The organism is Pantoea sp. ICBG 1758 (assembly GCF_002928325.1).
Lineage (GTDB): Bacteria > Pseudomonadota > Gammaproteobacteria > Enterobacterales > Enterobacteriaceae > Pantoea > Pantoea eucrina.
This window is the reverse complement of record NZ_POWL01000008.1, coordinates 1-113779: the sequence shown is the minus strand read 5'-3', so window position 1 is coordinate 113779 and position 113779 is coordinate 1. Positions and strand designations below refer to the sequence as shown.

Annotated in this window: 107 protein-coding genes, 2 rRNA genes, 1 pseudogene and 1 riboswitch; of the genes and pseudogenes, 62 read left to right on the top strand and 48 right to left on the bottom strand. The window is 56.1% G+C overall.

From position 1 onward, the window contains the following. From C1Y41_RS18645 to btuB, 3 genes are all read right to left on the bottom strand, one after another. Positions 1 to 98, bottom strand: a 16S ribosomal RNA gene (locus C1Y41_RS18645); the annotation flags it as partial. Positions 99 to 492: 394 nt separating this feature from the next. Next, on the bottom strand, positions 493 to 1344 hold the full coding sequence (gene murI, locus C1Y41_RS18640; RefSeq protein ID WP_039381143.1) for a glutamate racemase: 852 nt from the start codon (positions 1342 to 1344) through the stop codon (positions 493 to 495). After that, the gene (btuB, locus tag C1Y41_RS18635) at positions 1289 to 3154 is read right to left on the bottom strand and encodes a TonB-dependent vitamin B12 receptor BtuB (RefSeq protein WP_104086065.1); all 1866 of its coding nucleotides are present in this window, start codon (positions 3152 to 3154) and stop codon (positions 1289 to 1291) included. Before btuB ends, murI begins: the two co-directional genes overlap by 56 nt. A 68-nt stretch (positions 3155 to 3222) precedes the next feature. Beyond that, positions 3223 to 3404, bottom strand: a riboswitch (cobalamin riboswitch). A 112-nt stretch (positions 3405 to 3516) separates the two neighbouring features. On the opposite strand from btuB, the gene trmA reads away from it, so the two are divergent. Next, positions 3517 to 4620 (top strand): tRNA (uridine(54)-C5)-methyltransferase TrmA, encoded by a 1104-nt coding sequence (gene trmA / locus C1Y41_RS18630; RefSeq protein ID WP_104086064.1) that lies wholly within the window; start codon positions 3517 to 3519, stop codon positions 4618 to 4620. 31 nt (positions 4621 to 4651) lie between these two features. On the opposite strand, the gene C1Y41_RS18625 is transcribed toward trmA, so the two are convergent. Together C1Y41_RS18625 and fabR are read right to left on the bottom strand one after the other, a co-directional pair. After that, the gene (locus C1Y41_RS18625; protein ID WP_039381151.1) at positions 4652 to 5008 is read right to left on the bottom strand and encodes a YijD family membrane protein; all 357 of its coding nucleotides are present in this window, start codon (positions 5006 to 5008) and stop codon (positions 4652 to 4654) included. Positions 5009 to 5026: 18 nt separating this feature from the next. Next, the gene (fabR, locus tag C1Y41_RS18620; RefSeq protein WP_039381154.1) at positions 5027 to 5671 is read right to left on the bottom strand and encodes an HTH-type transcriptional repressor FabR; all 645 of its coding nucleotides are present in this window, start codon (positions 5669 to 5671) and stop codon (positions 5027 to 5029) included. Between the two features lie 193 nt (positions 5672 to 5864). Between fabR and sthA the strand changes: the two genes are divergently transcribed. Continuing rightward, positions 5865 to 7265: a Si-specific NAD(P)(+) transhydrogenase gene (sthA, locus tag C1Y41_RS18615; protein WP_104086063.1), complete on the top strand. Its 1401-nt coding sequence runs from the start codon at positions 5865 to 5867 to the stop codon at positions 7263 to 7265. Here the strand turns inward: sthA and oxyR are convergent. From oxyR to argC, 5 genes are all read right to left on the bottom strand, one after another. Then, positions 7248 to 8165 carry a DNA-binding transcriptional regulator OxyR gene (gene oxyR, locus C1Y41_RS18610; protein WP_039381159.1) on the bottom strand — a complete coding sequence of 306 codons (918 nt, stop codon included), beginning with the start codon at positions 8163 to 8165 and terminating at the stop codon, positions 7248 to 7250. The genes sthA and oxyR overlap by 18 nt on opposite strands. Before the next feature lie 349 nt (positions 8166 to 8514). Continuing rightward, a complete protein-coding gene (argH, locus tag C1Y41_RS18605) occupies positions 8515 to 9888 on the bottom strand; it encodes an argininosuccinate lyase (RefSeq protein ID WP_039381161.1) in 1374 nt (457 codons plus the stop codon). A gap of 68 nt (positions 9889 to 9956) precedes the next feature. Next, the gene (locus C1Y41_RS18600; protein WP_039381164.1) at positions 9957 to 11174 is read right to left on the bottom strand and encodes an argininosuccinate synthase; all 1218 of its coding nucleotides are present in this window, start codon (positions 11172 to 11174) and stop codon (positions 9957 to 9959) included. 14 nt (positions 11175 to 11188) lie between these two features. Next, positions 11189 to 11965, bottom strand: a complete 777-nt coding sequence (argB, locus tag C1Y41_RS18595) for an acetylglutamate kinase (protein WP_039381166.1) — start codon at positions 11963 to 11965, stop codon at positions 11189 to 11191. Positions 11966 to 11983: 18 nt separating this feature from the next. After that, on the bottom strand, positions 11984 to 12988 hold the full coding sequence (argC, locus tag C1Y41_RS18590; protein WP_104086062.1) for an N-acetyl-gamma-glutamyl-phosphate reductase: 1005 nt from the start codon (positions 12986 to 12988) through the stop codon (positions 11984 to 11986). 164 nt (positions 12989 to 13152) lie between these two features. Here argC and argE point away from each other — a divergent pair, with 164 nt between their 5' ends. Both argE and ppc read left to right on the top strand, forming a co-directional pair. Continuing rightward, the gene (gene argE / locus C1Y41_RS18585) at positions 13153 to 14301 is read left to right on the top strand and encodes an acetylornithine deacetylase (protein ID WP_039381171.1); all 1149 of its coding nucleotides are present in this window, start codon (positions 13153 to 13155) and stop codon (positions 14299 to 14301) included. 249 nt (positions 14302 to 14550) lie between these two features. Further along, the gene (gene ppc, locus C1Y41_RS18580) at positions 14551 to 17202 is read left to right on the top strand and encodes a phosphoenolpyruvate carboxylase (RefSeq protein ID WP_094111625.1); all 2652 of its coding nucleotides are present in this window, start codon (positions 14551 to 14553) and stop codon (positions 17200 to 17202) included. A gap of 57 nt (positions 17203 to 17259) precedes the next feature. Here the strand turns inward: ppc and C1Y41_RS18575 are convergent, their stop codons facing one another. Both C1Y41_RS18575 and metB read right to left on the bottom strand, forming a co-directional pair. Next, positions 17260 to 19692: a bifunctional aspartate kinase/homoserine dehydrogenase II gene (locus C1Y41_RS18575; RefSeq protein WP_104086061.1), complete on the bottom strand. Its 2433-nt coding sequence runs from the start codon at positions 19690 to 19692 to the stop codon at positions 17260 to 17262. A gap of 2 nt (positions 19693 to 19694) precedes the next feature. Then, positions 19695 to 20855 (bottom strand): cystathionine gamma-synthase, encoded by a 1161-nt coding sequence (gene metB, locus C1Y41_RS18570; RefSeq protein ID WP_039381178.1) that lies wholly within the window; start codon positions 20853 to 20855, stop codon positions 19695 to 19697. 275 nt (positions 20856 to 21130) lie between these two features. On the opposite strand from metB, the gene metJ reads away from it, so the two are divergent. Next, positions 21131 to 21448, top strand: a complete 318-nt coding sequence (gene metJ / locus C1Y41_RS18565) for a met regulon transcriptional regulator MetJ (protein WP_065648453.1) — start codon at positions 21131 to 21133, stop codon at positions 21446 to 21448. Between the two features lie 73 nt (positions 21449 to 21521). On the opposite strand, the gene rpmE is transcribed toward metJ, so the two are convergent. Then, positions 21522 to 21737, bottom strand: coding sequence for a 50S ribosomal protein L31 (gene rpmE, locus C1Y41_RS18560; protein WP_039381182.1), 216 nt, complete (start codon positions 21735 to 21737; stop codon positions 21522 to 21524). Positions 21738 to 21958: 221 nt separating this feature from the next. Between rpmE and priA the strand changes: the two genes are divergently transcribed. The 6 genes from priA (at position 21959) to rraA (ending at position 29202) form a co-directional block, all read left to right on the top strand. Further along, positions 21959 to 24157 carry a primosomal protein N' gene (gene priA / locus C1Y41_RS18555; RefSeq protein ID WP_039381185.1) on the top strand — a complete coding sequence of 733 codons (2199 nt, stop codon included), beginning with the start codon at positions 21959 to 21961 and terminating at the stop codon, positions 24155 to 24157. A 164-nt stretch (positions 24158 to 24321) separates the two neighbouring features. Continuing rightward, on the top strand, positions 24322 to 25353 hold the full coding sequence (cytR, locus tag C1Y41_RS18550; RefSeq protein ID WP_039381188.1) for a DNA-binding transcriptional regulator CytR: 1032 nt from the start codon (positions 24322 to 24324) through the stop codon (positions 25351 to 25353). 210 nt (positions 25354 to 25563) lie between these two features. Beyond that, on the top strand, positions 25564 to 26508 hold the full coding sequence (ftsN, locus tag C1Y41_RS18545) for a cell division protein FtsN (protein ID WP_094111627.1): 945 nt from the start codon (positions 25564 to 25566) through the stop codon (positions 26506 to 26508). 176 nt (positions 26509 to 26684) lie between these two features. Continuing rightward, a complete protein-coding gene (hslV, locus tag C1Y41_RS18540) occupies positions 26685 to 27215 on the top strand; it encodes an ATP-dependent protease subunit HslV (RefSeq protein ID WP_071668633.1) in 531 nt (176 codons plus the stop codon). An 11-nt stretch (positions 27216 to 27226) separates the two neighbouring features. After that, complete coding sequence (gene hslU / locus C1Y41_RS18535) at positions 27227 to 28561, top strand: HslU--HslV peptidase ATPase subunit (RefSeq protein WP_039381194.1); 1335 nt, start codon at positions 27227 to 27229, stop codon at positions 28559 to 28561. Positions 28562 to 28716: 155 nt separating this feature from the next. Further along, on the top strand, positions 28717 to 29202 hold the full coding sequence (gene rraA, locus C1Y41_RS18530; RefSeq protein WP_039381195.1) for a ribonuclease E activity regulator RraA: 486 nt from the start codon (positions 28717 to 28719) through the stop codon (positions 29200 to 29202). Between the two features lie 51 nt (positions 29203 to 29253). Here rraA and zapB read toward each other — a convergent pair whose 3' ends face one another. Then, entirely contained in the window at positions 29254 to 29493 is a 240-nt protein-coding gene (gene zapB, locus C1Y41_RS18525) for a cell division protein ZapB (RefSeq protein WP_039381198.1), read from the bottom strand. A 407-nt stretch (positions 29494 to 29900) separates the two neighbouring features. On the opposite strand from zapB, the gene C1Y41_RS18520 reads away from it, so the two are divergent. From C1Y41_RS18520 to glpX, 3 genes are all read left to right on the top strand, one after another. Beyond that, positions 29901 to 30749, top strand: a complete 849-nt coding sequence (locus C1Y41_RS18520; RefSeq protein WP_039381201.1) for an MIP/aquaporin family protein — start codon at positions 29901 to 29903, stop codon at positions 30747 to 30749. Between the two features lie 29 nt (positions 30750 to 30778). Beyond that, positions 30779 to 32290, top strand: a complete 1512-nt coding sequence (glpK, locus tag C1Y41_RS18515) for a glycerol kinase GlpK (protein ID WP_039381204.1) — start codon at positions 30779 to 30781, stop codon at positions 32288 to 32290. Positions 32291 to 32387: 97 nt separating this feature from the next. Further along, the gene (glpX, locus tag C1Y41_RS18510; RefSeq protein WP_071668634.1) at positions 32388 to 33398 is read left to right on the top strand and encodes a class II fructose-bisphosphatase; all 1011 of its coding nucleotides are present in this window, start codon (positions 32388 to 32390) and stop codon (positions 33396 to 33398) included. On the opposite strand, the gene emrD is transcribed toward glpX, so the two are convergent. Further along, positions 33388 to 34584, bottom strand: coding sequence for a multidrug efflux MFS transporter EmrD (emrD, locus tag C1Y41_RS18505; protein WP_039381210.1), 1197 nt, complete (start codon positions 34582 to 34584; stop codon positions 33388 to 33390). The two genes, glpX and emrD, sit on opposite strands and share 11 nt — an antisense overlap. Between emrD and C1Y41_RS18500 the strand changes: the two genes are divergently transcribed. The 4 genes from C1Y41_RS18500 (at position 34583) to tpiA (ending at position 37196) form a co-directional block, all read left to right on the top strand. Then, positions 34583 to 34810 carry a hypothetical protein gene (locus C1Y41_RS18500; RefSeq protein WP_104086060.1) on the top strand — a complete coding sequence of 76 codons (228 nt, stop codon included), beginning with the start codon at positions 34583 to 34585 and terminating at the stop codon, positions 34808 to 34810. The two genes, emrD and C1Y41_RS18500, sit on opposite strands and share 2 nt — an antisense overlap. A 59-nt stretch (positions 34811 to 34869) precedes the next feature. Beyond that, a complete protein-coding gene (fpr, locus tag C1Y41_RS18495) occupies positions 34870 to 35616 on the top strand; it encodes a ferredoxin--NADP(+) reductase (protein WP_104086059.1) in 747 nt (248 codons plus the stop codon). A gap of 103 nt (positions 35617 to 35719) precedes the next feature. Further along, the gene (locus C1Y41_RS18490; RefSeq protein WP_039381214.1) at positions 35720 to 36307 is read left to right on the top strand and encodes a YiiQ family protein; all 588 of its coding nucleotides are present in this window, start codon (positions 35720 to 35722) and stop codon (positions 36305 to 36307) included. 121 nt (positions 36308 to 36428) lie between these two features. Further along, entirely contained in the window at positions 36429 to 37196 is a 768-nt protein-coding gene (tpiA, locus tag C1Y41_RS18485; protein WP_039381215.1) for a triose-phosphate isomerase, read from the top strand. Positions 37197 to 37248: 52 nt separating this feature from the next. Here the strand turns inward: tpiA and C1Y41_RS18480 are convergent, their stop codons facing one another. The 5 genes from C1Y41_RS18480 to cpxP all read right to left on the bottom strand — a co-directional run bounded on the left by C1Y41_RS18480 (position 37249) and on the right by cpxP (position 42041). Continuing rightward, positions 37249 to 38004, bottom strand: coding sequence for a CDP-diacylglycerol diphosphatase (locus C1Y41_RS18480; RefSeq protein WP_094111631.1), 756 nt, complete (start codon positions 38002 to 38004; stop codon positions 37249 to 37251). A 133-nt stretch (positions 38005 to 38137) separates the two neighbouring features. Further along, a complete protein-coding gene (locus C1Y41_RS18475) occupies positions 38138 to 39127 on the bottom strand; it encodes a sulfate ABC transporter substrate-binding protein (RefSeq protein ID WP_039381216.1) in 990 nt (329 codons plus the stop codon). Between the two features lie 140 nt (positions 39128 to 39267). Next, the gene (pfkA, locus tag C1Y41_RS18470; protein WP_039381217.1) at positions 39268 to 40230 is read right to left on the bottom strand and encodes a 6-phosphofructokinase; all 963 of its coding nucleotides are present in this window, start codon (positions 40228 to 40230) and stop codon (positions 39268 to 39270) included. A 207-nt stretch (positions 40231 to 40437) separates the two neighbouring features. Beyond that, positions 40438 to 41340 carry a CDF family cation-efflux transporter FieF gene (fieF, locus tag C1Y41_RS18465; RefSeq protein WP_104086058.1) on the bottom strand — a complete coding sequence of 301 codons (903 nt, stop codon included), beginning with the start codon at positions 41338 to 41340 and terminating at the stop codon, positions 40438 to 40440. 188 nt (positions 41341 to 41528) lie between these two features. Continuing rightward, positions 41529 to 42041 (bottom strand): cell-envelope stress modulator CpxP, encoded by a 513-nt coding sequence (gene cpxP / locus C1Y41_RS18460; RefSeq protein ID WP_039381219.1) that lies wholly within the window; start codon positions 42039 to 42041, stop codon positions 41529 to 41531. 150 nt (positions 42042 to 42191) lie between these two features. On the opposite strand from cpxP, the gene cpxR reads away from it, so the two are divergent. From cpxR to trmL, 3 genes are read left to right on the top strand one after another with little or no spacing between them, the layout of a single operon-like run. Next, positions 42192 to 42893, top strand: coding sequence for an envelope stress response regulator transcription factor CpxR (gene cpxR / locus C1Y41_RS18455; RefSeq protein ID WP_039381220.1), 702 nt, complete (start codon positions 42192 to 42194; stop codon positions 42891 to 42893). Then, the gene (gene cpxA, locus C1Y41_RS18450) at positions 42890 to 44266 is read left to right on the top strand and encodes an envelope stress sensor histidine kinase CpxA (RefSeq protein WP_039381221.1); all 1377 of its coding nucleotides are present in this window, start codon (positions 42890 to 42892) and stop codon (positions 44264 to 44266) included. The genes cpxR and cpxA overlap by 4 nt, the downstream gene beginning before the upstream one ends. Positions 44267 to 44301: 35 nt before the next feature. After that, positions 44302 to 44775, top strand: a complete 474-nt coding sequence (trmL, locus tag C1Y41_RS18445) for a tRNA (uridine(34)/cytosine(34)/5-carboxymethylaminomethyluridine(34)-2'-O)-methyltransferase TrmL (protein WP_039381222.1) — start codon at positions 44302 to 44304, stop codon at positions 44773 to 44775. Here the strand turns inward: trmL and cysE are convergent. The 5 genes from cysE to C1Y41_RS18420 all read right to left on the bottom strand — a co-directional run bounded on the left by cysE (position 44772) and on the right by C1Y41_RS18420 (position 47881). Then, positions 44772 to 45587, bottom strand: coding sequence for a serine O-acetyltransferase (gene cysE / locus C1Y41_RS18440; protein ID WP_039381223.1), 816 nt, complete (start codon positions 45585 to 45587; stop codon positions 44772 to 44774). The genes trmL and cysE overlap by 4 nt on opposite strands. 65 nt (positions 45588 to 45652) lie before the next feature. Beyond that, the gene (gene gpsA, locus C1Y41_RS18435; RefSeq protein ID WP_039381224.1) at positions 45653 to 46672 is read right to left on the bottom strand and encodes an NAD(P)H-dependent glycerol-3-phosphate dehydrogenase; all 1020 of its coding nucleotides are present in this window, start codon (positions 46670 to 46672) and stop codon (positions 45653 to 45655) included. Next, a complete protein-coding gene (secB, locus tag C1Y41_RS18430) occupies positions 46672 to 47136 on the bottom strand; it encodes a protein-export chaperone SecB (RefSeq protein ID WP_039381225.1) in 465 nt (154 codons plus the stop codon). Before secB ends, gpsA begins: the two co-directional genes overlap by 1 nt. Before the next feature lie 40 nt (positions 47137 to 47176). Beyond that, complete coding sequence (gene grxC, locus C1Y41_RS18425) at positions 47177 to 47431, bottom strand: glutaredoxin 3 (protein WP_039381226.1); 255 nt, start codon at positions 47429 to 47431, stop codon at positions 47177 to 47179. Positions 47432 to 47449: 18 nt separating this feature from the next. Then, positions 47450 to 47881 carry a rhodanese-like domain-containing protein gene (locus tag C1Y41_RS18420; RefSeq protein ID WP_039381227.1) on the bottom strand — a complete coding sequence of 144 codons (432 nt, stop codon included), beginning with the start codon at positions 47879 to 47881 and terminating at the stop codon, positions 47450 to 47452. Positions 47882 to 48130: 249 nt separating this feature from the next. On the opposite strand from C1Y41_RS18420, the gene envC reads away from it, so the two are divergent. The 4 genes from envC (at position 48131) to C1Y41_RS18400 (ending at position 52571) form a co-directional block, all read left to right on the top strand. Then, positions 48131 to 49432 (top strand): murein hydrolase activator EnvC, encoded by a 1302-nt coding sequence (envC, locus tag C1Y41_RS18415; protein ID WP_039381228.1) that lies wholly within the window; start codon positions 48131 to 48133, stop codon positions 49430 to 49432. A 3-nt stretch (positions 49433 to 49435) separates the two neighbouring features. Then, positions 49436 to 50335 carry a divergent polysaccharide deacetylase family protein gene (locus C1Y41_RS18410; RefSeq protein WP_071668660.1) on the top strand — a complete coding sequence of 300 codons (900 nt, stop codon included), beginning with the start codon at positions 49436 to 49438 and terminating at the stop codon, positions 50333 to 50335. A 102-nt stretch (positions 50336 to 50437) separates the two neighbouring features. Next, positions 50438 to 51667: a glycosyltransferase gene (locus C1Y41_RS18405; RefSeq protein WP_104086056.1), complete on the top strand. Its 1230-nt coding sequence runs from the start codon at positions 50438 to 50440 to the stop codon at positions 51665 to 51667. After that, a complete protein-coding gene (locus C1Y41_RS18400; RefSeq protein ID WP_094111633.1) occupies positions 51660 to 52571 on the top strand; it encodes a hypothetical protein in 912 nt (303 codons plus the stop codon). Before C1Y41_RS18405 ends, C1Y41_RS18400 begins: the two co-directional genes overlap by 8 nt. 30 nt (positions 52572 to 52601) lie before the next feature. Here C1Y41_RS18400 and tdh read toward each other — a convergent pair whose 3' ends face one another. Together tdh and C1Y41_RS18390 are read right to left on the bottom strand one after the other, a co-directional pair. Beyond that, positions 52602 to 53630, bottom strand: coding sequence for an L-threonine 3-dehydrogenase (gene tdh / locus C1Y41_RS18395; RefSeq protein ID WP_039381231.1), 1029 nt, complete (start codon positions 53628 to 53630; stop codon positions 52602 to 52604). Continuing rightward, positions 53627 to 54838 (bottom strand): glycine C-acetyltransferase, encoded by a 1212-nt coding sequence (locus C1Y41_RS18390; protein ID WP_039381234.1) that lies wholly within the window; start codon positions 54836 to 54838, stop codon positions 53627 to 53629. Before C1Y41_RS18390 ends, tdh begins: the two co-directional genes overlap by 4 nt. A gap of 230 nt (positions 54839 to 55068) precedes the next feature. On the opposite strand from C1Y41_RS18390, the gene rfaD reads away from it, so the two are divergent. From rfaD to C1Y41_RS18360, 6 genes are read left to right on the top strand one after another with little or no spacing between them, the layout of a single operon-like run. Next, positions 55069 to 56001 carry an ADP-glyceromanno-heptose 6-epimerase gene (gene rfaD / locus C1Y41_RS18385; protein ID WP_039381236.1) on the top strand — a complete coding sequence of 311 codons (933 nt, stop codon included), beginning with the start codon at positions 55069 to 55071 and terminating at the stop codon, positions 55999 to 56001. 17 nt (positions 56002 to 56018) lie between these two features. Continuing rightward, the gene (rfaF, locus tag C1Y41_RS18380) at positions 56019 to 57077 is read left to right on the top strand and encodes an ADP-heptose--LPS heptosyltransferase RfaF (RefSeq protein WP_071668642.1); all 1059 of its coding nucleotides are present in this window, start codon (positions 56019 to 56021) and stop codon (positions 57075 to 57077) included. Next, positions 57065 to 58033 carry a lipopolysaccharide heptosyltransferase RfaC gene (gene rfaC, locus C1Y41_RS18375; RefSeq protein WP_104086055.1) on the top strand — a complete coding sequence of 323 codons (969 nt, stop codon included), beginning with the start codon at positions 57065 to 57067 and terminating at the stop codon, positions 58031 to 58033. Before rfaF ends, rfaC begins: the two co-directional genes overlap by 13 nt. Next, the gene (locus C1Y41_RS18370; RefSeq protein ID WP_039381240.1) at positions 58030 to 59211 is read left to right on the top strand and encodes a glycosyltransferase; all 1182 of its coding nucleotides are present in this window, start codon (positions 58030 to 58032) and stop codon (positions 59209 to 59211) included. The genes rfaC and C1Y41_RS18370 overlap by 4 nt, the downstream gene beginning before the upstream one ends. Beyond that, the gene (locus C1Y41_RS18365; RefSeq protein WP_039381241.1) at positions 59198 to 60454 is read left to right on the top strand and encodes an O-antigen ligase; all 1257 of its coding nucleotides are present in this window, start codon (positions 59198 to 59200) and stop codon (positions 60452 to 60454) included. Before C1Y41_RS18370 ends, C1Y41_RS18365 begins: the two co-directional genes overlap by 14 nt. Further along, positions 60451 to 61452 (top strand): glycosyltransferase, encoded by a 1002-nt coding sequence (locus C1Y41_RS18360; RefSeq protein ID WP_104086054.1) that lies wholly within the window; start codon positions 60451 to 60453, stop codon positions 61450 to 61452. The genes C1Y41_RS18365 and C1Y41_RS18360 overlap by 4 nt, the downstream gene beginning before the upstream one ends. Here the strand turns inward: C1Y41_RS18360 and C1Y41_RS18355 are convergent. Continuing rightward, a complete protein-coding gene (locus tag C1Y41_RS18355; RefSeq protein WP_104086053.1) occupies positions 61440 to 62408 on the bottom strand; it encodes a deacetylase in 969 nt (322 codons plus the stop codon). The genes C1Y41_RS18360 and C1Y41_RS18355 overlap by 13 nt on opposite strands. Positions 62409 to 62707: 299 nt before the next feature. Here C1Y41_RS18355 and C1Y41_RS18350 point away from each other — a divergent pair, with 299 nt between their 5' ends. The 8 genes from C1Y41_RS18350 to coaD all read left to right on the top strand — a co-directional run bounded on the left by C1Y41_RS18350 (position 62708) and on the right by coaD (position 70879). After that, complete coding sequence (locus tag C1Y41_RS18350; RefSeq protein ID WP_104086052.1) at positions 62708 to 63832, top strand: glycosyltransferase; 1125 nt, start codon at positions 62708 to 62710, stop codon at positions 63830 to 63832. A 42-nt stretch (positions 63833 to 63874) separates the two neighbouring features. Then, entirely contained in the window at positions 63875 to 64984 is a 1110-nt protein-coding gene (locus C1Y41_RS18345; RefSeq protein ID WP_104086051.1) for a glycosyltransferase family 9 protein, read from the top strand. Then, positions 64981 to 65982: a glycosyltransferase gene (locus C1Y41_RS18340; protein WP_104086050.1), complete on the top strand. Its 1002-nt coding sequence runs from the start codon at positions 64981 to 64983 to the stop codon at positions 65980 to 65982. The genes C1Y41_RS18345 and C1Y41_RS18340 overlap by 4 nt, the downstream gene beginning before the upstream one ends. Positions 65983 to 66054: 72 nt before the next feature. Next, positions 66055 to 67131: a putative lipopolysaccharide heptosyltransferase III gene (rfaQ, locus tag C1Y41_RS18335; protein ID WP_039381252.1), complete on the top strand. Its 1077-nt coding sequence runs from the start codon at positions 66055 to 66057 to the stop codon at positions 67129 to 67131. Next, on the top strand, positions 67124 to 68257 hold the full coding sequence (locus C1Y41_RS18330) for a glycosyltransferase family 4 protein (protein WP_104086049.1): 1134 nt from the start codon (positions 67124 to 67126) through the stop codon (positions 68255 to 68257). The genes rfaQ and C1Y41_RS18330 overlap by 8 nt, the downstream gene beginning before the upstream one ends. 85 nt (positions 68258 to 68342) lie before the next feature. Further along, positions 68343 to 69617: a lipid IV(A) 3-deoxy-D-manno-octulosonic acid transferase gene (waaA, locus tag C1Y41_RS18325; protein ID WP_039381256.1), complete on the top strand. Its 1275-nt coding sequence runs from the start codon at positions 68343 to 68345 to the stop codon at positions 69615 to 69617. 3 nt (positions 69618 to 69620) lie between these two features. Next, the gene (locus tag C1Y41_RS18320; RefSeq protein ID WP_071668649.1) at positions 69621 to 70397 is read left to right on the top strand and encodes a glycosyltransferase family 2 protein; all 777 of its coding nucleotides are present in this window, start codon (positions 69621 to 69623) and stop codon (positions 70395 to 70397) included. After that, positions 70394 to 70879, top strand: coding sequence for a pantetheine-phosphate adenylyltransferase (coaD, locus tag C1Y41_RS18315; RefSeq protein WP_039381263.1), 486 nt, complete (start codon positions 70394 to 70396; stop codon positions 70877 to 70879). The genes C1Y41_RS18320 and coaD overlap by 4 nt, the downstream gene beginning before the upstream one ends. On the opposite strand, the gene mutM is transcribed toward coaD, so the two are convergent. From mutM to radC, 4 genes are all read right to left on the bottom strand, one after another. Further along, positions 70880 to 71689, bottom strand: a complete 810-nt coding sequence (gene mutM, locus C1Y41_RS18310) for a bifunctional DNA-formamidopyrimidine glycosylase/DNA-(apurinic or apyrimidinic site) lyase (protein WP_104086048.1) — start codon at positions 71687 to 71689, stop codon at positions 70880 to 70882. 78 nt (positions 71690 to 71767) lie between these two features. Further along, positions 71768 to 71935 (bottom strand): 50S ribosomal protein L33, encoded by a 168-nt coding sequence (rpmG, locus tag C1Y41_RS18305; RefSeq protein ID WP_001051798.1) that lies wholly within the window; start codon positions 71933 to 71935, stop codon positions 71768 to 71770. Positions 71936 to 71946: 11 nt separating this feature from the next. Next, positions 71947 to 72183: a 50S ribosomal protein L28 gene (gene rpmB, locus C1Y41_RS18300; protein ID WP_010616494.1), complete on the bottom strand. Its 237-nt coding sequence runs from the start codon at positions 72181 to 72183 to the stop codon at positions 71947 to 71949. A gap of 243 nt (positions 72184 to 72426) precedes the next feature. After that, positions 72427 to 73083 (bottom strand): DNA repair protein RadC, encoded by a 657-nt coding sequence (radC, locus tag C1Y41_RS18295; RefSeq protein ID WP_104086047.1) that lies wholly within the window; start codon positions 73081 to 73083, stop codon positions 72427 to 72429. Positions 73084 to 73272: 189 nt separating this feature from the next. Here radC and coaBC point away from each other — a divergent pair, with 189 nt between their 5' ends. From coaBC to slmA, 3 genes are all read left to right on the top strand, one after another. Next, positions 73273 to 74493 (top strand): bifunctional phosphopantothenoylcysteine decarboxylase/phosphopantothenate--cysteine ligase CoaBC, encoded by a 1221-nt coding sequence (coaBC, locus tag C1Y41_RS18290; protein ID WP_104086046.1) that lies wholly within the window; start codon positions 73273 to 73275, stop codon positions 74491 to 74493. After that, entirely contained in the window at positions 74471 to 74929 is a 459-nt protein-coding gene (gene dut / locus C1Y41_RS18285; RefSeq protein WP_039381277.1) for a dUTP diphosphatase, read from the top strand. The genes coaBC and dut overlap by 23 nt, the downstream gene beginning before the upstream one ends. A 112-nt stretch (positions 74930 to 75041) precedes the next feature. Further along, positions 75042 to 75638: a nucleoid occlusion factor SlmA gene (gene slmA, locus C1Y41_RS18280; RefSeq protein WP_094111963.1), complete on the top strand. Its 597-nt coding sequence runs from the start codon at positions 75042 to 75044 to the stop codon at positions 75636 to 75638. 74 nt (positions 75639 to 75712) lie between these two features. On the opposite strand, the gene pyrE is transcribed toward slmA, so the two are convergent. The 3 genes from pyrE to C1Y41_RS18265 form a co-directional block, all read right to left on the bottom strand. Next, a complete protein-coding gene (gene pyrE, locus C1Y41_RS18275; RefSeq protein ID WP_039381285.1) occupies positions 75713 to 76354 on the bottom strand; it encodes an orotate phosphoribosyltransferase in 642 nt (213 codons plus the stop codon). Between the two features lie 50 nt (positions 76355 to 76404). Continuing rightward, positions 76405 to 77121 carry a ribonuclease PH gene (gene rph, locus C1Y41_RS18270; protein ID WP_094111962.1) on the bottom strand — a complete coding sequence of 239 codons (717 nt, stop codon included), beginning with the start codon at positions 77119 to 77121 and terminating at the stop codon, positions 76405 to 76407. A gap of 98 nt (positions 77122 to 77219) precedes the next feature. Beyond that, entirely contained in the window at positions 77220 to 77636 is a 417-nt protein-coding gene (locus C1Y41_RS18265; RefSeq protein WP_158249875.1) for a DUF3574 domain-containing protein, read from the bottom strand. A 133-nt stretch (positions 77637 to 77769) separates the two neighbouring features. On the opposite strand from C1Y41_RS18265, the gene C1Y41_RS18260 reads away from it, so the two are divergent. The 6 genes from C1Y41_RS18260 (at position 77770) to C1Y41_RS20300 (ending at position 82965) form a co-directional block, all read left to right on the top strand. Then, the gene (locus C1Y41_RS18260) at positions 77770 to 78633 is read left to right on the top strand and encodes a YicC/YloC family endoribonuclease (RefSeq protein ID WP_039381293.1); all 864 of its coding nucleotides are present in this window, start codon (positions 77770 to 77772) and stop codon (positions 78631 to 78633) included. 411 nt (positions 78634 to 79044) lie between these two features. Further along, positions 79045 to 79968, top strand: a complete 924-nt coding sequence (lpxP, locus tag C1Y41_RS18255; protein ID WP_094111960.1) for a kdo(2)-lipid IV(A) palmitoleoyltransferase — start codon at positions 79045 to 79047, stop codon at positions 79966 to 79968. A gap of 261 nt (positions 79969 to 80229) precedes the next feature. Beyond that, positions 80230 to 80625 (top strand): polyketide cyclase, encoded by a 396-nt coding sequence (locus C1Y41_RS18245; protein ID WP_071668653.1) that lies wholly within the window; start codon positions 80230 to 80232, stop codon positions 80623 to 80625. A 433-nt stretch (positions 80626 to 81058) separates the two neighbouring features. Continuing rightward, positions 81059 to 81325, top strand: a complete 267-nt coding sequence (locus C1Y41_RS18240) for a hypothetical protein (RefSeq protein ID WP_071668654.1) — start codon at positions 81059 to 81061, stop codon at positions 81323 to 81325. Positions 81326 to 81398: 73 nt separating this feature from the next. Beyond that, entirely contained in the window at positions 81399 to 82043 is a 645-nt protein-coding gene (locus tag C1Y41_RS18235) for an oligosaccharide flippase family protein (protein WP_168713754.1), read from the top strand. 304 nt (positions 82044 to 82347) lie between these two features. Beyond that, entirely contained in the window at positions 82348 to 82965 is a 618-nt protein-coding gene (locus C1Y41_RS20300; protein ID WP_071668661.1) for a trimeric intracellular cation channel family protein, read from the top strand. Here the strand turns inward: C1Y41_RS20300 and ligB are convergent. After that, positions 82912 to 84648, bottom strand: a pseudogene (gene ligB, locus C1Y41_RS18230) (NAD-dependent DNA ligase LigB); the annotation flags it as partial. The gene C1Y41_RS20300 and the pseudogene ligB sit on opposite strands and share 54 nt — an antisense overlap. Positions 84649 to 84885: 237 nt before the next feature. Between ligB and gmk the strand changes: the two are divergent. From gmk to C1Y41_RS18195, 7 genes are all read left to right on the top strand, one after another. Next, the gene (gmk, locus tag C1Y41_RS18225) at positions 84886 to 85509 is read left to right on the top strand and encodes a guanylate kinase (protein WP_104086040.1); all 624 of its coding nucleotides are present in this window, start codon (positions 84886 to 84888) and stop codon (positions 85507 to 85509) included. A gap of 57 nt (positions 85510 to 85566) precedes the next feature. After that, a complete protein-coding gene (gene rpoZ, locus C1Y41_RS18220) occupies positions 85567 to 85842 on the top strand; it encodes a DNA-directed RNA polymerase subunit omega (protein WP_013511051.1) in 276 nt (91 codons plus the stop codon). A gap of 20 nt (positions 85843 to 85862) precedes the next feature. Beyond that, positions 85863 to 87971: a bifunctional GTP diphosphokinase/guanosine-3',5'-bis pyrophosphate 3'-pyrophosphohydrolase gene (spoT, locus tag C1Y41_RS18215; protein ID WP_039381317.1), complete on the top strand. Its 2109-nt coding sequence runs from the start codon at positions 85863 to 85865 to the stop codon at positions 87969 to 87971. Positions 87972 to 87974: 3 nt separating this feature from the next. Continuing rightward, positions 87975 to 88670 carry a tRNA (guanosine(18)-2'-O)-methyltransferase TrmH gene (trmH, locus tag C1Y41_RS18210; protein WP_039381320.1) on the top strand — a complete coding sequence of 232 codons (696 nt, stop codon included), beginning with the start codon at positions 87975 to 87977 and terminating at the stop codon, positions 88668 to 88670. Next, entirely contained in the window at positions 88667 to 90745 is a 2079-nt protein-coding gene (gene recG, locus C1Y41_RS18205) for an ATP-dependent DNA helicase RecG (protein WP_039381322.1), read from the top strand. Before trmH ends, recG begins: the two co-directional genes overlap by 4 nt. 133 nt (positions 90746 to 90878) lie before the next feature. Then, positions 90879 to 92267 (top strand): NCS2 family protein, encoded by a 1389-nt coding sequence (locus tag C1Y41_RS18200; protein WP_039381325.1) that lies wholly within the window; start codon positions 90879 to 90881, stop codon positions 92265 to 92267. Positions 92268 to 92389: 122 nt separating this feature from the next. Continuing rightward, the gene (locus tag C1Y41_RS18195; RefSeq protein WP_039385670.1) at positions 92390 to 94069 is read left to right on the top strand and encodes an AsmA family protein; all 1680 of its coding nucleotides are present in this window, start codon (positions 92390 to 92392) and stop codon (positions 94067 to 94069) included. Between the two features lie 48 nt (positions 94070 to 94117). On the opposite strand, the gene fabY is transcribed toward C1Y41_RS18195, so the two are convergent. The 5 genes from fabY to typA all read right to left on the bottom strand — a co-directional run bounded on the left by fabY (position 94118) and on the right by typA (position 98987). Then, positions 94118 to 95065: a fatty acid biosynthesis protein FabY gene (gene fabY / locus C1Y41_RS18190; RefSeq protein ID WP_039381327.1), complete on the bottom strand. Its 948-nt coding sequence runs from the start codon at positions 95063 to 95065 to the stop codon at positions 94118 to 94120. 59 nt (positions 95066 to 95124) lie between these two features. Continuing rightward, positions 95125 to 95562, bottom strand: coding sequence for a D-aminoacyl-tRNA deacylase (dtd, locus tag C1Y41_RS18185; RefSeq protein WP_039381329.1), 438 nt, complete (start codon positions 95560 to 95562; stop codon positions 95125 to 95127). Further along, the gene (locus C1Y41_RS18180) at positions 95559 to 96425 is read right to left on the bottom strand and encodes a virulence factor BrkB family protein (RefSeq protein WP_039381331.1); all 867 of its coding nucleotides are present in this window, start codon (positions 96423 to 96425) and stop codon (positions 95559 to 95561) included. The genes dtd and C1Y41_RS18180 overlap by 4 nt, the downstream gene beginning before the upstream one ends. 5 nt (positions 96426 to 96430) lie before the next feature. Beyond that, the gene (yihX, locus tag C1Y41_RS18175; protein ID WP_104086039.1) at positions 96431 to 97027 is read right to left on the bottom strand and encodes a glucose-1-phosphatase; all 597 of its coding nucleotides are present in this window, start codon (positions 97025 to 97027) and stop codon (positions 96431 to 96433) included. Between the two features lie 139 nt (positions 97028 to 97166). Beyond that, the gene (typA, locus tag C1Y41_RS18170) at positions 97167 to 98987 is read right to left on the bottom strand and encodes a ribosome-dependent GTPase TypA (RefSeq protein WP_039381337.1); all 1821 of its coding nucleotides are present in this window, start codon (positions 98985 to 98987) and stop codon (positions 97167 to 97169) included. 439 nt (positions 98988 to 99426) lie between these two features. Here typA and glnA point away from each other — a divergent pair, with 439 nt between their 5' ends. The 4 genes from glnA (at position 99427) to C1Y41_RS19945 (ending at position 103708) form a co-directional block, all read left to right on the top strand. Next, the gene (gene glnA, locus C1Y41_RS18160; RefSeq protein ID WP_039381340.1) at positions 99427 to 100836 is read left to right on the top strand and encodes a glutamate--ammonia ligase; all 1410 of its coding nucleotides are present in this window, start codon (positions 99427 to 99429) and stop codon (positions 100834 to 100836) included. A gap of 177 nt (positions 100837 to 101013) precedes the next feature. Further along, on the top strand, positions 101014 to 102063 hold the full coding sequence (gene glnL / locus C1Y41_RS18150) for a nitrogen regulation protein NR(II) (RefSeq protein WP_039381343.1): 1050 nt from the start codon (positions 101014 to 101016) through the stop codon (positions 102061 to 102063). A 7-nt stretch (positions 102064 to 102070) separates the two neighbouring features. Beyond that, the gene (glnG, locus tag C1Y41_RS18145) at positions 102071 to 103480 is read left to right on the top strand and encodes a nitrogen regulation protein NR(I) (RefSeq protein WP_039381345.1); all 1410 of its coding nucleotides are present in this window, start codon (positions 102071 to 102073) and stop codon (positions 103478 to 103480) included. A gap of 102 nt (positions 103481 to 103582) precedes the next feature. Next, complete coding sequence (locus C1Y41_RS19945) at positions 103583 to 103708, top strand: YshB family small membrane protein (protein WP_139239666.1); 126 nt, start codon at positions 103583 to 103585, stop codon at positions 103706 to 103708. 30 nt (positions 103709 to 103738) lie between these two features. Here C1Y41_RS19945 and hemN read toward each other — a convergent pair whose 3' ends face one another. Together hemN and yihI are read right to left on the bottom strand one after the other, a co-directional pair. Next, positions 103739 to 105112 carry an oxygen-independent coproporphyrinogen III oxidase gene (hemN, locus tag C1Y41_RS18140; RefSeq protein ID WP_039381347.1) on the bottom strand — a complete coding sequence of 458 codons (1374 nt, stop codon included), beginning with the start codon at positions 105110 to 105112 and terminating at the stop codon, positions 103739 to 103741. 233 nt (positions 105113 to 105345) lie between these two features. Next, positions 105346 to 105867: a Der GTPase-activating protein YihI gene (yihI, locus tag C1Y41_RS18135; RefSeq protein ID WP_039381350.1), complete on the bottom strand. Its 522-nt coding sequence runs from the start codon at positions 105865 to 105867 to the stop codon at positions 105346 to 105348. A 555-nt stretch (positions 105868 to 106422) separates the two neighbouring features. Between yihI and yihA the strand changes: the two genes are divergently transcribed. Next, on the top strand, positions 106423 to 107067 hold the full coding sequence (gene yihA / locus C1Y41_RS18130; RefSeq protein ID WP_039381353.1) for a ribosome biogenesis GTP-binding protein YihA/YsxC: 645 nt from the start codon (positions 106423 to 106425) through the stop codon (positions 107065 to 107067). 290 nt (positions 107068 to 107357) lie between these two features. Here the strand turns inward: yihA and polA are convergent, their stop codons facing one another. From polA to C1Y41_RS18110, 4 genes are all read right to left on the bottom strand, one after another. Beyond that, entirely contained in the window at positions 107358 to 110141 is a 2784-nt protein-coding gene (gene polA, locus C1Y41_RS18125; RefSeq protein ID WP_104086036.1) for a DNA polymerase I, read from the bottom strand. A 364-nt stretch (positions 110142 to 110505) separates the two neighbouring features. Next, positions 110506 to 111135, bottom strand: coding sequence for a thiol:disulfide interchange protein DsbA (dsbA, locus tag C1Y41_RS18120; protein WP_039381357.1), 630 nt, complete (start codon positions 111133 to 111135; stop codon positions 110506 to 110508). A gap of 26 nt (positions 111136 to 111161) precedes the next feature. Next, positions 111162 to 112148 carry a serine/threonine protein kinase gene (locus tag C1Y41_RS18115; protein WP_039381359.1) on the bottom strand — a complete coding sequence of 329 codons (987 nt, stop codon included), beginning with the start codon at positions 112146 to 112148 and terminating at the stop codon, positions 111162 to 111164. 46 nt (positions 112149 to 112194) lie between these two features. Then, the gene (locus C1Y41_RS18110; RefSeq protein WP_039381361.1) at positions 112195 to 112470 is read right to left on the bottom strand and encodes a YihD family protein; all 276 of its coding nucleotides are present in this window, start codon (positions 112468 to 112470) and stop codon (positions 112195 to 112197) included. A 56-nt stretch (positions 112471 to 112526) separates the two neighbouring features. On the opposite strand from C1Y41_RS18110, the gene mobA reads away from it, so the two are divergent. Next, entirely contained in the window at positions 112527 to 113099 is a 573-nt protein-coding gene (mobA, locus tag C1Y41_RS18105; protein ID WP_104086035.1) for a molybdenum cofactor guanylyltransferase MobA, read from the top strand. Next, the gene (gene mobB, locus C1Y41_RS18100) at positions 113099 to 113602 is read left to right on the top strand and encodes a molybdopterin-guanine dinucleotide biosynthesis protein MobB (RefSeq protein ID WP_104086034.1); all 504 of its coding nucleotides are present in this window, start codon (positions 113099 to 113101) and stop codon (positions 113600 to 113602) included. The genes mobA and mobB overlap by 1 nt, the downstream gene beginning before the upstream one ends. 77 nt (positions 113603 to 113679) lie before the next feature. Here mobB and rrf read toward each other — a convergent pair. Next, a 5S ribosomal RNA gene (gene rrf, locus C1Y41_RS18095) occupies positions 113680 to 113779 on the bottom strand; the annotation flags it as partial.

Here is a 113779-nt window from a genome sequence, read left to right as displayed (position 1 = left end):
TCACCCGGGGAGCAAGCTCCCCTGTGCTACCGTCCGACTTGCATGTGTTAGGCCTGCCGCCAGCGTTCAATCTGAGCCATGATCAAACTCTTCAATTTAAAGTTTGATTTGCTTAAACAAGTTAAGCAGTGCTCTGTGAATTAAACTTCGTAATGAATTACGTGTTCACTCAGCAAAGACTTGATATTTTTTACGTCCGGAGACGCTGATATCAATCCTGCGAGTGCCCACACAGATTGTCTGATAAATTGTTAAAGAGCAGTGCCGCGATTTCTCAAGCGGCGCGGGATGCGTATATTACGCTTTCCGCATTTTCAGTCAAGCATTTATTTTTGCTTTTCTGAAGGTTGCTGTAAAAGCCACCTGCTTAACGCGACGCTTCGTAAGCCGTTGTGCCGTGTCAGTGGAGGCGCATTATAGGGAGTTCTTCCGGGCTGACAAGTGCTAATTTTGAATTATTTTCTGAGTGTTGTTTTTTTCAGCGAAACCGCCTCAAACTGCCAGTTTTTCGAGCAGCGGAAAGCCATAACGCTGTAAAACGCCGGATAACTGTACCGCTTCTTCATCCATAGATGTGCAAAACGCGATGTTGCTGTCAGCAGAAGCCGCATCAGGCGCCTCGTGCTCAAGCAGCCAGACGGTACGCCTGGCTATAGCAGCACCGGAATCAACCAGCCGGGTTCCATCCGGCAGAACCTGCTGCAGTTCATCGCGCAGCAGTGGAAAGTGCGTGCAGCCCAGCACGACCGTATCCGGCGGCTCTTTCATACGTAACCAGGGTTGCACTGCCCGGCGAACATCATTCAGTGATACCGGTTCACCATGCAGCTTCGCCTCTGCCAGTTCCACCAGCTCAGCAGACCCCAGCATCTCAATGGTGCACTCCCGGGCAAACTGTTTCACCAGTTCATGGGTATAAGGACGCTTTACCGTTCCCCGCGTTGCCAGCAGCCCGACGACTCCGTTACGTGTCAGGCGAGCCGCCGGTTTAATTGCCGGCACCACGCCGACGACCGGAAACGCAAAGCGTTCGCGCAGTGCAGGTAAAGAGACGGTACTGGCCGAGTTACAGGCAATGATGACTAATGCGAGCGGAAAACGCTGCGTAATGGCCGTAACCACTGCCACTACGCGTTCAACAATGTACGTTTCCGTTTTCTCGCCATAGGGAAACCCTTCATTATCGAAAGCGTAGAGATAGTGCAGGTCCGGCAGCAGCTGCCGGACTTCATCATAGACGGAAAGCCCACCTACGCCGGAATCAAACACCAGCACGGTGGGACGGAGATCAGAAGCTGTAGCTGGCGCTAAGGTAGTATTCTCGTCCAGGGGTGCGATAGCCATAAACCGTCTCATAATCCTTATCCAACAGATTGGCAATTTTACCACGAACTGTCAGATGAGACGTGACCGGATACGCAGCTGAGAAATCAACCAAGCTATAACCCGGCATGCGACGCTGTGTTGCTGCGTACTGGTTGGTATTGTTGTTGTAGCTTTTACCAAAATATTGCCAGGCGAGATCAAAGTCGATATCCAGTGCGGTCCAGTCCAGCTGATACTTATATTGCTGGCGGGAACGGTGTGCCAGCACCTCATTATCGTCATCGCGGCGCGGATCGATATATTGCAGCGTGATACGGTGGGTAAAAATACCGGTATCTGCACTGCCGCTCCACTCCACGCCTTTAATCGTCGCTGACTGTACGTTGTAGTAGGTGCCAGTAAAGTTTTCGTCAGCTCTGTAGTCGATCAGGTTATTGATTTTATTCTGGTAAAGGTAGAGGTGCCATTCGACCGGACCGCTGAGTCCTTCGAGACCGGTTTCAATCTGATGTGACCTCTCAGCCCGGAGATCGGGATTGGATGCAATAAACAGACGGCTCTGCCCATACATCTGCCCCAGTGTAGGTGCCTGGAAAGCGGTGCCATACGAAAAGATGAGGCGATAATCGGGCATAAACGCCCATCCCGCCGCTGCCTGCCACGTGCCGTTCCAGCCAAACTGGTTGTTATCGTCACCGCGCAGCGCACCTTCCAGCGTAAGCGTATTGAACTGCTGCTGCGTAGTCAGATAGTAACCGGTGCTGTTACGCGTGTAGTTGTCAGCGCTGAACCGATCGCTGGACGCCAATTTCTGCTGCTGCCAGTCGATGCCGGCGCTGAGTGTGCCATGCGCCATGGCAACACTGTTACCCCACTGCAGATTGCGCTGGCTCATATCATCCAGCGACGTGCCCGGACGATAGAGGCCGAGCGTACTGGCATAGTTGTAATCTTTATAGCGCTGGTAGCTGTAGCTCAGTTCCGAAGAGTAGCGCTCTTCACTGAACTTCATACCGCCTTCATAGGTATGATTATAGATCTGCCGTTTATCACTGCCGTCCTGATAACCTGCATCATACGCACTATTATTACCGTAGCCGTAGCCGCGAAAGAAGGCGGATAAACTGTCGCTGAAACGGTGATTCACACCGGCCCAGAATGTTTTACTGCGAAAGCCGTCGCGATCGCCATCAACCGCGTACGCTGACTGCGGCTGAATGTTATAGCCGCGCGTCGACTGAAAGGCCCCCGCTACGGTTACCAGCGTATCCTCGCCCACCTTGTGTCGCAGCGCCGCATCATACTCCTGATAGCGATTCGACCCGAGGCCCGCCGTTATCTGCCCGCCTGGCTCACTGTTCTCAGTAATGATGTTCACCACGCCGCCAATGGCATCGGCGCCGTAAACGGCGGAGCGTGGTCCGCGGATCAGCTCAATACGCTGAATCAACGCCAGCGGAATCTGGCTAAAGTCAGCGATGCCGGTGATCCCCGACTTCGCCAGCGGGATCCCGTCAATCAGCACCAGCGTATGACGCGCTTCCGCACCGCGAATATAGATGTAACTGGTCTGGCCCGGACCACCGTTTTGCGCAATATCCACGCCCGGCAGGCGCCGCATGACATCCGTCAGCGATTTAGCCTGCCAGCGATCGATATCTTCCCGCGTGATCACCTCACCTGGTGCCAGCACGCTGCTTACCGGCCGCTGAAAACGGTTAGCGGTGACAAGTTGCGTATTATCATTTTGCCGGGCATAGCCAGAGGGCGCCCAGAGCGACAGCGCTGTTGCACTCAGGGCGAACAGCGAAGCAGACGTTATTTTCATTGTTATAGCATCCAAAGGATCGAGCCGGATGCCGCAGGCCTGAGATCGATAGCACGCGATGATCTCAGCGTTTGCGACGATACACCGGCAGGTCTTCGGGCTGAGAACCATAAATGGTGAAGACTTCCCATCCGTCAGGACAGTGTCTGCCTGGGCGATCACCACGACATTCTTTTACCGCTGCGCGTCAGCTCCAGATTTGCACTGGATTCCCTTTTAACTCAATGAGGCCGGCGGCCGCAGTCTACGGTTAAGCCCGCCGCCGATCCACCCCTCCCGCTTTCTGACGTTCGGTTGGGCTGGACATCAGCAGTTGAATGCCTACAATCGCCCGGCAAGCAGGCTTATTACCAGGATTGAAGATGACACCCGAACAGCTCCCGATTGACCAGTATGACGCGCAACTCGCTGAAAAAGTCAGCCGTTTACAGACGATGATGACCCCTTTCACCGCGCCTGACGTGGAGGTGTTCCGATCGCCGGTCAGTCACTACCGTATGCGCGCAGAGTTTCGCATCTGGCACGACGGTGACGACCTCTATCACATCATCTTCGACCAGACGACCAAACAGCGCATTCGCGTGGACAGCTTTCCAGCCGCCAGCGAGCTGATTAATCAGATGATGTCCAGACTGATGGCAGCGATACGTGATAATCAGGTGCTGCGCTTTAAGCTGTTCCAGATCGATTATCTCTCCACGCTGAGCAACCAGATTGTGATCTCCCTGCTTTATCATCGCAAACTGGAAGAAGAGTGGCATGCCGCCGCCAGCACGCTGCGTGACCAGCTGCGCGCTGAAGGATTTGATGTGCAGCTGATTGGACGCGCGACCAAAACCAAAATCTGTCTGGATCGCGACTACGTGGATGAGCGTCTGCCGGTGGCGGGCAAAGAGCTGATTTACCGCCAGGTGGAAAACAGCTTTACCCAGCCTAATGCCGCCATGAACATTCAGATGCTGGAGTGGGCGCTGGATGTTACGCAGCAGTCGCGTGGCGACCTGCTGGAGCTTTACTGCGGTAACGGTAACTTTTCGCTGGCGCTGGCGCGCAATTTCCGCCGCGTACTGGCCACAGAGATAGCTAAACCCTCGGTGGCGTCGGCTCAGTACAATATCGCTGTGAATCAGATCGATAACGTACAGATTATTCGTATGGCAGCGGAAGAGTTTACCCAGGCCATGAACGGCGTGCGCAGCTTTAACCGGCTGGAAGGCATCGATCTCAGCAGCTATCAGTGCGAGACCATTTTTGTCGATCCGCCACGCAGCGGGCTGGATGATGAAACGGTAAAAATGGTGCAGGCGTATCCGCGTATTCTGTATATCTCCTGTAACCCGCAGACTCTGTGCGACAATCTGGCCGCGCTGTCAGGCACGCATCAGATTGAGCGACTGGCGCTGTTCGATCAGTTCCCGTACACCCACCATATGGAGTGCGGCGTATTGCTGACGCGCAAAGCATAAAAAAACGGGAACCCGCAGGTTCCCGTTTTTTTTACTGCCGGCTTCTGGCGCGGCGGAAGCGCGTGCCAATCCAGAACACCAGTCCCGTCATCAGAATGACAGGAATGAAGTTCGAGCCGATATCCGGATATTCTGCGCGCACCATGGCGCTATAAACCAGAATGCCCAGCAGAAAAAATGCCGCGGCCAGTGACGGCATGCCGTCCGGCATATTGCGATTGAGATAACGCTGGTGCAGGCACCATGCTGACAGCCCAAGCGCTATCAGCGGAAAAATGGAAAACGGCACAAAGCTACTGAACAGCGCCGAAAAGGAGCCGTTGATTGCTAAACCAGTGATAAAAGAGAGTAATAACGTTCCTTTATCACGAGGATGCTGCTCAATCATTTCATTATCCTTATCACGTTATTTTTCAGGGATTTCCAGGGTCACGGCCAGCCGCTCTTGTTCCCGGCGATACCAGTAGTAGGCGCCTTTGGCGATCATACGCAGCTGCAGTACCAGCCGCTCTTCCAGCTTACGCCGCTGGTCAGAGTCGACATCCAGCGCTTCAGCGCCGGCGCTAAAAACAATGGTCACCATCGCCTCAGCCTGCGCTTCGGTAAAGCTGCGCGGCATACGGCTTTCCAGCTCAAGGTAGTCAGCCAGTTCTGCGATAAAATGCTGGATCTCACGTGCAACAGCAGCGCGGAAGGCGGCTGACGTGCCGGAACGTTCGCGCAGCAGAAGCCGAAACGCATTCGGGTTGTTGCCGATGAACTCCATAAAGGTTGCCACCGACGTTTTAATGATGCTGCCGCCTTTCGCGATACGCTGGCGCGCCTGGCGCATCAGCTGGCGCAGCATCAGCCCGCTCTCATCAACCATGGTCAGTCCAAGCTCATCCACATCGCGAAAGTGACGATAGAATGAGGTTGGGGCAATGCCGGCTTCACGTGCCACTTCGCGTAAACTCAGGCTGGCAAAACTCCTTTCTGCACTAAGCTGACTGAATGCAGCTTCAATCAGCGAACGTCTTGTACGTTCTTTTTGTTGCGCCCGAACGCCCATTTTTGCGGCCTTGTGAGTAATCAGGCGCTCACTATAACAAACTTTTCAGCGTACAGCCGGGCAAACTTTGTCACCGCCTGTTAACCTCACTGAATGTCAAACTTCTGCATTTTTCACTGTTAGAATTCAGATGTGCGCGGCGAGATGTTAGAATCTCGTTGTAAAAATGTATAGAAGAATAGGACGTACTGGTATGCAAAAGTCTTACGATTACGATGCCATTGTAATTGGCTCCGGTCCGGGCGGCGAAGGTGCGGCGATGGGGCTGGTCAAGCAGGGAGCGCGCATCGCAGTGATCGAACGCTACCACAACATTGGCGGCGGTTGTACACACTGGGGAACCATCCCTTCCAAAGCGCTGCGTCATGCCGTCAGCCGCATCATTGAATTCAATCAGAACCCGCTCTACAGCGATCATACCCGTCTTCTCCGCTCCTCGTTCGCTGACATCCTTAACCACACCGAAAATGTTATCAGTCAGCAGACTGCCATGCGCCAGGGCTTTTATGAGCGTAACCGCTGTGAACTCTATCAGGGCGACGCGCATTTTGTTGATGCCAACACGATAGAGGTGGAGCAGCCTGATGGCACCCGCGAGCAGCTGACAGCAGAAAAATTTGTCATTGCCTGCGGCTCACGTCCCTATCACCCGGCCGACGTCGACTTTACACACCCGCGCATCTACGATTCCGACTCTATCCTGAACCTGCATCATGAACCGGGTCATGTGATCATCTATGGTGCCGGCGTGATTGGTTGCGAATACGCCTCTATCTTCCGCGGTCTTAACGTCAAGGTCGATCTCATCAACACCCGCGATCGTCTGCTGGCGTTCCTCGATCAGGAGATGTCCGACTCTCTCTCTTACCACTTCTGGAACAGCGGCGTGGTGATCCGTCACAACGAAGAGTTTGAGAAGATTGAAGGCGTCAGCGATGGCGTGATCATGCACCTGAAGTCCGGCAAAAAAGTCAAAGCGGATTGTCTGCTGTATGCGAACGGCCGCACCGGGAACACCGACTCGCTTTCGCTGGAGAACGTGGGTCTGGAAGCGGATGGACGCGGCCTGCTCAAAGTCAACAGTATGTATCAGACCGCGCAGCCACATATTTATGCCGTGGGTGATGTGATTGGCTATCCAAGCCTGGCTTCCGCCGCCTACGATCAGGGGCGTATTGCTGCTCAGGCGATCATCAAAGGTGAAGCGAGTGCGCATCTGATCGAAGATATTCCGACCGGTATCTATACCATCCCTGAAATCAGCTCGGTAGGAAAAACAGAGCAGCAGCTGACCGCGATGAGAGTGCCTTATGAAGTAGGCCGTGCGCAGTTTAAGCATCTGGCACGCGCGCAGATTGTTGGCATGCACGTCGGCAGCCTGAAAATTCTGTTTCACCGCGAGACAAAAGAGATTCTGGGGATCCACTGCTTTGGTGAGCGCGCGGCGGAGATTATTCACATCGGGCAGGCCATTATGGAGCAGAAAAACGGCGGTAACACGATTGAGTACTTCGTGAATACCACCTTTAACTACCCCACCATGGCTGAAGCCTATCGTGTAGCCGCGCTGAACGGATTAAACCGCCTGTTTTAACGCGGCGTCAAAATGGCCCTGCATATGGGTTTTGATTGCTTCTGCCAGCTGCTCATAGCGGCTGCGCAGAGGCGAACCTGGCCGGTAAACCAGCGCGATAGTGCGCTGCGGTACCGGTTTATAACAGGGCAGATAGCAGACACCATCGCGCACGCGCTCTTTAGGCACCGCCAGTGAAGGCAGTAGCGTAATGCCGCTGCCGGCCGCCACCATATTACGCAGCGTTTCCAGGCTGGTGGCGCGAAAATGGGTATCTTCGTCCGCACCCGCCTCAAAGCAGAAGCCCATCGCCTGGTCGCGCAGGCAGTGACCATCTTCCAGCATCAGCAGTTTTTCACCCGCCAGATCGGACATCGGCACGCGATCGCGATCGTGCCACGGGTGATCTTTGTAGATCGCCAGCTTCATGGGCTCATCAAACAGCGGCACTTCAATAAAGGCTTCACTCTCTTTAACCAGCGCCAGAATAGCGCAGTCAAGTTTCCCGCTGTCGAGCTGTGCCAGCAGCTGCTGAGTCTGTGCTTCATGCAGATACATCTCCAGCTTCGGGAAAGTCTGATGCAGCATAGGAATAATATTGGGCAGCAGATAGGGGCCGGTCGTGGGGATCAGTCCGATATGCAGCGGTCCGGACATCGCTTCACCCTGCTGGCTGGCCATCTCTTTCAGCACCTTAACCTCACGCAGTACGGTTCGCGCCTGATCAACCAGCAGTAATCCTGCCTGGGTGAACAGCACTTTACGGCTGGTACGTTCCAGCAGCATGACGCCCAGTTCATCTTCCAGCTTGCGGATCTGTCCGCTCAGAGTCGGCTGACTGACATGACAGGCATCAGCAGCGCGACGGAAATGGCGGTGTTCCGCAAGTGAAACCAGATACTCGAGATCGCGAATGTTCATTAATATCCTCCAAACCACGATAGCCCGTGGCGATAGATAGAATAGCAACGAACGATTGGCCCTATCAAGCTATGCACGGGAATAATAGCGCTCACTGATTTAAGCCCATGCATTTGTAGAGAAATTTATTTATTTGCTGAACATGTGCCGGGGCTGAACGCTTTTACAAAAAACGCTTTTTACGCAGCAAATCTGTTTTGCTGAACCCAATCACTGTGCTGGCGGGGAGTGCCGGTACGCTGATGATGTGCCTATAAAAATATGCAATTCCGAAGCCAGAGGTTGGCGGGCTTTTTTATAAAGCCCGCTTTTTTTATGGCATATCAAACCGGCCAGCGTCCGGGAACGGCTATTGCAGGCGTGCCTGTGCTTCACGAATCGCCTGGGCTACCTGCTGCGGCGCAACACCACCGCGCGCGTTACGCTTGTCGAGGCAGGACTGCAGCGAAAGCACCGGATAGACATCCTCTTCGATGACGTCACTGAACTGCTTCAGCTGAGCCAGACTCAGCGCTTCCAGCGCCACACCCTGCTGGATAGCCGCGACGACCGCTTCTCCCACAATATGATGCGCCTCGCGGAACGGCACGCCTTTCGCGACCAGATAGTCTGCCAGCTCAGTGGCATTAGCGTAGCCCTGTTCAGCCGCTTCCTGACAACGCGGACGTTTAACCTGAATACCATCCAGAACCAGCACTGACATGTGCAGACAGTCGAGCCAGGTATCCAGTGCGTCAAACAGCCCTTCTTTATCTTCCTGCATATCTTTGTTGTAGGCCAGCGGCAGGCCTTTCAGCGTCATCATCATGCCGGTCAGTGCGCCCTGGACACGGCCGCATTTACCGCGAATCAGCTCCAGCGCATCCGGATTTTTCTTCTGCGGCATCAGCGATGAACCTGAGGTGACTTTATCAGACAGCTCGACGAAGCCCGCCTCGCCCGTGTTAAAGAAAATCAGGTCTTCTGCAAAGCGCGACAGATGCACCATGCCAATTGACGCGTCGGAGAGCAGCTCCAGCACATGATCGCGATCGGATACGGTATCCAGGCTGTTACGCGTTGCCGAAGCAAAACCGAGCCAGCCTGCCAGCTGCTCGCGGTCAATCTCATAAGCGGTACCGGCCAGCGCACCACAGCCCAGCGGGCTGACATCCAGCCGCTTCAGCGTATCCTGCAGACGGCTCTCATCGCGCGCCAGCATTTCGGTATACGCCAGACACCAGTGGGCGAATGTAACCGGCTGCGCGCGCTGCAGATGCGTATAGCCCGGCATGACGGCATCCTGATTCGCTTCTGCCGTCGCCACCAGCGCGCTCTGCAGCTGACGCGTCGCGTCCAGCAGCAGGGCAACCTGCTCTTTGCACCAGAGCTTCAGATCGGTGGCAACCTGATCGTTACGGCTGCGTCCGGTATGCAGCTTTTTACCCAGCGCCCCGACCTTATCGATCAGCTTGCCCTCGACCCAGCTGTGAATATCTTCTGCATCGCTTTCCAGGATCTGTGACGGATTCGCGCGTACGTCCGCCAGCAGCTCGTTCAGCGCCGCTTCAAGCTGCTGCTGTTCCGTTGAGGTTAAAACGTTCACGGTTACCAGCGCTTTTGACCACGCCACAGAGCCGGTAATGTCCTGCTCCGCCAGGCGGTAATCAAAACGCAGTGAATCATTAAACTGTTTAAACCGCTGGTCTGCTGCCTGCGAGAACCGTCCGCCCCAAAGTGCCATCTGCTTGCTCCTGAAATCGTGTTGAAAAAGGCGGCCTGAGCCGCCCTTATATAACTGCTGCCGCGTGCTTACTTCTTCTGCTCGTTCAGCGCACGAATGCGCGAAGAGAGGGAGAACAGGCGAATAAAGCCGCCCGCGTGACGATGGTCATACACCTCATCTTCACCAAAGGTGGCGAACTCTTCTGAGTAGAGGCTGTTAGCCGATTTCTTCTGAATCGCCGTAGCCTGACCTTTGTAAAGCTGCAGAACCACTTCGCCGTTGACCTCTTCAGCCAGCGATGCCGCCGCCGCCTGAATAGACTGGCGCAGCGGCGCGAACCAGCGACCATCGTAAACCACGTAAGACATCTCCTGGCCCAGCTGCTCACGCCATTTGAAGCTGTCGCGATCCAGAACCAGCTGCTCAACCGCACGCAGCGCATTTACCATGATGGTACCGCCAGGGGTTTCATAGCAGCCGCGTGATTTGATGCCAACCAGACGGTTTTCCACGATATCGATCCGGCCAACGCCATGTTTAGCACCCAGTACGTTCAGTTTTTCCAGGCACTGGAACGGGCTCAGCTGCTCGCCGTTTACGGCAACCACGCAGCCTTTTTCAACGGTCACGGTGACATTTTCCGGCTGGTCCGGCGCTTCAAGCGGATCCACGGTCCATACCCAGCAATCTTTATTCGGTGCATTCCACGGACTTTCCAGCACGCCACCTTCGGTGGAGATATGCCACGCGTTCTCATCGCGGCTGTAGATCTTCTCCAGCGACGCGGTCGTCGGGATATTGCGCTCTTTCAGATAGTCGAGCAGCGCCTCACGCGAACGCAGATCCCACTCGCGCCATGGCGCAACAACTTTAAGCTGTGGTGCCAGCGCGGTATAGGTGGTTTCGAAACGCACCTGGTCGTTGCCTTTACCGGTTGCGCCGTGGCACAGCGCGTCAGCACCCACTTTCAGCGCCAGTTCAACCTGCGCTTTAGCAATGATAGGACGCGCCATTGACGTGCCCAGCAGATAGGTGCCTTCATACAGGGCACCGGTCTGCAGCACCGGATAGACGTAATCGCTGATGAACTCTTCACGCAGATCTACTACGTGACATTCAGATGCGCCCGACTGCAGCGCTTTTTTCTCAACGCCTTCCAGGTCGGCCGGGTCCTGACCAATATTGGCGACAAACGCCACAACTTCGCAGCCGCCGTAGTTCTCTTTCAGCCATGGAATGATGGCTGAGGTATCGAGGCCGCCTGAGTAGGCCAGAACGATTTTTTTAATGTTTTGCGTGCTCATGTCTTAATCCTTGATTATGCGAGAATCCGGGTGCCAATCGACACGCCGTTGAAAAGGTCGGGCAGCTGCTCAGCATGGCGCCAGCTGGCGATATCGACCGGACGGCCCAGCGTGCGTGCCGCATCCAGCGCAGCATTGACTTTAACAATCATACCGTCGGTAATAATGCCCTGCGCAATCAGCTGTTCCGCTTTCGCTGCGGTCATTTCAGCGATGCGCTGGCCTTTGCCGTCGAGAATGCCGCTGACGTCAGAGAGCAGCACCAGATCGGCTCCGATAGTGGCTGCCAGCGCCGTCGCTGCCTGATCGGCATTCACATTCATCAGCGCTCCGCCGGCAGTGATGCCAATTGAGCTGATAACCGGCATATAGCCTGCATTCAGCAGCGTATTCAGCAGCGCAGGGTTGCCCGGCGTGGCCTGCCCGACATGCCCCAGCTCTTCATCAAACTGCGCGACGCTGACCAGTCCGGCATCGCCCAGACACAGCCCGACAGCATTAATGCCGTAACGGGTTGCCCACGCCAGCAGCGTTTTATTCGCAGTGCCCGCCAGCGCGCCGGTAATAATGTCGATTTGATCGGCGGGTGTAACGCGCAGGCCATCTTTCTTTTTCACCGGCAGCGCGAGCTTTTTCATCAGTTCGTCGACCAGACAGCCGCCGCCGTGCACAATCACCAGCGGACGCTGATGTTCATTGCGGTACGCCAGCAGCGCATCAAACAGCCGGGCCAGTGCTTCTTCGCTATCCAGCAGTACGCCGCCCAGTTTAATGATCAGTGGATTGCTCATGGTTACGTTATCCGTCCGTTAAATCAGAGAGAGCGTTTCAGGGAAACCGAAACGAATATTCAGACACTGAATCGCCTGTGATGACGCGCCTTTCAGCAGGTTATCTTCTGCCGCGACTACAATCAGATGCTCATCCTGTACGGCAAAACCGATATCGCAGAACGGCAGGCCCACTACCGCTTTCAGCGCCGGTACGCCGTTGTCATAGAGGCGCACCAGCGGCTTGTCGTGATAGGCCGCATAAAACGCATCGGTCACATCCTGCTGCGTAATGCCCGCTTTCAGACGGCAGGTGATGGTTGCGAGAATACCGCGGGGAAAATTACCCAGATGCGGGGTAAAAATAACCGGCGCGCCAAGATGGGCAACTATTTCCGGATGATGACGGTGGTTAAACAGGCCGTAGGGCTGCAGGCTCACTTCGCAAAAGCTGGTCGCAACATTGGCTTTGCGCCCGGCCCCGCTGACGCCGCTGGTGGCATTGATTACCGGCCACTGCGCGTCATTCAGCAGATCCGCTTTAAGCAGCGGCTTCAGCGCCAGCTGCGCTGCGGTGGGATAGCACCCAGGCACGGCCACCAGCTGTGCCTCTTTAATACGTTCGTGATTCCATTCGGCCAGACCATATACCGCGTTATCCAGCCACGCCTGATGCTGATGACTGAAGCCATAATAGCGGGTGTAGAACGCCTCATCGTTGACCCGGAAGGCGCCTGAGAGATCGAAGACCACGCAGCCTGCTTTCAGAAATTCAGGTGCCAGATCGTGGCTGACTTCATGCGCCGTCGCGAGGAACACCACATCGACTTTCTCTGCCCACGCCGCCGGATCGCTCAGCGGCTGCAGCGGCAGATCCACGATACCTTTCAGCTGCGGATGGAGATCGGAGAGCAATTTTCCGGCATCCGGGCTTTGCGCTGAAACCGCTAAAGCGGTTATGTTCATATGCGGATGGCGATTCAGGTAAGTGGCAAGCTCTACGCCAGCATAACCACTGGCACCAACGATCAGCGTATTCAACATCAGGCTGTATACCTTTTTACAGTCAACGTATCGGGTCGCGGCCGTGCCCCGTTGCCCACGATGCCGTTTGCACTTTTTCAGTTCACATGCAGACGACGTTAATGTATTTTTATTCACTATTAGTGCATGAATATTGATACATCCTAACCTAAGGACCGTCAACAGTGAAGTCAAAAATTCCACCTTTTATCGAACTCTACCGCCAGTTGATCGCCTCACCGTCAATCAGCGCAACCGACAGCGCGCTTGACCAGAGCAACGAAAGTTTAATCAATTTGCTGGCGGGCTGGTTCCGCGATCTGGGCTTCAGCGTTGAAGTTCAGCCGGTGCCGGGCACGCGACATAAGTTCAACCTGCTGGCGCGCAGCGGTGAAGGCGCAGGCGGACTGCTGCTGGCGGGTCATACTGACACCGTACCCTTTGATGACGGACGCTGGACACGCGATCCGTTTGTCCTGACTGAACATGACAATAAACTTTACGGGCTGGGCACGGCAGATATGAAAGGCTTCTTCGCCTTTATTCTCGATGCGCTGCGCGATGTTGACGTCACTACGCTTAAAAAACCGCTCTATGTGCTGGCGACCGCTGACGAAGAGACCACGATGGCAGGTGCCAAATATTTCTCTGAGTCAGCCCGGCTGCGCCCCGACTGCGCCATTATCGGTGAGCCTACCTCGCTCAAACCGGTGCGCGCCCACAAAGGCCACCTTTCACACGCTATCCGCATTGAGGGCCAGTCAGGCCACTCCAGCGATCCGGCGCGCGGCGTGAATGCGATTGAGCTGATGCACGCCTCTATTACAGAACTGATGAAGCTGCGCCATACCCTGAAAGAGCGCTATCACCATGATGGCTTTGCCATTCCTTATCCGACTATGAACTTTGGTCATATTCATGGTGGTGACGCGGCTAACCGCATCTGCGCCTGTTGCGAACTGCATATGGATATCCGGCCGCTGCCGGGCCTGAGCCTGAACGATCTGGATGGCTTGCTGAATGAAGCGCTGGCACCGGTGAGCGCCCGCTGGCCTGGCCGCCTGACCGTAGGCGAACTGCATCCGCCTATTCCGGGTTATGAGTGTCCGGCCGATCATGAACTGGTTACGGTGGTGGAGAAGCTGCTGGGCGTGCCGACGGAAGTGGTCAACTACTGTACCGAAGCGCCTTTTATTCAGCAGATCTGCCCGACGCTGGTGCTGGGACCAGGTTCAATCGAGCAGGCGCATCAGCCGGATGAATTTATCGATACCGCATTTATTAAGCCAACTCACGCCCTGATCACGCAGGTTGTGCAGCATTTTTGTCACTGATAGATAATCTGCGGGGCATTTCACTGTTTAATCAGCAAAATGCCCCGTCATTATCCGGTGTTTGCTGATAAGAATAACTTATCTCTCTCTATCCCCGATAAAACTTATCACTTTCCGCACGTTAGCTGCCTGTTTTCGTCAGTTCAGGCTAATTGACGGAGTTCACAAATCGTGGCTAGATAAAAGATGATGTTATACCCGCTGGTTGGGTCCAGAGGGGTTAAAAGACGATAAGGGTGTCAGGGTCAAATGAACGAACAATATTCCGCAATGCGAAGTAATGTCAGTATGCTCGGCAAACTGCTCGGGGATACGATAAAGGATGCACTGGGAGAGAACATTCTCGATCGGGTGGAAACCATCCGCAAACTCTCTAAGTCATCCCGTGCAGGCAATGACTCTCATCGTCGGGAGCTGCTGTCAACGCTGCAGAACCTTTCTAACGATGAGCTGCTGCCGGTGGCCCGCGCCTTTAGTCAGTTTCTTAACCTTACTAACGTGGCTGAACAGTATCAGACCATTTCACGCAGCGGCGATGGCGCTAACCATCCGGAGCTGCTGAAAAAGACGTTTGAGCGCCTGAAGCAGCATAACGATCTCAGCGAAATGGCTATCCGTCAGGCGATTGAAGAGCTGTCGCTGGAGCTGGTCCTGACCGCACACCCGACTGAAATTACCCGCCGCACCCTGATCCACAAGCTCGGCGAAGTGAACAGCTGCCTTGAGCAGCTCGACCACGCTGATATTACCGACTATGAGCGCAATCAGGTGATGCGCCGTCTGCGCCAGCTGGTAGCCCAGGCGTGGCATACGGATGAGATCCGTAAATATCGCCCTACCCCGGTCGATGAAGCGAAATGGGGCTTCGCCGTCGTGGAAAATAGCCTGTGGGAGGGCGTTCCCGCGTTTCTGCGTGAACTGAATGAGCAGGTTGAAGAGACGTTTGGCATTCAGCTGCCGGTGGATTTTGTGCCGATTAAATTCACGTCGTGGATGGGCGGCGATCGTGACGGCAACCCGAACGTGACTGCGCCCATTACCCGCCACGTTATGCAGCTGAGCCGCTGGAAAGCAGCCGACCTCTTCCTGCGCGATGTGGGGGTGCTGATCTCTGAGCTGTCGATGTCGGAGTGCAGCGACGAAGTGCGCGTAATGTGCGGCGATCCGGACGCGATTGAACCTTACCGCATGATCCTGAAACGCATGCGCAGCCAGCTGATGAACACGCAGGCATATCTGGAGCAGCGCCTGAAAGGCGAACGCCTGCCGCGCCCGACCGATCTGCTGGTCTCCAATGAGCAGCTCTGGCAGCCGCTGTTTGCTATTTATCAGTCGCTGCAGCAGTGTGGTATGAGCATTATCGCTAATGGCCAGCTGCTGGACACGCTGCGCCGGGTAAAATGCTTTGGCGTTCCGCTGGTGCGCATCGACATCCGCCAGGAGAGCACCCGTCATACCGAAGCGATTGCGGAAGTTACGCGCTATCTCGGCCTCGGCGACTACGAAAGCTGGTCAGAAGCGGACAAACAGGCGTTTCTGATCCGCGAACTCAATTCAAAACGTCCGCTGCTGCCGCGTCAGTGGGAGCCGGGCGACAACACGCGCGAAGTGCTGGAAACCTGTAAAGTCGCCGCCGAAGCGCCGCAGGGTTCCATCGCGGCCTACGTGATCTCTATGGCGAAAACGCCTTCTGACGTGCTGGCGGTTCATCTGCTGCTGAAAGAGGCGGGCATTCCGTACGCTATGCCGGTCGCGCCACTGTTTGAAACGCTGGATGACCTGAACAACGCCAATGATGTTATGACGCAGCTGCTGAATATCGACTGGTATCGCGGCTTTATCAACGGCAAACAGATGGTAATGATTGGCTATTCCGACTCGGCAAAAGATGCCGGCGTGATGGCGGCCAGCTGGGCACAGTATCAGGCGCAGGACGCGCTGATTAAAACCTGTGAAAAAGCGGGCATTACCCTGACGCTGTTCCACGGTCGCGGCGGCTCCATTGGCCGTGGCGGCGCGCCTGCGCACGCCGCACTGCTCTCTCAGCCGCCGGGCAGCCTTAAAGGTGGCCTGCGCGTGACAGAACAGGGCGAAATGATCCGCTTTAAATATGGCTTGCCGGAAGTCACCATCGCCAGCCTCTCGCTCTACACCGGGGCCATTCTGGAAGCGAACCTGATGCCGCCGCCGGAGCCTGAACAGGAGTGGCGGGAGATCATGAACGGCCTTTCTGCGCACTCCTGCGCCATGTATCGCGGCTACGTCCGTGAAAATGCTGACTTTGTTCCCTACTTCCGCTCTGCCACACCGGAGCAGGAGCTGGGCAAACTGCCGCTGGGCTCACGTCCGGCTAAACGTCGTCCGACCGGTGGCGTTGAATCCCTGCGCGCCATTCCGTGGATTTTTGCCTGGACGCAAAACCGTCTGATGCTGCCAGCCTGGCTCGGCGCCGGTGCGGCGCTGCAGAAAGCGATGGATGAAGGTCATCAGGATCAGCTGGAAACGATGTGCCGCGACTGGCCGTTCTTCTCAACCCGCCTCGGGATGCTGGAGATGGTCTTCTCCAAAGCTGACCTGTGGCTGGCAGAGTATTACGATCAGCGCCTGGTTGATAAAGCGCTCTGGCCGCTGGGTAAACAGCTGCGCGACCAGCTGGAAGCGGATATTAAAGCGGTGCTGACCATTGCAAATGATGCGCATCTGATGGCGGATCAGCCGTGGATTGCCGAATCCATTGCGCTGCGCAACGTGTATACCGATCCCCTGAACGTGCTGCAGGCAGAGCTGCTGCTGCGCGCCCGTGCGCAGGAAGTACGCGGTGACGAACCGGACGCGCGGGTTGAGCAGGCGCTGATGGTAACCATCGCCGGCGTGGCCGCCGGCATGCGCAACACCGGTTAGCCGATACAAAAAAAGGAGCCTCAGGCTCCTTTTTTATTCTCTCTGCAGCAGTCCGGATTAAAGCAGCTGGGCGAGACGGTTCAGATCCGACTGCAACGCACCCGCGGTAACATCACGTCCGGCACCGGGTCCGCGGATCACCAGCGGATTATCGCGGTACCAGCGGCTCTCAATGGCAAAGACGTTATCGCACGGCAGCAGCGCTGCCAGCGGATGTTCAGGCCGCACCGCTTCCACGCCGACGCGGGCTTTACCGCTGGCATCAAAGCGCGCCACATAACGCAGCACCAGGCCCAGCTCCTGCGCCGCTTCGTAGCGCTGCAGCATCTGGTTATTCAGCTCGTCTGCGTTTTCAAAAAAGTGATCAACCGATTTCGCCTCACAGTCGACTGGTACCAGCGACTCTACCCGCACCTGATCCGGCTCGATATCGTAGCCCGCCTCACGCGCCAGGATCACCAGCTTGCGCTTCACATCCTGCCCGGAGAGATCGACGCGCGGATCGGGTTCAGTCAGCCCCTGCTGCCACGCCTGATCCACCAGCTCGCTGAAGGGAACGCTGCCGTCAAACTGCAAAAACAGCCACGACAGCGTGCCGGAGAAAATTCCGCTGATGGAGAGTATTGAGTCGCCACTTTCGCGCAGGTCGCGTACCGTGTGGTTAACCGGCAAACCGGCACCGACCGTCGCGTTATAAAGCCAGTGGCGCCCGGTTTTGGCGAAGGCATCGCGGATCTGACGCCAGCTCTGGCTGTCTGATGCGCCAGCCACTTTATTTGCGCTGATCACGTGAAAACCGTGACTGGCAAAATCGAGATACTGCTGCGCCAGCGGCGCGCTGGCGGTTACGTCAAGCACCACCAGGTCATCAAACGGATGCGCGCGCATCCACAGAAACAGCGACTCCTCATCCAGCGCCTGCGCTTCATCGTCGAAAAAAGCCAGCGTGCGGCTGGCATCCAGCCCTTCGTAACTCAGCAGGCTGCGACGACTGTCAGCCACGCCAGCCAGCACAAACTCAAAGCCGGTACGGGCGGAGAGCGTTTCCTGCTCGCGGGCGAACAGCTCCAGCCAGCGCGCGCCGATATTGCCCTTTCCGAACAGCATCAGGCCGATACGTTTTTCTGCGCGAAACAGCGACTGATGCAGTCCCTGAATCAGATGGCGGGTCGGTCCTGTGCGCAGCACCGCGACCAGGCTGATATGCTCTTCTGACTGCCAGACAAACTCAACCGGCTGATCTTTAATCTGCTGCCAGAAACGGTGGCTGTGCAGCGGATTGCGCGTTACGCCAGCTCCCACCAGCGCCACCAGCGCCATGCCATCGCGCAGCTGCAGATGGCCCGGCAGCGCCGCATCCTGCAGCAGCGTAAAGGCACTGTTAACCACTTCCGCGGTATAGCAGAGCTGCAGCAGGCGACGATCGGGATGCAGGCCGCTTGCCAGCGGACGCAGCTGGGCGCGCTTCAGCAGCTGATCGATCTCTTTTTGCTGCGTAGCAAAATCGTGACCTTCAGCAAGCTGGATCTCCACCAGACAGACATCGTCGTGACTGGTGACAATACGCGCGCCGGTGCCGGAGGCCAGCACGCGCTCAATACGGGTTGAACCCTGCTCAGGCTGATAGCTGCAGCGCAGCTGTAAATCGATATCGCTGCTGGAGACCGGCTGCAGCGTACGGGTATGGAGTACCGGCGCCGCCAGTCGCGCCAGCTCGCTGGCTTCATCCAGCCGCAGCAGCGGCAGCAGGCAGGCATCGGAAACTTTGCGTGGATCGGCGCTATAGACGCCAGCCACATCGCTCCAGATGGTCACGCGCCCCGCACCCGCGAGCGCCCCGATCTGGGTAGCGGAATAGTCAGAACCGTTGCGCCCCAGCAGCACGGTTTCACCTGCCTCATTACGACTGATAAAACCGGTGACGACCAGACGCTTATGCGGATGCTGCGCCAGCAGCGCCTGCAGCAGCGGCCAGGATTTTCCCTCATCCACCTGCGGCTGAGCCGCGCGCTCCGCCCGCAGAAAATCACGTGCGTCCAGCCAGGCGGCGTCAACATCGCGCTGACTCAGTACCGCAGCCATCAGCCGCGCCGACCAGATTTCGCCATGCCCGACCACTTCTGCATATACCGCTTCAGTTATCGCGCCATCCAGTAGCGCCGCCAGGCGCTCCAGATCGCGGATAAAAAGGGTAGTCAGCCGGTCGGCCGCCTCCGCTGGCAGCAGCGCAGCAATCAGCTCGCTGTGGTAGCGGCGAAGCGTCTGCTGCACCTGGTGCGCCGAGAGGCGATCGCTCTGGCTCAGCTTCAGCCAGCCGATCAGCTGATTCGTGGTGCTGCCTGCGGCAGAGACCACCATGAGATCGCCTGGCTGACTGTAATCAGCCATAATGGCCGCTACGCGCTGGTAGCAGCTGGCATCCGCCAGGCTGCTGCCACCAAATTTATGCAGCTGCTTCGTCGGCGTTCCCGCGCCTGCTGTACTGGTCATGATTACTCCCCGGCTGCGATTCGGAAGGCGTTATCCAAATCGGCAATTAAATCTTCGTGATCTTCAATGCCGACGGAGACCCGCAGCAGTGTTTCAGAGATGCCGGCGGCTGCGCGTGCTTCCGCAGACATGCCGGCATGTGTCATGGTGGCCGTATGTGAAATCAGGCTCTCTACTCCGCCCAGCGACTCCGCCAGCGTAAACAGCTGCAGCGCTTTCAGAAAACGACGCAGCCGCGCTTCATCTGCATCCAGCTCAAAGCTTAACATGGCGCCAAAGCCGCGTTGCTGACGTCGCGCATATTCATGACCGGCATTTTCCGGCAGAGAAGGATGATACAGCTTCTTCACCAGCGGCTGCTGCTTCAGATAGTCCACTATCGCCAGCGCGTTGCGCTGGGCCGCTGCCATGCGGGGTGCCAGCGTCCGCAGACCGCGCAGCAGCAGATAGCTGTCAAACGCCGCGCCGGTCACGCCGATGTTATTGGCCCACCAGGCAAGCTCGGTGGCAACGGCCGGATCTTTTGCAATCACCGTCCCGGCCACCACGTCAGAGTGGCCGTTGAGATATTTTGTACAGGAGTGGATCACCAGGTCGGCCCCGAGGGCGAGCGGATTTTGCAGCGCCGGGCTCAGGAAGGTGTTATCCACCACGCTGACGGCACCCGCCGCGCGCGCCGCCTGACAGATTGCCGCAATATCCACTACGCGCAGCAGAGGATTGCTCGGGCTTTCCACCAGCACCAGTTTTGGCTTTTCGGCCAGCGCTGCGGCCAGCGCTGCGCTGTCACCCTGGTCGACAAACTTCACACGGTAAGCACCGCGCTTGCTGAGGCTGTCAAACAGGCGATAGCTGCCGCCATAGCAGTCGTGGGGTGCGATCAGCAGATCGCCGGGCTTCAGGAATACAGTGGTCACCAGGTGAATCGCAGACATGCCGGTATTTGTCAGTACGGCACCCGCCCCGCCCTCCAGCTCGGCCAGCGCGCGCTGCACCACATCGCGCGTCGGATTGCCACGGCGCGAATAGTCGTGGGCGCGCGGCTCATTAAAGTCGAGAAAATTATAGGTGCTGGAGAGATGGATCGGCGGGACTACGCAGCCATACTGCTCGTCATCATTCAAACCGCTGCGTACTGCGATGGTTGCCTGTTTGCGCGTCATGGGCTCTGCTGTTCCTGAAGAGGGGTAAAGTGCCCACAGGATAACATTCCGCTAACAGACGTCAATACATCTGGACATCTAAATGTCTTTGCGTATAGATTGAGCGCAGAGCGAATAACCGCTAAAATTATAGGTTATTGCCTGCTGAGCAGCGCATGCGCTTCATTAACGCGGCGCTGAAGCACAAAATCCACGGCGCAGGCGGTCAGGCACGCAAAAATCGGGCATAATCCACGGATCATCCCCTATAACACTTTTATTAATTAAGGTAACTCATGGCTGAATGGAACGGCGAATATATCAGCCCGTACGCTGAGCACGGTAAAAAAAGCGAGCAGGTTAAAAAAATAACGGTTTCTATCCCGCTGAAAGTGCTTAAAATTTTAACCGATGAGCGTACACGTCGTCAGGTGAACAATCTGCGTCACGCCACGAACAGTGAGCTGCTGTGTGAAGCTTTTTTGCACGCGTTTACCGGTCAGCCTCTGCCCGACGACGTTGACCTGCGCAAAGAGCGCAGCGATGAGATCCCGGAAGAAGCGAAGCAGATTATGCGCGAGATGGGCATCGACCCGGATAGCTGGGAATATTAAATTCTGGTATAAAAAAACCCAGCCGAGGCTGGGTTTTCTTTTGCATCCGGGATAACCCGGCGGCAAATAAATCTTATTTTTTGCTGCCCGGAATGCTGAAACGCTTGTTGAAGCGATCAACGCGGCCGCCGGTGTCAACAACACGCTGCTTACCAGTATAGAACGGGTGGCATTTGCCGCACACGTCCAGGTTCAGGTCGTGGTTCATGGTAGAACGGGTGTTGATCACGTTACCGCAAGAGCACGTGATGGTCACTGCTTCGTACTTCGGGTGAATACCTTGTTTCATGGGAAAACCTCATAAAAGGCCGTGTCGCTCTCCATGCCAGGCGAACCTGCACAGCACCACACGCGGTTGAACATTATATGTATCTCTGACGAGCTATCTCACCAGAGGCGGCATAGTATACAGAATTTAACCGCCCGAGGCAAACATTGCTCAGCCATACACGCCTGCGGCCCCAGCGTGTACACTACCGTCCCTGATTACAGAACTGGATAGAGATCGCAATGTCCGTCGTAAAGGTTGCCCTGCCCGTCCCGCTACCGCGCCTGTTTGATTATCTGCTCCCTGCTGACGCTGCGCAGCCGGCAACCGGCAGTCGCGTCAGCGTGCCTTTTGGCAACCGTAAGCTGACTGGCATTGTGACCGGCGTGACCGAAAGCAGCGATCTGCCGCTGAAGCAGCTGAAACCGATAGAAGCCGTGCTGGATGACAGCAGTCTGTTTTCGCCCGCGCTGTGGCGCATCCTCAACTGGGCGGCCGGTTACTATCATTCACCCGTCGGGGAAGTGCTGAGTCATGCGTTACCGGTTCTGCTCCGCCAGGGGAAACCGGCACAGGAAGCGCCGCTGTGGCAGTGGGCGATCACGGAGGCCGGACGGGAAGTGGCGCCGGAAAGTCTGAAGCGTGCACCAAAGCAGCAGCAGGCGCTGGCCGCGCTGCGTCAGCAACCGCTCTATCGTCATCAGGTAAACGAACAGAGCTTTAACGACGCCGCTCTGCAGGCGCTCAGAGCCAAAGGGCTGTGCGAGCTGCGCGAGCATGCGCCATCTGCCGCGGACTGGCGGACGCATTTTGCCATTAAAGGCGAGCGTCTGCGGCTCAATACCGATCAGGCCATGGCCGTCGGGGCTATCCGGGCGGAAGACGATCGCTACGTTCCGTGGCTGCTGGCCGGGATCACCGGCTCCGGTAAAACCGAGGTCTATCTCACTATCCTGGAAAACATTCTGTCACGCGGCATGCAGGCACTGGTGCTGGTGCCGGAGATTGGCCTCACGCCGCAGACCATTGCGCGCTTCCGGGAACGTTTTGATGCCCCGATTGATGTGCTGCACTCTGCGCTGAATGACAGCGAAAGGCTGGCGGTCTGGCTGCGCGCCCGGCGCGGCGAAAGCGCGATTATTATTGGTACGCGCTCTGCGCTGTTCACCCCGCTGGCGCGGCCTGGCGTAATCATTATCGATGAAGAGCATGACAGCTCCTATAAACAGCAGGAGGGCTGGCGTTATCAGGCCCGCGATCTGGCGGTGTTTCGTGCACATGAAGAGAACATCCCGATTGTCATGGGTTCGGCCACACCCGCGCTGGAGACGCTGCATAACGTGCGCGTCGGCAAATACCGGCAGCTTAATCTCACCCAGCGCGCCGGTAATGCAAAGCCCGCTTTGCAGCAGCTGATCGATCTGAAAGGACAGCCGCTTAAGGGTGGTCTGGCGCCGGCGCTGCTCAGTAAAATGCGCCAGCACCTGCAGGCGGATAATCAGGTGCTGCTGTTTCTGAACCGGCGCGGCTTTTCACCGGCGCTGATGTGCCACGACTGCGGCTGGCTGGCGGAATGCCAGCGCTGCGACAGCTACTACACGCTGCACCAGCATCACCGCCAGCTGCGCTGCCACCATTGCGACAGCCAGCGTCCGCTGCCGCTGCAGTGTCCCGGCTGCGGTTCAACCCATCTGATGCCGGTTGGCGTAGGCACAGAACAGCTGGAGCAGCAGCTGGGCACGCTGTTTCCGGACGTGCCGGTTTCGCGCATCGATCGTGATACTACCAGCCGTAAAGGTGCGCTGGAGCAACATCTGGCGGATGTGCATCGCGGCGGCGCGCGTATTCTGGTGGGCACGCAGATGCTGGCAAAAGGCCATCATTTTCCTGATGTTACGCTGGTGTCGCTGCTGGACGTTGACGGCGCGCTCTTCTCGGCTGATTTTCGTGCCGCAGAACGTTTCGCGCAGCTCTATACCCAGGTTGCAGGTCGCGCCGGACGCGCCGGCAAACAGGGTGAAGTACTGCTGCAGACGCACCATCCGGAGCATCCGTTGCTGCAGACGCTGCTGCATCGCGGCTACTTCGCCTTTGCTGACCAGGCGCTGCTTGAACGCCAGTCGGTGCAGCTGCCGCCCTGGACCAGCCACGCGCTATTTCGTGCCGAAGATATGGATAATCAGCAGGCTGCCGCTTTTCTCGTCCAGCTGCGTAATCTGCTGGAGGCGAGCCCGCTAAAAGATGAAGCCACCTGGCTGATGGGCCCGGTGCCGGCGCTGGCGCCAAAACGCAGCGGTCGGTGGCGCTGGCAGCTGCTGCTGCAGCATCCGTCACGCAAACGCCTGCAGCAGTTATTAAGCAGTTCGCTGCCGCTGCTGAGCACATTGCCCGCTGCACGCAAAGTAAAATGGACGCTGGATATCGATCCCGGCGAGAGCTGATGGCATCCGCATCTGCGAGCCAGATCGAAAAAAGTCGAACAAGTCACAGTTTTTATGCAAATTAAGTAACAGCCCTGCCCGCCAATGCGTTATCAATAGGATCACCCGGCCAGGACCGGCCCTTGCAGACAAACTGTACGCTGTATCACGCCAGGAGTAACACGTTGGACCCGAAGCAAACTTCATCTGCTGCCACGATGAAAGATGTGGCTGAGCACGCAGGCGTCTCTACGGCGACCGTTTCCCGGGCGCTGATGAATCCGGAGAAAGTGTCAGCCGCAACCCGGCAAAAAGTCGAGCAGGCGGTCATTGCGACAGGCTATGCATCGCATGGCCTGTCGCGCAATGCCAGACGCAATGAAACCCGGACTATCCTGGTGATTGTGCCCGATATCTGCGATCCCTTTTTTAGCGAAATTATCCGCGGCATTGAGGTCACCGCCGCGCAGCAGGGGTACCTGGTGCTGATTGGCGACTGCGCGCATCAGGATCATCAGGAAAAAACCTTTCTTGATCTGATGCTGACGCGACAGATTGACGGCATGGTGCTGCTGGGTTCACAGCTGCCGTTTGACGCCGATCCTGAAGCGCTGCGCAGCCTGCCGCCCATGGTTATGGGAAATGAATTCGCGCCGGAGATGGCGCTGCCCACCGTGCACATTGACAACCTGACCGCGGCGTTTGAAGCCGTTAACCATTTGCTGCAGCTCGGGCATCGTCGTATCGCCTGTATTACCGGGCCTGAAGCGGTTCCGCTCAGCCAGTATCGGCTGCAGGGTTATATTCAGGCGCTGCGCCGCAGCAGCATCCCCGTTGAACCGATGTTTATCGTACGCGGTGATTTCTCGTTTGAAGCCGGTGCCCGCGCCCTGAAACAGCTGATGAGTCTGCCGCAGCCCCCGGAAGCGCTATTCTGTCACAGCGATCTGATGGCGCTGGGCGCCATGAATCAGGCGCGCAAACTGGGGATGCGCATTCCGCAGGATCTCTCCATCGTTGGCTTTGATGATATTGAGCTGGCGCGCTATTACGAACCGCCCCTGACTACCGTGGCGCAGCCGCGCTTTGATATTGGCCGCGAAGCGATGCTGCTGCTGCTGGATGAGCTGCAGGGCAAGCGGGTAAATAATGGTTCGCGCCTGCTGGATGCAGAACTGCGCGTGCGCGGCAGTACAGCACCGGCTAAAAAGCGTTAGGTCACACGTGCCGCACTGCACATTTTCAGCAGATTCTGAAGGCAGACTCTGCTGGTCAAAGTTCGCACCCTTGAGTAACATGGCGCATTCATTGCCGGGCGGTTTACACCTCATTTATACCCGTCATTTTTCAAGCTGTAGCCAGGCTGGCTGCAACTCACACTGTTCAGGGTCTACGCCCGCAGGCATTTTGAAGGTATCAGGACGAAAGTGGCACAGAGAGATTATGTAGGCCGCGGGCGTTCAACAGGGACGCGTCGCAAAAAACCCGCCGGTCGCAGCAGCAGCAAAAAAAGCAAAGGCGGATCGGGTATATCGAAACTGATGGTAGTGCTCGCTGCCGCAGTACTGGTCACTTTTGCCGGTGGTTTATGGTTCATCGCGCACCATAAAAAAGAAGAGACACCGGTTATCCCGAATCATAAAGTTAGTGGTAATGGCCTGCCGCCCAAGCCGGAAGAGCGCTGGAAATACATCAAAGAGCTGGAAAACCGGCAAATTACGGTTCCCTCACCGACTGAGCCTTCAGCCGGCGGCGAAGTGCAGTCGCAGACGCAGCTGACCGATGAACAGCGCCAGCTGCTGGAGCAGATGCAGGCGGATATGCGCCAGCAGCCTACGCAGCTGAACGAAGTGCCGTGGAACGAGCAGACGCCGGCTCAGCGTCAGCAGACATTACAGCGTCAGCAGGTACAGCAGCAGCAACGTCAGCAGCAGATACAGGCACAGCAGCAGCAGTTGCTGCAGCAGCAGACTCAGCAACGACAACAGCAGCAACAGCAACGTCAGCAGCAGATACAGGCACAGCAGCAGCGTCAGCAGCAGTTGCAGGCTCAGCAGCGCCAGCAGCAGCAGCAGGCTGAACGACCGGCACCGGTACAGCAGGCAAAACCAGAAACCACCAAAGTGAAGCCGGAAGAGAAAGCCTCCACACAGCGCTGGATGGTGCAGTGTGGCTCCTTTAAAGGCAGCGATCAGGCGGAATCTGTGCGCGCCGGTCTCGCTTTTGAAGGTTTTGAAAGCCGTATCACGACCGGCGGCGGCTGGAATCGCGTGGTGATTGGTCCGTTTAAAGATCGGAGTAAAGCTGACAGTACCGTGAAGCGGCTGCACAGTTCCGGTCACGGCAGCTGTATTCCGCTCGCCCTGCCCTGATAGCCTGAGCCCTGCTCCCGGCCTCACTCTACCGCCGGGAGCAGGCGTAGCCGAATTAAGACAAACCCCATCGCCCTGAGGGGTTGAAACCTTCTTAACCCACCCCATATCTGTTTGCATGATACGCCGCGCCGGGTGCGCGGTGTCTTTTTTCAACTGCAACAAGGGGTCTGCCCGTGACAACAATAGTAAGTGTACGACGCAACGGCCGGGTCGTTATTGGTGGTGATGGCCAGGCAACGCTTGGCAACACCGTAATGAAAGGCAACGTCAAAAAAGTGCGTCGTCTTTACAACGATAAAGTGATTGCGGGCTTTGCGGGCGGCACTGCCGACGCCTTTACCCTGTTTGAACTGTTTGAGCGTAAGCTGGAAATGCATCAGGGTCATCTGGTTAAAGCCGCGGTTGAGCTGGCAAAAGACTGGCGGACCGATCGCATGCTGCGCCGTCTTGAAGCGCTGCTGGCGGTAGCGGATGAGAACTCTTCGCTGATCATCAGCGGTAACGGCGATGTTATTCAGCCGGAAAACGACCTGATAGCGATCGGCTCCGGCGGCCCCTACGCCCAGGCAGCGGCACGCGCGCTGCTGGAAAATACCGACATTGGTGCACACGATATTGTTGAGAAAGCGCTGAACATCGCCGGCGATATCTGTATCTACACCAACCATAATATTAACTACGAAGAATTACCGTCTAAGGCGTAAGGACCTGAATCATGTCTGAGATGACTCCACGCGAGATTGTCAGCGAGCTTAATCGCTTTATCATCGGCCAGGACGGCGCTAAAAAAGCGGTTGCCATTGCGCTGCGTAACCGCTGGCGCCGCATGCAGCTTGACGAAGAGCTGCGCCACGAAGTGACCCCGAAAAATATCCTGATGATTGGCCCGACCGGCGTCGGTAAAACCGAAATTGCCCGTCGTCTGGCGAAGCTGGCCAACGCCCCGTTCATTAAAGTTGAAGCGACAAAATTCACCGAAGTTGGCTATGTCGGTAAAGAGGTCGATTCGATTATCCGCGATCTGACCGACTCCGCCATCAAAATGGTGCGCAGCCAGGCGATTGAAAAGAATAAATATCGTGCTGAAGAGATGGCCGAGGAGCGCATTCTCGACGTGCTGATCCCACCGGCTAAAAACAACTGGGGCCAGCCAGAGCAGAACGCCGAGCCATCAGCTGCGCGTCAGTCTTTCCGCAAAAAACTGCGCGAAGGCCAGCTGGATGATAAAGAGATTGAGATCGACCTTGCCGCCGCGCCGGCTGGCGTAGAGATCATGGCGCCTCCGGGCATGGAAGAGATGACCAGCCAGCTGCAGTCCATGTTTCAGAACCTGGGCGGTCAGAAACAGAAGCCGCGCAAGCTCAAGATCAAAGATGCCATGAAGCTGCTGATTGAAGAAGAAGCGGCAAAACTGGTTAACCCGGAAGAGCTGAAGCAGGACGCTATCGACGCGGTAGAGCAGCACGGTATCGTGTTTATCGATGAGATCGACAAAATCTGTAAGCGCGGCGGCCAGTCTTCTGGTCCGGACGTTTCACGCGAAGGCGTGCAGCGCGATCTGCTGCCGCTGGTTGAGGGCTGTACCGTTTCGACTAAGCACGGCATGGTTAAAACCGACCATATCCTGTTTATCGCCTCCGGCGCATTCCAGGTAGCCAGCCCGTCCGATCTGATCCCGGAACTGCAGGGTCGTCTGCCGATTCGCGTTGAGCTGCAGGCGCTGACCGTGAACGACTTCGAGCGCATCCTTACTGAGCCTAACGCTTCCGTCACCGTGCAGTACAAAGCGCTGATGGGTACGGAAGGCGTTAATGTGGACTTCACCGAGGATGGTATCCGCCGGATTGCTGAAGCAGCCTGGCAGGTTAATGAGACCACTGAAAATATCGGTGCACGCCGCCTGCATACTGTACTGGAGCGTCTGATGGAAGATATCTCCTATGACGCCAGCGATCGCCACGGTGAGTCCATTACCATCGACGCTGAGTATGTCGGCAAGCATCTGGATGTACTGGTCGCAGACGAAGATCTCAGCCGCTTCATCCTGTAACACCCTTCTGATCGTTTCTGCTGCCCGGCCACTGCGCCGGGCATTTTTTTGCGCAGCATATTGATGCGGCGCTGCTTTTTGCCGGTGATGATTTTGCCAACACTCTTCAGATAGCGATATACTTATCTTTCCTGTGGCAAACAGACGGCATCCTTATGAAATACGATACATCTGAACTCTGTGACATCTACCATGAAGAAGTGAATGTGGTTGAACCACTTTTTTCCAACTTCGGTGGACGCACCTCATTCGGTGGGCAGATTACCACAGTCAAATGTTTTGAAGACAACGGCCTGCTTTACGACCTGCTTGAAGAGAACGGGCGTGGACGAGTGCTGCTGGTAGATGGCGGTGGCTCGGTACGTCGTGCGCTGGTGGATGCCCAGCTGGCGCGGCTTGCGGCGCAAAATGAGTGGGAAGGTCTGGTCGTTTACGGCTCGGTGCGGCAGGTTGATGAACTGGAAGAGCTGGAAATTGGCATCCAGGCGATTGCCGCTATCCCCGCTGGGGCGGCCGGTGAAGGCATTGGTGAGAGCGACGTACGCGTAAACTTTGGCGGCGTAACCTTTTTCTCCGGCGATCATCTCTATGCGGATAACACGGGCATCATTCTGTCAGAAGATGCGCTTGATATTGAGTAAACCGCAAACAAAAACGGGTGCCTGAGCACCCGCAGGTTTAAGCGCAGGTGCTTAAACCTCTTCCATTTTTCCCAGCAGTGCCCGCAGACGTTCCTGCCAGACATGCTGCTCTTCCTTCAGATGCTGATTTTCACGCGCCAGCGCGTCCTGATTGCCGGAAGCCTGGCTCACTTCGTTTTTCAGCGTATTGTTCTGCTCTTTCAGCTCTTCAATTTCCATTTGCAGCAGCGTGATGGTATCAATCGCCTGCTGTACTTTCGCTTCCAGTTTCTCAAATACTTCAAATGACATCGTTCTGACCTCTCCTAAAACTCGCAAGGCGTTGATGAAGCTGTAGCTGCCTCAATAAAGACGCATACAGCCATGTTGTCCCGATTGTATGTAGCCAAACCCGGCAAGTCCAGCGGCACGGGGCATTGGCGGCCAGTCTGTAACACTTTTCAGCTAATGCTTAAAAAATAAACCCGTTGCCAGTCATGATGCGCTAAGTGCGTTAAGAGGCAGATTAATTGGCCTTAAAGAAAGGTAAAAGACGCGAAAACGCGCATTTTTATGACGCAGTACACAGAATTCAATTTCGCTATTTCTCGTTTATGTTCGTTAACGATAAATTCACATCAACCCTACATTAGCGCTGGGCGACTCAGGGATTGAGAACAAAAACTGATAACATTTAACCTCGCTTCAGGAATTCCATTATGAGTCAGACAACGAACACACTCAAAGGTCAATGTATCGCCGAGTTTCTCGGCACCGGTTTGATTATCTTTTTTGGCGCGGGCTGTGTGGCTGCGCTGAAGCTGGCCGGTGCGGCATTCGGTCAGTGGGAAATCTGCATCATCTGGGGTCTGGCTGTTTCGATGGCTGTCTATCTGAGTGCGGGCGTCTCCGGCGCGCATCTCAATCCGGCGGTCACCGTGGCGCTCTGCCTGTTTGCTAATTTTGAAGGGCGTAAAGTTTTACCTTACATTCTGGCGCAGGTTGCCGGCGCCTTCTGTGCCGCTGCACTGGTATACGGCCTTTATTACAATCTGTTTTTCGATTATGAAGCGAGCCATCAAATGGTGCGTGGCAGCGTGCAGAGCCTCGACCTGGCGGGTATCTTCTCAACTTATCCTAATCCGCACATCACGGTTGGTCAGGCATTCCTGGTAGAGATGGTCATCACTGCTGTACTGATGGCGGTTATCATGGCGCTGACTGACGATGGCAACGGCGTACCGCGCGGCCCGCTGGCTCCGCTGCTGATTGGTCTGCTGGTTGCTATTATCGGTGGTTCGATGGGTCCCCTGACCGGCTTTGCACTCAACCCGGCACGTGACTTTGGACCAAAACTGTTTGCCTTTATCGCTGGCTGGGGTGACGTAGCCTTCACCGGCGGTAAAGATATTCCTTACTTCCTGGTGCCTGTGTTTGGTCCGCTGGTGGGTGCATGTCTGGGTGCCTTTAGCTATCGTGCGCTGATTGGTCGCCACCTGCCGGTAAATATCGCAGAAACCAGCAAAACAGAAAAACCTGTAGCGCGCGCTGAACAGCGTAAAGCGTAAGTTTCACTCTTAATCATCAGGAAATTATTATGACTACGCCAGATAAAAAATATATTGTCGCGCTCGATCAGGGTACCACCAGCTCCCGTGCCGTCGTACTCGATCATGATGCCAATATCGTCGCCGTTTCACAGCGTGAGTTCACGCAGATCTACCCGAAAGCGGGCTGGGTTGAGCATGACCCGATGGATATCTGGGCTTCACAGAGCTCAACGCTGGTGGAAGTGCTGGCACACGCTGACATTAACTCCGATCAGATCGCCGCTATCGGTATCACTAACCAGCGTGAAACCGCCATCGTCTGGGATAAAGAGACCGGCAAACCTATCTACAATGCCATTGTCTGGCAGGATCCGCGCACCGCTGACTACTGTAATAAGCTGAAGAAAGAGGGACTGGAAGAGTATATCCAGCACACCACAGGTCTGGTGATTAACCCTTACTTTTCCGGCACCAAAGTGAAATGGATCCTCGATCACGTCGAAGGCGCACGCGAGCGTGCGAAACGCGGCGAGCTGCTGTTTGGTACCGTGGATACCTGGCTGGTCTGGAAGATGACGCAGGGCCGTGTGCATATCACTGACCATACCAACGCCTCGCGTACCATGATGTATAACATCCACAAGCTGGAGTGGGATGCACGCATGCTGGAGATCCTCGACATTCCGCGCGAAATGCTGCCGGAAGTTAAAGGCTCTTCTGAAATTTATGGTCAGACCAACATTGGCGGTAAAGGCGGCACGCGTATTCCGATCGCCGGGATTGCGGGTGATCAGCAGGCGGCCCTGTATGGCCAGCTCTGCGTACAGCCTGGCATGGCGAAAAATACCTACGGTACCGGCTGCTTTATGCTGATGAATACCGGTACTGAAGCGGTAACCTCTACCCACGGCCTGCTGACCACTATCGCCTGCGGCCCGCGTGGCGAAGTGAACTATGCGCTGGAAGGTGCCGTATTTATCGGCGGCGCCTCGATTCAGTGGCTGCGCGACGAAATGAAGCTGATCAACGACTCCACCGATTCAGAATATTTTGCGCTGAAAGTTAAAGATACGAACGGCGTCTATATGGTGCCGGCATTTACCGGCCTGGGCGCGCCTTACTGGGACCCCTATGCCCGTGGTGCTATCTTCGGCCTGACGCGCGGTGCCAATGCCAACCACATTATCCGCGCGACGCTGGAGTCGATCGCCTATCAGACGCGCGATGTACTGGAAGCGATGCAGAACGACGCCGGCACCCGCCTGCAGTCGCTGCGCGTTGATGGCGGCGCAGTCGCGAACAACTTCCTGATGCAGTTCCAGTCTGACATTCTCGGCACCCGCGTTGAACGTCCGGAAGTGCGTGAGGTCACGGCGCTGGGCGCAGCCTATCTGGCAGGCCTGGCCGTCGGCTTCTGGAACGATCTGGACGAGGTGCGTGCTAAAGCCGTCGTGGAACGCGAATTCCGCCCTGGCATCGAAACCACTGAGCGCAACCTGCGTTACGCGGGCTGGCAGAAAGCGGTTGCCCGTGCCAAAGCCTGGGAAGACGAAGCGTAAGTAACCCCCTGCCCGCGGTCCGTGCCGCGGGTTTCCCCCTCTCTCGCTTTTACCTCTGTGCTACACTGCCCGCCTGTTTTTCTGTCAGGTGCAAACCATGAAACGCGAACTCGCAATTGAATTTTCCCGTGTCACTGAAGCGGCAGCGCTGGCTGGCTATCGCTGGTTAGGACGTGGCGATAAAAATGCGGCCGACGGCGCCGCCGTTAACGCCATGCGCATTATGCTCAACACCATCAACATTGATGGCCGCATCGTTATCGGTGAAGGCGAAATTGATGAGGCGCCGATGCTCTATATCGGCGAGCAGGTCGGCACCGGTCAGGGTGATGCCGTGGACATTGCGGTCGATCCGATTGAAGGCACGCGCATGACCGCTCTGGGCCAGGCTAACGCGCTGGCGGTGCTGGCAGTCGGCGATAAAGGCAGCTTTCTGCACGCACCAGATATGTACATGGAGAAGCTGATCGTCGGACCGGGAGCGCGCGGCGCTATCGACCTCAGTCTGCCGCTGGAAACCAATCTTAAAAATATCGCCATTGCGCTCGGTAAGCCGCTCGCGCAGCTGACGGTATCCATTCTGGCGAAGCCACGCCATGACGCAGTTATTGCCCAGCTGCAGGCGCTCGGCGTGCGCGTGTTTGCTTTTCCCGATGGCGATGTGGCCGCGTCGATCCTCACCTGTATGCCTGACAGTGAAGTCGATGTGCTGTATGGCATCGGCGGCGCGCCTGAAGGCGTCGTCTCGGCAGCCGTGATCCGCGCCATGGATGGTGACATGCAGGCACGCCTGCTGGCGCGGCATCAGGTTAAAGGAGAGAGCGAAGAGAATCGCCGGCTGGGCGAACAGGAGCTGTTGCGCTGCGCGGAAATGGGGATTGCGGTGGGCAGCGTGTTAACGCTGAATGAGATGGCGCGCAACGACAACGTGATTTTTGCGGCCACCGGCATCACCAGCGGCGATCTGCTGAAGGGCATTACCTGTAATGGCAATATCGCCACCAGCGAGACGCTGCTGGTACGCGGCAAGTCGCGTACCATTCGCCGCATCCAGTCGATCCACTATCTGGATCGCAAGGATACGGCGCTGCACCCGTTTATCCTGTAACCGTCTGCTTGCCGCTCTCGGGATGACGTGAGAGCGGCCACCAGCACAGCAGCATCACCAGCGACGTGACAAACATCAGCAGGCCAAGGCTGGACTGATCGTGCTGCGGTAGCAGGGCAGAGAGCCACGCGACCACTCCTGAGCCCAGGTTCTGCAGGCCGCCAATCAGCGCTCCGGCGCTGCCCGCCAGCCAGGCGTAAGGCTCCATGGCACCCGATGTTGCCAGCGGGAACAGCATGCCGGCACCGAAGAAAAACAGCGCCGCCGGCACCAGCAGCGTCCAGATATTCATTACGCCAAACCATGACGGGATCCACATCAGCAGGCCAGCCAGCAGGCAGCTGTTTACCCCATACCACATCAGCGTATGCCAGGAGGTCTCTTCCCGGCCGGCAAACCAGGCACCAAAAAAGGCGGCCGGAATAGGCAGAATAAACAGAATGCTGACGGTCAGGCCATCCAGTCCCAGTACGCCGCCCATCAGCACACCGCAGCTCGCTTCAAAGACGGCGATGCCCGCCAGCGCGCCCACCAGCAGCAGCAGATAACGGATAAAATTGCCGTCGCTCAGCAGCGTGGCGTAGCGGCGCAGAAAAGGCGTAGCCGGTGCATCGCCCGGCCGGGTTTCCGGCAGCCAGCGCGCCATAGATGCCGTAACGCCCAGGCACAGCAGCAGCAGAAAGGCGAAGCAGGCGTGCCAGCCAATCAGCCGGGTCAGCAGCGCACCTATTACCGGTGCCAGCAGCGGACTCACCAGGATGCCCATATTCAGCAGGCTGTTGGCCCGCCGCAGCGCGGTTCCGGCATACAGATCGCGCGGCATCGTGCGCGCCATAACGCCGGCAACGCCGGTGCCGAGCCCCTGGATAGCGCTGCCCAGCACCAGCATCTGCAGCGATGAGGCGAACAGCGCGATCAGCGCACCACAGGCAAAGATCGTCATGCCGGTAAGGATCACCGGGCGACGTCCGACGCTGTCCGAGAGCGGGCCGTAGATCAGCTGCGATCCGCCATAGGTGATCAGATAGGCCGCCATGACCTGCTGCATTGCGCCGCTGCGCACGTTGAGCGCTTCTGCCATCACTGCCATAGCGGGCACATAAATGGTTTGTGCCATCTGACCCACGGCCACCAGCACAATCAGCATGAATAACAGAAAACGGTTTTGAGTTTTATCGATCTGCATGGAACAAAATATCAGCCTGAAAAAAGAACGCGCCGGCAGCACTCAGGGTTCGCCGGCAGTAATGGCGGCAAAAATATCAGGATTACGTGGCAAATCGAGAGCTGAGCTGCAGGAAGCCAGGTTGCCAGCCGTCAACCTCCTGTACCAGACTGTAAACAGGTTGCTACAGGTAGTGATCTGTGCGGCGGATTTGTCGCAAAGAGCGCTTTCGCCGCCGCCGGGCTGACAAGCGCAGAGCGGGCTGGTAAAGATAGCGATAACCGGGAGAATTCAACAGGAGCACCTATGGCCGAGTGGATTAATGCAGAAGTTAAAGAGGTGAAAAACTGGACCGACGCGCTGTTCAGCCTGCGCGTTACTGCCCCTATCGATCGGTTTATCGCCGGGCAGTTTGCCAAACTGGCGCTGGAAATAGAGGGTGAGCGCGTGCAGCGCGCTTACTCCTACGTTAACGCCCCCGACGATCCGCTGCTGGAGTTTTATCTGGTCACCGTACCGGAGGGTAAACTCAGTCCGCGCCTGCAGGCGCTGCAGCCGGGTGATCACGTCATGCTGACCAAAGAGGCAGCCGGCTTTTTCACCCTGGATGAAATCCCTGACTGCCGCACCCTGTGGATGCTGGCGACCGGCACCGCCATCGGCCCCTACCTGTCAATTTTACAGCAGGGCGAAGGTCTGGATCGCTTTGACCATATTGTCCTGGTTCACGCTGCGCGCTATGCCAGCGACCTTAGCTTTCTGCCGCTGATGCAGACGCTGCAGCAGCGGTATGCGGGCAAGCTGCAGATTCAGACCGTGGTCAGCCGTGAAAACAGCCCGGGTTCGCTGCAGGGCCGGGTACCGCAGCTGATTGAGAGCGGTGAGCTGGAGCGTGCCGTGGGTCTGTCGCTCGACGCAGAGAGCAGCCACGTTATGCTGTGTGGTAATCCACAGATGGTGCGCGATACCCAGCAGCTGCTGAAAGAGAGCCGCGATATGCGCAAACATTTCAAACGCAAGCCGGGCCACATGACCAGCGAACACTACTGGTAAGGATGCCGTAACATCCCGCCACGCTTTTCACCGCGCGGATTTTGACTTTCGGCGGTAAAACCCGTTTTAATCTGCCATAAGTGAATGATTCAGGGCCGATGCAATGAAGAAACTGTCAGCCGCGCTGCTGCTTAGCTGCGCGCTGTCATCTCCCGCCCGGGCAGACGAGCCGCCACCCGATCGCAGTGCGCATCTGCCGGTGGCGCCTTATCTGCTGACGGGCGCGCCTGCGTTTGATATGACGATCGCGCAGTTTCGTGAAAGCTATAACGCGGCTAATCCTGCACTGCCGCTGCTGGAATATCGTGCAATAGACAATCGTGATGACAAGAGCCATCTGACGCGCGCAGCCAGCAAAATCAGCGAAACGCTTTACTCTTCCACCGCGCTGGAACAGGGCACCGGAAAGATTAAAACGCTGCAGATCACCTGGCTGCCGGTGCCGGGTCCGGAGATGAAGCAGGCTCAGCTGCAGGCGATGAATTATATGAGCGCTCTGCTGCGCTATTTCGTGCCGGGACTCTCGCCCGAAGAGGGACGCCAGAAGCTGGACGCGTTACTGAGCGCCGGCAAAGGCGTTCGCTATTTCAGCCGCACGGAGGGCGCACTGCGCTTTGTGGTGGCTGACAATGGCGACAAGGGCCTGACGTTTGCCGTAGAGCCGATTAAGCTCACGCTGGCTACTCCCTGATATCGCAGGCAGAAGTGACGAAAAGCAAAGCCAGCGCCCCTTTTGATCTCTATACTGTCTGGCAGACATCGCTGCCATGACGGCAGCGCTATTTCATGAATCGCGTAATGCGGAGGAACGAATGCGACATCCACTGGTTATGGGTAACTGGAAACTGAATGGCAGCAAGCAGATGACCGGCGAGCTGATTGAAGGTCTGCGTACCGCGCTGTCAGGCGTGGACGGCTGTGGTGTAGCGATTGCTCCACCGGCAATTTATCTGGATCAGGCAAAACATGCGATTTCCGGTAGCCACATTGCGCTGGGCGCGCAGAATGTCGATGTTAACCTTTCAGGTGCATTCACCGGTGAAACCTCCGCAGAGATGCTGAAAGATATCGGCGCAAAGTACATCATCATCGGTCACTCTGAGCGTCGCACTTATCACAAAGAGAGCGACGAATTTATCGCGAAGAAGTTTGCGGTGCTGAAAGAGGCAGGTCTGGTGCCGGTACTCTGCATCGGCGAAACCGAAGCGGAAAATGAAGCAGGCAAAACCGAAGAAGTGTGCGCGCGTCAGCTGGATGCCGTGCTGGAAACTCAGGGCGCAGCAGCGTTTGAAGGTGCAGTCATCGCCTATGAACCCGTCTGGGCTATCGGCACCGGCAAGTCGGCCACGCCAGCGCAGGCGCAGGCGGTGCACAAATTTATTCGCGATCATATTGCGAAGAAAGATGCCGCTGTCGCACAGCAGGTCATTATTCAGTATGGCGGCTCAGTAAACGATAAAAATGCGGCTGAACTCTTTACCCAGCCCGATATCGACGGGGCGCTGGTAGGCGGCGCATCGCTGAAAGCAGACGCCTTTGCCGTAATCGTAAAAGCGGCGGCAGCAGCGAAAAAAGCATAAGCTTTTTTATAACCTGTTTCAGGGCGGCCTTACGGCCGCCTTTTTTGTACATTTACTTATTGAGCAGCTGACACTGATAATCCTGGAGTTCGCCTGCCGATCCACCATTCAGCATCAGCCAGTTACGCTCCAGCGCCAGCAACGCTAATCGGCCATCCGGTAATGCTGTCAATGCCATCCCATAGTGCCCCATTTTTTCGCGCGCCCCTGCCACTTCTTTCGCCAGACGGATAAACGCACTTTGATTGAACAAGTGTGCTTCAGAGATTGCGCGAACCAGATAGCGATGCCGGTTTATTGTCACAGGCTGCCACGCGTCATGCAGGTGAGATGCCTGACTATCGAGCTGCTGACGCACCTCCGGACGCAGACAGGAGAGATGGATATGCAGCTGATTTTGAGAGCGTCCATACTGCGCATTGATCGCCAGAGAAAATGCGCTATCGCTGACTGGCTGACTGCCCTGAACCAGCAGATCGCGATGCTGCCAGGCAGCCGCGAAAAAGTTGGGCGTGTCCGGGTCCAGCAACACCGGACTTTCCATACCAGATATTTTTTCGATGGGCATCAACAGATAATGATGCGGGCCTTTAATATCTTTGTAGATAACATGACCCTGCCGGAGATTAACTTCTTTGCAAGGGGCTGGTTTGCTGTGTTGCGCCATAGCGGGCACACACTGTTCGCTTACAATCCGCCACAGCGCCTCGCCATTCCGGTAGTAATAAAAAATGGCTATGCTCAGCATGACAATAATGATAACCAGACTCCACACCAGGCCTGATAAAAACCGATTCCTTTCTTTCATAATCAATCCCTTAGCTACTGATGAAATGGTCTTATTTTAATCAGTTACACAGCGTGATGACTATCATATATCGATTTTTATACAAAAAAAGGTCAGCTAAAAGCTGACCTTTTTTATCGCTCATAGTGGGTAATCAGGGCTTCATAACCTGATCGTAGCTGCCACCGTCGGCGAAGTGATCTTTCTGCGCTTTACTCCAGCCGCCAAACTTCTCATCTACGGTGAAGAGTTTTACTGGTGCAAAGGTACTGGCGAACTTCTTCGCGACCTCTGCATCACGCGGACGATAGAAGTTCTGCGCCGCGATAGTCTGGCCTTCCGGCGAGTAGAGATATTTCAGGTAAGCTTCCGCCACGCTGCGTGTACCCTGCGCGTCGACCACTTTATCCACTACAGAAACCGTTGGCTCTGCAAGAATAGACTCGCCTGGCGTCACGATTTCAAACTTATCTTTACCCAGTTTTTCTACCGCCAGATACGCTTCGTTTTCCCAGGCGATCAGTACGTCGCCTATTCCGCGCTCTACAAACGTATTGGTTGCGCCGCGCGCACCGGAATCCTGCACCTCAACATTTTTAAACAGCGCTTTCACATAAGCGAGCGCTTTAGCCTGGTCGCCCTGATTCTGATCAAGCGCCCAGCCCCATGCCGCCAGATAGTTCCAGCGGGCACCGCCGGAAGTTTTCGGATTTGGCGTGATCACGGATACGCCAGGCTTAGTCAGATCTGACCAGTCATGAATATTTTTGGGATTGCCTTTGCGTACCAGAAACACAATGGTGGAGGTATAGGGCGCAGAGTTATCCGGCAGGCGTTTGATCCAGTTTTTGTCGATACGGCCGCGCTCAGCAATCGCATCCACATCGGACTGCAGCGCCAGCGTAACCACATCGGCACGAATACCGTTGATGACGGAGGTCGCCTGCTTGCCGGAACCGCCGTGCGACTGACGGATCACCACGTTATCACCGGTTTCCTGCTTGTAATGGGCGCTGAAGGCCTTGTTATATTGTTCGTACAGTTCGCGGGTCGGATCGTATGAGACGTTTAACAGCTGATAATCCTTTGCCAGCGCACCAGACGATGCCAGTAACAAGGTGATGCCGATACTCCACTTATTCATTTCCTGCTCTCCCGCGTAGGTTATGCCGCAAGAGTGACACAAAGCGAACAGTGGATTAAAGAATTAAAAATAAGCAGTTATAACTTGCAGGAATATAAAAAAGAGGAAAAGGCGCGAACGGGATCGCGCCTGCATGCAGATCAGTAGAGCTTTTTCGCCGTATCGAGCCAGTCGCGCTTGAACGGACGCTTCATGTTCTCAATCGCGTCGATGATATCGTGGTGCACCATCTTCTCATTCTGGATCCCGACACAGCGGCCGCCATAGCCCTGCAGCAGCAGCTCAATCGAGTAAGCGCCCATACGCGACGCCAGAATGCGGTCGTAAGCACAGGGCGCGCCGCCGCGCTGGATATGTCCGAGCACGGTGGCGCGGGTTTCACGCTTTGTCTCTTCTTCGATGAAGCGCGCCAGATCGTCGATATCGCAGATGTGCTCGGTAATCGCCACGATGGCGTGCTTTTTCCCTTTTGCAATGCCCGCCTTAATCTCTTCAACCAGCTCTTCACGGGTATACGGGATTTCCGGCAGCACAATAAATTCGCAGCCGCCGGCAATCGCCGCGGCCAGCGTCAGATCGCCACAGTAGCGGCCCATCACTTCCACAATTGAGATACGCTGATGCGATGAGGAGGTATCGCGCAGGCGGTCAATCGCTTCCACCACCGTTTCCAGCGCGGTGAAATAACCGATGGTGTAGTCAGTCCCGGCTACATCGTTATCGATGGTGCCTGGCAGACCGATGCAGGGGAACCCCATCTCAGTCAGCCGTTTGGCGCCCATGTAGGAGCCGTCACCACCAATCACCACCAGCGCGTCGATACCCCGCTTCTTCATGTTTTCGATCGCTGCCTGGCGTACCTCTTCATTACGGAACTCAGGAAAGCGCGCCGAGCCAAGAAAAGTGCCGCCGCGGTTAATCATGTCAGAAACGCTGTAGCGGTCGAGATTGATCATGCGATCTTCATACAGACCCAGATAGCCGTCATAGATACCAAAAACTTCCAGGCCTTCACTCAGGGCGGAACGGACAACTCCGCGAATGGCTGCGTTCATGCCCGGGGCGTCGCCGCCACTGGTCAGTACTCCGATTTTTTTGATCATGACAACCTCTGGATTGTTCAAAACTAAGGATTATTCCCGCCGATCGACCGGGTCATGCCTGCTCCCGAACGTGGGGCTTAATAGTTGCAGATAGTATATCAAAGGCTCAATGCTGAATTGATTCAGGTCAGACAAGTTTTCGCTAATTTTTTAAAGAGTTGTTAGCGTTTTGTCATTTTTAACATATAAGCGCCTGAATTAGAAAAGCTAAAAGCGGAAAAAGCCCTGCTGATGTTCCGGTACGACCGAGCAGGGATCCTGGTGAATAATGATGTCAGAACCTGGAAATTTCCGGCGCAGCGCCTGTTCAATCTCATCAGCAACGTGATGCGCCTGAACCAGCGGCAGCGCATCTTCCATTTCCAGATGCAGCTGAATAAACCGCGTCGGCCCTGACTGCCTGGTACGCAATGCATGCGCGCCGCATACGCCAGGCCACTGTGTCACCAGTGCAATAATCTGCTGCTTCTCCTGCTCCGGCAGCGCGCGATCCAGCAGCGCCTGCACGGCTTCATATCCCATACGCAGCGCGTTATAGAGGATATAGACGCCGATCCCCAGCGCAAACAGCGCATCAGCACGCGCAAAACCGTAGCTGCTCAGACCCAGCGCCACCAGAATCGCGCCATTCATAACGATATCTGACTGATAGTGCAGCATATCGGCGCGAATCGCCTGACTGCGGGTGCGCCGTACAACCCAGCGCTGGAAAGCCACCAGCGCCAGCGTGGAAAAGAGGGCAACAATGGTTACGACAACGCCGACCAGCGGCGCGCGCAGCGCTTCCGGTTTTGCCAGGTGCTGAATGCCGGTCAGAAACAGAAAGAGCGCGGAGCCGGAGATAAACATGCTCTGCGCCAGCGCCGCCAGCGATTCTGCTTTGCCATGGCCGAAAGTGTGATCATCGTCGGCGGGCTGCAACGCATAACGCACCACCAGCAGATTGGTCAGCGAGGCGGCGATGTCGACCAGCGAATCCACCAGTGCCGCCAGCACGCTGACCGATCCGGTGTACCACCAGGCAAAAATCTTGACCAGCAGCAGCGCCAGCGCCAGTGAGGTAGCGGCCAGCGCAGCGCGCCGGACCAGTGTTGCGTACTCAGAATCCATGTTTCGCCCTATTAAACAGATGCGCGTGCCCGCCTTAACTGAAAACAAGTTTATCATCAGTCCGGCAGAGCTGCGTCTGCGATGCGCTATTCACCGGCAACGGCATACGGCGGGCAAAAAAAACCCCGCCATCATGGCGGGGGAAGACAGGGATGGTGTCTATGGCAAGGAAAAACAGGGATACTATGTTACTGGTTACTACTGGTGCTACTCACTGCTTGCAGCGATGACGACGACTGCAATCCTGAGAACCGACGAACATCATTCAGCCGGCGTTCATGATTCTTTTTTAACGCTGCCTGCTGCACAGGTGTCAGCAGGTGATACATCTGATTACGAACCCGGGCCATCTCAACCTGCAGGTCAACCTGCGCGCGGGCCTGTTTTTCAGCCAGCTGGCGGATCGCCGATTCATTAAATTTGTCTGCAGTGACAAGGTCATGCATAGTTTCAATATCCTGAACGCTTAACACCGGGCGCTCATGACGTGCTTGCTGCATCAGGTCCCGCATTTGCTGCCGCTGCTGTTCGGTAAGCTCAATACCATCGAACATGTGACTTTGCGGATTTTGCGTCATACTGCCTGTCGTCAAGCCGCCGTTTTGATGCATCTCTTCAATCGCTGTCGTCTCTGCTGCAACTGCGCTGGCGTGACTAAGAACCATCGCTGAAGCAATGACGATGACGGTTAAGTTGCGCATCGTTTACTCCCGGTTTGCTCTGTTTTGCGATTCAACGAGACCCAGTTTACGGCGGCAGCTGCAAACAACCGTCAGGGGGTGTAAAACTACGTAAAGCGTTGGATTGCCAATGTGGGAACACGGTATTTTGCCTGCGGAGGGCAATAAAAAATGAATAAAATCCTGTTGGTAGATGACGACCGCGAATTAACTTCGCTGCTTAAAGAATTACTCGAAATGGAAGGGTTTGAAGTCATTGTAGCCAGCGATGGAGAGCAAGCACTTACTCTGCTGGACAGCTCTGTTGACCTGCTGCTGCTGGATGTCATGATGCCGAAGAAAAACGGTATCGATACGTTGAAAGAGCTGCGTCAGCAGCATCAGACGCCGGTCATTATGCTGACCGCGCGCGGCAGCGAACTGGATCGCGTTCTGGGGCTGGAGCTGGGGGCGGATGACTACCTGCCTAAACCATTCAACGACCGTGAACTGGTGGCGCGTATTCGTGCGATCCTGCGTCGTTCAAACTGGAGCGAGCAGCAGCAACAGCAGCACGATACCAGTTCGCCGACGCTTGAAGTCGACTGCCTGCGTCTGAATCCGGGGCGCCAGGAGGCGAGCTTCGATAACGAAACGCTCGATCTCACTGGCACCGAGTTCACGCTGCTTTACCTGCTGGCGCAGCATCTTGGCCAGGTGGTATCGCGCGAGCATCTCAGTCAGGAAGTGCTTGGCAAACGCCTGACGCCCTTTGACCGTGCCATCGATATGCATATCTCCAACCTGCGCCGCAAACTCCCTGAGCGTCGTGATGGCCATCCATGGTTCAAAACGCTGCGCGGACGCGGCTATCTGATGGTTTCTGCATCATGATAGGCAGTCTGACGACCCGCATCTTCGCCATCTTCTGGCTTACGCTGGCGCTGGTGTTGATGCTGGTCCTGATGGTGCCCAAGCTCGATTCGCGTCAGATGACCGCTCTGATGGAAAGCGAACAGCGGCAGGGCACCATGATTGAACAGCATGTGGAAGCGGAACTCTCTCAGGATCCGCCTAATGACCTGATGTGGTGGCGCCGGCTGTTTCGCGCTATCGACAAATGGGCGCCGCCGGGTCAGCGCCTGCTGCTGGTCACCAGTGAAGGCCGGGTCATCGGCGCACAGCACAATGAAATGCAGGTGATCCGCAACTTTATCGGTCAGTCAGACAACGCCGATCACCCGCAGAAGAAAAAATATGGCCGCGTTGAGATGGTTGGTCCCTTTGCCGTACGCGACGGCGAAGATAACTATCAACTCTATCTGATCCGGCCAGCCACCAGTTCTCAGCTCGATTTTATCAACCTGTTATTCGACCGGCCGCTGCTGCTGCTGATTGTCACGATGCTGATTAGCTCTCCGCTGCTGCTCTGGCTGGCATGGAGCCTGGCTCGACCGGCGCGCAAGCTGAAATACGCGGCGGATGAAGTGGCCAGCGGCAATCTGCGTCAGCATCCTGAACTGGAGTCAGGTCCGCAGGAGTTTCTGGCGGCCGGATCCAGTTTTAATCAGATGGTCAGCGCGCTTGAGCGCATGATGACTGCCCAGCAGCGCCTGTTGTCCGACATCAGCCATGAGCTGCGCACTCCGCTGACGCGCCTCCAGCTGGCTACGGCTCTGCTGCGTCGTCGTCATGGCGAAGGGAAAGAGCTGCAGCGCATTGAGACCGAAGCGCAGCGGCTGGATGGCATGATCAACGATCTGCTGGTGCTGTCACGTACCCAGCATAAAAACGCCCTGGTCAGCGAGGCGATGAAAGCAAACCAGCTATGGAACGGCGTGCTGGAGGATGCGCGCTTTGAAGCGGAACAGATGGGTAAAACCATGGAAGTGCCCTATCCGCCTGGCCCGTGGCCGCTGTATGGCAACCCGCATGCGCTGGAGAGCGCTCTGGAGAACATCGTGCGCAATGCGCTGCGCTATTCTGATTCACACATCAGCGTGAGCTTCTCGGTGGATATTCAGGGTATTACCGTTCACGTGGATGATGACGGTCCGGGCGTAAGCGAAGAAGATCGCGAGCAGATTTTCCGCCCGTTTTATCGCACTGATGAAGCGCGCGATCGCGAGTCTGGCGGCACCGGGCTTGGGCTGGCGATTGTGGAGACGGCCGTACAGCAGCACCGCGGCTGGGTCAAAGCAGATAACAGCCCGCTGGGCGGGCTGCGCCTGACGCTCTGGCTCCCGCTATACTCTGCCCGCCAGTAATTTGTTATGCTTCGGCCCCTGATTGCGGGGGCCTTATGCTGAACATTGTTTTATTCGAACCTGAAATACCACCCAACACCGGTAATATCATCCGCCTGTGCGCTAACACCGGCTTTCAGCTGCATCTGATTGAGCCGCTTGGCTTTGCGTGGGATGACAAACGGCTGCGCCGCGCCGGACTTGATTATCATGAATATACCGCGCTGAAAAAACACGCCAGCTACAGCGCTTTCCTCGCGTCTGAGGCGCCGCAGCGTCTGTTTGCCCTGACCACGAAAGGTACGCCAGCACACAGCGCCGTCAGCTATCAGGCCGGGGACTACCTGCTGTTTGGCCCGGAAAGCCGGGGCCTGCCCGCGGAAATCCTTGACGCCCTGCCTGCCGGACAGAAGATACGCATCCCGATGCGCGCCGAAAGCCGCAGCATGAATCTCTCCAATGCCGTATCAGTGGTGGTGTATGAAGCGTGGCGCCAGCTCGATTTCGCCGGCGCGCTGATCAGAGATTAAATCCCGTCACCGTATTCAAAACCGGCGCCGGTAAAATGCTGATCCATATCCATTGAGGGTTTATCGCTGGCGGGTTTGCCCACAATGCGCGCCGGAACGCCAGCGGCGGTGGTATGCGGGGGAACAGGCTGCAGTACCACCGAGCCGGCACCGATTTTTGCTCCGCGACCTACGTCTATGTTGCCGAGGATTTTAGCGCCGGCACCAATCATAACGCCTTCGCGAATTTTAGGATGGCGATCGCCGCTGGTTTTGCCGGTCCCGCCCAGCGTAACGGATTGCAGGATAGAGACATCATTTTCTACTACGGCCGTTTCGCCGATCACAATACCCGTAGCGTGATCCAGCATGATCCCGCGCCCGATACGGGCCGCCGGGTGAATATCAACGGCGAAGGAAACGGAGATCTCATTTTGCAGATAGACAGCCAGCGCGCGGCGACCCTCTTTCCACAGCCAGTGGCCAATACGATAGGCCTGCAGCGCATGGAAGCCTTTCAGGTAGAGCAGCGGCGTAGAGTATTTGTCTACTGCCGGATCGCGCTGGCGTACGGCCTGAATATCATAGGCCGCTGAGACAATCATCTCCGGATCCTGACGATACGCTTCTTCAACAATTTCACGCACAGCAATAGCAGGCATAATCGGATTCGCCAGCTTGTTCGCCAGCATGTAGCTGAGCGCGCTGCCGAGATTTTCATGTTTCAGCAAAGTCGCGTGATAAAAGCTGGCCAGCATCGGTTCGCAATCTGCCAGCGCTCTGGCTTCTGCTTTGATATGGTTCCAGACCAGTTCTAACTCTTCAGACGACATTGCTGTTTACTCCCATAAAAAAGCGCCGCAGAGGCGCTACAGGTTGGTGTGCTGAGCATCCTGCTCTAGCCCGGGCTGTTTTCGTCCTTCCTTGCACGACCCAGTAAGCTTAATGCTGCCTCTCGCGCCGTTTTTTCGCAATACAGTACCTGATAAATCTGCTCGGTTATCGGCATTTCAACGCCCATTCTCGCTGCCAGGGCTTTGACTTCTTTGGTATTTCTGTAGCCTTCTACAACTTGTCCGATAATGCGTTGCGCCTCTTCAACGCTCTCGCCCTGACCCAGCATCATGCCAAAACGGCGATTGCGTGACTGGTTATCGGTGCAGGTCAGCACCAGATCGCCCAGTCCTGCCATGCCCATAAACGTTACCGGATCGGCACCCAGCGCCGCGCCCAGACGGCTCATCTCTGCCAGGCCACGGGTGATCAGTGCGGTACGTGCGTTAGCGCCGAAGCCGATACCGTCTGAGATGCCGGCACCGATAGCAATAACGTTTTTAACGGCCCCGCCCAGCTGAACACCGGTAAAATCGGCGTTGTTATAAACGCGGAAGCTTTTGCCGCAGTGCAGCTTCTGCTGCAGATCGTCAGCAAACTCCGCATCGGTCGCCGCAAGTGCGATAGCGGTAGGTAAACCGGCGGCCAGCTCTTTGGCAAAAGTAGGCCCGGAAATTACCGCCAGCGGAATAGCGTCGCCCAGGATCTCCCGCGCAACGTCCTGCAGCAAACGGCCGGTCTCTTTTTCCAGGCCTTTGGTAGCCCAGACAACACGGGAATCGATACGCAGGTAAGGTTTAATCTGCTGCAGCACGTCGCCAAAAACATGGCTCGGTACTACTACCAGCAGATCGCGGCTCGCGCGAACCACCTGGGCGAGATCGGCTTCAGGGATCAGATTATCGGGAAAAGGAACATCGGGCAGGAAAGCGGTGTTACAGCGGTCAGCCTGCAGGCGGGCGACGCTTTGCGGATTGTGGCCCCAGAGCAGAACCGGATGCCCGTTGCGAGCCAGCGTGATAGCGAGAGCGGTGCCGTACGAGCCGGCACCGAGTACGCTGATAGACGCGTTATCTGTTGTCATCAGGCATCCTGACGTGGCGCTTCGCCTTCACCTTGCTGCTGCAGGTAGTTCATGAACAGCGCATCGAAGTTAACCGGAGCCAGATTGAGCTGCGGGAACGTACCGCGTGAAACCAGGCTGGTCACGCACTCACGTGCGTAAGGGAACAGAATGTTCGGGCAGTATGCGCCAAGGCAGTGCGCCATCTGCGTGCCATCAATACCGCTGATGGTAAAGATACCCGCCTGCTGTACTTCGCACAGGAATGCGGTCTCTTCGCCTACGGTTGCGGTTACCGTCACGCGCAGCACCACTTCATACACTTCATCAGCCAGCTGAGAAGAGGCGGTATCCAGATCCAGTTTGACTTCCGGCTCCCACTCTTTCTGAAAAACCTGTGGTGCGTTTGGCGCTTCAAAAGAGACATCTTTGGTATAAACGCGCTGGATCTGGAACTGCATTTCGTTGGTGCTTTGTTCTGACATGTTACTAAGTCCTTAAGTGATAATTATCAGTGCAGAAGAGTTAAGCCTGAAGCAGAGGATCGAGTCCCTGACGCCCGTCCAGCGCGTAGAGATCGTCACAACCACCGATGTGCTGAGCGTCGATAAAAACCTGCGGCACCGTGGTGCGGCCACTGCGCCGGATCATCTCTTCACGTTTCATTGCGTCCCCATCGATAGGGATCTCCTGATAAGAAACGCCTTTCTGATCCAGTAACGCCTTTGCACGATGGCAGTATGGGCAGGTTACTTTGGTGTAAATCTCAACATTAGCCATGCGGAATACCTCAGATGATTATTTACCGCGAACCAGCGGCAGGTTTTCGCCACTCCAGCCGCTGACGCCATCTTTCAGGACAGCGACATGTTCAAAGCCTGCTGCGCTCAGCGTTGCTGCTGAATCGCCCGCGCTCTGACCGGTGGCACATACCACAATTATGGGCTGCGACTTGTGCTTTTCCAGCTCGCCGAAGCTGCCTTTTTTAATATCTGCTGCTGCTACGTTAACCGCGCCGGAAATATGTCCCTTGCGATAATCGTCGCGTGAACGCACGTCTACTACCACCGCGTTCTCTTTATTAATCAGATGGGTCGCTTCGCCACGGCTGATGGTTTTTACCTTAGAGAACATCCCTTTAACGGTGGTCACAATCACCAGAATAAGTAAAACGACCCATGCCAGACTAAGGATGGGGTGATTGCTTGCAAACTGCATGATTTCTTGCATGAGAGGTAACGACTCCAGACCGGGCTTATAAGCTAAAACAAGGGTTCTGAGTATACCTGCGCCACTTCGCATGTACAGTCGCGATGCGGGCAGAGATACGATTTGTGCGTCATTTTCCAAAAAAAATGTTTTAATCGCAAAATTCAGACAATGTTTATCGCGCTAAGCTTTAAAGCGACACGTTTCGTAATCTAAAAGCTGGCCGGGATAACTGGTAAGCGGCTGTTCATCGTGGAATAATTATCAACTATGAAGGGAAAAGCGCGCATTACACCTACAAGGACTCATTACAACGGCCCGGCTTCTCAGCTGGTATTCCGCTGGTCCCCCCTCTCCCTCAGCCTGCTGTGTGCGGGTATTTTTTTGCTGCCTGTTACGGGTTACAGCGCTGACGACAATAAAGCGCAGCTAAAAACCATTCAGCAAAGTATCGCGGAAAAAGAGAAGAGCGTTAAAGCTCAGAAAGTTGAGCGCAGTAAACTGCTCGATCAGCTCCGGAGTCAGGAGAAGATTATTGCCCAGGCGAGCCGTCAGCTACGCGAAACGCGCAATAGCTTAAGCACGCTCGACAAAGAGGTTGCTCAGCTTACCGCCTCTATCTCCCGCCTTGAAAAGCAGCAGACGCAGCAGGAAAGCCTGCTGGCGCAGCAGCTCGACGCCGCTTTTCGCCAGGGGCAGCATAATGGTGTACAGCTGCTGCTGGGCGGCGCAGAAGCGCAGCGCAGTGAACGCATCCTGGCCTATTTTGGTTACCTCAACGCCGCGCGGCAAAAAAATATCGATGAGCTGCGGCAGACCCGGCAGCAGCTGGCTGAGCAGCGTCTGACCATGCAGAGCAAACAGCAGCAGCAAAAAAATCTGCTCGTTCAGCAGCAGGCGCAGCAAAGCAAACTGGAAAACGCCAGCGCCGCCCGCAAAAAGACCCTCTCCGCGCTGGAGAACGCGCTGGAAAAAGATCAGGCAGACCTGGTTGAAATGCGTCAGAACGAAAGCCGTCTGCAGGATAAAATTGCCAAAGCAGAGCGCGAAGCGCGTCAGCGGGCCGAGCGCGAGGCGCGTGAAGCCGAGAAGGTGCGCCAGCGTCAGGCGCAGGCCAAAGCGAAAGGCTCCAGCTATGCCCCCACGCAGAGCGAGCGTGAGCTGATGGCGCGTACCGGCGGACTGGGGCGCGCAGGCGGCCAGGCTTTCTGGCCGGTACGCGGCAGAATTGAACACCGCTTCGGTGAGGCGATGCAGGGTGAGCTACGCTGGAAAGGACTGGTAATCGACGCACCGGAAGGCACCGAAGTGAAAGCGATTGCGGATGGACGGGTACTGATGGCCGACTGGCTGCAGGGCTACGGGCTGGTTGTGGTACTGGAGCACGGTAAAGGCGATATGAGCCTGTACGGCTATAACCAGAGCGCACTGGTAAGCGTCGGTGCACAGGTCAAAGCTGGTCAGCCGGTGGCGCTGGTAGGCACCAGTGGCGGCCGCGGTACGCCGTCACTCTATTTTGAGATCCGCCGTCAGGGCAAAGCTGTTAACCCACTACCGTGGTTAGGAAGATAAGTGCTGTTTTTATCCCGAACGTTACCCGCTCTGCTATGCGGCTCGCTTCTGAGTTTCAGCGTGCAGGCGGCAAAATTAGCGATTGTCATTGATGATTTTGGCTACCGTCCCACCGAAGAGAACAAAGTGCTGGCGATGCCGGCAGCCATCTCTGTTGCCGTACTGCCCAACGCCCCGCATGCGCGTGAGATGGCAACCAAAGCCCATCAGCGCGGTCATGAAGTATTGATTCACCTGCCGATGGCGCCGCTCAGCAAACAGCCGCTGGAAAAAGATACCCTGACGCCGGAGATGAGCAGCGACGAAATCGCCCGCATTATCCGTGAAGCCAGCGGTAAAGTTCCCTACGCGGTTGGCCTGAACAATCATATGGGCAGTAAAATGACCTCCAGCCTGCCCGGCATGCAGAAAGTGATGCAGGTGCTGAATCACTACAACTACTATTTTCTCGACAGCATGACCATCGGCAATAGTCAGGCCGTTGCAGCGGCGCAGGGCACGCAGGTCAAAGTCGTGAAACGCCGCGTGTTTCTTGATGATAATCAAAATGAAGCGATGGTACGACAGCAGTTTACCCGGGCGGTTAAGCTGGCACAGCGGGACGGGTTTGCTATCGCTATCGGCCATCCGCACCCGACAACAGTGCGCGTGCTGCAGCAGATGCTGCCTTCCCTTCCGGCTGATATTACGCTGGTTACGCCAGGACAGCTGCTGAATGAGCCGCTGCGTCACAGCGCAAAACCTGCTGCAGCCTCTCCGGCTAAACCCGCCAGCGTGCGCTTCCGCGCGCCTGCCATCTGTAAAGTCAGTGCCGCGCCAGTGCCGCAGCAGCGGGCAGTGGAAATTATCGGCGAAGGCCTGATGCAGAACCCTTTCATGCTCAAACTGAAAGCGCTGTTTTAAAGCAGCGGTGTGGGCCACCGCACCGCTGACATTCACATTGCAGCCAGAAAGTTTATACTCTTGCCGGAAAACTCACGGCACAGAACAAGGACATCAGCAGGAATGACGCCGCATAAACGAAAAATTCTACTGCTTGATAATGGTCGCGAGTGGGGCGGCGGCACGAATAGCATGCTGGAATTACTGAAGCGGATCGATCGTAACCAGTTCGATATTACCTGCTGCTTTTATCATAATTATTCGCGCGGCAATAACGAAACCATTGAGCAAATTCTTGGATCGTTAACGATTCCGGTGACGTTTATTCCGCAGCGCAGACAACCTCTCTGGGCAAAAATCAGCAAAGAAATAGTCCGCACGCTGCTTTTTTTCAGCAAAGAGAGCAGAAAAAAAGCGATTCATTTTGTGGATCGCCGATGGCGTATTATCCCGAACGCGCACAAGATTGGCGCGCTTCTGCAAGCCGGGCAGTTTGACCTGCTTTATATGAATAATCAGCCCAGTACCAACACTGAAGGCTATCTGGCAGCCCGCCCGCTTAATATTCCGGTGGTTCAGCACTGCCGTATTGACCCGGTACTGAATCGCCAGCTGGTCGCGATGCTGAACCGGGACTGTGAGGCGATTATCTGCGTTTCGCACGGTGTCAGTCATACGCTGCAGCGTCATGGTGTCCATCAGCATCTCTGTCATACCGTCAGCAATGCCATCGATATCCACCAGCCGTTACCCGATCGTACCGCGGTTCGTCAGGCGCTGCAGATTGCCCCGGAAACCTTTGTGTTTGGCTCTATTGGGTCACTGATAGCGCGTAAAGCCAATCACCATACGCTGAGCGCACTGGGCCGGTTTCACCGCCTTTACCCTCACGCTGACTGGAAAATGCTGATTGTCGGTACCGGTCCGGAACAGGCTAACCTTGCACAGCTGGCAGAAAAAGAGCAGATTGCTGACCGCATCGTTTTCACCGGTTTTAAAAATAATGCGCTGGATTTTCTGGCCGCGTTCGACACGTTCATACTGGCCTCGCAAAGTGAAGGCTTACCCCGCGTGGTGCTTGAAGCGATGCTGGTCAATACTGCCGTTATCGGATCGCGGGTAACCGGGACAGCTGAGCTGATTGAACACAACCAGACCGGTCTGCTGTTTGAATATGGTGATATTGCAGAGCTGACACAGCAGCTGATCGCTCTGTGGGAGAACAGAGAATTACGTCAGAAATTAACCAACACGGCTGCCGGAAAGGTACGCGAACATTACGCTATTGAAAACTATATTCAGGGCGTAGAAACGGTTCTGGCTAATGTTATTCAGGAAAAGAGTCATGCTTAATTTTTTTAATAAACGTTTCCGCCATATTCGCGCGCGGCATAATATTCCCTACAGCCAGAGTCGCGTGCAGGGCAAGACTCCTGTCACCTCCGTGGTGATCCCGTGTGCGGGTGAGGACTATATTGAAGAAGCGCTGCTCAGCGCCTGCTTTGCCAGCCGTTTTGCCACCAGCGTCACGGAGATTGTTATCGTCAGCGACCAGCCCGCGACACAATTTGGTGAGCTGCCGGCAAAGACCCGCGTTGCCACGCTGACCATTCCGCACCGTGAAGAGAGCTACCGTTATAAACAGATTTACCGCAGCCGGCTGATCAAACTGCAGGCGCCTTTGCAGGCCAGCGGTGACGCGGTTCTGATGATCGACTCTGACCTCAACCTGCTTAAAGATCCAGCCCTCAGCCTGCGTGAAGGCCATCTTTACTCCAGCTTCAGAGAAGGCAGAATGATTGCCAAACTTGAAAACGCGGCTGAGGAGCAGATCCCGGCTTACTATAAACCCGCCATCCGGCCCTATCTGGTTGACCATGTCAACGGCGCTTATCTGGCCGCCACGCGTCAGACCTGGAAGCGTATCTGTCCGCTGTGGCTGACGCTGTTTCAGGATACCTGGGAGCTGATGAATGATAATCAGCCCCCCACCGATCAGCTGCCGCTCTCTGCGCTGCTGGATATGCTCGATCTGGTTACGGTTAACCTGGGCGAGTGGGCAAACTGGCCGGTCTCCAAGCGCATCGGCGGAACGGCAGCGGTCATTCCGCCTGAGGTCATTGGCGCACACGGCGGTTTTCCGTTAAGCGAATGGCAGAAGTATCTGCAGGACCCGGCGCAGCCGCTGCAGTTTAAAGGTCAGGACTATACGCGCAAAGTACGCTACCTGACGGATGAAGAGAAAAAACGCGGCTGATACTACTCCGGCCTGCGGGCCGGAGTCCGTTTAATCCCAGCTCAGCACCACTTTCCCTGACCGTCCGGAGCGCATGTCATCGAACCCCTGCTGAAACGCGTCGATGTCATAGCGGTGGGTGATCACCGGCGTAAGATCCAGTCCGGACTGGATTAACGCCGCCATCTTGTACCAGGTTTCAAACATCTCACGGCCATAGATACCTTTGATAAACAGGCCTTTGAAGATGACCAGATTCCAGTCGATCGACATATCGCCGGGTGGAATGCCCAGCAGCGCAATGCGTCCGCCGTGGTTCATGGTTTCCAGCATCGTGCGGAAAGCTGCCGGTGCGCCTGACATCTCCAGTCCGACATCAAATCCTTCGGTCATACCGAGATCCTGCATCACGTCGCGCAGATTTTCCTGCGCCACGTTAACCGCACGGGTCACGCCCATCTCGCGAGCCAGACTCAGACGGTATTCATTCACGTCAGTGATCACAACGTGACGGGCACCTACGTGCCTGCAGACGGCGGCAGCCATAATACCAATTGGCCCGGCGCCGCAGATCAGGACATCTTCACCGGGCAGATCAAATGACAGCGCGGTATGTACGGCGTTGCCGAACGGATCGAAGATGGCTGCCAGTTCGTCAGAAATGTTATCGGGAATTTTAAACGCGTTGTATGCCGGGATAACCAGATACTCCGCGAAGCAGCCCTGGCGATTGACCCCCACGCCCACCGTATTGCGGCACAGGTGCGTTCGCCCTGCCCGGCAGTTACGGCAGTGGCCGCAGGTAATATGCCCCTCTCCGGAAACGCGATCGCCAATGGCGAAGCCTTTCACCTCCTGTCCCATGCTAACCACTTCACCGACATACTCATGTCCGGTGATCATCGGGACCGGAATGGTTTTACGCGACCACTCATCCCAGTTGTAGATGTGGATATCCGTACCGCAAATAGCGGTTTTACGGATCTTAATCAGCAGATCGTTATGACCCGGTTCCGGCACCGGTGCATCCTGCACCATCCAGATCCCCTCTTCAGCTTTCAGTTTGGCAAGTGCTTTCATTTTTCTGCTCCTGCAGCAATCACGCCCAGCCGCTGGCCGACGCGGATAAAAGCGGCGATAGCCTGTTCCAGCTGCGCCTGCGTGTGAGCGGCAGACATCTGCGTGCGGATGCGCGCCTGACCCTGCGGCACCACCGGATAGAAAAAGCCGGTGACGTAAATGCCTTCCTGCTGCAGCAGCGTGGCAAATTGCTGCGCCACGTTAGCCTCACCCAGCATCACCGGAATAATGGCGTGATCGGCGCCGGCCAGCGTGAAGCCTGCCGCGGTCATCTTCTCCCGGAAGAAGCGCGCGTTATCCCATAGCCGCTGGCGCAGACCGTCACCCTCACTCAGCAGATCCAGCACCCGCAGCGAGGCCGCGACAATTGCCGGAGCCAGCGAGTTAGAAAACAGATAGGGACGAGCACGCTGACGCAGCCACTCCACGACCTCTTTTTTCGCGGCTACATAGCCGCCGGAGGCACCGCCCAGCGCTTTACCTAACGTTCCCGTGAGGATATCAACGCGATCCATCACGTCGCAGTATTCATGCGTGCCGCGCCCTGCTGCGCCGATAACGCCCACCGCATGAGAGTCATCGACGATGACCAGCGCATCAAACTCCTCCGCCAGGTCGCAAATCCCCTGCAGATTGGCAATCACGCCATCCATAGAGAACACGCCATCGGTAGCGATCGCGATATGCCGGGCACCTTTATCACGCGCCTCCTGCAGACAGGTACGCAGCGCCTGCATATCGTTATTGGCGTAGCGATAACGCTGCGCCTTACACAGGCGTATGCCATCAATGATGGAGGCGTGATTTAGCGCATCGGAAATAATGGCATCCTCCGGACCCAGCAGCGCCTCAAACAGGCCGCCGTTAGCGTCAAAACAGGAGGAGAAAAGAATAGACGCTTCCATACCAAGAAAGTCAGCCAGCTTACGCTCCAGCTGCTGATGCGTATCCTGCGTACCGCAGATAAAGCGCACCGACGCCATACCAAAGCCGTGGGAATCCATACCCTCTTTCGCTGCCTGAATCAGCGCCGGATGATTCGCCAGACCGAGATAGTTATTGGCACAAAAGTTAATGACCGGCGTGCCGTGATCAACGCTGATCTCCGCCTGCTGGGCTGACGTAATGCGACGTTCCTGTTTGAACAATCCGTCCTGACGCGTTGTCTCAAGCTGCTGACGGATTTGCGAATAAAACTGATTGGACATGATTCTGCTCCTTAGATCGCAAATTACCGGAGCATCTTACTGAGCAAATAGCAGGCAGACGATATTTCAGCCAGTTAAATGTTCGTTTTGCAGCATAGTTCACGCCGTAGTCAGCGTTTGTGCGATACGCCTCACGCATCTGGCTGTCCGGACAGGGCTGAAATGTTATGATGATGAGTATTCGTGCGTGAAACCTTCTGTTTCACCCTAACTGATTAAAGGCTAAGCATATGATTATCGTTACCGGCGGCGCTGGCATGATTGGCAGCAACATCGTTAAAGCGCTTAACGATCGCGGTCATAGCGACATTCTGGTCGTGGATAACCTGAAAGATGGCACCAAATTCGTCAATCTGGCGGATCTGGATATCGCTGATTATATGGATAAAGAGGAGTTTCTCTCTTACATCATGTCAGGCGAAGATCTGGGGCCGATTGAAGCGGTATTCCATCAAGGTGCCTGTTCCGCCACCACCGAGTGGGATGGCAAGTACATGATGGATAACAACTATCAGTACTCTAAAGATCTGCTGCATTTCTGCCTTGAGCGCGAGATCCCGTTTCTCTACGCCTCCTCTGCAGCGACCTATGGTGGCCGCAATGAGAACTTTATCGAAGAACGTCAGTATGAAGAGCCGCTGAACGTCTACGGCTATTCAAAAATGCTGTTCGATCACTACGTGCGTCAGATTCTGCCTGAAGCGGATTCGCCGGTGTGCGGTTTCCGCTATTTCAATGTGTATGGTCCGCGCGAAGGGCACAAAGGCAGTATGGCCAGCGTGGCGTTTCATCTGAATACGCAAATCAGCAACGGCGAGAACCCTAAGCTGTTTGAAGGCAGCGACAGCTTCCGCCGTGATTTTATCCATGTAGATGATGTTGTGGCTGTAAACCTGTGGTGCTGGGAGAACGGCGTATCCGGTATCTATAACTGCGGCACCGGACGCGCGGAATCGTTCCAGGAAGTGGCTGATGCCGTGCTTAAATTCCATCAGCAGGGCCAGATTGAGTACATTCCTTTCCCGGATAAACTCAAAGGACGCTATCAGGCATTTACCCAGGCCGATCTGACAAAACTGCGTGAAGCGGGCTATGACAAGCCATTTAAAACTGTCGCACAGGGCGTGGGCGAGTACATGGCCTGGCTGAATCGCAACGCATAAGGACACCCGCATCAGCGATGAAAATTCTGGTTATTGGCCCTTCCTGGGTCGGCGATATGATGATGTCGCAAAGTCTCTATCGCACTCTCAAGGTGGCGCATCCTGATGCGGTCATTGATGTGATGGCACCCGCGTGGTGCCGCCCGCTGCTGTCACGCATGCCGGAAGTGAATCAGGCGCTGGCGATGCCGCTGGGGCACGGCGCGCTGGCGTTGGGCGAACGCCGTCGTCTCGGCAAAACCCTGCAGGCCAGCGGTTACGATCGCGCTTACGTATTGCCGAACTCGTTTAAATCGGCGCTGGTCCCCTTTTTCGCCGGCATACCGCGCCGCACCGGCTGGCGCGGTGAAATGCGTTACGGCGTGCTCAATGATGTGCGGGTACTGGACAAAGCGGCGTTTCCGCTAATGGTAGAGCGCTATGTTGCCCTGGCGTATGACACGCCGGTAACCTCCGCTCAGCAGCTGCCACAGCCGCTGCTATGGCCGCAGCTGCGCGTAGAGGACGACGAAAAGCGCATGACGGCTGCGCAGTTTGGCCTCTCCACCGATCGTCCGGTTATCGGCTTTTGTCCGGGAGCAGAGTTTGGACCGGCGAAACGCTGGCCGCATTATCACTATGCTGCCCTGGCGGAACAGCTGATCGCAGAAGGCTACCAGGTCGTGCTGTTTGGCTCAGCCAAAGATCGCGACACCGGCGAGTCGATTCTGCAGGCGCTGCCTGAGCCGTTGCGTGCGCACGGCAAAAATCTGGCGGGTGAGACGCAGCTGGAACAGGCCGTGATCCTGCTCGCCCACTGTCGCGCCGTGGTCAGCAACGATTCCGGTCTGATGCACATTGCGGCAGCGCTCAACCGGCCGCTGGTCGCGCTGTATGGCCCGAGCAGCCCGGATTTCACGCCGCCGCTTTCCCGTCAGGCCCGCGTTATCCGGCTAATCAGCGGCTATCACAAAGTGCGTAAAGGCGATGCCGCTGAGGGTTATCATCAGAGCCTGATCGACATTACCCCTGCGCGCGTGCATCAGACCCTGAGCGCGCTGCTACAGCCGGCGCAGGAGCAGACATGCACGTTTTAATCGTTAAAACCTCTTCGATGGGAGATGTTCTCCATACGCTACCCGCGCTTACTGACGCCATGCAGGCGCTGCCAGGTATCCGCTTTGACTGGGTAGTAGAAGAGAATTTTGCTCAGATCCCCGGCTGGCATCCTGCCGTAGATAAAGTCCTGCCGGTTGCAATCCGTCGCTGGCGCAAACACTGGTTTGGCAGTCAGCAGCGCGAAGAGCGCGTCGCGTTTAAGCGCAATTTGCAGTCGCGCCAGTATGATGTGGTTATTGACGCACAGGGCCTGATTAAAAGCGCAGCCCTGGTGACGCGTCTGGCAACCGGCACGAAGCATGGTCTGGACAGCCGCAGCGCGCGTGAGCCTTTTGCGAGCTGGTGGTACGACAGGCGCCATGAGGTCAGCAAGCAGCAGCACGCCGTTGAGCGCACGCGTGAGCTGTTTGCGAAAAGTCTGGGCTATGAAAAGCCTGCCACCCAGGGCGATTACGCCATCGCGGCACATTTTCTGACTCCCCGGATCGAAGCAGCCCCCTCCTGGCTGGTGTTTCTGCACGCCACAACCCGCGACAATAAACACTGGCCGGAAGCGCACTGGCGTGAGCTGATCAGGCTGCTGCAGCCCACCGGCCTGCAAATCAGGCTGCCGTGGGGTGCAATACATGAACAGCAGCGTGCACAGCGGCTGGCAGAGGGCTTTTCCCATGTAGAAGTCCTGCCAAAACTGACGCTGGAGCAGGTGGCGCAGCAGCTGGCAGGCGCGCGCGCAGTGGTCTCCGTCGACACCGGGCTCAGCCATCTGACCGCCGCGCTGGACAGACCCAATATTACGCTGTTCGGTCCCACCGATCCGGGTCTGATTGGCGGTTACGGCAGAAACCAGCATGCGCTGCGCCCGGTTCAGGGTGACAGCATGGCAGATATCATGCCGGATACGGTGCTGGAGACATTAAAGCAGGTGCTGGCATGAAGAAACTGCACATTATCAACTTAGGTAAAATGGGCGGCGTTGAGCGGCTGTTCCTTCAGTACATTAATGATGTCTCTGACGGAAGCGATGACGTCATCTGCATCAGCAATCAGATCGACCCGGATATTTTGCAGCAGATGCCCCGGCAGCACGTTACCTTCGCTAACCGGCTGTTTTCGCGCTTTCGTCTGAAAAGCCCGCAGTTTCTGCGCAAGCACCTGCTGCAAAAACGCGTAAATGCCAGTAATGCCGATATGATTATCGTCTGGGATCTGGTTCCCCGGCTTACCGCTAAACCCCGCAAGGCAAAACTGGTTTATTACGATCACGGCTGTTCATGGCGTTATCCAAAGAACGGCAAGACGCTTGCGTTTATGGCCATGCTGGATGGGGTTATTTCCGCTTCCCGGGCGTCGTCCAGAGTAATGCAGCACCGCTTCAATCTGCCCTGCCTGCATAAAGTCGTAATTAACCGTCTCGTTACGCCTCAGGGAATAGATCCTGCAGTGCGGCAGCTTAGCCAGCCAGTCAGAATCGGAACGGCATCACGTCAGGTGGGTCTGAAGGGGATCTCCGTTTCGCTACTGATGATGAAAGAGCTGTTAACGCGCGGGCACAATGTCACGCTTGAAATTGCCGGCAAAGGCCCTGACCGTGAAGCATTTGAAGATTTAGCGCAGCGGCTTGGCATAGCAGAGCGTGTCAGGTTCAGTGGTTTTCAGCATAATATTGCCGAATTTTTCAATCGCGTTGATATTTACATGAGCACGCCGGTGACCGAGCCTTTTGGGCTCTCATGTATGGAAGCACTCTATTTTGGCGTACCTGTAATTTTTCCTTTTGTCGACGGGCAGCCTGAAGTGATTGCAGACAAAATTTGCGGCGTCGGCTTAGCACCAAAAGTCTCTTTGAGTGAACATCAGCAGCTTACGGGAATTGATGTCAATTTCCCTTATCAGGTGTATGACCCGATAAAAGATGACATGACAGAACCGATGCTGCTTTCTCATATCGATTGTGCTGATGCGTTTGAATTTCTGATACAAAAAGAGAACTATCAGACATACAGTGAAAACGCTAAAAGCTGGACTATGAAGCACTTTGACTATGCGTATTTCAGACATGAAATAGAGAGTTCCTTAACCGAGATTGCGAATACAAAAAATGCAAATCAGTAATTACCTGGCAAGGCGTGAAGCTCCTCACTCAGCAATAAGTACCCTGATATTTTTTGGATGCGCAACTGCGCTGCTTACAGCGCCCTTTGGTGGCAGCTTTGGCCGCAACGTATTTTATATAACCAGCTATATTGCTTTTATTACCCTGGCTACCCATGCCTTATATTACGCTAAATTGCGAATAAATATCGCTTTGCCTGTAGCTATGTTACTGGTGGGTATCGCCAGTATCATCTGGACCGCGGTCTATAAACAGCCTGGTGACTTTATCAGCCTCTATCGCCAGTATCAGTCAACGGGCCGCTTGCAGATATCGGGCGCACTTATTCTTTTCTTTGTTTTAAATGATAAAAGCGATTTGCGCCAAAAAGCCATCCTTGCCGCACTGCTGACTGGCCTGGCGGTTAATGCCTATGCCATCTATCAGGGCGTCTGGCTGCATCTGCGCCGCGTTGAGCTGAACTTTGATCGGGCCACCATGGCTGCCTATATCATCAGTGCTGTTAATTTATTGTTTCTCAAAGCAATTTTGTTGCAGAAAAACAAACTTAAGCTTTTCCTTTTTCCTGCAGCCTTTCTGTTTAGTTATCTTGCCATTATTCTGACCGGCACGCGTGCGGCAATGCTTCTTTTTCCCGTAATGGCCCTGATACTAGTCTTATTTTCAAAAAATGTTATCAGCAGAAGATATAAAATCGCGCTTTTTGTCATTATTCCAGCGCTGTTTATCGCCGGCTCGCTGATATTCAAAGAAAAGATTGCTAATCGCATCGACGAGTTTCAGCAAAATATTGCAGATATGCATAAAAACCGCGGTGAAAACTCAGTTGTCTCCCGCCTGAGCATGCAGATTATTGCTCTGCAAACCGGCATCGAGTCACCTGCGGGCCAGTCAGCCGAACAGCGGGCTCTGCTGGCCAGAAAGATCATTCAGCAGCAGCCACAACTCTATGGCGCCTTACCCTACCTGACGGTTCATATGCATAACGAAGTGCTGGAAACCTTTTCGATAAAGGGTATCGCCGGCGCGCTGGCACTGGTGAACTTCTATATTATGCTGCTGGTTTATGCATTCAGGCGCGGCGGCAATGCGCTTTTACTGACGCTGGCGCTGGCATTGATCGGTTATGGGTTAAGTGATGTGATTTTCTTTAGTACAGAATGTACGCTGATCTACTGCCTCACTATTATATTTGCTTTCTCCATGATGAAAGGCCCGCATCATCAGGAAAAAAATCAATGACGAAATCGACCCCGCCTGTTTTAAGCATCATTATCCCCTGCTTTAATGCGGGGGAGTTTATTATTCCCTGCCTGCAATCGCTGTTTGCGCAACTTGAATCTGACATTGAGGTCATCATTATTGATGATGGTTCAACAGATAACTCAGTCAGCGTGATAGAAAATTTTTTGCAGGCACAACAGCACCAGGCAGTTCGGTTTCTGCAGCAGAAGAACTGTGGGATTGCTGATACCCGCAATACCGGCATGCAGCAGGCTCAGGGAAAGTTTGTCACATTTATTGATGCAGACGATATTATCAGCAGACACTATATTGCGGTTATCAGGCCGCTGCTGCTGGCTGATAATGATGATTTAATCGACTTTAACTATCAGCGTTTTGAACATCAGCCGCCTGATGAGACGGAAAAAGTCGATGTAAAATATATCGCCTATGACTTTCAGACTCTGGGGATAGATTGCCTTGAACCCCTGTTCCAAAAATCGATGTGGCATCTGTGGAACCGGGTTTACCGCCGCGCTCTGCTGAGCGGTGAAAGTTTCGCATCAGGCAGGCGCTACGAAGATGTTATCTTTACGCCTTTCCTCTATTTCAGGACAGATAAGATTACGCATCTGGACAATACGCTCTATTTTTACCGCGATAACAAAAGCGGTATTACGCGCAATGTCAGAAAAAGCGATATCGATGATCTGACCTTTGCCATGCAGAAAATGCTTGCCTGGGCAAAAGATAAAGATAATTCTCGTCAGCGTCTGGCATCCTATATGCTGATGGACTGCTTTAAAGAAATAAAGAGTATGTCGAAAATCATCTACGGCTATTACTATTATGAACGCTCTGCCATCACGCTGTTCCGCGCAGCGGCAATAATATGCAAGGGCAACTGCAGGACAAAAAAATATCTGCAGCTGCGCTTTCCTCAGGTCGATACACTCTTCTCATACCTGAAGAGCCGGTTCAGAAAGCGCAAATCTGAAACGCATCAGCGTGCATGAGCTTTTTTATGCAAGGCATACTCTGTCAGCGTCATTCCCTGTACACGCGGCTGAAGCCAGATAAACAGCTGCTCCAGATCGTCGTACAGCCTGTCGATGTCCGCCTCCGTTTTAAACGTGGGGCTGCCGTCTGGCATGAATTCAGAGGAGTGCAGCATAAACTCGATGTAATCACTGCCCTGATCGAGCGTCTGCGCAGCAACCTTTTTCATTTCATTCAGGTTGCCGCCGGTCGGGCGCAGCCAGTTAACTGAGGGACCACGCGGCTTGCCACGCAGCTGATTCCACGCCTTTTTAAACTGGTTGGTCATCGCGCCATAGCGATACTGAATGCTCATGGGCAACTCCAGCAGCGAACTGTTACCCGGCTTTGAGATATCGCTGGTGTCTATATAGTAAGCGCGATCGGGGAAATGACTATAGTCGGTTCCTCCGCTCCCCTGCGGGGCGCCGGATGAATTACGCCAGCTGACCCGGGGCGTCACGGAGCAGTCAACCAGATAACCGTTATCGATTAAAGCCTGCGCATAAACTTCGTTAAAGGCCCAGCGACCGGCGCGATGACTGGTCATTTTTTGCTGAAATGCATCCTCCAGCAACGCCGTCATAAAAGCGACCTTATCGCGTAAAACGGACTCAGGATATTCAATCAGATAGGGTTGATAACGCCAGTCATCCTGCGTCAGTTCATATTCCGGCGGGCTATACCAGGCGTGAAGATGCATACCGATCTCCCCCTGTCCGCGGGCCAGTAGATCCTGTCCGAACTCCACATAGGCAGGATCGCTCGCCATCTCGTAATTCGTCAGCCAGGTGGGTTTGAAGCCATACTTTTCGCACAGCCTCTGAAAGCGGGGCAGGAAGCTGACATTATGCGTTGTCACCTTTCCGCTGCGGTTGCGCCACAGGTTATCGCCTTCCGTATCCAGGGTAATCAAAAAGGCAGGCTTTTCCATAACTTGTCCGGTATATTTCACTGTTATCATCACTATGGTACGCACCGCCTGTGGCAGGCGCAAACTTTTCCAGCGCCGCTGGCCGGGTCAGGGAGCAGCGCTCTGATTAAACCAGAATAGCGTGAATAAAAAGCAGGGCGGATTTATCTTTAGCTGCTTACCGCGCGCAGTTATGGCAGACTTTTTACAGCATTCGTTCATTTGCCGATAAACGTACTCATATCGGAAAGATAATAGATCAGTTTCACCACCAGGCTGACAGGCAGGCAGAGGTAGATAATTTGTCGAAACGCATTTTAATGGTGATCGATGGTTTGCCCGGCGGCGGCGCCGAAAAAGTCGTCTTAACGCTGGCTGAGGGTTTTATTTCCCTAGGACATCGTGTCTCGATTTTCTCTCTGCGAAAAATATGCGATTACCCTATCCCTGCAGGCGTGGATTATCAGGTGGTGTGCGATCACAGCGTCCGCCCGTGGCGAAAAATGACAGAAACCGTACGCCGTGCGCGCTTGCTGGATGAGGCGGTACGCCAGAGTGAAGCGCTGAACGGCAAGTTCAGTTTAATCTTTTCCCACTTGCACAAAACCGATCGCATTGTCAGGCGAGCCCGATCGCTTGATTCAGCTAAAACCTGGTACTGCCTGCACGGCGTCTTTTCTGCCTCCTATCTGGGACGTAAAACAGGTTTTTCCCGCTGGTTAAAGCAGCTAAAAATACGTTATGTCTATCAGGGGCGTCAGCTGGTCGGCGTGTCGCAATATGTTATCGATGATCTGATAAAGAATGTCGGCGTCAGGCCACGCCTGACCCGCGTTATTTTCAATCCTTTCGACTTCGATCGGCTCGACGAGCTGGCGGCCGGGCCCTGCCCGCTGGCCGGCCAGAATTACCTTGTCCACGTAGGACGCATTCATGAGGCGAAACGTCAGGACCGCTTGCTTGAGGCCTATGCACGCAGCGGCATAATGGCTCCCCTGGTGTTGCTGGGTCAGGGCAGCGCGAAACTCCTGGAGGCGTTACGCCAGCAGGCACGGGACCTGGGAATTTCAGAGCGCGTCTGCTTCGAAGGCTTTCAGCAAAACCCCTATCCGTGGATCCGCCATGCTCAGATGCTGGTTATGAGTTCAGATAGCGAAGGGTTTGGCAATGTGCTGGTTGAGGCTTTACACTGCGGCACGGCGGTGGTCAGTACACGCTGCCCCGGTGGCCCGGCTGAGATCCTGACCGGCCCGCTCTCCCGCTGTCTGGCCGATCTGAACGCCGCGTCGCTGGCAGAAAAAATGCGCGATGTGTATGCCAGCCCCCCCGATTTGCAGCACCTCGATTTGAGCATTTATAGTCTGGCTACTATTTGTCAGCAATATCTGCAGCTGGATCCTGTAACAGAAACATCATTTTCAATGGCACGCCATGTTTCGAATTAAGAAATCCCCGATGGGATGCGGCCAGAATATGGGGATAATTGCTTGACCTACATTATTATATTTATCATTTTTTGCCCGATTAAATGGGTAATGAAGCTGTTCCGGACGCGTAGCGGAAAAAACCTGGTCATTCAGACCGCCAAAATTGGCGATTTTATTAATATCACTCCGCTGCTCACGCACCTCGGGAAAAGCGATGCGCTGCTGAGCAGAAGCGTTGCGCCGCTCGCCAGCAATGACACTACCCTTGAACACATCTGGTATATCGAAGAGTATCGTTCTGGCCTGCTGAAAAAGCTCAGGTTAGTCTGGCATCTGCTCAATCGCTACGACAACGTTTATCTGCTGCACCCGACCAACCTGAATCTGTTTATTGCCGCCTGCTGCAATGCGGATAATAAGCAGTTTCTGTCCAGCTATCGCCGCAAGGGATATCAGAACCTCTTCTATTACACCGCAAGCGGCGAAGTGCAGCATGAAAAAAATACGCTGACGCTGGAAAACTATCTGAAGCTGGCCGATCGCTCTTTCACCAAAGAGAGCTACCCCAAACACGCGACGCTGCCGCTATGGCAGCCTGCTTCCCTGCCCGCAGAGATCACAGCGTGCGCGGGAACGCGTATCGGTATCAGTGTGACCGCCGGTAATCAGGCTAAAACCATTCCGCCAGCTATCTGGCAGCGTTTGTTTGACCACCTGAGCGATCTTCACTGCACCTTTTTTGCTTTTGGTGCGCCAAATGAACAATCGCGCGTTCAGGAGCTATTCAAAACAGCCGGGCATCGCGACAACCTGATCAGTCTGGTGGGGAAAGTGTCGCTGGAAGCGCTGCCGGCCGTTATCGGCGAAATGGATTTTTATATCGCCTCCGATTCCGGCAATGTGTACATCGCTGATGCACAGCAGGTACCGGTGATTCTGATTTATGGTCCCTGCTGCGTAGAAGAGCAGAGGCCGCTGGGCGATGTACTGCTGATTGGTCCTGACCATATCGCGCCCTCTTCTTTTGTATTTGATGCGCAATATAAATTCGCGCATCCGGTTGAACAGCTTTTCAACCTGGATCAGCGTAAGCTGAGTGATATCCACGATTTTATTCGCACCCGACAGCAGCAGCGTCTGGCGCGCCGAAACAATGAAATGACCTCATGACAGCCCAGCCAGAACATTCCACGCCATTACTCAGCCTTATCATCCCGATGTTTAATGCCGGCACTGAGTTTGCTGCCTGCCTTCAGGCGCTGTTAGCTCAGACGCTGACCGACCTTGAGATCATCATCGTCGATGATGGCTCAACTGACGGCTCCGGCGAGCAGGCAGACGCTTACGCTGCGCGCTATCCGCATATCCGTGTGATCCATCAGGCCAACGGCGGCGTGTCACGGGCGCGAAATGCCGGCCTGGCGATCGCGCGCGGTAAGTACGTCAGCTTTCCCGACGCCGATGACACCATGGATGCAGCGATGTATCAGACGCTGACGGAGATGGCAGAGCGTGATGGACTTGACGCAGCACAGTGCAACGCCGAGTGGTATTTCAAAGCGAGCCAGCGTACCAGACCGCTTATTCCTCACGATCGTCTCACCAGCACCGCTGTGCTGAGCGGACCTGAGTGGCTGAACACCGCGCTCAAAACGCGGCGTTACATGCATGTTGTCTGGCTCGGCATCTATCGCCGTGAGCTGATTACGCGCTGCAATCTGCTGTTTGAGCCGGGACTGCATCATCAGGATATTCCCTGGACCACGGAATTTATGTTTAACGCCACGCGCGTGCGCTATACCGATCGCGTGCTCTATCGCTACTACATGCATGACGCTTCCATCAGCAACCGTAAACGCACCGGCCAGCGCAACGTAGAGTATCAGCGTCACTATCTGAAAATTGCCCGGATGCTGGAAGAGCTGAACCAGCGTTATCGCCGTCATATCCGCATTTATCCGGCATTTCACTACCAGATCACGCATGAAGCGCTCAGCGTCTGTCACGCTATCCGGCGCGAGCCTGAAGCGGAAGCACGGCAGGCGATGCTGGCGGATCTGTTCAGTACAGGGACGCATAAACGTATGCTGCGCAATGCGCGCGGCCTGAAACAGTGGTATCAGCTGCTGCTGTGGCTGAGCCGCATTTATCGCTGGCGCCAGAAATAAGCACCACTGCTCGCTTTAACCCCTTTCGGGTTTGCCCTACAATCGGCTCACTGAATCCTGAGATCAATAAGTATGGCAAGCCCGATTCCAGCCCGGTTCACACCACAATCTATTTTAGTGATCAAACTGCGCCATCATGGTGACATGCTGCTGACAACGCCTGTCATCAATGCGCTGCGCGCGCGTTATCCTGATGCACATATCGATGTGCTGCTCTATAAAGAAACCCGGCCGATGCTGGAAGCGCATCCGGCAATTCGCCAGCTGCATATTATCGATCGCAGCTGGAAAAAAGAGGGCAGCCTGCAGAAACTGCGCCATGAACTGGCGCTGCTCTCCGCCGTTCGCGCCTGCCGCTACGATCTGGTGATCAACCTCGCCGACCAGTGGCGCAGCGCCATTATTACCGGCCTGTCAGGTGCTGCGGTGCGCATCGGCTTTGCCTATCGCAAACGCGACAACGCCCTCTGGCGCTGGTGCCACAATCAGCGCGTCCCTACCACCCGGCATCATCAGCTGCATACGGTTGAACAGAATATGAGCGCGCTGGCTCCGCTCGGAATCGACGTAACAAATGCAGTCGCGTCGATGCATTTCAGCGAAGCCGATCGGCAGAAAGTAGATGTTTTGCTGGCGCAGCAGCAGATCGCCGGGCCGTTTATTGTGCTGCAGCCTACGTCGCGCTGGGTATTTAAATGCTGGGACGATGAAAAGATGGCGCAGCTGATCACGGCGCTCTCTGATGAAGGGCATACCCTGGTGCTGACGGCAGCGCCGGATAAAAAAGAGCTGGCGATGATAGCGCATATTCAGTCGCTCTGCTCCGCCTCACGCGTGGTATCCCTTGCCGGCCAGTTGTCGCTGCCGCAGCTGGCCGCGCTAATCGACGCGGCGCAGCTCTTTATTGGTGTCGACTCTGCGCCGATGCATATGGCCGCGGCGCTGGATACGCCCTGCCTGGCGCTGTTCGGACCGACAAAGCTGCAGCACTGGCGCCCGTGGGGCAATAATAACCGGGTGATCTGGGCAGGTGATTATGCACCGCTGCCGTCGCCCGACTCGATCGACACCCGCACGGAGCAGCGCTATCTTTCCGCGATTCCGGTCGCCGATGTGCTGACCGCCGCAAGGAGCTATTTGCATGAATAAAATACGTCTGGCTATCGTCCGGCAGAAATATCGCCCGGACGGCGGGGCCGAACGCTTTATTTCACGCGCGCTGGAAGCGCTGGATAGCGAGCAGCTGGATCTCAATATCATTACCCGCAGCTGGCAGGGCGCGCCCAATCCCGCCTGGCATCTGCATATCTGCAACCCGGCAAAGTTTGGCCGTATCTCCCGCGAACGCGGTTTTGCACGTGCAGCGCGCGCCTGCTGGGAGCGGGAGCAGTTTGACCTTGTTCAGAGTCACGAGCGCATCGCCGGGTGCGATATTTTTCGTGCCGGCGACGGCGTGCATCGGGTCTGGTTAGAGCAGCGGGCGCGCATTGTTTCCCCGTGGCAGCGTCTGAGCGCAGCGCTCAGCCCGTACCATCGCTATGTGCTGCAGGCTGAAGCGGAGATGTTTAACGACCCGTCACTCAAAGCGGTGATCTGCAACTCTGAGATGGTGAAGCGGGATATCCTGCGCCATTTCACGCTGGATGCCGGCAATATTCACGTGATCCACAATGCCATTGACAGCAAACGCTTTCAGCCCGCGACATCCAGCCTGCGCCATGCGGCGCGCCATCAGCTGCGGCTGCCGCAGGACGCGCACGTGATGATCTACGTCGGCTCCGGGTTTGAGCGCAAGGGGCTGAAAGCAGCAATTGAAGCGGTGGCGCAAACCGATCGCTATCTGATTGTGGTCGGTCAGGATAAACAGCTGTCGCGCTATCAGCAGCTGGCAAACCAGCTTAACTGTCTTGACCGCCTGCGCTTTGCCGGCGTTCAGCAGGATGTGCAGCCGTTCTATCACGCCGCCGATGCGCTGCTGCTGCCAACGCTGTACGATCCGTTTCCGAATGTGGTTCTGGAAGCCATGGCCTGCGGACTGGCGGTGATCACCAGCACTGGCTGCGGCGGAGCCGAGTTTATCCGCCATGGTGAAGAGGGCTTTGTCTGCGACGCGCTGGATATTCGCGCGTTAAAAGAGGCCGTGCTGGCGGTGCCTGCCCTGTCAGATGACAACCGTATGGGCGCCGCCGCCCGCCGCCGGGTGGAACCTTACGGGCCTGAGCGGCTGGCAGATGCGCTGACCTCGCTCTACCAGCGCGTGCTGAGCCAGCGCTGACGAAGTGATGTGAGCAGGCGGTGAATTTCTGATAGTATGCCGCCTTTCTCCGGTTTTTTGACGCGAATATGTCGTAACGATAACTATGACGACCCTGTATACCGCCCTGCTCTATCTGATTCAGCCATTTATCTGGCTGCGCCTGTGGCTGCGCGGTCGCAAAGCGCCGGCCTACCGTAAACGCTGGGCTGAGCGATATGGCTACTGCACCGGCAAGGTTGAGCCGCACGGTATCGTGCTGCATTCAGTATCGGTAGGTGAAACGCTGGCTGCAGTACCGCTGGTGCGGGCGCTGCGCCATCGCTATCCGTCACTGCCCATCACCGTGACCACCATGACGCCCACCGGCTCAGAGCGCGCGCAGTCGGCATTTGGTAAAGATGTGCACCATGTTTACCTGCCGTACGATCTGCCCGGTGCCATTAACCGGTTTCTGGATACGGTTGATCCGCGTCTGGTGATCATCATGGAAACCGAGCTGTGGCCAAATATCATTCGCATCCTGCACCAGCGCGAGATTCCGCTGGTCATCGCCAACGCCCGTCTCTCTGAGCGTTCCGCCCGCGGCTATAAAAAGCTGGGTGGCTTTATGCGCGATCTGCTGCAGAGCATCACGCTTATCGCGGCGCAGAACAGCGAAGATGGCGACCGCTTTCTCAGCCTGGGCCTGAAACGGTCGCACCTGGCGGTCACCGGCAGCCTGAAATTTGATATCTCCGTTACGCCAGAGCTGGCGGCCAGAGCCGTTACGCTGCGGCGTCAGTGGGCATCGCGCCGTCCGGTGTGGATTGCCACCAGCACTCACGAAGGTGAAGAGGCCATCGTGCTGGATGCCCACCGCCAGCTGCTGCAGCAGTTTCCCGATCTGCTGCTGATCCTGGTGCCGCGTCATCCGGAACGCTTTAAGGATGCGTGCCATCTGACGCAAAAGCGCGGCTTTACGTTTATGCTGCGCAGCAGCGGTGCGGTTCCTTCCGCCGCCACACAGGTCGTGATTGGCGACACCATGGGCGAGCTGATGCTGCTGTATGGCATTGCCGACCTCGCTTTTGTCGGCGGCAGTCTGGTTGAACGCGGCGGTCATAACCCGCTCGAACCTGCTGCTCATGCCATCCCGGTGTTGATGGGGCCGCACACCTGGAACTTCAAAGATATCTGCGCCAAATTGCAGCAGGCAGAGGGGCTGATCACGGTCAGCGACGCCGCTGCGCTGGAGAAAGAGGTCGCCAATCTGCTGCAGGATGATGACTATCGTCGCTATTATGGCCGTCACGCCGTTGAGGTTTTGCATCAGAATCAGGGCGCGCTGCAGCGCCTGCTGCAGCTGCTGGAGCCTCATCTGCCACCGCGAGCACACTAATTTATGTCACAACGCCAACGTCTTTCGGTCGTGATGATCGCCCGGAATGAAGCTGAACTTCTGCCTGACGCGCTGGCATCTGTTGCCTGGGCCGATGAAATTATCCTGCTCGATTCGGGCAGCAGTGACGCCACTGCAGAGATTGCCCGGGCGCAGGGCGCGCAGGTGTATGAAGCGCTGCCGTGGGCAGGCTATGGCAAGCAGCGCCAGCGCGCGCAGGCATTCGCTACCGGAGAGATGATCCTGATGCTGGATGCTGACGAGCGCGTGACTCCGGCGCTGCGCCGCTCAATTGAGCAGGTGCTGTGCCAGCCGCCTTCTGCCACGGTTTATAGCCTTAGCCGCAGCAATTTTTTCCTCGGCCGTTTTATGCGTCACAGCGGCTGGTATCCGGATCGCGTGATGCGTCTCTATCCGCGCCATCTCAGCTATAACGACAATCTGGTGCATGAGTCGCTGGAGACGCAGGGCGCGCCCGTGGTGGCGCTGCCTGGCGATCTGGCGCACCTCACCTGCCGCGATCTGATAACGTTTCAGCGTAAGCAGATGAACTATGCCGAAGCCTGGGCGCAGGAGCGCTTTCAGCGCGGCAAGCGCTGCGGCCTGTTCGCCATTTTCTCCCATACGCTGGGGGCGTTTGCTAAAACGCTGCTGCTGCGCGCCGGCTTTCTTGACGGGAAGCAGGGCTGGATCCTGGCAGTGGTTAACGCACAGTACACGTTCAATAAATATGCCGCGCTCTGGGCGCTGCACCATACTTCTGCACAAGGCCGCGTATGAGTACGAAAGCGATATATCCCGGCACGTTTGACCCGATGACGCTCGGACACCTTGATATTGTCACGCGCGCGGCCCGCATGTTTGATCGCCTGGTCGTGGCGATTGCTGCCAGCCCCGGTAAGAAACCGCTGTTTACGCTGGACGAACGCGTCGATTTAGCGCGTCAGGCCACAGCGCACCTGACTAACGTTGAGGTCGTGGGCTTTAATGAGCTGATGGCTGATTTTGCCCGGACGCAGCAGGCGAACGTACTGGTCCGCGGCGTGCGGGCGGTGGCTGATTTTGAGTACGAATCACAGCTGGCACAGATGAACCGCCATCTGCTGCCCGCGCTGGAAACGGTGTTTCTGCTGCCGTCGCAGGGCTTCTCATTTGTGTCGTCATCGCTGGTTAAAGAGGTGGCGCGTCACGGCGGTGACGTACAGGCATTCCTGCCTGCCGTCATTCATCAGGCGCTGCTGGCCAGACTGCAGCAGCCGTGATCAGTGCTGGCAGTGCGGACACCAGAAGGTGCTGCGCTGTCCATGCCGGCCGCTGAGGATCGGCGTGCCGCAGGCGCGGCAGGGTTCGCCAGCGCGGCCGTAAACCTGCAGCTGCTGAGCAAAATAGCCAGGCTTTCCGTCGGTCTGTAAAAAATCGCGCAGCGTGGTGCCTCCCTGCTCAATGGAGCGCAGCAGCACCGCTTTTATCGTGTCCACCAGCAGCGTCGCTTCCGCCTCGCTCAGGCTTCCCGCCGCCCGATCCGGCAGTATACCGGCGGTGAACAGCGACTCACTGGCGTAAATATTGCCCACCCCGACCACAATTTTATTGTCCATCAGCCACTGCTTGATGGCGGTACGCTTGCCGCGCGAGCGGGTAAACAGATAGTCACTGCTGAAGGCGTCGCTCAGCGGCTCCGGTCCAAGATGGGCCAGCACGCTGCTGCCCGCCGGATCGGCGCTCCAGAGCCACGCGCCAAAACGTCGCGGATCGGTATAGCGCAGCACTTTGCCGTTACTCATGACCAGATCGACATGGTCATGCTTTTCTGCCGGCTGTTCACCGGGCAGAATGCGCAGGCTGCCGGACATGCCGAGATGAATGATGATCCAGCCATGGGGCAGCTCCAGCAGCAGATACTTTGCCCGCCGCTGCACGCTCAGTACCGGCTGATCGCTCAGCGCGTGTATTTCACTGGAAACCGGCCAGCGCAGGCGCGCATTGCGCACAATAGCGTGCAGAATGGTTTCCCCCACCAGGTGAGGCTCAATACCGCGTCGGCTGGTTTCTACCTCAGGTAATTCAGGCATCGCATCTCCTCAACGTGTTGACATAGCGCACAAACAAAAAACCCGGCCGGAGCCGGGTTTTTCGCAAGAACACCAAAATTACTTAATTTTGGCTTCTTTGTAGATCACGTGCTGACGTACAACCGGATCGAACTTTTTCAGTTCCAGTTTCTCAGGTTTAGTACGCTTGTTCTTCGTGGTGGTATAGAAGTGACCTGTACCAGCAGAGGAAACCAGCTTGATCTTCTCACGAATACCTTTAGCCATGATTCAGTTCCTTAGTACTTCTCACCACGGGCGCGGATTTCGGCCAGAACCGTATCGATGCCCTTTTTATCAATAACACGCATACCTTTAGCAGATACACGCAGAGTAACGAAGCGCTTCTCGCTCTCAACCCAGAAACGGTGAGAGTGCAGGTTCGGCAGGAAACGGCGTTTCGTCGCGTTCATTGCGTGGGAACGGTTGTTACCGGTCACCGGACGCTTTCCAGTTACCTGGCAGACTCGTGACATTTCTATTCTCCAAAAATCAAATCAGCTCGAGCTTTAAAAACATAGGTTTTGGCCGCCTCGTCAGGCCTTAGCCCGCCAGGCGAGTTCCATGTGAACCCGCTAAGCTGGCCCAAACGCCAAACCCGAGATTCTCAAAGGTGGCGTAGTATACGCCGCTCAGCTCAAGTGCTCAAGTCCCGAACAGATAAAGATCCCTCCGGATCGCGCAAAAACGCCGCATTTCTGCCCGATTGAGGCGTAAAACTATAGCCAGCCGCGCTCAGCGAATGAGGTAAACTCGCCGTGACCGATCACCAGATGGTCCAGCAGGCGAATACTCAGCAGCGCGCAGGCCTGGGCAATTTTGGTGGTAATTTCCCGATCGGCACGGCTCGGATCGGCGTGTCCCGAAGGGTGATTGTGCGCCAGAATCACCGCTGCAGCGTTAATTTTCAGCGCTTCCCGCACAATTTCGCGCGGATGAACCTCCACGCTGCTGATTGAGCCGGAAAACATCTTCTGCGCCTGCAATACGCGATGCTGGTTATCAAGAAACAGCACCATGAAAATTTCCCGCTTCTCATGCGCCAGTACGCTTTGCAGATAGTGACGTGTGACCTGCGGATTCTCCATCACATTTTCACGCGCCAGCTGGCTGGCAAAAAAACGCCGTCCCAGCTCGGCTATCGCGTGCAGCTGGGTCAGCTTTGCCCGGCCAACGCCTTTAATCAGGCTCAGTTCTCGCTCGCTGGCGGTCATGATGCGATACAGTGAGCCAAACTCATTGAGCATCTGCCGCGCCAGCGTCATAACGCTGATGCCGCGCGTACCGGTGCGCAGAAAAATCGCCAGCAGCTCGGCATCATCCAGCGACTCTGCGCCCGCCTGTATCAGTTTTTCCCGTGGTGCCAGTTTCTTCATTGCGCTACTCCCTGTGGCGGAGCGTCAGGATGCGCGCTGGCGGTCAGCGATGCCAGTGCTGCATTTCTCTTTTCAGAGATGCCTCGCAAAGGGCACGGTCGGTGAACAGGCGGCCGGGCGGTTTTATGATAAAGTTGGCCTGTCTGCTGCGCCGGGCGCGGCATCATGCGTTAAGTTGAGGCAAACAACATGACTGGATTAGCCGGGAAAAAAATTCTGCTGGGCGTCAGCGGCGGTATCGCTGCATACAAAGCGCCGGAGCTGGTGCGACGTCTGCGCGATCGCGGCGCCGAGGTGCGCGTAATGATGACCTCCGCAGCCCGCGCCTTTATTACCCCGCTCAGTCTGCAGGCGGTCTCCGGCTACCCGGTGTTTGATGACCTGCTCGATCCCGCTGCCGAAGCCGCAATGGGCCATATTGAGCTGGCGAAATGGGCTGACCTGATTGTACTGGCTCCCGCCTCGGCTGATTTAATCGCCCGCATAACTGCCGGGATGGCTAACGATCTGGTGACTACCGCCTGTCTCGCCAGCGACGCGCCGCTGGCGCTGGTACCGGCGATGAATCAGCAGATGTACCGTGCCGCCATTACGCAGGAGAACCTGCAGCGCCTGCAGCAGCGCGGCGTCATGATCTGGGGACCGGATAGCGGCAGCCAGGCGTGCGGTGACACAGGACCAGGCCGTATGCTCGATCCGCTGGCGATTGTGGCGCATGCGCTTGAGTGGGCCGAGCCAGCCCGCGATCTGCAGCATCTCAGTATCATGATTACCGCGGGTCCGACCCGCGAAGCGCTGGATCCGGTGCGCTATATCAGCAACCATAGCTCAGGCAAAATGGGCTACGCGATAGCCGCCGCCGCGGCCCGGCGCGGTGCGCGCGTCACGCTGGTCTCCGGTCCGGTCACGCTGGCCGCCCCCGCCGGCGTGCAGCGTATCGACGTGACGACCGCGCTGGAGATGCAGGCGGCGGTCATGGCGCAAATCGGCCAGCAGCATATCTTTATTGCCAGTGCCGCCGTGGCGGACTATCGCGCGGCAACCGTTGCAGCTGAAAAAATGAAAAAACAGGGTGACGACGATAACGTCACGCTGCAGCTGGTGAAGAATCCGGACATTGTCGCCGGCGTGGCGGCACTGCAGGAGAATCGTCCCTACGTGGTGGGATTTGCCGCCGAAACCCGGAATGTGGAAGAATACGCGCGGCAAAAACGCGTACGGAAAAATCTGGATCTGATTTGCGCTAACGATGTCGCGCAGGCGGGTCAGGGTTTTAACAGCGACACCAATGCGCTTCACCTTTTCTGGCAGGAGGGAGAAAAACGCTTACCGCTCAGCGATAAGTCGCTCCTTGGCCAACAGTTAATAGACGAGATAGTCAGCCGTTATGATGAAAAAAATAGACGTTAAAATTCTTGATGCGCGCGTTGGCAGCGACTTTCCGCTGCCCGCTTACGCCACCTCTGGTTCTGCAGGTCTCGACTTACGCGCCTGCCTTGATGAGGCACTGGAGATCGCGCCAGGTATGACTACCCTGGTACCAACCGGCCTCGCCATCCACATCGCTGACCCGACGCTGGCCGCGGTGATCCTGCCGCGCTCCGGCCTGGGCCACAAGCACGGTATCGTGCTTGGTAATCTGGTCGGCCTGATCGATTCTGACTACCAGGGACAGCTTATGGTTTCAGTCTGGAACCGCGGTCAGGAGCACTTTACCCTGCAGCCGGGCGATCGTCTGGCGCAACTGGTGTTTGTGCCGGTAGTACAGGCGGAATTTAACCTGGTCGAAGATTTTGACACCAGCGATCGCGGTGCAGGCGGGTTTGGCCACTCTGGCCGTCAGTAAGTTACCACTCTTCATTTAGCCATCTTGTTAACGCATGTCGCTGCAGGTAATTACCTGTGGCAGACAGGCAGGTATTGCCTGTATTTAATGAATTTCAGGGGTGTTGAAGGTCATGGCAGAGAAAAAAGTCGCGAAAAGGAATCGTCGCGAAGAGATTTTGCAGACGCTGGCGCAGATGCTGGAGTCAGGGGATGGCACCCAGCGAATTACCACCGCCCGGCTGGCCGCTAACGTAGGCGTTTCCGAGGCGGCCCTCTACCGCCACTTCCCCAGTAAAACACGGATGTTTGACAGTCTGATTGAGTTTATCGAAGAGAGTCTGATTACCCGCATCAATCTGATCCTGAATGACGAAAAAGAGACCACGACACGATTGCGTCTGATTGTGCAGCTGATCCTGGGATTTGGTGAGCGTAATCCGGGGCTGACGCGTATTCTGACCGGCCACGCGCTGATGTTTGAACAGGATCGCCTGCAGGGACGTATCAACCAGCTGTTTGAGCGCATTGAAACGCAGATGCGTCAGGTGATGCGCGAAAAGAAAATCCGCGACGGAGAGGGGTTCCGGACAGATGAGGCCCTGCTGGCCAGCCAGCTGCTGGCGTTTTGTGAAGGCCTGCTGTCGCGCTTTGTCCGTTCTGAGTTTCGCTACAGTCCGACCGCGGAGTTTGACAGCCGCTGGCCGCTGATAGCCGCGCAGCTGATTTAACCTCTTGCCTGCCGGGCCAGGCGTGCATCAGCGCGCATGCTGCGGCCGTCACTGATGGCGGCCGCAGCGCGGTTTCAGATACCGTATTCGTTACGGTAAGCGCGTACCTTCGCCAGATGGTCTGCCATCTCCGGCTTCTCAGCCAGATAATCAATCAGATCGCTCAGGGTAATAATGGCGGTAACCGTACAGTGATAGTCGCGCTCGACTTCCTGAATCGCTGATATCTCCCCGCGCCCGCGCTCCTGGCGATCGAGTGAAATCAGGACGCCAGCCAGCGTGGCATGATGCGCGCTGATAATGTCCATCGATTCGCGAATCGCCGTACCGGCGGTGATCACATCATCAACCAGCATCACTTTGCCTTCCAGCGGGCTGCCCACCAGCAAACCGCCTTCACCGTGATCTTTTGCTTCTTTACGGTTAAAGCAGTAGGGCACGTCGCGATCGTGATGGTCGGCCAGCGCCACGGCGGTGGTCGTGGCGATGGGAATACCTTTATACGCCGGGCCAAACAGCAGGTCGAAACTGACACCGCCGTCAACCAGCGCCTGCGCATAGAAACGCCCCAGCAGGGCCAGATCGCGTCCGCTGTTAAACAGGCCGGCATTAAAAAAGTAGGGGCTTTTTCGCCCCGACTTCAGGGTAAACTCACCAAATTTCAGCACCCCTTTATTCAGGGCAAATTCAATAAACTGACGCTGCCAGGCTTTCATCTCTCACTCCTCAAATAAAGAAAAGGCGACCCGGGGGTCGCCTTAGTACATCAACTGGATAGCGCAGCCTTCTGCGCCTGAATCAACTGTTCAATCCCGCCTCGCGCCAGCGCCAGCAGTGTTAATAGCTCCTCGTGGCTGAACGGCTCGCCTTCTGCGGTGCCCTGCACCTCAATCATGCGGCCATCTTCCATCATCACCACGTTCATATCCGTTTCCGCTGCGGAATCTTCAACATACTCCAGATCGCACAGCGCCTCGCTGCCAACGATACCGACGGAGATAGCGGCTACCATGCCTTTCAGCGGGCTGCTCTTCAGTTTACCTGCGGCAACCAGCGCATTCAGCGCATCCGCCAGCGCCACGCAGGCACCGGTAATTGACGCGGTACGCGTGCCGCCGTCCGCCTGAATTACATCGCAATCCAGCGTGATGGTGTATTCACCCAGCGCGGCGAGGTCAACCGCAGCACGCAGCGAGCGGGCAATCAGACGCTGGATCTCCAGCGTACGGCCACCCTGCTTGCCTTTGGCCGCTTCGCGCGCCATGCGGCTGTGGGTTGAACGCGGCAGCATGCCATATTCTGCGGTTACCCAGCCCTGACCTTTACCCTTAAGAAAACGCGGCACGCCTTCCTCGACGGTCGCGGTGCAGAGCACTTTGGTTTCACCAAATTCAACCAGAACCGAGCCTTCGGCGTGTCTGGTGTAGTGACGGGTAAGGGTAACGGGACGCACTTCAGAAGTGCTACGGCCTGCAGGACGCATAGGTTCTCTCCGGCTTGCTTGAGTTTGGCTGCGCATTATACGGACTTCAGCCGCAGCTGTCCCGCGCGCGTGGAGCAGATCGACGATTCTCTTTCTGCTCAGCGGACAGCGGCGCAGACCAGCGTATCGATGCGGGTAGTGGTTTTGGCGTTAAAGCGCGTACGATACCGGTCGCGCGCGCGCTCAATCACGGCAGAAAAGGCGACATCCGGCGGATAGAGCAGCACTACAACCCGGCGCGCTTCTCCCTTTCCTGCGGCGTCATAGCTTGTCAGCGTATCGCCAAAGTGCGGCATCAGCTCCTCACGCAGAAACGGCTGCCATTCCCGCTCCGGCACTGCACTCAGCCACAGCGTGGTCTGCATCATCATCTCTCCGGCACCACACAGCGCCACCGGTGCGTTGTGCTGCGGGATCGGCTGCAGGCGCGCGGGTGCAGTCTGACATCCGGCCAGCAGCAGCAGTGCCACCAGGCTGCAAAAAGACTTATACGGAGTACGAAACAGATCGGACATCATCATCGCCGGGTAATATGCTCGCTCAGGATCAGTAGGCCTGCTCTAAACATAGCAGCGTTTTGCTATCCCTATCCCGCCGCACCGCACGCCGCTATAATGCGCAGAACATTCCCTGAAAGAGTACAAGCTTATGATCCGCAGTATGACCGCTTACGCCCGTCGCGAAGCCAAAGGCAGCTGGGGCAGCGCGACCTGGGAACTGCGCTCGGTGAACCAGCGCTATCTGGAAACCTATATTCGCCTGCCGGAACAGTTCCGCGGCCTGGAGCCGGTGATCCGCGAGCGCATCCGCACCCGCCTGACGCGCGGCAAAATTGAGTGCCATCTGCGTTTTGATGCCGATCCGGGCGCACAGGGCGAGCTGCAACTGAACGAAGCGCTGGCAAAACAGCTGGTGCAGGCTGCCAACTGGGTAAAAATGCAGAGCGATGAGGGTGCCATTAATCCGCTGGATATTCTGCGCTGGCCGGGTGTAATGTCAGCACCGGAGCAGGATCTGGACGCCATTAATGCTGAGTTGCTGACGGCGCTGGATGGCGCGCTGGATGACTTTATCGAAGCGCGTGAAAGTGAAGGTAACGCGCTGAAGAGTCTGATTGAGCAGCGTCTTGCGGGCGTATCGCAGGAAGTCAGCAAAGTACGTGCGCAGATGCCGGACGTGCTGAAATGGCAGCGCGAACGCCTGGTGACCCGGCTGGAAGAGGCAGAAGTTCAGCTGGAGAATAATCGTCTGGAGCAGGAACTGGTCATGATGGCCCAGCGCGTTGACGTGGCGGAGGAGCTGGATCGCCTCGACGCGCATGTTAAAGAGACCTACAACATCCTGAAGAAGAAGGAAGCGGTCGGCCGTCGCCTCGACTTTATGATGCAGGAGTTTAACCGCGAGTCGAACACCTTAGCCTCTAAATCGATCAATGCAGATATCACCGCTTCAGCCATTGAGCTGAAGGTGCTGATTGAGCAGATGCGCGAGCAGATTCAGAACATCGAATAACGTTTCATCTGCCAGCCTCAGCAGCATCTCTGCCTGAGCCCGCAGCAGCGGGTTCAGGCAGCAACCCTTTCGCTAGACTATTTTTTATCTTTTGCAATGTAAGCATTGTGCGTGCAATGATGTACAGCTGTGTCTGCTGCTGACCTGTCCTGACATATCTGCGGTATCTTCAGCATTAATACTGCTATTTTATCTGATTGATTTTACTTAATTAATAGAAAACTCATCCTTCCTGCAGCCGGTAATGTCCCAGGTTCCATAAATTCCATCAATCCTAAAGATACTAAAGTTAGCAGAATTCCTAAGGCACTATTTGCTAAAGTGCCGGTCGTAATTACTACAGTTGTACCGCACCAGGAACCATGGACCGACTTCTTAGCGCGTTACATTTACTCTACCTATGAAGGTGCTATGAAGAAAACCGGACAGTTTCGCTCCACACTGCTGCATCCCCGTTACTGGTTTACCTGGTTCGGTCTGGCCGTGCTCTGGCTGCTGGTGCAGCTTCCCTATCCCGTTCTGATCCGTCTCGGGGCAACGGCGGGTAAACTCTCGCGCCATTTCCTCAAGCGGCGCGAACGCATCACCCGTCGCAATATTGAACTCTGCTTCCCGCATATTAATGAAGAAGAGAAAGAGGTCATGATTGCCGGCAACTTTGAGTCGCTCGGCATGGCGCTGGCGGAAACCGGTATCGCATGGTTCTGGTCAGATGCGCGGGTTCGTCGTCTGTTTGACGTCAGCGGCATTGCTAACCTGCAGAATGCGCAGAATCAGCAGCGCGGCGTGATGGTTATCGGCGTGCACTTTATGTCGCTGGAGCTGGGCGGCCGCATTACCGGTCTCTGTCAGCCAATGATGGCCATGTATCGTCCGCATAACAATCAGGCGATGGAGTGGGCGCAGACCAGAGGCCGTATGCGTTCCAATAAAGCGATGATTGACCGTCGCGATCTACGCGGCATGGTGCAGGCGCTGAAGCAGGGCGAAGCCGTCTGGTTTGCACCCGATCAGGATTACGGTCCGAAAGGCAGCGTATTTGCACCGCTGTTTGCAGTAGAGAAAGCCGCTACCACGAACGGTACTTTTGTTCTGTCGCGTCTTGCGCGGCCCGCAATGCTGACGATTGTCCTGATCCGCAATCCGGATAAAACCGGATACCAGCTCATCATTCAGCCGGAACTGGAAGGCTATCCGCATGAAGATGAAGCCGCTGCCGCTGCCTATATGAACAGAGTGATTGAAAAAGAGATCCTGCGCGCGCCGGAGCAGTACCTGTGGCTGCATCGTCGTTTCAAAACGCGTCCGCCAGGTGAAGCCTCTCTTTACGTCTGATCTGCGCAATAACGGTCCGCATGCATTTCCTCTTTCGTGCGGACTGCCGCTCCGGTAATCAGGATCCACCCGCTGGCAGCATCCGCTGCCGGCTGCCCTGCCCCCTCACGTAACAGCCATCCTCCTGCCGGCGGCGCGGCTTCACCGGCCATAGCGCAAAAAACCTCTGCTGCACCACACTTTTTCTGTTGCGTCATAGGCAGCCCGGTCAGCTTCCGATAGGGTGAGTTCATTATGAATGACACTGCCTCAGGAGGCATTATGCTGCCCTCACAGACTCTCACGCTTACCGTGCCGCGTAACTGGCTGGATCTGTATGAAACCATCTGGCAACCCACCTGTTTTGCAAAATGGGTAAGCGACCTGAACGGCGCAACACTGGTGCAGGAGGGACAATACTGGCGGGCAAAGCGCGGAGAGAATTCGCTGAAACTGCGTTTTACCCCGCATAATCCGTTTGGCGTTATGGACTACTGGACAGATAACGGCAGCGGTAAAGAGCGCTACATGCCGATGCGCGTGATTGCTAATGGCCAGGGAGCTGAACTTGTGGCCGTGCTCTACTGTCAGCCTTTTACTTCCGATGCGCACTTCGTGCAGGAAGTGGCGGCCCTGCGCGCCGACATGGAAAGATTACTTTATCTTTTAACTCACTAGAATCAAACGCTTACATAAATCCTGATTTCCCAGCCATTGCTGGGCGCAATTACAAAAAAAACTGCATTTTTTTTGCGCAGTACTCCTTAACTGTTTCGTGGTTTTTTCTCCGATTTCAGCACCGTATCCCCAGCCAGGCTAAAGCGTTGTTAACAGGAAAATTCCTGGCTGACCGCATGACGTAATCCTGTAAAGGTATTGATATAAAAAGATATTCATATCATTTGGAGGTCAGGCGCTGAGAGAAATAAGACAGTTTCCTGAAAATATTAATTAGTCAGAAACATCGCTGCTTAACTATTTTAATGCATAGTCTGAAACCATTAATTTCTAAAGTTTGTTTATAGGAATTTTCTCATGGTGTTAAATTAAATAAAAAACTGTATAACGTATTCACACACAGCAAGACTTAATAATAAAAACAGGGAAAAACATGGATCGCTCAACTTATCCTTTGTTGTCAGAAAAAGAATTCGTTGAGATTGCCAGACGGATGCTGGCCGGGGATTATAATAATACAAAAGGATTTTATAACGATCTCACGGATTTCCTCCGTACCGGAGGAGATACCGTGCAGACAAAAGAAATAATAAACGCCTGCGGTATTGCGCTATTTTCAGAACACCATTTGCTGCAGTGTATTTATAAATGGCAAAACCTGAAAGGTATCTCAGGATTGCGTCAGGATGTGCTGCACTAAGGTGCAGGGCGTGCCGCTTCTGCTCTGTACAACTCCTTAACTGTGATGGTACATGTACCATAATGAGCATACTGTGGCGATACGTGAAAGAGAGCTGTCCAGCGCCAAATGGTCGCTTCTCTCTTCAGCAAAAATTATTGGCATTGGCGTTTTACAATTGACGCTGCTGGCGCAGACTTTGCAGGCGAATGAATTAAACCTGCTGGTTATCGCCATACTGGCTCTGCTGGTTATCGATACACTTGCCGATCGCGGCTTTAATAATAAAATAATTCGCAAAATAAGCTTTAATAATAGCGAAATGTCCGTTCTTTACTGGGGGAGTATTTTTACCGGCTTATTTATTTTTGCAGCATTGTTTATTGGCAGTGACATTTATAGCGCTATAGCGCAGCAGCCGCATCTTGCGGTTATGCTGGAGATGATGTCGGTAATATTTATTATTATCCCGCAGGGGCAGCACTACCGGGCTATCCTGCAGCGGGAAAAGCAGTTTACGCGTATCGCTTTTATCGAGATCACCTCGGTAGCAGCGGGCCTGGCGGCAACACTCTTTACGGTGTGGCTGATGCCGTCGGCGCTATGCGCGGTCTGGGGATACCTTGCGCTGGTCTCCGTCAGAATGCTGCTCTGTTGCTACTACGGTCGCGCCTGGTTCCAGCCTGCGTACCGTTTTAGCCTGAAAGAATTCGCCAGCGTGCGAGCAAGAAACGGATAATAACAACAAGTCTGTATGGTGGGCTCTGGGCATCTGTCCGATGCGTTCGCGTGCTGGTTAACAGCACGCTTTTTTCTTTTCTGCGCTGCAGGCGATTTAATCGATCCTCGTCTGAAAACAGGCTTCCCCGCATCATATTTTTTTATCACAAATATTGACGCATTTCGTTTATCCCCTTCCCTGCCTGCCTTTTCTTAATCATCACATTACCTATTCTAATCTGACGCCGTTCAGTTGAAAAAATCTCAATAGTCTCTGCGCCGCGGAGGCTTTAGCCTTGCCGGCCAGACTGCTGGAGCCCCCCATGCTATTAACTGTTCTCTACCTTATCGGCATTACCGCTGAAGCGATGACCGGCGCACTGGCTGCAGGCCGGCGCAAAATGGATCTGTTTGGCGTTATTATCATCGCTTCTGTCACCGCAATCGGAGGCGGCTCGGTGCGCGATATTCTGCTGGGTCACTACCCGCTCGGCTGGGTAAAGCATCCGGAGTACATCATGATTGTTGCGGCGGCAGCGGTGGTCACCACTTTTGTTGCACCGCTGATGAATCACCTGCGCAAAGTGTTTCTGGTACTTGATGCGCTGGGCCTGGTGGTGTTCTCGATTATTGGTGCGCAGGTCGCGCTGGATTCCGGCCACGCAGCGATCATCGCCGCAATTGCTGCGGTCATCACCGGCGTATTTGGCGGCGTGCTGCGCGATATGTTCTGCAACCGCATTCCGCTGGTGTTCCAGAAAGAGCTGTATGCCGGTATCGCCTTCGCATCTGGCTGGATCTATATCCTGCTGCTGAAAACCTCTCTGGCGCATGAAGCGGTGGTCATTATCACCCTGCTGTTCGGTTTTGCTGCCCGCCTGCTCGCCCTGCGTTTCCGTCTCGGCCTGCCGGTCTTCAACTATCCCCATCCTGAACACTGAGGGAGCGGCCGGAATGCCCTGCTGCTGCAGAAACGCGATTAGCTCACGCAGCTGAGGCGTCTGCAGCATGGTGACCAGCCGCTGCGCCAGCACGTCGCCAACCCCCGGCAGCTGCTGCCAGTCCGCCCCGGTGCGTGCCAGCAGCGCTTCCCACTGCGTATCCGGCAGGGACGCAAGCGCCTGACGCGGCAGCGGCAGACCCAGCGCCGCGATCCAGCGCCGCAGCGGCTGCTGACGCGTAAGCCTGAAACTGAGCCAGATACGCTGCGCCCGCGCCGGCGATATGCCTTCCGCTGCGGCAATCTGCTCTGGCGTCAGCGTCAGCCATGAAAACAGGTGCGTCAGCGCACCGTGCTGTACCAGGCGCTGCCAGCTGCTGCGCTGCATACCGGCAATATCGAGCACGGTTTTCTGGCTCAGCCCGCTCAGGCGGGAAAGAAACTGCGCACGACAGGCAGGCGTAATATGCAGACAGCTGGTAGCGTGAAAATCATCACTGGCGGGCGGTTCCGGATAGTGGCGTTCCGCCACCCGCCAGATCACCCGCTCCAGACGCGGGATCCCCAGCCCGGCCAGCGTCAGCGTGACCTGATCGCCGGCTATCACATCCAGCGCGCGCCAGCGTGCAACAGAGCCGATGCTGATACGCCGGATGGTTTTATCCTCTGCCTGCACCGGCTGCAGGTTCAGCACCACCGCAACTTTCCCGGTGCGGCCAACGGAAAACGTAACGGCACGCACTTCGCTGCTGACTTCGGCAGGCTGATATTTCCATGCGGCGGACCAGCTTCCCTGTCCTGGCTGCCAGTCCCGGCCGGCAGCAGAAGGCGCAGCGTGGATCACCACGCCATCGGTGGCAAACGGCAGCGCGGCGCGAAACCAGCGCTCGCGCCACGCGGCAACCTGTTCTTCATCACTGACCGGCTGGCTCCACTGCCGGGCAAGATCAAAGCCCCAGCGCGACAGCTGCGTAAGTTTTTCCGTCATCTCCGGGGGGCCGTCCGGCCACGCCCAGATAAACAGCCCGGTGCGTTTCAGCAGCGGACCGATCTCGCGCCGCATCATCGCGCCGGCCACCTGCGCCCGCGCATTGGCTCCGCCATCGCGCGCCTGCTGATGACCGGTCATCTGCAGAAACAGCTCTCCCTGCAGGACGACCTCCGCCAGCGAGGTCTCAATCCGCTGCGGAATAGCCGGAATATGCGCCGCTTTGTCGCGCCACTCCTCACCGCGCACGCCATCGCCACGGCTGATAAGCGACGTCAGCCTGCCGTGACGATAGAGCAGCGTGACGGCCACGCCATCGACTTTAGGCTGAACCCAGAGCGCGGATTTATGCTGCATCCAGTAAGCAACCGCCAGCCTGTCGCGCAGCTTGCGCACCCCGGTATGCGCAACCGGATGTGGCGCGCCACGGCTGGCTGGCAGCGCGGTTTCATGTACCGGTTCGCCGGGTACAAAGCAGCGCTGCCACTGCTGCAGCCGGGAAAGCAGACTGTCATAGTCATCATCGCTGACCGGCGACGCCCCCTGCTGGTAGTAAACGTTGTCCCAGTGACGCAGCTGCTCCTGCAGGCGCGTTATCTCCTGCTGCGCCCGCACCGGCGACCAGACGGGGCACAGCGCTTTTCCCCGACTTTCTGCATTCAGCAGGCAGAGACCTAACCACAGCCATCGTTTCATTGCCGCTCTCCTTTTTGCTGATTGAAGCGTGCGGCGGTGGTCATAGCCAGTAGCCTGCGCAGAGTATGGAATCGCGCTCGCGCACAAATCTGACGTTTTACTCTCTGTTACCGCGCGGTTTGCGCCTGTTCGCAGAAAAGAATTGCCTTACCTGCGCGGCAAACGCTGCGTGGCGGCCCTAACCCGTGTATACTGTGCAGGAAATCGACTCCGCTCTTTACTCAATTCAAGATAACCATGGCTCAAGGCACGCTTTATATTGTTTCCGCCCCCAGCGGCGCGGGTAAATCCAGCCTGATTCAGGCGCTGTTAAAGACACAACCGCTCTACGACACGCAGGTGTCGGTATCGCATACCACCCGCGACATGCGGCCTGGCGAAGCGCATGGTGAGCACTACTTTTTTGTTTCCAAAGCTGAATTCAAAAGCATGATTGCTGAGGATGCGTTCCTCGAGCATGCCGAAGTGTTTGGCAACTATTACGGTACATCCCGTGCCGCGATTGAGCAGGTTCTGGCCACCGGCGTGGATGTCTTTCTGGATATCGACTGGCAGGGCGCGCAGCAGATCCGCAGCAGAATGCCTGCAGCACGTAGTATTTTTGTCCTGCCGCCGTCAACCGAAGAGCTGGATCGCCGTCTGCGCGGCCGTGGTCAGGATAGCGAAGAGGTTATCGCCCGCCGCATGGCGCAGGCCGTGGCGGAAATGAGCCACTATGCTGAATACGATTACCTGATTGTTAATGATGATTTCGATCTGGCGCTGTCCGATCTGAAAACCATTATTCGCGCAGAACGTCTGCGTATGGGACGCCAGAAAGCGCGTCATGATGCTTTAATCAGCAAACTATTGGCAGTCTGAATTCAGTTTCAGTATTATGCCCAGTCATTTCTTCATCATCTGTGGAGTAGCACACCTATGGCACGCGTAACCGTTCAGGACGCAGTAGAGAAAATTGGTAACCGTTTTGACCTGGTGTTGGTCGCTGCACGTCGTGCACGTCAGATGCAGGTAGGCGGCAAAGACCCGCTGGTTCCGGAAGAGAACGATAAAGCCACCGTTATCGCCCTGCGCGAAATCGAAGAAGGCCTGATCACCAACCAGATTCTGGATGTGCGTGATCGTCAGGAACAGCAAGAGCAGGAAGCCGCTGAGTTGCAAGCCGTTACCGCTATCGCTGAAGGTCGTCGTTAACCGCACTCTGCAGGTCAACCTTGTATCTGTTTGAAAGCCTCAATCAGCTGATTGAAAAATACTTGCCTGAGGAGCAAATCAAGCGCCTCAAGCAAGCCTACCTTGTCGCACGTGATGCTCACGAGGGACAGACTCGCTCCAGCGGTGAGCCCTACATCACCCATCCTGTTGCCGTGGCCTGCATTCTGGCCGAGATGAAACTCGACCATGAAACGCTGATGGCCGCGCTGCTTCATGATGTGATCGAAGATACACCTGCCACCTATCAGGACATGGAACAGCTGTTTGGCAAGAGCGTGGCTGAACTGGTGGAAGGCGTATCCAAGCTCGACAAGCTGAAGTTCCGCGACAAGAAAGAAGCGCAGGCTGAAAACTTCCGCAAAATGATCATGGCGATGGTGCAGGATATCCGCGTCATTCTGATCAAGCTGGCTGACCGCACGCACAATATGCGCACGCTGGGCGCCCTGCGTCCGGATAAAAAACGCCGCATTGCGCTGGAGACGCTGGAGATTTACAGCCCGCTGGCGCACCGTCTTGGTATTCATCATCTGAAAACAGAGCTGGAAGAGCTGGGATTTGAAGCGCTCTACCCTAATCGTTTTCGGGTGATCAAAGAGGTGGTCAAAGCGGCGCGCGGTAATCGTAAAGAGATGATTCAGAAGATCCTGTCAGAAATTGACGGGCGTCTGCTGGAGGCGGGCATTCCCTGCCGCGTCAGCGGACGCGAAAAGCATCTTTACTCGATCTACCGCAAAATGCACCTCAAAGAGCAGCGTTTTCACTCGATCATGGATATCTACGCATTCCGCGTGGTGGTGAAAGATCTCGACACCTGCTATCGCGTGCTGGGTCAGATGCACAGCCTGTATAAGCCGCGTCCCGGCCGCGTCAAAGATTATATCGCTATTCCCAAAGCCAACGGCTATCAATCCCTGCACACTTCCATGATTGGCCCGCACGGCGTGCCGGTTGAAGTGCAGATCCGTACCGAAGATATGGATCAAATGGCAGAGATGGGGGTGGCAGCCCACTGGGCCTATAAAGAAGCGGGCGAAAGCGGCACGACCGCACAGATCCGCGCTCAGCGATGGCTGCAGAGCCTGCTGGAGCTGCAGCAAAGCGCCGGCAGCTCGTTTGAATTTATCGAAAGTGTTAAATCCGATCTGTTTCCGGATGAGATCTACGTATTTACGCCGGAAGGCCGCATCGTTGAGCTGCCTGCTGGTGCGACGCCGGTCGATTTCGCCTATGCGGTACATACCGACATTGGCCACGCCTGTGTCGGCGCGCGCGTCGATCGCCAGCCCTATCCGCTGTCACAGCCGCTGACCAGCGGACAGACAATCGAGATTATCACCGCGCCTGGCGCACGCCCGAACGCTGCCTGGCTCAACTTTGTGGTCAGCTCAAAAGCGCGCGCCAAGATCCGTCAGCTGCTGAAAAACCTCAAGCGTGAAGATTCCGTTAACCTCGGGCGTCGTCTGCTGAGCCATGCGCTGGGCGGCAGTAAAAAGCTGGCTGAGATACCGGCAGAAAACGTGCAGCTGGAGCTGGAGCGTATGAAGCTCGCCAGCATGGACGATCTGCTGGCTGAAATTGGTCTGGGCAACGCCATGAGCGTGGTCGTAGCGAAAAACCTGCTGCAGTCCGCTGCGGATGCGGCGCAGAGCAGCAAGCGCAGCAAAAAACTGCCGATTAAAGGCGCGGATGGCGTACTGATCACTTTCGCCAAGTGCTGCCGTCCTATTCCCGGCGACCCGATTGTCGCACACGTCAGCCCTGGCAAGGGTCTGGTCGTACACCATGAATCGTGCCGTAATATCCGTGGCTACCAGAAAGAGCCCGAGAAGTTTATGGCTGTAGAGTGGGATAAGGTAACCGATCAGGAATTCGTGGCGGAGATTAAGGTGGATATGTTTAACCACCAGGGTGCGCTGGCGAACCTGACCGCCGCCATTAACACGGCGGGATCGAATATTCAGAGCCTGAATACCGAAGAGCGCGATGGCCGCGTCTACAGCGCCTTTATCCGTCTGACTGCTAACGACCGCGTCCATCTGGCAAATATCATGCGCAAAATTCGCGTGATGCCGGATGTGATTAAAGTCCACCGTAACCGTAATTAATGCATGAATGCTCAACGTTTTGCCCGAATTCAGGAAATGCTGGCGCTGCGTCAGCACGATCTCACCGTCTGCATGGAGCAGGTGCACAAGCCGCACAATGTCTCTGCGGTGATCCGCACGGCAGACGCAGTGGGCATTCATGAGGTTCACGCCGTCTGGCCCAGCGTGCGGATGCGCACGATGGTTTCGGCCTCCGCAGGCAGCAACAGCTGGGTAAAAGTTAAAACCCATACGCACATTACGGAAGCGGTACGCCATCTGAAAGATCGCGGCATGCAGGTGCTCGCCACCCATCTTTCAGACAAGGCGGTCGACTTTCGCGCTATCGATTACACCCGCCCGACCTGCATTCTGATGGGTCAGGAAAAAACCGGCATCACCGCCGACGCGCTGGCGCTGGCTGACCAGGATATTATTATTCCGATGGTGGGTATGGTGCAGTCGCTGAATGTCTCTGTGGCCTCGGCGCTGATTCTGTATGAAGCACAGCGCCAGCGACAGAATGCCGGCATGTATCAGCGTAAGCACAGCCTGCTGGATGAAGAAGAGCAGCAGCGTCTGCTGTTTGAAGGCGGCTATCCGGTTCTCGCCCGCGTGGCGAAGCAGAAAGGCCTGCCCTATCCGCAGATCAACATGCAGGGTGGCATCGATGCTGATGCCAGCTGGTGGTCCGCCATGCAAGCCACGGGTCGGAAATGAAAGGCCGGCTGCTGGATGCCATACCGCTCAGTACCCTGACCGGCGTCGGCGCCAGCCAGGCCGCTAAGCTGGCCAGACTCGGCCTGTTTACTATCCAGGATCTGCTGCTGCACCTGCCCCTGCGCTATGAAGATCGCACCCAGCTCTACAAAATTAACGATCTGCTGCCTGGTATCTGGGCCACCATCGAAGGCGAAGTGCTGAACAGCGAAGTCACCTTTGGTCGCCGCCGCATGCTGGTATGCCAGATTGGTGACGGCAGCGGGATTGCCACTCTGCGCTTTTTTAACTTCACCGCCGGCATGAAAAACAGCCTGGCGCCGGGTCGCCGCGTCACCGCTTATGGTGAGATCAAGCGCGGACAGCGCGGCGCCGAAATTATCCATCCTGAATACCGCGTTCAGGGTGAGCAGGGCGGCGTTGAGCTGCAGGAAACCCTGACGCCGGTCTATCCCACCACGGAGGGGATACGTCAGGCCACGCTGCGCAATCTTACCGACCAGGCGCTGACTCTCCTGGAGAGCTGTGCGATCGCTGAGCTGCTGCCGTCAGAGCTGAGCGGCGGGCTGATCAGCTTGCCTGATGCGCTGCGCACGCTGCACCGGCCGCCGCCCGATCTCCGGCTCAGCGAACTGGAAACCGGCCGCCATCCGGCACAGAAGCGATTAATTCTTGAAGAGCTGCTGGCGCATAATCTCAGCATGCTGGCCGTGCGCGCGGGCGCACAGCGTCATCATGCGCTGCCGCTGACCCCCTGCCATACGCTGGTGGACAGGCTGCTGGCCGCGCTGCCTTTCTCTCCGACCGGCGCGCAGCAGCGCGTGGTAAAAGAGATTGAGCGCGATCTGGCTAATGACTATCCGATGCTGCGCCTGGTACAGGGCGATGTCGGCTCCGGTAAAACGCTGGTGGCGGCTCTGGCAGCGCTGAACGTCATTGCCCACGGCAAACAGGTGGCGCTGATGGCGCCGACTGAACTGCTGGCCGAGCAGCACGCTGCAAATTTCCGTCAGTGGTTTGCGCCGCTCGGCATCGAGGTTGGCTGGCTCGCCGGCAAGCAGAAAGGCAAAGCGCGCGAAGCGCAGCAGGCGGCGATCGCCAGTGGTCAGGTGGCGATGGTGGTGGGCACGCACGCGCTGTTTCAGGAGCAGGTGAAGTTCAGCGGCATGGCGCTGGTGATTATTGATGAGCAGCACCGCTTTGGTGTGCATCAGCGGCTGGCGCTGTGGGAAAAAGGCGAAGAGCAGGGTTTTCATCCGCATCAGCTCATTATGACCGCGACACCCATTCCGCGCACGCTGGCGATGACCGCCTACGCCGATCTCGACACCTCGACAATCGATGAGCTGCCGCCGGGCCGCACGCCGGTCACAACGGTTGCCATTCCGGACACGCGCCGCAGCGAGATTATTGAACGCGTAAAAAGCGCCTGCCTGGAGGGACGTCAGGCCTACTGGGTCTGCACCCTGATTGATGAATCGGACGTGCTGGAAGCGCAGGCCGCTGAAGCGACCTGGCAGGAGCTGAGCGTGGCATTACCCGATCTGCGCACCGGCCTGGTGCACGGTCGGATGAAGCCCGCAGAGAAGCAGGCGGTAATGGCCGCGTTCAAAGCGAACGAGATCCAGCTGCTTATCGCCACTACCGTTATTGAGGTTGGCGTGGATGTCCCTAACGCCAGCCTGATGATCATCGAAAACCCGGAGCGGCTCGGTCTGGCACAGCTGCATCAGCTGCGTGGACGCGTCGGACGCGGCGCTGTCGCCTCACACTGCGTGCTGCTTTATAAAGCCCCGCTGAGCAAAACCGCTCAGCGTCGCCTGCAGGTACTGCGCGACAGCAACGACGGCTTTGTGATTGCGCAGCACGATCTTGAAATTCGCGGCCCCGGCGAGCTGCTGGGCACGCGGCAGACCGGCAACGCTGAATTCAGGGTCGCTGACCTGCTGCGCGATCAGGCCATGATCCCCGAAGTGCAGCGCGTGGCGCGCCATATCCATCAATATTACCCCGAACAGGCACAGGCGCTGATTGAGCGCTGGCTGCCGGAAACTGAACGCTACAGCCACGCATAGAGGCCGGTTTCAGGCGCGCCCTGCGCGCCCGCTGAAAAATTGTCCAGCCGGTAATCAGCCGCAGCGATGCAAACGATTGCTTTCAGCGGGCAACCGTTTAAAATCGCCACTTTGCTGTTACTGAGAGCCTGTCATGTCTGTTAATCGTGCCGAACCCCTTTCGCCCGCCAGTGCGTCTGCCACGACAAAAAGCGAACTGATTTATCGTCTTGAGGATCGCCCGCCGCTGCCGCAGACGCTGTTTGCCGCCTGTCAGCACCTGCTGGCGATGTTTGTCGCCGTGATCACCCCGGCACTGCTGATCTGCCAGGCGCTGGGGCTGCCGGCACAGGATACGCAGCACATCATCAGTATGTCGCTGTTTGCCTCCGGCGTAGCGTCGCTGCTGCAGATCAAAACCTGGGGACCGGTGGGCTCCGGGCTGCTGTCGATTCAGGGCACCAGCTTTAACTTTGTTACGCCGCTGATTATGGGCGGTATGGCGCTGAAGAATGGTGGCGCGGATGTGCCCACCATGATGGCAGCGCTGTTTGGCACGCTGATGGTCGCCTCCTGTACCGAAATGCTGCTGTCGCGCGTGCTGCATCTTGCACGCCGGATTATTACGCCGCTGGTGTCGGGCATCGTAGTGATGATTATCGGTCTCTCACTGATTCAGGTCGGGCTGACCTCAATTGGCGGCGGCTTTGCTGCTATGAACGATCACAGCTTTGGCGCGCCTGGAAATCTGCTGCTGGCAGGTGCCGTGCTGCTGGTGATTATTCTGCTTAACCGTCAGCGCAACCCCTATCTGCGTGTGGCATCGCTGGTGATCGCGATGGCGGTGGGTTATGCACTGGCGTGGGGACTGGATATGCTGCCGGAGAGCGCGGCACCGGTAGAGCAGCCGCTGCTGGCTGTGCCTTCACCGCTCTATTACGGGCTGGGTTTTGACTGGAATCTGCTGATCCCGCTGATGCTGGTCTTTATGGTTACTTCGCTGGAAACCATCGGTGATATCACCGCCACCTCTGACGTTTCAGAACAGCCGGTCAGCGGCCCGCTCTATATGAAGCGCCTGAAAGGGGGCGTACTGGCAAACGGCCTGAACTCCTGCGTCTCTGCCCTGTTTAACACCTTCCCCAACTCCTGTTTTGGTCAGAACAACGGCGTGATCCAGCTGACCGGCGTGGCCAGCCGCTATGTAGGCTTTGTGGTGGCGCTGATGCTGGTGGTTCTCGGGCTGTTTCCGGCGGTCAGCGGCTTTGTTCAGCATATTCCGGAACCGGTGCTGGGCGGGGCCACTATCGTGATGTTCGGCACCATTGCCGCTTCCGGCGTGCGCATTGTATCCCGCGAGCCGCTTAACCGCCGCGCTATCATGATTATTGCGCTATCGCTGGCGGTCGGACTCGGTGTCTCTCAGCAGCCGCTGATCCTGCAGTTTGCGCCAGAGTGGCTGAAAACGCTGCTCTCTTCCGGTATTGCTGCCGGCGGTATTACGGCGATCGTGCTTAATCTTATTTTCCCGCAGGAAAAATAGCGCAGCAGGCAGGCGCCCGCCTGCCTGCTATTTATCCGCATTTTTCGCCAGACGGTTGAGCTGTAACGGTAATTCAGGCATAACAACCACTGACCGGACAACGATCGCGATGGATGAATGCAATGAAATTCCTGGGCAAGTTTTTCCTTACTCTATTACTGCTGATTCTGCTGCTGCTGGTGATCGGTTATGTACTGGTGCAGACACAGTGGGGCGCCGGCTGGTTTAGCCGCTGGGTAAGTGATAAAACTGCGTGGCATCTCTCCGTCAGTAAAATTGAGCACAACTTCTCTTCCCCTTCGCATATCGTGCTGGATAATTTCAGTTTTGGTCACGATGGCCAGCCTGCGGTTGTCGTGGCTAAACGCATCGATCTGGGCCTGGCGATGGTGCAGTTCAGCGACTGGCTTCATTTTGACAGCATTGAAATTCATGAAGGGGAGATCAATCTCGCTAATCAGACGCCATCCACCACGCTGCCCGTTCAGGCCAACCGCCTGCAGCTGCGCAATGTGCGCCTGGAAAGCCCGCGCACGGCGCTGCCGCTCTCTGCCCGCGGCGTCAATGGCGGTATTGTTCCATGGAAACCTGTATCCGCCGATATGCTGGGCAGTGACGCACAGTTTCAGATAAGCGCCGCGCAGCTGACGCTGAACGGGCTGGCCGGTGATAACGTGCTGCTACAGGGCAACGTGGCGCAGCGCCGCCTGCAGCTCACCACGATAGGTGCGGATATCGCCCGGGGATCGGTGACCGGTCGGGCAGAGCGTGACGACCAGGGCAACTGGAGCATTGATCAGCTGCGCCTGAATGATATCCGTCTGCAGACCAGCCAATCGCTGAATGATTTCCTGCGCCCGCTGCTGACGGCCCCTGCGGTCACAATTAACCGTCTGGATGTCACCGACGCCCGGCTGCAGGGACCGGACTGGGCGGTCACCGACCTCGATCTTACGCTGCGGGACATTACCCTGCGCAACGGCGACTGGCAGAGTAACGAAGGCTATCTGGCGATGAATGCCGGCAACTTTATCAATGGCAGCCTGGCGCTGGATGATCCTATCGTTAATGCAGAGTTCTCGCCTGAAGGCGTCAGACTTACGCAGTTCAGCTCCCGCTGGGTTAACGGTATTCTGCGCGCCAGCGGCAGCTGGACGCGCAGCAACCGGCAACTGACGCTGGACGATCTGGCCGTGGCCGGACTGGAGTATACGCTGCCGCAGAACTGGCGCGAGCGCTGGCAGGCCGCCCTGCCCGCCTGGCTTGACAGCGTGCTGGTGAAGCACGCCACCGCCAATCGTAACCTGATCATCGATATCAACCCGGCGTTCCCTTTCCAGATGACGGCGCTGGACGGCTCTGCGGATAATCTGCTGCTGGCGCGCGCGCATCAGTGGGGGATCTGGTCGGGCAAAGCGAGTCTTAACGCGGCAGAAGCGACCTTTAACCGTACCGATCTGCGTCATCCCTCAATAGCGCTGACGGCAGATGAGCAGCAAATCCAGATAACAGAAATGAGCGCTTTTAACGGCAATGGACTGCTGGAGGCGACGGCAACGGTAGGCCAGAGCGCCGAACGTCCGCTGACGCTGAGCCTGAAGGGCCAGGCGGTGCCGGTCAACGTACTGGAAAACTGGGGCTGGCCAGCGCTGACGCAGAGCGGTGACAGTAATCTGCAGCTGCAGCTTAAGGGGTCACTGCGCGCCGGTACGCCGCTGCGTCCGGGCATTTCGGCAGATCTTTCCGTTACCACCGACGCCGGCTCGCTGCAGCAGAGCATGCGTAACGGGCAGACAGATTAAGAACGGCAGGCCGATCGCGTTGTTGCCGCGCGATCGGCTGCACCATCCTCAGTTTATCAGCGCGCCGGAGCCACCCGCTTCGAGTGGACCATGCTGGTCCGCAGGCAGCACAATATAGACGCCCTCAAATACTGCGCCCGGCTCTTCATTTCCGTACAGCTCAACCTCCAACTGCACGCGCGCCTTGCGCCCGCGCGCGAGGCGGTCGAGATCGCCGCTCAGCGAGCCGAGATCGGCAGTGGCGCCGGGCCGTCCGCTGATCGGTTTGCTGTAGCGGATATGCGCATCCGCCAGAATGATGGTTCCGCCCAGATGACGTTCGCGCAGCAGCAGCCAGATCAGCCCCCAGCCGGTCAGCGTGGCCAGCGAGAAAAGACTGCCGGCAAACAGCGTATGGTGCGGATTCTGATTGCCGGTCTCCGGCATGGTGGTGACAAATTTCTGCCCGGTATATTGCAGGATGCGCACGCCCATCTTCTCACTCAGGGGAATATGCTCATACCACGCCTGCTGGAGCTGGCCGCACCAGTCGGCGCGATGCAGAATATCATCCAGCGTCACCACCGGTTTGATCATCAGAAAATGGCGCACCGGCGTGGTCTGCGGTGCGGTGATTTCACCCTGATTGATAAAACCCAGCTTGGCAAAAAACTCCACGGCGTCTTCGCGCGCGCTGCAGGTTACGCGCTTGGCGCCTTCCTGTCGCGCCACAGACTCCAGCGTCATCGCCACCAGCGTCCCGAGCCCCTTGCCCTGTACCGACGGGTGCACGGCCAGAAAGCGAATAGCTGCTTCATTCTCTGCGTTGATATAGAGGCGGCCTGCGGCAACCGGCTTGCCCTGCTCATCCACCACCATCTGATGGTGCGCCAGCGCGTCCCAGGCATCCCGCTCTGAGCCCTGCGGCTGGCGCAGCGGCTTGCGCAGCATTTCCCAGCGGAACTGGTAATACATGTCCAGCTCTTCGGCCGTCTGAGGCACTCGAAGATGATACATAAAATGATTCTCCCGTTCGGAGCCAGCGTGGCCGATTGCCTGCCGCCAGGCTGCCGATCTCACACCTGCAACCAGAAAGTGACCGGACCGTCGTTAACCAGTGAAACCTGCATATTGGCCGCAAAGCGACCGCTGGCGGTTGTGATACCGCTGGCCCGGCAGCAGTCGCTGAAGACGTTATAGAGCCGCTCCGCTTCTGCCGGTACGGCACCGCCGGAAAAGGAGGGACGCATGCCCTTACGGGTATCTGCCGCCAGCGTAAACTGCGAAACCACCAGCACGCTGCCGCCAGCCTGGTGCACATTCAGATTCATTTTGTCATTCTCGTCACCGAAAACACGGTAGCCGAGCACTTTATCGCAGAGCCGCCGGGCTTTTTGATCATCATCCTCTTTTTCCACGCCCAGCAGCACCAGCAGTCCGGCGCCAATCTCACCAATGATCTGGTTGTCGACCGCCACGCTGGCGGCACTGACGCGCTGAATTAATGCAATCATGTTTCCTCACGGGATGGTTCATGTTCCTGCAGCTTTAGCTGGCGATAGTCATTCAGGGTGACGGTGACTTCCGCTCCCAGCAAAACAATACACCACGTCCAGTAGACCCACAGAAACAGAATCGGGATAACGGCCAGTACGCCATAAATTAACTGATACGAGGGAAACATCGTAACATAGAGCGCAAAGCCTTTTTTACCCAGCTCAAACAGCAGGCCTGCCACCACCGCCCCGGTGAGCGCATCGCGCCCCGGCACGCGCCGCGTTGGCACCACGCTGTAAAGCAGCCAGAACGCCAGAATGGAGAGCACCAGCGGGAAGATACGCAGCGCCTGGTCGATCAGGCTGGTAACGCCGGTGACATTGACCCAGCGCAGCGACAGCAGATAGGAGCTAATCGCCAGGCTGGCGCCAGCCAGCAGCGGGCCGAGCGTCAGGATCATCCAGTAAACGGCAAACGAATAGATCATCGGACGCGGCGAATTGCTGCGCCAGATGGCGTTCAGCGCGCTGTCAACGGAGTGCATCAGCAGCAGCGCCGTGACAATCAGCCCTACCGCGCCTACCGCCGTCATTTTATTTACGTTAGCGACAAACTGGTCAAGGTAGCGCTGGATCACGTCGCCAGCTGCCGGCATAAAGTTGGTAAAGATAAAATTCTTGAGCTGTACGCTGATGTCGGAAAAAACCGGGAACGCGGCGAACAGCGCGAAGATCACCGCCACCAGCGGCACCAGCGCCAGCAGGGAGACGTAGGCAAGATTCCCCGCCTGCGTGGTCATGTTATCTTCGTCGATGCGCCGCCACAGCAGTTTCAGCCACAAAAAGAACGCATGCGCCCGGTGGCGCAGAGTGTTAGCCATCACATTTACCCACGCGCTGCGAACCAGGCGGGCAGGGTTTTGTGATCTTCCACCAGCACGCTTTCGATTCCCAGCGCGCGCGCCGCATCGATATTCGCCTGATTGTCATCAAAGAAGATGGCCTGGTCCGCCGTGTAACCCTCCTGCGCCAGCACATGGCTGAAAATCCGCGCTTCCGGTTTACGCATGCCGAGCTCCTGCGACATATAGACGCGATCGGCAGCCTGCTGAACTTCCGGATAGTGCGTCGGCCAGAATTCAAAATGCAGCTGGTTGGTGTTGGAAAGGATCACCACGCGTTCGCCGCGGACGCGAAGCTGGTTCATGATCGCCAGCGTCTCCGGGCGAACGCCGATAAACACGGCCTGCCAGCCGGCGGTAAACTGCTCATAGCTCAGGGCAATATCGAGCTGCTCGCAAAGGCGCTCGGCAAATTCCGGGTCGCTGATCTCGCCCCGTTCATGTTGTTCAAACGCTTCATCCATGCTGAAGCGACTCTGCAGCGTGGCCAGCGGCACACGGCCTAAATCACTCCAGACGCCCAGTACGCGATTGAAGTCGATATCAACAATCACGTTACCCAAATCAAAGATGTACAGCATGACGCCTCTCCTCTGTGCTTCCGGGATCATTCACTCTAGCGGCAAAAAGCGTAGCTGAACAGGGAGCATTCGGGGAAAAAGGCGGGCAACAGAAACAAAAAAGCCCCGCAGTGCGGGGCCTGATAACAGAACGTATCGTTTACTCTTTACCGCCGCGAGACGCGCGTTTGCGATCGTTCTCGGTCAGGTGACGTTTACGGATACGGACTGACTGTGGCGTAACTTCAACCAGTTCGTCATCATCGATGAACTCGATCGCCTGCTCCAGCGTCATTTTCTGTGGCGGAACCAGCGTCGTCGCCTCATCGGTACCTGACGCACGCATGTTGGTCAGTTTCTTACCGGTCAGACAGTTTACCGTCAGGTCGTTAGAGCGGCTGTGAATACCGATGATCTGGCCTTCATAAACCTCTGCACCGTGACCCAGGAACAGCTTACCGCGATCCTGCAGACCAAACAGAGCAAACGCAACGGCTTTACCCTGACCGTTAGAGATCAGAACGCCGTTCTGACGCTGACCAACTTCGCCCGGACGCACGTCGTCGTAGTGGCTGAAAGTCGAGTAGAGCAGACCGGTACCGGAGGTCATGGTCATGAATTCGTTACGGAAGCCGATCAGACCACGGCTTGGGATCACGTAGTCGAGACGTACGCGGCCTTTGCCATCCGGATCCATGTTTTTCATGTCGCCTTTACGCTCACCCATCGCCTGCATCACTGAGCCCTGGTGGGTCTCTTCGATATCGAGGGTAACGTTCTCAAACGGCTCCTGCTTGCGGCCTTCATGCTCACGGAAGATAACTTTCGGACGGGATACCGCCAGCTCAAAGCCTTCACGACGCATGTTTTCGATCAGAACGGAAAGGTGCAGCTCACCACGACCTGATACGCGGAATGCATCAGCATCTTCGGTCTCTTCAACGCGCAGTGCAACGTTGTGTACCAGCTCTTTGTTCAGGCGATCCAGGATCTGACGTGAAGTAACGTATTTACCTTCTTTACCGCAGAACGGTGAGGTATTGACGTTAAAGAACATGGTTACGGTAGGCTCATCTACGCTCAGCGCCGGCAGCGCCTCTACATTCTGCGTGTCGCAGATGGTATCGGAGATGTTCAGTTCACCCAGACCGGTAACGGCAATGATGTCGCCCGCTTCTGCCAGATCGCTGTCAATACGCTCCAGACCCAGATGCGTCAGCACTTTACCCACTTTCGCGTTGCGGGTTTTGCCTTCGCTATCAATCACAGTAACCTGCTGGTTCGGCTTGATTTTACCGCGCTTGATGCGGCCAATACCGATAACGCCCAGGTAGTTGTTGTAGTCCAGCTGAGAGATCTGCATCTGCAGCGGCGCATCAGCTTCAACCTGCGGCGGAGAAACGTGATCGACGATTGCCTGATACAGCGGAGTCATGTCCTCAGCCATATCAGTGTGTTCCAGACCTGCAATACCATTCAGCGCTGACGCATAAATGATAGGGAAGTCCAGCTGCTCGTCAGTCGCGTCGAGGTTAACGAACAGGTCGAATACCTGGTCTACAACCCAGTCAGGACGCGCGCCTGGACGGTCAATTTTGTTGATAACAACAATAGGTTTCAGACCGTGAGCAAAGGCTTTCTTGGTTACGAAGCGGGTTTGCGGCATAGGGCCATCCATCGCATCAACAACCAGCAGCACCGAATCCACCATGGACATGACGCGCTCTACTTCACCACCGAAGTCGGCGTGTCCCGGGGTATCAACGATGTTGATACGGTAGTCGTTCCATTTGATGGCGGTGTTTTTTGCGAGGATGGTAATTCCACGCTCTTTTTCCAAATCATTGGAATCCATCACACGTTCAGTCGCTTCGGTACGAGCGTCAAAAGTACCAGACTGTTGCAGCAGTTTGTCGACCAGGGTGGTTTTTCCATGGTCAACGTGCGCGATGATGGCGATGTTACGCAAATTTTCGATCACAGCTTTGCCTCAGGCATTATAGAAATAACGCGGTATTGTACACGGATTAAGCGGAATACTGAACATGATCACAGTTTTCCCGACAATATTCTCACGCTGCTGGTTTTTAGCACCATTAGCGGTGCAAATATCTGCACTCTGCTGGCTTTATGCACCATTTTAGTGCCATCAGCGCATCTTTTTGCACCATAATAAAGCAATGCGTCTGTTCTGGTGCAGCTGCTGATGCACCGCAGCGCGCCGCACAGCGCTATTTATTGCACTTAAAAAAAGTTGGCACAGAATTCGCTTTATCTTTTTTAAGTGCAAACGACAGTGGCCTGATGGCTGAATAGCTTGCCGGGATCTTAGTCAGGGGTGGTCAGTAGTCGTGACACATTCCAGGCATTTTGAGTTCTCTCACCACGACAACAGATGACCATTTCCAGGAGAGTTGAGTATGTCCGCTGAACACGTTCTCTCGATGATGAACGAGCATGAAGTTAAGTTCGTCGATCTGCGTTTTACCGATACTAAAGGTAAAGAACAGCACGTCACCATTCCTGCTCATCAGGTTAACGCAGACTTCTTTGAAGAAGGCAAAATGTTCGATGGTTCATCCATCGGTGGCTGGAAAGGCATTAACGAATCAGACATGGTGCTGATGCCGGATGCCACCACTGCGGTGATGGACCCGTTCTTCGAAGACCCGACCCTCATCATCCGGTGTGACATCCTCGAGCCAGGCACGCTGCAGGGTTACGATCGCGATCCGCGCTCCATCGCCAAGCGCGCTGAAGAGTACCTGCGCGCTTCCGGTATTGCTGACACCGTGCTGTTCGGACCTGAGCCAGAGTTTTTCCTGTTTGACGATATCCGTTTCGGTTCATCGACTTCAGGTTCACACGTCGCTATCGATGATATTGAAGCGTGCTGGAACACTGGCAAAGCGTACGAAGGCGGCAACAAAGGCCACCGTCCGGGTCTGAAAGGCGGCTACTTCCCGGTACCACCGGTTGACTCCTCTCAGGATATCCGTTCTGCCATGTGTCTGACCATGGAGCAGATGGGTCTGGTTGTAGAAGCACATCACCACGAAGTGGCAACCGCTGGTCAGAACGAAGTGGCAACCCGCTTCAACACCATGACCAAAAAAGCGGATGAAATTCAGATTTATAAGTATGTCGTGCACAACGTTGCGCACGCCTACGGCAAGACCGCAACCTTTATGCCAAAACCGATGTTTGGTGACAACGGATCCGGTATGCACTGCCATATGTCACTCTCTAAAGGTGGCGTAAACCTGTTCTCTGGCGATAAGTACGGCGGCCTCTCTGAAACCGCGCTGTTCTACATCGGCGGTGTGATCAAGCACGCTAAAGCGATTAACGCCCTGGCTAACCCAACCACCAACTCCTACAAGCGTCTGGTGCCGGGTTATGAAGCGCCGGTTATGCTCGCTTACTCCGCGCGTAACCGCTCAGCCTCCATCCGTATTCCGGTGGTTGCCAGCCCGAAAGCCCGCCGTATTGAAGCGCGCTTCCCGGATCCAGCGGCTAACCCATACCTGGCGTTTACTGCGCTGCTGATGGCTGGCCTCGACGGTATCATCAATAAAATCCATCCTGGCGATGCGATGGACAAAAACCTCTACGATCTGCCGCCGGAAGAAGAAGCGGAGATCCCGAAAGTAGCCGGTTCTCTGGAAGAAGCACTGAACGCGCTGAATGAAGATCGCGAGTTCCTGACCCGCGGCGGCGTATTCACTGATGACGCTATCGATGCTTATATCGAACTGCGCAAGCCAGATGTTGATCGCGTTCGCATGACGCCACACCCGGTTGAATTTGAACTCTACTACAGCGTTTAAATGGCCATTCACCTCTTTTGTCCGCCAGGCCGGGCAAAAGAGGACAACGTTTTTTTGTTGCCGTGGAAACTTTAGCCCATCTCCGGATGGGTTTTTTTCACCGCAAAATTGCCGTTATCGGGGAGTTTTCCATCCCAAAACGCTATAGTGCACCCATTTGGTGCAGAGGATCGTGGTATGGTTGCTGGCTCACTGCCCGACGCAGGGCAGATTCTCAACTCCCTGATAAACAGTATTCTGCTGGTCGATGACGGGCTGGTGATCCACTATGCCAATCCGGCTGCGCAGCAGCTGCTGGCGCAGAGTTCGCGTAAGCTGTTCGGTACGCCGCTGCCGGAGCTGACCGGCTACTTTTCGCTCAATCTTGACGTGATGCGCGAGAGCCTGGCCGCAGGCCAGGGCTTTACCGACAGCGAAGTCACGCTGGTGGTCGATGGACGCGCGCACATCATGTCGCTGACCGCGCAGCGTCTGCCGGACGGCCTGATCCTGCTGGAGATGGCGCCGATGGACAATCAGCGCCGGCTCAGCCAGGAGCAGATCCAGCATGCTCAGCAGGTTGCCGCACGCGATTTAGTGCGCGGCCTGGCGCATGAGATTAAAAACCCGCTTGGCGGCCTGCGCGGCGCGGCACAGCTGCTGTCGCGCGCGCTACCTGACCCGTCGCTGAACGAATACACCAACGTTATCATCGAGCAGGCAGACCGGCTGCGCAACCTGGTCGATCGTCTGCTGGGCCCGCAGCAGCCGGGGCTGCACGTTACGCAGAGCATTCATCAGGTGGCGGAGCGCGTGGTCAAGCTGGTCTCGATGGAGCTGCCGGACAACATAACGCTGGTACGCGACTACGATCCCAGCCTGCCGGAGCTGCCGCACGATCCTGACCAGATTGAACAGGTGCTGCTTAACGTCGTACGCAATGCGCTGCAGGCGCTCGGCGCAGAGGGCGGTACCATCGTGCTGCGTACGCGTACCGCTTTTCAGCTGACGCTGCACGGCACGCGCTACCGGCTGGTGGCACGTATTGATGTGGAAGATAACGGGCCGGGCATACCGGCACAGCTGCAGGATACGCTGTTCTATCCCATGGTCAGCGGACGCGAAGGGGGTACCGGTCTCGGACTCTCTATCGCCCGCAGCCTGATCGATCAGCACTCCGGAAAAATTGAATTTAACAGTTGGCCAGGTCACACCGAGTTTTCGGTCTACCTGCCCATTCGCCAGTGAGGTTTCTATGCAACGAGGGATAGTCTGGATCGTCGATGACGATAGCTCCATCCGCTGGGTGCTTGAACGCGCGCTCACTGGAGCCGGTTTAAGCTGCGCGACGTTTGACAGCGCCAGTGAGGTGCTGGATGCACTCGCCAGCAAAACCCCGGACGTACTATTGTCAGATATTCGCATGCCGGGCATGGATGGCCTGGCGCTACTGAAGCAGATCAAGCAGCGTCATCCGATGCTGCCGGTCATCATTATGACGGCGCACTCCGATCTTGATGCCGCCGTCAGTGCCTATCAGCAGGGCGCATTTGATTATCTGCCCAAGCCGTTTGATATCGATGAGGCGGTAGCGCTGGTCGAGCGCGCCATCAGCCACTATCAGGAGCAGCAGCAGCCGCGCAATCAGCCCGTCAGCGGCCCGACAACCGACATCATCGGCGAAGCGCCGGCGATGCAGGATGTGTTCCGTATTATTGGCCGTCTGTCACGCTCCTCCATCAGCGTGCTGATTAACGGTGAGTCGGGAACCGGTAAAGAACTGGTCGCGCATGCGCTGCACCGCCACAGCCCGCGCGCCAAGGCGCCTTTTATCGCGCTGAATATGGCGGCGATCCCGAAAGACCTGATTGAATCTGAACTGTTCGGGCATGAAAAAGGCGCGTTTACCGGCGCCAATCAGATCCGCCAGGGGCGCTTTGAACAGGCTGATGGCGGCACGCTGTTTCTTGATGAGATTGGCGATATGCCGCTGGATGTGCAGACGCGTCTGCTGCGCGTGCTGGCAGACGGTCAGTTCTATCGCGTGGGCGGCTACGCGCCGGTAAAAGTGGACGTGCGCATTATTGCCGCCACGCATCAGAACCTTGAGCTGCGCGTGCAGGAAGGCAAATTCCGTGAGGATCTGTTCCACCGCCTCAATGTCATTCGGGTACATCTTCCGCCGCTGCGTGAGCGCCGCGAAGATATTCCGCGTCTGGCACGCTACTTCCTGCAGGTTGCCGCACGCGAGCTGGGCGTTGAGGCTAAAATCCTGCATCCGGAAACGGAAACGGCGCTGACCCGCCTGCACTGGTCGGGCAACGTGCGCCAGCTGGAGAACACCTGCCGCTGGCTGACGGTCATGGCCGCCGGTCAGGAAGTGCTGATTCAGGATCTGCCGCCGGAGCTGTTTGAATCCGCCACGCCTGACAGTCCGGTGCAGTCGCTGCCGGACAGCTGGGCCACGCTGCTGGCGCAGTGGGCCGATCGCGCGCTGCGTTCCGGTCATCAGAACCTGTTATCTGAAGCGCAGCCGGAGATGGAGCGTACGCTGCTGACCACGGCGCTGCGTCACACTCAGGGGCATAAACAGGAAGCGGCACGCCTGCTTGGCTGGGGGCGCAATACGCTGACGCGCAAACTTAAAGAGCTGGGCATGGAGTAACGCTGCGACATCAGCGGCGCTTCTGCTGATTTTTTGCACGCACAGGCTGTACAGACCGTTACCGGTGAGTATGATATTCGCGGTAATCGGGAGAGAAGTATCATGCTGCAATCTGTCATGCTGACAATAGCGCATAATCTGGCAGCCATTGGCAGCGCGGTGGCCCATTCGCCGCAGACTGCGCTGGCTGCTGTGGTATGCGCCATTACGGCGAGCCTGTTCAGTTAATAGCAAGGGAGCGTATGCTCCCTTTGTTATTCAGATGATCCGGGAATAGTGCTGCTGGCGGCTTTTCTGCCGCAGGTAGCGATCGAAACACATGCAGACAGAGCGGATCAGCAGACGACCGCGTCCGGTCGCCGTTATACGCCGCCTCTCATAGCAAACCAGCCCCTCCGCCACCAGCGGAGCCAGCTGTGCCAGATCGTCGGCAAAATAGTCCTCAAACACGATCGGCCACTGCGCCTCCACGGCGGCAAAATCGAGCGTGAAGTTGCAGATAAGCTGTTTAATCACCTCACGCCGCAGACGATCGTCCTCCGTCAGCGTTAATCCGCGCCACAGCGCGCTACCCTGCTGTTCCACCCCTGCATACCACTCATTCAGCGCTTTCCGGTTCTGCGCATAGCTGTCGCCCAGCATGCTGATGGCAGACACGCCCAGCCCCAGCAGATCGCTCTCACCGTGCGTGGTGTAGCCCTGAAAATTGCGGTGCAGCAGACCGCTGCGCTGTGCGATCGCCAGGTCATCATCCGGCCGGGCGAAGTGGTCCATCCCGATAAACCGGTAACCTGCGGCGGTCAGTGTGGCAATGCTCTGCTGCAGGATCAGCAGCTTTTGCGCGCCGTCGGGCAGGTCTGCTGCTTTGATTTTGCGCTGTGCCGCAAACAGCGCCGGCATATGCGCATAGCTGAACAGGCTCAGACGGTCGGGAGCGAGCGCGATCACCCGCTGCAGCGTCAGCGCAAACCGTTCCGCACTCTGCAGCGGCAGACCGTAGATCAGATCGAAACTGACCGAACGAAAACCCTGTTCGCGCGCGCGCTTTACCAGCGCACCAATGGCCGCTTCATCCTGTATCCGGTTAATGCGCGCCTGCACCGCCCGATCAAAATCCTGGATCCCGATGCTCAGACGGTTGAATCCTTCCGTCCGCAGATGATCGATCGTGGCTGGCGCGATCTCACGCGGATCGATTTCGATCGACATTTCAGCATCATCCGTTATCGCGAAGTGATGCCGCAGCAGCGCCATCAGCCGGCTTATCTGCGCTCCGTCAAGAAAGGTCGGCGTGCCACCGCCCCAGTGCAGCTGTGTCACCCGGCGACCGGCAAACAGCGGAGCACGACAGGCAATCTCCTGCGCCAGCGCATTCAGATAGCGATCAGCTTTTTGCCGCTGGCGCGTCACTATTTTATTGCAGCCGCAGAAGTAACACAGTTTGTGGCAGAACGGGATATGCACGTAAAGAGAGAGCGGCCGGTGAGGATAACGGGTAGCAGCCTGCTCAAAATCTGCGGCGCGAAAAGTTTCGCTGAATTCCGGCGCGGTAGGATAGGAGGTATAACGCGGGCCTGAGCCGCTGTATTTCTCCACCAGCTGCTGATCCCATTCTATCTGCTGCGCGGTCATGCTTACCTCTTTCGGTGGCGTGTGGTCCGGAAAGGTCGCGCAGAAGGGTCAGTGAAGCGGTGAAGAGAACGCCGCCGTAAACGCGACTTCAGGCGCGACAGGCGGCGTAGTTTAAACAATAACCAGAGGATATAACATGTGAGCAGCAGCGCTAAAATTGATCCAGGCCAAAACATTGTCGAATACCTGTTCAGCGCGGCATGCGATACGGCGCATGCCGTCCGGTAACGGGATTACTGCCCTTTCAGCAGGCGCATCATATCTTCTTCAGCCTGTTCATCTTCGGCGTCATCATCCAGCGCGATCCCCAGCGTTTCCATCAGCTCATCGATGCGGTCCAGCGTCTCATCCAGCCACGCCTGGTCTTCACCGCTCAACGTCTCGCCTTTTTCCAGGCGATCGAGCAGCGTGTCGAGACGTTCATCGTTCTCCAGCTTCGCCAGCTCCTCTTCAGGCGTCAGGCGTACTTTCTGCGCTTTCGCTTTGGGCTGAGGTGCCGCTTTTGTCACGGGCTGCGTTTTGCCGTCAGCCACCAGCGCCACCGGTTTTTTGCTGCCAATGCGGGCATCGCTGCTTTTTTTAGTCTGTGCGCTGCCGCTGCTCTGCGCCGTCGGGCTGGTGCGGCTGCCCGATTTATGGCCGCTATGCTTTTTATCGCGTTTACGATCGCGCGCTTCCTGATTCAGTTCTTCACGCGATTTACGTTTGGCTTTAGCAGCGGGTTTGCCACGCTGGGCGGGTGCAGGTTGCTTCATGATGTCCGGTCTCAGTGATGCCTGGTGAGTTCAGTATAGAATTGCGGCGAAATCTAGCAGAAAGCAGACAAAGAAAAAAGGCGATAGCTTTTGCTATCGCCTTATTTCGCACCTTCGTACGAAGGAAACTCTGAATAAATCCTTTACGGCTCTCAACGTCCCGGTCGCTCCGTCGCCATATCGCTCCTGCGAGTAATCCCTGTCCATTCCCGATTCCTGCCTGAATCGTACTCCTGCCATGCTCCTGGTCTTCCGGACACTCCTGAGCGCATCATCCTGATGGGTGCTGCCTTGCACTGACACCAAATGTAGACGAAAGTGCCAAATCAACAAGTAAGATCTCGCTCTTTTTTAAAGGGAAAAGAGCAAAATAATGCGCAATTCATTGTATTATAATAATAAAAAAATATTGAACTTTTTATTTTTAAGCTAAAACTGGCAGCAAAAATCGGCGATCTCTTACACGATTTGTCAGGGCTACGGCTGTCGGGTACTTTTGCGCCATAACAGGTATAATCAGCGCCATTAGTCCGTATCTATCAGCTGGAGTCTATTTTGTCTGCTTTGAATTATCACATCACTCACTTCATGCTCAGTGCGCCAGATATCCGTCATCTGCCGGCCGACACGGGTATTGAAGTAGCCTTTGCCGGGCGCTCAAATGCAGGCAAATCCAGTGCGCTTAATACCCTGACCAACCAGAAAAGTCTGGCGCGCACCAGTAAAACGCCGGGGCGCACTCAGCTTATCAACCTGTTTGAAGTGGTTGAAGGCAAACGTCTGGTGGATCTGCCCGGCTACGGCTATGCCGAAGTGCCTGAGGAGATGAAACGTAAATGGCAGCGTGCGCTGGCAGAGTATCTGCAGAAGCGGCAGGCGCTGAAAGGGCTGGTGGTGCTGATGGATATTCGCCATCCGCTTAAAGATCTCGATCAGCAGATGATTGAGTGGGCCGTAAGCAGCAATATTCCGGTACTGGTGCTGCTGACCAAAGCGGACAAGCTCGCCTCTGGCGCACGTAAAGCGCAGCTCAACATGGTGCGCGAAGCCGCGCTGGGCTTTATGGGCGACGTGCAGGTTGAGATGTTCTCTTCGCTGAAAAAGCTGGGCGTGGACAAGGTGCGTCAGAAACTGGATACCTGGTTCAGCGAACTTGAGCCGGCCCGTGAAGGTGACGCAGATAACCAGCCGGCTGAGTAACGGCAGCGTTGCCGGGTGAAAAAAGCCCAATAAAAAACGCCCCAGTCATAACTGACTGGGGCGGCTAAATATTCAGCCAAATCCGATTACGTGAAGTAAAAGGTCTGAAAGATAGAACATCTTACCTCTGTACCCTACGCGACGAACTTTACCTGATTTTTTCTGACCGACAAAGGATTTTTTGTGATCCAATTTCAGCTTTTGACATAATTTTTACCAGCTCCGTCACACTTTCGCACAGCGGCTGTAGTTTAATTTCCAAAAAAATGTTTAACAGGCAGCGAGTTAGATCAGTGCGCCTGATCCCAGTTATCACCGACACCCACTTCCACCAGCAGCGGTACATCCAGCGACATACTGCTCTCCATCAGCTGACGGATTTTCTCGCTGGCGCTCTCTACCGCGTCTTTGTGGATCTCAAATACCAGTTCATCGTGTACCTGCATGATCATCTTCACATCATCACTGTTCTGCTGCTGCAGCCAGCCATCCACGGCAATCATCGCCCGCTTGATGATATCCGCTGCAGTGCCCTGCATCGGCGCATTAATGGCCGCCCGCTCAGCGGCTTTGCGGCGGATAGCGTTGCTGGATTTGATATCCGGCAGCCACAGACGACGCCCGTCCAGCGTCTCTACGTAACCTTTAGACGCCGCCTGATCGCGGGTCTTTTCCATATAGCGCAGTACGCCCGGATAGCGTTCGAAGTAGAGATCCATATATTTCTTCGCTTCACCGGCACCGATGTTCAGCTGACGCGAGAGGCCAAACGCACTCATGCCGTAAATCAGGCCGAAGTTAATCGCTTTGGCGCTGCGGCGCTGCTCAGCTGAGACCTTTTCCAGCGGGGAACCAAACACTTCCGCTGCCGTGGCGCGGTGAATATCTTCTCCCTGCGCAAAGGCCTCCAGCAGACCTTTATCCTGCGACAGATGCGCCATGATGCGCAGCTCAATCTGAGAATAGTCCGCAGCAACAATGCGTTTATCTGCACCGGCGATAAAGGCCTGACGGATCCGGCGCCCTTCTTCGTTGCGAACCGGAATGTTCTGCAGGTTCGGATCGGTCGAGGATAGCCGGCCGGTCGCCGTGACCGCCTGATGATAAGAGGTGTGAACGCGTCCTGAGACCGGATTAATCATCTGCGGCAGTTTATCAGTGTAAGTAGATTTCAGCTTCGACAGCCCGCGATGTTCCAGGATGACTTTTGGCAGCGGATAATCAAGCGCCAGCTCGGCCAGCACCTCTTCACTGGTTGACGGCGCGCCGCCCGGTGTCTTTTTCGTAGGCTTAATGCCCTGCTTTTCAAACAGGATGGTTTGCAGCTGTTTGGTGGAGGAGAGATTAAACGGCTCTCCCGCCAGTTCATGCGCCTTCAGTTCCAGCTCAGAGAGGCGGGTTGTCAGCTCCTGCGAATGTCTGGCGAGGATGTTCTGATCGATAAGCACGCCGTTACGCTCAATGCGCGAAATCACCGTAACCAGAGGCATTTCGATATCGGTAAAGACCTGTTTCGGGCCCGCCTCCTGCTCCAGTTTTGGCCACATCTGCTGATGCAGCTGCAGCGTCACATCGGCATCTTCCGCCGCATAGTGCGCCGCCTGCTCCAGCGCAATTTGGTTAAACGTGAGCTGATTTTTACCTTTGCCGGCGATCTCTGTGAACGTGACCGTCTTGTGATTCAGCCAGCGCGCAGAGAGGCTATCCATATCATGCTTGCCGCCAACGCTGTTCAGGCAGTAGGACTCCAGCATGGTGTCAAACCGGATGCCGCGCAGCTCAATACCGTAATTTTTCAGCACGCCGCGATCGTATTTCAGGTTCTGCCCCACTTTCGCCGCGCGTTCATCCTCCAGCAACGGCTTTAATTTCGTCAGCACGTCAGTGCGATCGAGCTGATCGGGTGCGTCCAGATAGTCATGCGCAACCGGCAGGTAGGCAGCCTCCCCTGGGGCGACAGCAAACGCGATACCGACAATGGTGGCGCTAAGCGTATCGAGTGAATCCGTTTCGAGATCGAATGCAAACACCTCAGCCTGCTTCAGCTTATCGAGCCAGGTGCTAAAGGTTGCCTCATCAAGGATAGTGACATACCCGTCCGCGGAGAGCACGCTGGTAGCTTCCGCAGCCTCAGGCTCATCAGCCAGAGCGCTCTGCGCCTGCACATTACTCTTTTTACCCTGCAGCCACTTACCTTCCTGCAGATCGGCCTGCCAGCGCCGGAATTCAAAGCGGGCAAACAGCGTCTGCAGCGTCTCAACGTCAGGCTGGTTTACCGTCAGTTGATCGTAACTGACCTCCAGTGGCACATCGGTTTTAATGGTCGCCAGCTGGTAAGAGAGAAAGGCCACATCGCGGTTCTGTTCGAGTTTAGCCGCCATGGTTTTCGCGCCGCGGAATGACAGACCGGACACTTTATCGAGATTGTCATAAATGGCGTGCATACCACCCAGCCCCTGCAGCAGCGCCTGTGCGGTCTTCTCTCCCACGCCGGGTACGCCGGGAATGTTATCGGAGCTGTCGCCCATCATCGCCAGAAAATCGATGATCAGTGCCGGCGGCACACCATATTTCTCTTCAACCTCTTCCGGTCCCAGTACGGTATTGCTCATGGTATTGATCAGTGTGATCTCTGGCGTGACCAGCTGCGCCATATCTTTATCACCGGTACTGATCAGTACGCTGCGCCCCTGTTTGCCCGCTTCCAGTGCCAGCGTACCGATAACATCGTCTGCCTCCACGCCCGATACAGCCAGCAGCGGCAGCCCCATCGCTTTTACCATCTCATGCAGCGGTGCTATCTGCGCACGCAGATCGTCAGGCATCGGCGGACGATGAGATTTGTAGTGTTCAAACAGTTCGTCGCGGAAGGTTTTTCCTTTCGCATCGAAGACCACAGCCACATGGCTGGGCTGATACTGCATCAACAGACTTTTCAGCATGTTGAGCACACCATACATCGCGCCGGTAGGTTCGCCCGCGCTGTTGGTCAGTGGCGGAAAGGCATGATATGCACGGTAGAGATAAGAGGATCCGTCTACCAGAATCAGGGGATTTTCTGCGATTTTCGCCATAGTGTTAAGGTTTCTTCGTTGCGAGATTCAGGCTTATAAGGATGCCACAACCTGAGAAAAATGTTGAATGAACACGGGAGAGAGGGGCTTTTTTTCACGGTTATCAAACGTGGATCGCAACGATCTTTCTGTGGATAACTTTGTGCGCAAATTTCATAAGGCGCTATTTTTTTAGCATGAGAAAAATAATAAGCAGATAATAACTATTTATTTACAATAGGTTAATAAGTTGCCGTGACGCAGAACGCGATTTTGAAAACGCGATCGTCCATGTGGATATCACTACAGAGTGCAGGCAGGAAAAAGAATAAATGAGGGTAAGAAATAAAAAACGCTGGCGTTGCCAGCGTTTAAGGGTGGCGCGTTACTGCTTTTCAGCCAGGAACTTAACCACGTTGGCATAATCGGCGACAAAATTCTCCATAGAGCTGGTGTCGAGACCGCCGTTATTAACCATATATTTGCCGTTGACGAAAATAGCCGGAACGCCCTGCAGATTAACATCAGAAGCCGCTTTCTGCTGCTGCGCAACCAGCGCTTTCACCGCAAAGCTGTTCCAGGCAGCGTCATAATCGCCAGCTGAGATCCCTGCTGCTTTAATAAAGGTTTCTTTCAGGCTGGCCGGATCGGTGATGGTTTGCGTTTTCTGAATGCCATCAAAAATCGGTGCGGTAACTTTGCTTTCCACGCCCAGCGCCATGGCCACTGCCCAGGCATGCGTGACCACCGGGCCTAAATCGCCGCCGAGAAAATCGACGTGATATTTTGTCACTTTGGTCTCAGCCGGCAGGTTCTTCTTCACCGCGTCGCTGACGTGATAAACACGTTCAAACTGATAGCAGTGCGGGCAGAAAAAGGAGAAGAACTCCATGACCTGCGGTTCACCTGCCACCGGTTTCTGCAGCGTGACATACTGTTTACCGTCGGTGAACTGCGCCGCTGATACGCTAAATGCCAGCAGCATTCCCGCCAGCGCAAGCCAGATTTTTTTCATTGTTAACCTATCTCCTGAGTACGTTATTAAAATTGCGGACCAAGCCGTAATGGGGGTTCGTGCAACAGTCGCTCCTGCTCAATCAGGAGGGCAATCTGCCGGCGCCAGAAATCCTCATCAGTCATCCAGGGAAACGCACGCGGAAAAGCGGGATCCTGCCAGCGGCGTACGACCCAGGCCAGATAATAAACCATGCGCATGGCGCGTAAAGACTCAATCAGTGTCAATTCATGTAAATCGAAATCACCAAACTCGTTATACGCCTCTATCAGGATATCCCACTGAATACGCTGCTCCTGCCGGTCGCCGTTTATCAGCATCCAGAGATCCTGCACGGCCGGACCGGTGCGCGCGTCATCCAGATCAACAAACATCGGGCCGTCGCGCCACAAAATATTGCCCGGATGACAGTCACCGTGCAGGCGCAACGGCTGCCACTTTGTATGCCAGCTCTGCTGCAGCGTGATAAAAAGGCTATCCAGCGCCTTCAGTAAGCTCTCTTTAAGCCTTGCTGGCACCAGCTCGCTGTGCGCCAGCGTCTGCTGTGGCTGCAGGATATACTCCTCAAGACCCAGCGTCGGACGCCGGACAAAAGGTTTACGGCAGCCGGTCTGATGCATGCGGCCGAGGAAACGTCCTGTCCACTCCATCTGTTCTTCGTTATCCGTTTCATACTGACGACCGCCAACGCTGGGAAACACGGCAAACATAAATCCGGCATGCTGGTTAAGCGTGCTGCCCTGTAGCGTAAGCGGTGCCGCTACCGGCACGTCGTCATTCAGCAGATCCAGCGACAGCGCATGCTCTTCAAGGATCTGTTCCCGGCTCCAGCGCTGCGGACGATAGAACTTAGCGACGTAGCGCCGGTTTTCATCATCGCTGAACTGGTAAACGCGGTTTTCGTAGCTGTTCAGTGCCGTTAAGCCTGACTCCACCCGCAGCCCGGTATCCCATAAAGCATCGAGGATGGCATCCGGATCCAGCGTATGAAAATTAAAGGCAGCGTCGTTCATTTTCGGCCCTGTATGTTACCTTTGCAGTAGATGCGCAAGGATAGCACTACTCGTCAGCCTTGATCACACCGCGTGCGCGTAACAGTGCCGTTTTAAAGTCTGCTTCGTAATCTTTTCTGATACCGGGTATTTCTGTCGTGCTGTCGGCATCACGCATTTTGAGATGGTAAATCAATATGTCGTCGCGTAATTCACTTAACGGGCCATGAAAGCCCGCCTCCTGCGCCAGCTTGTGTAAAAAGGCCAGCAGGTGACATTCTGGCTCCTGCTGCCAGGCAGGCTGCAGAAGCGCAATCAGTTCGTTAAGACGATGGTTTTTCATAGCGGATCCCTCATCACACTGCTTTACACTGCACGGGTTCATTAAAGGAGACAACCATGCCCGTATTTACCGGCGTTATTCTGGCAGGCGGCCAGGGTAGTCGTATGGGAGGCCGTGATAAGGGGCTGGTGCAGCTGCACAATCAGCCTCTTTATCAGCATGTTCTGCAGCGACTGCAGCCACAGGTAGATAGTGTGCTGATCAGCGCTAACCGGCACCTTGATCAATATCAGTTAAGCGGCTGTAAGGTGATAACCGACACATTACCTGACTGGCCCGGACCGCTGGCAGGTATGCTGAGCGGGTTACGCCATAGCCAGAGTGAGTGGGTCGTTTTCTGCGCCTGTGATACACCCTATATACCTCAGGATTTCGTTCTGCGGCTGTGGCAACAGCGCGCAGAAGCGCCAGCGGTCTGGGTCAGGTCAGCCATGCGCGATCATCCGGTGCTGGCTCTGCTTAACCGGGCGGTGGCTGATGAACTCGCCGTGTATCTCGCACGCGGCGAACGGCGTCTGATGCAGTTTTTGCGCGCCAGCGGCGGTCACGCAGTGCTGTTTGAGGAGGATGAGAGGGTATTTCGCAATATTAATACCGCAGACGATCTGGCACAGGAGCAGGGAGAATAATGGACGTACCTTTACTCGTCATTGCCGCGTGGAGCGGTACCGGCAAGACCACACTGCTTAAATCGCTGATACCGCTGTTAAAACAGCGCGGTGTGCGGACCGGTTTGATCAAACATTCTCATCATCAGCTGGAGATCGATACGCCAGGCAAGGACAGCTACGTTTTACGTAAAGCGGGCGCCGATCAGGTGATGGTTGCCAGCGAGCGGCGCTGGGCGCTGATGTGTGAAACGCCTGATGAACCCGCCTCTCTGCAACATCTGGCAGCACAGATGAACAGCGCAGCGCTGGATCTGATACTGGTTGAAGGATTCAGGGATGAGAAAGTGACAAAAATTGCACTGTGGCGGCGTGGTGTAAAAGGTGAGGCAGAAGAGTTGCTGGATGAATATGTTATTGCCGTAGCCAGCGATGAAGCACTGGCGCTGGATCTGCCGCTGCTGGATATCAATCAGCCTGATCACATCGCAGACTTTATCGTCAGCTGGCTGAAAAAAGGTTAGCTTTTACGCATTTCTGAGCTTTCTGCGGACGTAAAAAAGCCCTGAACGCGTGTTCAGGGCTCTCTTACTTGATGGATGCCTGGCAGTTCCCTACTCTCGCATGGGGAGGCCCCACACTACCATCGGCGCTACGGCGTTTCACTTCTGAGTTCGGCATGGGGTCAGGTGGGACCGCCG

What these genes read in the sequence shown, in the direction of transcription:
- C1Y41_RS18475 (WP_039381216.1), bottom strand. Translation starts at nt 39,127, where the DNA reads ATGAATAAGTGGAGTATCGGCATCACCTTGTTACTGGCATCGTCTGGT.
- rpmG (WP_001051798.1), bottom strand. Translation starts at nt 71,935, where the DNA reads ATGGCTAAAGGTATTCGTGAGAAGATCAAGCTGGTTTCCTCTGCTGGT.
- C1Y41_RS18490 (WP_039381214.1), top strand. Translation starts at nt 35,720, where the DNA reads ATGAAGAAACTGTCAGCCGCGCTGCTGCTTAGCTGCGCGCTGTCATCT.
- trmL (WP_039381222.1), top strand. Translation starts at nt 44,302, where the DNA reads ATGCTGAACATTGTTTTATTCGAACCTGAAATACCACCCAACACCGGT.
- C1Y41_RS18180 (WP_039381331.1), bottom strand. Translation starts at nt 96,425, where the DNA reads ATGGCTAACACTCTGCGCCACCGGGCGCATGCGTTCTTTTTGTGGCTG.
- grxC (WP_039381226.1), bottom strand. Translation starts at nt 47,431, where the DNA reads ATGGCTAATGTTGAGATTTACACCAAAGTAACCTGCCCATACTGCCAT.
- rph (WP_094111962.1), bottom strand. Translation starts at nt 77,121, where the DNA reads ATGCGTCCTGCAGGCCGTAGCACTTCTGAAGTGCGTCCCGTTACCCTT.
- glpX (WP_071668634.1), top strand. Translation starts at nt 32,388, where the DNA reads ATGAAACGCGAACTCGCAATTGAATTTTCCCGTGTCACTGAAGCGGCA.
- cpxP (WP_039381219.1), bottom strand. Translation starts at nt 42,041, where the DNA reads ATGCGCAACTTAACCGTCATCGTCATTGCTTCAGCGATGGTTCTTAGT.
- mobA (WP_104086035.1), top strand. Translation starts at nt 112,527, where the DNA reads ATGCCCGTATTTACCGGCGTTATTCTGGCAGGCGGCCAGGGTAGTCGT.
- rfaF (WP_071668642.1), top strand. Translation starts at nt 56,019, where the DNA reads ATGAAAATTCTGGTTATTGGCCCTTCCTGGGTCGGCGATATGATGATG.
- priA (WP_039381185.1), top strand. Translation starts at nt 21,959, where the DNA reads ATGTCCGTCGTAAAGGTTGCCCTGCCCGTCCCGCTACCGCGCCTGTTT.
- tpiA (WP_039381215.1), top strand. Translation starts at nt 36,429, where the DNA reads ATGCGACATCCACTGGTTATGGGTAACTGGAAACTGAATGGCAGCAAG.
- lpxP (WP_094111960.1), top strand. Translation starts at nt 79,045, where the DNA reads ATGAAGAAAACCGGACAGTTTCGCTCCACACTGCTGCATCCCCGTTAC.
- rfaD (WP_039381236.1), top strand. Translation starts at nt 55,069, where the DNA reads ATGATTATCGTTACCGGCGGCGCTGGCATGATTGGCAGCAACATCGTT.
- argH (WP_039381161.1), bottom strand. Translation starts at nt 9,888, where the DNA reads ATGGCACTTTGGGGCGGACGGTTCTCGCAGGCAGCAGACCAGCGGTTT.
- radC (WP_104086047.1), bottom strand. Translation starts at nt 73,083, where the DNA reads ATGAAGAAACTGGCACCACGGGAAAAACTGATACAGGCGGGCGCAGAG.
- gpsA (WP_039381224.1), bottom strand. Translation starts at nt 46,672, where the DNA reads ATGACAACAGATAACGCGTCTATCAGCGTACTCGGTGCCGGCTCGTAC.
- dsbA (WP_039381357.1), bottom strand. Translation starts at nt 111,135, where the DNA reads ATGAAAAAAATCTGGCTTGCGCTGGCGGGAATGCTGCTGGCATTTAGC.
- dtd (WP_039381329.1), bottom strand. Translation starts at nt 95,562, where the DNA reads ATGATTGCATTAATTCAGCGCGTCAGTGCCGCCAGCGTGGCGGTCGAC.
- recG (WP_039381322.1), top strand. Translation starts at nt 88,667, where the DNA reads ATGAAAGGCCGGCTGCTGGATGCCATACCGCTCAGTACCCTGACCGGC.
- C1Y41_RS19945 (WP_139239666.1), top strand. Translation starts at nt 103,583, where the DNA reads ATGCTGCAATCTGTCATGCTGACAATAGCGCATAATCTGGCAGCCATT.
- C1Y41_RS18110 (WP_039381361.1), bottom strand. Translation starts at nt 112,470, where the DNA reads ATGAAAAACCATCGTCTTAACGAACTGATTGCGCTTCTGCAGCCTGCC.
- ppc (WP_094111625.1), top strand. Translation starts at nt 14,551, where the DNA reads ATGAACGAACAATATTCCGCAATGCGAAGTAATGTCAGTATGCTCGGC.
- C1Y41_RS18365 (WP_039381241.1), top strand. Translation starts at nt 59,198, where the DNA reads ATGCAAATCAGTAATTACCTGGCAAGGCGTGAAGCTCCTCACTCAGCA.
- C1Y41_RS18420 (WP_039381227.1), bottom strand. Translation starts at nt 47,881, where the DNA reads ATGCAAGAAATCATGCAGTTTGCAAGCAATCACCCCATCCTTAGTCTG.
- secB (WP_039381225.1), bottom strand. Translation starts at nt 47,136, where the DNA reads ATGTCAGAACAAAGCACCAACGAAATGCAGTTCCAGATCCAGCGCGTT.
- coaBC (WP_104086046.1), top strand. Translation starts at nt 73,273, where the DNA reads ATGACTGGATTAGCCGGGAAAAAAATTCTGCTGGGCGTCAGCGGCGGT.
- fabY (WP_039381327.1), bottom strand. Translation starts at nt 95,065, where the DNA reads ATGTATCATCTTCGAGTGCCTCAGACGGCCGAAGAGCTGGACATGTAT.
- coaD (WP_039381263.1), top strand. Translation starts at nt 70,394, where the DNA reads ATGAGTACGAAAGCGATATATCCCGGCACGTTTGACCCGATGACGCTC.
- cysE (WP_039381223.1), bottom strand. Translation starts at nt 45,587, where the DNA reads ATGTCGTCTGAAGAGTTAGAACTGGTCTGGAACCATATCAAAGCAGAA.
- C1Y41_RS18320 (WP_071668649.1), top strand. Translation starts at nt 69,621, where the DNA reads ATGTCACAACGCCAACGTCTTTCGGTCGTGATGATCGCCCGGAATGAA.
- polA (WP_104086036.1), bottom strand. Translation starts at nt 110,141, where the DNA reads ATGGCGAAAATCGCAGAAAATCCCCTGATTCTGGTAGACGGATCCTCT.
- metJ (WP_065648453.1), top strand. Translation starts at nt 21,131, where the DNA reads ATGGCTGAATGGAACGGCGAATATATCAGCCCGTACGCTGAGCACGGT.
- C1Y41_RS18195 (WP_039385670.1), top strand. Translation starts at nt 92,390, where the DNA reads ATGAAATTCCTGGGCAAGTTTTTCCTTACTCTATTACTGCTGATTCTG.
- rfaC (WP_104086055.1), top strand. Translation starts at nt 57,065, where the DNA reads ATGCACGTTTTAATCGTTAAAACCTCTTCGATGGGAGATGTTCTCCAT.
- C1Y41_RS18625 (WP_039381151.1), bottom strand. Translation starts at nt 5,008, where the DNA reads ATGATTGAGCAGCATCCTCGTGATAAAGGAACGTTATTACTCTCTTTT.
- tdh (WP_039381231.1), bottom strand. Translation starts at nt 53,630, where the DNA reads ATGAAAGCACTTGCCAAACTGAAAGCTGAAGAGGGGATCTGGATGGTG.
- glnG (WP_039381345.1), top strand. Translation starts at nt 102,071, where the DNA reads ATGCAACGAGGGATAGTCTGGATCGTCGATGACGATAGCTCCATCCGC.
- cpxR (WP_039381220.1), top strand. Translation starts at nt 42,192, where the DNA reads ATGAATAAAATCCTGTTGGTAGATGACGACCGCGAATTAACTTCGCTG.
- fabR (WP_039381154.1), bottom strand. Translation starts at nt 5,671, where the DNA reads ATGGGCGTTCGGGCGCAACAAAAAGAACGTACAAGACGTTCGCTGATT.
- metB (WP_039381178.1), bottom strand. Translation starts at nt 20,855, where the DNA reads ATGACGCGCAAACAGGCAACCATCGCAGTACGCAGCGGTTTGAATGAT.
- fpr (WP_104086059.1), top strand. Translation starts at nt 34,870, where the DNA reads ATGGCCGAGTGGATTAATGCAGAAGTTAAAGAGGTGAAAAACTGGACC.
- C1Y41_RS18520 (WP_039381201.1), top strand. Translation starts at nt 29,901, where the DNA reads ATGAGTCAGACAACGAACACACTCAAAGGTCAATGTATCGCCGAGTTT.
- C1Y41_RS18330 (WP_104086049.1), top strand. Translation starts at nt 67,124, where the DNA reads ATGAATAAAATACGTCTGGCTATCGTCCGGCAGAAATATCGCCCGGAC.
- C1Y41_RS18355 (WP_104086053.1), bottom strand. Translation starts at nt 62,408, where the DNA reads ATGGAAAAGCCTGCCTTTTTGATTACCCTGGATACGGAAGGCGATAAC.
- fieF (WP_104086058.1), bottom strand. Translation starts at nt 41,340, where the DNA reads ATGGATTCTGAGTACGCAACACTGGTCCGGCGCGCTGCGCTGGCCGCT.
- C1Y41_RS18245 (WP_071668653.1), top strand. Translation starts at nt 80,230, where the DNA reads ATGCTGCCCTCACAGACTCTCACGCTTACCGTGCCGCGTAACTGGCTG.
- rfaQ (WP_039381252.1), top strand. Translation starts at nt 66,055, where the DNA reads ATGGCAAGCCCGATTCCAGCCCGGTTCACACCACAATCTATTTTAGTG.
- C1Y41_RS18115 (WP_039381359.1), bottom strand. Translation starts at nt 112,148, where the DNA reads ATGAACGACGCTGCCTTTAATTTTCATACGCTGGATCCGGATGCCATC.
- C1Y41_RS18600 (WP_039381164.1), bottom strand. Translation starts at nt 11,174, where the DNA reads ATGAGCACGCAAAACATTAAAAAAATCGTTCTGGCCTACTCAGGCGGC.
- gmk (WP_104086040.1), top strand. Translation starts at nt 84,886, where the DNA reads ATGGCTCAAGGCACGCTTTATATTGTTTCCGCCCCCAGCGGCGCGGGT.
- dut (WP_039381277.1), top strand. Translation starts at nt 74,471, where the DNA reads ATGATGAAAAAAATAGACGTTAAAATTCTTGATGCGCGCGTTGGCAGC.
- pfkA (WP_039381217.1), bottom strand. Translation starts at nt 40,230, where the DNA reads ATGATCAAAAAAATCGGAGTACTGACCAGTGGCGGCGACGCCCCGGGC.
- C1Y41_RS18340 (WP_104086050.1), top strand. Translation starts at nt 64,981, where the DNA reads ATGACAGCCCAGCCAGAACATTCCACGCCATTACTCAGCCTTATCATC.
- slmA (WP_094111963.1), top strand. Translation starts at nt 75,042, where the DNA reads ATGGCAGAGAAAAAAGTCGCGAAAAGGAATCGTCGCGAAGAGATTTTG.
- yihI (WP_039381350.1), bottom strand. Translation starts at nt 105,867, where the DNA reads ATGAAGCAACCTGCACCCGCCCAGCGTGGCAAACCCGCTGCTAAAGCC.
- argB (WP_039381166.1), bottom strand. Translation starts at nt 11,965, where the DNA reads ATGAGCAATCCACTGATCATTAAACTGGGCGGCGTACTGCTGGATAGC.
- murI (WP_039381143.1), bottom strand. Translation starts at nt 1,344, where the DNA reads ATGGCTATCGCACCCCTGGACGAGAATACTACCTTAGCGCCAGCTACA.
- cpxA (WP_039381221.1), top strand. Translation starts at nt 42,890, where the DNA reads ATGATAGGCAGTCTGACGACCCGCATCTTCGCCATCTTCTGGCTTACG.
- C1Y41_RS18350 (WP_104086052.1), top strand. Translation starts at nt 62,708, where the DNA reads ATGGTGATCGATGGTTTGCCCGGCGGCGGCGCCGAAAAAGTCGTCTTA.
- rpmB (WP_010616494.1), bottom strand. Translation starts at nt 72,183, where the DNA reads ATGTCACGAGTCTGCCAGGTAACTGGAAAGCGTCCGGTGACCGGTAAC.
- C1Y41_RS18200 (WP_039381325.1), top strand. Translation starts at nt 90,879, where the DNA reads ATGTCTGTTAATCGTGCCGAACCCCTTTCGCCCGCCAGTGCGTCTGCC.
- C1Y41_RS18240 (WP_071668654.1), top strand. Translation starts at nt 81,059, where the DNA reads ATGGATCGCTCAACTTATCCTTTGTTGTCAGAAAAAGAATTCGTTGAG.
- rraA (WP_039381195.1), top strand. Translation starts at nt 28,717, where the DNA reads ATGAAATACGATACATCTGAACTCTGTGACATCTACCATGAAGAAGTG.
- rpmE (WP_039381182.1), bottom strand. Translation starts at nt 21,737, where the DNA reads ATGAAACAAGGTATTCACCCGAAGTACGAAGCAGTGACCATCACGTGC.
- C1Y41_RS18575 (WP_104086061.1), bottom strand. Translation starts at nt 19,692, where the DNA reads ATGACCAGTACAGCAGGCGCGGGAACGCCGACGAAGCAGCTGCATAAA.
- C1Y41_RS18265 (WP_158249875.1), bottom strand. Translation starts at nt 77,636, where the DNA reads ATGTCCGATCTGTTTCGTACTCCGTATAAGTCTTTTTGCAGCCTGGTG.
- trmA (WP_104086064.1), top strand. Translation starts at nt 3,517, where the DNA reads ATGACACCCGAACAGCTCCCGATTGACCAGTATGACGCGCAACTCGCT.
- C1Y41_RS18480 (WP_094111631.1), bottom strand. Translation starts at nt 38,004, where the DNA reads ATGAAAGAAAGGAATCGGTTTTTATCAGGCCTGGTGTGGAGTCTGGTT.
- C1Y41_RS18370 (WP_039381240.1), top strand. Translation starts at nt 58,030, where the DNA reads ATGAAGAAACTGCACATTATCAACTTAGGTAAAATGGGCGGCGTTGAG.
- C1Y41_RS18500 (WP_104086060.1), top strand. Translation starts at nt 34,583, where the DNA reads ATGGAACAAAATATCAGCCTGAAAAAAGAACGCGCCGGCAGCACTCAG.
- hemN (WP_039381347.1), bottom strand. Translation starts at nt 105,112, where the DNA reads ATGACCGCGCAGCAGATAGAATGGGATCAGCAGCTGGTGGAGAAATAC.
- rpoZ (WP_013511051.1), top strand. Translation starts at nt 85,567, where the DNA reads ATGGCACGCGTAACCGTTCAGGACGCAGTAGAGAAAATTGGTAACCGT.
- btuB (WP_104086065.1), bottom strand. Translation starts at nt 3,154, where the DNA reads ATGAAAATAACGTCTGCTTCGCTGTTCGCCCTGAGTGCAACAGCGCTG.
- C1Y41_RS18390 (WP_039381234.1), bottom strand. Translation starts at nt 54,838, where the DNA reads ATGTCCAATCAGTTTTATTCGCAAATCCGTCAGCAGCTTGAGACAACG.
- C1Y41_RS18260 (WP_039381293.1), top strand. Translation starts at nt 77,770, where the DNA reads ATGATCCGCAGTATGACCGCTTACGCCCGTCGCGAAGCCAAAGGCAGC.
- oxyR (WP_039381159.1), bottom strand. Translation starts at nt 8,165, where the DNA reads ATGAACATTCGCGATCTCGAGTATCTGGTTTCACTTGCGGAACACCGC.
- zapB (WP_039381198.1), bottom strand. Translation starts at nt 29,493, where the DNA reads ATGTCATTTGAAGTATTTGAGAAACTGGAAGCGAAAGTACAGCAGGCG.
- pyrE (WP_039381285.1), bottom strand. Translation starts at nt 76,354, where the DNA reads ATGAAAGCCTGGCAGCGTCAGTTTATTGAATTTGCCCTGAATAAAGGG.
- emrD (WP_039381210.1), bottom strand. Translation starts at nt 34,584, where the DNA reads ATGCAGATCGATAAAACTCAAAACCGTTTTCTGTTATTCATGCTGATT.
- glnA (WP_039381340.1), top strand. Translation starts at nt 99,427, where the DNA reads ATGTCCGCTGAACACGTTCTCTCGATGATGAACGAGCATGAAGTTAAG.
- C1Y41_RS18400 (WP_094111633.1), top strand. Translation starts at nt 51,660, where the DNA reads ATGCTTAATTTTTTTAATAAACGTTTCCGCCATATTCGCGCGCGGCAT.
- envC (WP_039381228.1), top strand. Translation starts at nt 48,131, where the DNA reads ATGAAGGGAAAAGCGCGCATTACACCTACAAGGACTCATTACAACGGC.
- C1Y41_RS18405 (WP_104086056.1), top strand. Translation starts at nt 50,438, where the DNA reads ATGACGCCGCATAAACGAAAAATTCTACTGCTTGATAATGGTCGCGAG.
- argC (WP_104086062.1), bottom strand. Translation starts at nt 12,988, where the DNA reads ATGTTGAATACGCTGATCGTTGGTGCCAGTGGTTATGCTGGCGTAGAG.
- hslU (WP_039381194.1), top strand. Translation starts at nt 27,227, where the DNA reads ATGTCTGAGATGACTCCACGCGAGATTGTCAGCGAGCTTAATCGCTTT.
- C1Y41_RS18360 (WP_104086054.1), top strand. Translation starts at nt 60,451, where the DNA reads ATGACGAAATCGACCCCGCCTGTTTTAAGCATCATTATCCCCTGCTTT.
- yihX (WP_104086039.1), bottom strand. Translation starts at nt 97,027, where the DNA reads ATGCTGTACATCTTTGATTTGGGTAACGTGATTGTTGATATCGACTTC.
- trmH (WP_039381320.1), top strand. Translation starts at nt 87,975, where the DNA reads ATGAATGCTCAACGTTTTGCCCGAATTCAGGAAATGCTGGCGCTGCGT.
- sthA (WP_104086063.1), top strand. Translation starts at nt 5,865, where the DNA reads ATGCAAAAGTCTTACGATTACGATGCCATTGTAATTGGCTCCGGTCCG.
- C1Y41_RS20300 (WP_071668661.1), top strand. Translation starts at nt 82,348, where the DNA reads ATGCTATTAACTGTTCTCTACCTTATCGGCATTACCGCTGAAGCGATG.
- mobB (WP_104086034.1), top strand. Translation starts at nt 113,099, where the DNA reads ATGGACGTACCTTTACTCGTCATTGCCGCGTGGAGCGGTACCGGCAAG.
- glpK (WP_039381204.1), top strand. Translation starts at nt 30,779, where the DNA reads ATGACTACGCCAGATAAAAAATATATTGTCGCGCTCGATCAGGGTACC.
- mutM (WP_104086048.1), bottom strand. Translation starts at nt 71,689, where the DNA reads ATGCCTGAATTACCTGAGGTAGAAACCAGCCGACGCGGTATTGAGCCT.
- glnL (WP_039381343.1), top strand. Translation starts at nt 101,014, where the DNA reads ATGGTTGCTGGCTCACTGCCCGACGCAGGGCAGATTCTCAACTCCCTG.
- waaA (WP_039381256.1), top strand. Translation starts at nt 68,343, where the DNA reads ATGACGACCCTGTATACCGCCCTGCTCTATCTGATTCAGCCATTTATC.